This window comes from Segatella oris, assembly GCF_900637655.1.
Lineage (GTDB): Bacteria > Bacteroidota > Bacteroidia > Bacteroidales > Bacteroidaceae > Prevotella > Prevotella oris.
Window position 1 is genome coordinate 2,950,172 of record NZ_LR134384.1, and the last position, 115,343, is coordinate 3,065,514.

Here is a 115,343-nt window from a genome sequence, read left to right on the forward strand (position 1 = left end):
CTGCTATTCTTGAGAAAAAGATTCGTTTAAAGAAATATATCAAATAGCAAATGAAAACAAAAACAAAGTATAGCCGGCTCATCCTGTTGGCATTTTCCCTGCTCCTCACTGCCTGTGGAACAAAGAAAAATATAGTAAGATCCACAGCGACAACTTCCAACACGACGATGAAGACATCAAAAGCTACCGGTAACAGTGAACTGCAAAAACTTGCATTCATGCAGAAAGTGGCTGACAATGCTGTTTATGCCACTAACATTGTCGGCGACATGAAGTTCAACTTGCAGGTTGGCAACAGGAATATCACTACGTCAGGGGCACTTCATATGCGCAAGAACCAAGTCATCCGCATTCAGCTTTTCATTCCTTTGTTGGGCACAGAAGTGGGCCGTTTGGAGTTCACTCCTGATTATGTGCTCGTCATCGACCGTCTGCACAAGGAATACATCAAGGCCGATTATTCACAATTGGACTTCTTGAAAAACAACGGTCTGAATTTCTACAGCCTGCAATCCCTGTTCTGGAACCAGTTGTTTCTGCCTGGGAAAGATCGTCTGAACGAGTCTTCACTGCGCCAATTTAATGTCAATTTGCAATCTTCCGGCACGACAATACCAGTCAGTCTGCATCAAGGGAACATGGATTTCGTTTGGAATGCCGACAAACAAAACGGCACAATAGGCCAGACAACCGTATCTTATCGTAGTCAACAACATGGTAACTCCACGCTCACTTGGCTTTATTCCAACTTCATGACCGTAGGAGTGAAAAGCTTTCCTGCCAAGCAAAGCTTTACTTTTACTACGACGGCAACTCGTCAAAAACAAACTGTTCAGGTGACTCTCGACATGGATGAGGTGACAACAAAAGACAACTGGGAGGTCAACTCTACCGTTTCAAGTAAATATAAGAAGATAGAAACCAAGGACATCTTAGCTAAAATCATGACGCTATAAATGAAAAGAATTGCATTCATCCTATTTACCCTGCTGCTGACACTCAGTATTTCGGCACAAAAAAAAGCGCCGAACAAGCAGTATGTAAAGACACAAAAGAAAGCAAAAACAATAAAAAAGGCAGTTAAGCCCAAGGGTAAAACTGTCCAAAAGACCGCAATCTATACCAATGCTTCTATTCGCGGACTGCAAGGACAGCGTTCACAGATACAGAAAAAGATAAAGGAACAGGAGCAAGCTCTACGCAAGAACCAAGCTGATGTAAAAGAAAGACTCAACAATCTGCTGACTCTTAACAGTCAGATTGATGAGCGGCAGAAGAATATCAACGGCATAGAGAAAGACATTCACCATATCAATGGCAACATTGATATACTCAAAGCACAGCTCCAGACACTTGAACAACAACTGGCAGACCACAAGAGTAAGTACATCAAGTCTATGCGCTACATGGCTCATCACCGCACAGTTCAAGACAAATTGATGTTTATCTTTTCAGCAAACAACTTCACTCAGATGTACCGTCGCCTACGTTTCGTGCGCGAATATGCCGACTTTCAGAAGGCACAAGGAGAGATGGTGAAGAACAAACAGGCTCAGGTTGATGGAAAACACAAACAATTAGAGCAGGTGAAAGGGCAGAAGAGCAATCTTCTTTATCAAGGAAAGAAAGAGAAAGAAGCCCTTGAAGGTCAGCAGAATGAACAGAAAAAGATGGTTGCTTCGCTGCAAAATCAGCAGAAAACCATTCAGAAGATTATCACAGAACAAAAGCAGAAAGACGCTGCCCTCAATGCACAAATCGACCGATTGGTAGCTCAAGAAGTGGCCAAGGCACGTGCACGTGCAGCTGCAGAAGCCAAACGTCAGGCTGCAGCTAAGGCCGCCGCACAACGCCGCGCTGCAGAATTAGCCCGCCAGAAAGCCGCTGCAGAGGCTGCAGCCCGCGAGAATGCACGTCGTATAGCAGAGGCTAAAGAACGTGAAGCTCGCTTGAAAGCTGAAGCAGAAGCAGCTGCCCGAGCTGCAGAAGAAGCCCGAATTGCACAGCAATCAGCTGCAGAAGCCAAGAAAAAAGCCGCTGCGGAAGCAACTGCAAAAGCTGCTGCAGAGAAACGGGAACGGGCAGAACAGGCTGCAAAGGAGGCCGAAGCACAGCGCCAAGCAGCGGAACGTAAGGCTAAAGTTGAGGCTGAACGCCAGAAACAAGAACTTGCAGAAGCTAAGAAAGAGGCTGATGCTGCTGAACGGTTATCGACTGTAGACCGCATGATTAGCGGTGGTTTTGAAGCCAACCGCGGTCGGCTGCCAATGCCAATCTCGGGCAACTACAAGATTGTAAGCCACTTCGGACAGTACAATGTATCGGGCTTGAAAGGCGTGACGCTTGATAATAAGGGCATCAACATTAAGGGAAATCCAGGTTGTGTGGCTCGCTCTATCTATGATGGAGAAGTGAGTGCAGTCTTCGGATATGCCGGAAGCATGGTAGTTATGGTGCGTCATGGCGCCTTTATCTCTGTGTATTGCAATCTGCGTTCAGTCAGTGTAAGCCGTGGGCAGAAAGTAAGCACACGTCAAGCACTTGGCACTGTCGGCACAGATAATATTCTTCAGTTTCAATTGCGCAAAGAAACAACCAAACTTAATCCTGAAGCTTGGCTTGGAAGATAAAGACTTTTCGCTTCCCCTTCTATGGAGGGGAAGCCTTAATAAAGGGCTAATTACACTTCTCAACAACCGTTTATAAACGTAAAGATTAAAATAAAAAGGAACCAATTAAAGCTTAAACAACACCTATTCACATAAAGATTTTTCTACTTATCTCTCAAGATTGGGCTATCACATCCCACACCTTCATCTACTACAAACCTAAAACAACCTACAATGATAAAACCTAAAAACATACTATTTGCCTGGTTCTGGCTAACATGTGCACTGACACATGCACAGCTTACAATGCCTCGCGCAACCTCAACCTACTGGAGAGACTCCGTTCCCGCAGCCATGCGACAGAGTTATATCTCCTATGGTGCACAGTATATCGGCCAACCTTGGGCTACAATTCCCGACTCTATCTTTGGTGAATTCAGACGCAATGGTAATCGAACGCATTACGAACAGCTTTGCTTTCAGAAACGAACTCAACTCGCAGCCGTAGCTATGGCCGAGATTATAGAAGGCAAAGGACGATTCATACCCGACCTCAAAGCAGGATTAGACAACCAGCTTGCCGAACCTTGGTAGGGCATTCCCGCTCACTATGGCCCAGCCCAACCAAAGCAAAAAGACCAAACCGTAGACCTTTTCAATGCTGAAACAGCAGGTTTGGTAGCATGGATACGCTACATGTTAAACGATGCTTTAGGCCATGACATGCAGCAGAAACTCGACCAAGAAATCCGCAGACGGCTGCTTCAACCAGCCCTGAAAACCAACTATTGGTGGAAACATAGTCGCATGAACTGGACGCCATGGATTTGTTCGAACTGGCTAACTGCCGTACTGATTTGCGAAAATGACGGGTCAGGAAAAGTATCTTGACAAGCTCTACAGCTGCATCAGCTATGCCGACAGCATTATGCTTGACAAGGAAACAGGGCTTTATTTCCGCGATGGTAAATATGTTTATCCGAAACACAAGACGCTTCGCGGGCGCAAAGACTTCTGGGCAAGGGGCAACGGTTGGGTGCTGGCAGGGCTTGCCAAGGTGCTGCAAGACATGCCGAAAGACTATCGTCACTACACGTTCTTTGTTGAGAAATACCGCCGTTTGGCCAAAGCTGTGGCCAAATTGCAGCAGCGCGGCGGCTATTGGACACGCTCGATGATGGATCCACAACAGGCTCCTGGGCCTGAAACGAGCGGCACGGCATTCTTCACCTACGGTCTGCTCTGGGGCATAAACAACGGTATTCTCCCGATGAAATCGTATGAAAAGACCGTTCATCGCGCCTGGAACTATCTGAACACAAAGGCTCTTCAGCCCGATGGTCGCGTGGGCTATGTGCAGCCTATCGGGGAGAAAGCAATCCCGGGACAGGTAGTTGATGCCCATTCCGAAGCCAACTTCGGCGTCGGAGCCTTTCTCCTTGCCGCCTGTGAATACTATCGATTTATTCATCATTAAACCGATTTCATCGAACATAAAGCCACGAAAACTATCTTTCCCGGATAGCTTACAACACAGAATACAGGGAAGCATGCACCGTGCTTTCCTATGTTTCGTGGCCTCATCTGCAATGACTTTCCCCACCACTTCCAATGAGTAAAATCCTTTACAATACCCCTTTCAGGAAGCGCCTCACTGAAAAATAAAAGTGATCAGGTCGTAAATACGCGAGTTTTGAGGTCTCCAAGCAATCTGTTGACTATCAAGCTATTAAGAAAAAGAACATGGATATTTCGTCCCTTTTCAGGCAGAAAGCAAGCTGACATGACGCTTTTTAACCGCTGATTTGAGTCATTTCATCACGTAATCTGCAGCATATCAGCATGCCATCTGCACCAAAACGCAATGCGAAATGACGCATATTGCACAACAAACCCAAAGAGGAAAGGAAATAACTACGATGAAATGGGCAAAAAACGACTAAGAAAACGTTCTTTATTTTCTAAAAGGTCAACTTTCAACGAGCGTTTTTTTAGCCAATTTTTATTACAATATCACGCTTAAACTTCAAGTTCTTCATCCAACCTATTCATTTTCTTTGACTGTCTCCAAGACTGAATTGGTGATGAAACGCCACATGCAACGCCTCACTGAACACAGTAAATTATACATCATAAATGATGCATTATGAATTAAAATCGCTATTTTTGTAGCCGACAATATGAATTGAAAACCAAACGAATAAAACGATGAAGAAACTCCATGCAACCCTTAAGCGCTCGCTATTGGCAGCCGGTTTAGCCTCTACCGTGGCGCTTTCAGCCTCGGCACAACAGGCTCACGAAGACAAAAGACGCAATCCGTTGCTCATCTATAGCGCACTGCCTTTTACGGCACCTGACTTCAGTTGTATTTCAGAAACCGACTATAAGCCGGCCTTGTATAAGGCTATTCATGATCAACGCGACTTTATCAATCACATCGTCAACAACGAGGAAACTCCCACTTTCGCCAATACAATCCAAGCTTATGAGCGAAGTGGCGTGATGCTTGACCGCGTTTTAAGCGTATTCTATTGCTTGACAAGTGCTCACAAAACGCCAATCATAGCCCAGACAGAGAAAGAAATCACGCCCGTTTTAACCGACTGGCAAAACAAGATAACCTTTAATGAGAAACTATTTGCCCGCATCAAGTATGTCTATGACCACGAACGAAACACGCTGAAAGGTGAAGATCTCAAGCTTTTAGACGAGACCTACAAGCAGTTTGTACGCTCCGGCGCTCTTCTTTCAGCCGAGAAGAAAGCGCGGATGGAGCAAATCAACAGACGAATTGCCGAACTACAGCAGCAATGGGGCACCCTGTTGACCGATGCAACCAATCAGGCTGCAGTGTGGGTGAACAGTAAAGACGAGCTGAAAGGACTGAGTGAGGCCGATATTGCCCAATGCAAGAAGGATGCAGTAAGCCGTGGTGGTAAGGCTCCTTATTGCATAGTGATTGTCAACACCACACAACAAGCCATTCTTACTCATCTTGATAACCGCGATTTACGCCGTCGCGTGTTCGAAGCTTCAGTGCATAGAAGCGACGGAACAGGTGGTTTCAACACCTATCCTATCGTAGTTGAGATGGCAAAGTTGCGCGCAGAGAAAGCCGAACTCATGGGGTATAAGAACTATGCTGCCTATTCTTTGGAGAACACCATGGCTAAAACACCGGAGAATGTGTATGCCTTTTTGAAACAACTCATCGCTTCTTACAAGCCAAAAGCAAAGGAAGAGACCCGCGAAATCGAAAAGTTTGCCCGCAAAATCGAAGGAAACGACTTCAAACTTCAACCCTACGACCGCTTCTACTACTCGGCAAAGATGAAGAAAGCCAAGTATAATTTCTCCGAAGATGACGTCAAACCTTACTTCAATATCGACAGTGTGCTCATCAAGGGTGTGTTTTATGCTGCCCAAAGAGCCTACGGATTGACTTTCAAAAGGGCTTGGGACGTACCGACATATCATAAGGATATGCGCGTGTATGAAGTCATTGACAAGGACGGAAAGCCACTCGCACTGTGGTATTGTGACTACTTCCGCCGCCCAACCAAACGTGGAGGTGCGTGGATGAGCAGCTTTGCCAAGCAGAGCAAATACCGTAAACAGCAGCCTATTATCTATAATGTGTGCAACTATGCCAAGGCACCCGAGGGCCAACCTACACTCCTGACATGGGACGAAGTAACGACAATGTTCCATGAGTTTGGACATGCCTTGCACGGTATTCTGTCGGATTGCGAGTATAATTCTCTTAGTGGAACCGCCGTTGCCCGCGACTTTGTAGAGATGCCTTCACAGTTTAATGAGAGCTTTGCCATCATTCCGGAGATCTTCAACCACTATGCACGACACACCGAAACGGGTGCACCGATGCCCGAAGAACTCAAGGAAAAGATGCTCAGCAGCATCAATTTCCAACCTGCTTACGCCTTAGGTGAGAACCTTGGTGCCACATGTATCGACATGGCTTGGGCGATGTTATCCTCCAAGGACATACCAACAGCCGACAAAGCTGCAGCTTTCGAGCAGCAAGCTCTTAAGGAAGTAGGTCTTTTGGACACACAGATTCCGCCACGTTATGCCACATCCTACTTCAATCATGTATGGGGAGGAGGCTATGCCGCGGGCTATTACAGCTACCTTTGGACTGAAGTTTTGGCCGACAACATAGCCTCTTGCTTCGCTCAACGCGGTGCTCTGAAGCCCGAAGTAGGCCAGGATTTCCGCGACAAAGTACTCAGTAAAGGCAATACCAAAGACCTTATGCAGACCTTTACTGACTTCACCGGTCTGAAATCTCCCGACACTTCGGCACTCTTGAAGGCAAGAGGAATGTAGAAAGTACACGATATTGAAACATTAAAAGCTATCATATATGCTGAAAATTCTTCTCAAACTGTGGTGGATACAGAAGCAAAGAACGTTTGATTGGAAGCGCATGGGCATCTTCATCTACATGGTGCTGTGCATCATTGTAGGTATGGGTGCAGGCTATTGGCAGGCAGGAGGCGAGCTGGGTAAGCTCTTCACGAGGGGTGGAATGGAGATTATCATCGTTCCACTTGTCATGATGTTTTCTCCCATGGAGCTTCTGATGAAGTTTCTGTTGAAGACAGATGCTGCCGGAATGGACGACTATCTGCGCACCAAACCCATACCACAAGCCACGTGGCATCGCTTTCTCCTTGTGCTCAATCTCATCGACTACCTCAATTGGTTCATTCCAATTATGGCCTTCATCATTGCTTGTATGCTCATGCCTATGGGCTATGCACTGCTGGTTTTCGGGCTTTCGCTGACCTTGAACATTGCAGACGGCCTGATGATTACAGGTCTTCGAAAGGCCCAAGGATGGGAATATAAGCTGCCATTATGGTTGATGTTGCTCTTCTATTATTGCCTTTCTGTGCCCTTCATGGTCTTTTTCATGAGTTGGTTAGGGCCTGTCGGCAGTGCCATGGCATGGTTCTTGGCCACTTTGGGCTTTGGAGTAACCGTCTATGCCTACCTTTGTTATGTCAGACATTACAATGAGCAGCAGGGTCAACAGACGAAAGTGGGCCGCATTGGAGGCACATCGCTCTTCAGCATGGAATATATCTCACTGCTCCGTTCGAAGCGTCTGCGCACGGGAGAACTGTTTATTCTGACGATAATGGTACTGCAAGCTTACTTCCAGGGCATGAACATGAAAGGGGATGCCGACTTGAACAGCATCTCCGGAATATTTCTTTTCATGGCTATCATGTTCTCTTCCATGATGCTTGGACAATGGATCTTCGGCATTGAAGGCAACTTCTTCCATGGCCTGATAACGAAACCTATTTCGGTTTTCGACATGCTCCGGCGCAAGTTCTGCTTCTTTCTTTTCCTCAACATGACAGCAACACTGTTGCTTGTTCCAGGCATATTCTTAGGCTACTGGAAGTTTTCAACACTGCTATCTGTATCTATTTTCTGTGCAGGAATAAACCTGTTGTATATGCCAACATGTCTTTTCTCGAAACGGATAGACCTCTTTTCGTCGGCATTCTTCAACTATCAAGGGGCCAATATGGGCGTCAACGTCTATGCTTTCGTGCTATTAATCCCGCTTGCTATCTACGTTTGCCTGTGTATCTTCGCAGAAAATCCACTCCTCACAGACGGAGTTGCTGCCGGTCTTGGACTTATCATGCTTGGTCTTTCGCATCCGATTATCCGACGCGTTGCCAACCGTTTCATGGCAATAAAATACAAGCGAATGGAGGATTTCATGGAATAGAAACCTCCCCTGCCCCCTCCCAAGGAGGGGAGAAGCGTATGATGACCTTTCAAGGGAGAGGAGACAGAACTGAAGAACTTAACATGATACTGAAACGTTTGTACGATATCAGGCAATTATAAACTACAAAATATGAATTAAACAACATGGATATAGAAATTAAAGACCTTAAAAAGGTGTATGGAACTCAGACAGTTGTCGACATCAAAGAACTGACTATACACGCCGGAGAGCTTATCGGACTCGTGGGAAACAACGGTGCCGGCAAGACTACGCTCATGCGATTGATCCTCGATTTGATTAAAGCCGACGAAGGTTTTGTGATGAGTAATGGGGTGAAAGTAAACGAAAGCGAGGCATGGAAACAATATACAGGCTCGTTTATCGACGGTCGTTTCCTGATAGATTTCTACACTCCGGAGGAATACTTCACTTTTATCGGCACCGTATATGGCTTGTCAAAAGAGATAATCGACGAGCGGTTGTCCCGTTATGCACCCCTGATGCACGATGAAATCCTCGGTACAAAGAAGTATATCCGTGACTTTTCAGAGGGCAACCGACAAAAGATCGGCATCATTGGCGCCATGCTTATCAATCCACAGATACTCATTTTAGACGAGCCTTTCAATTATCTTGACCCCTCATCTCAAATCAACATCGCCAAAACGATACACGCTTTCTGCAAGGAAACAGGTGCAACCGTCATTCTTTCGAGCCACAATCTGAACTTCGTTTCCGACATATCGTCGCGCATCCTGCTGCTCGAGAAGGGGCTACTCATCAAAGACTTAAACAATGAAGAGGGTTGCGCCATGAAAGAATTAGAGGCATATTTTGGGGCATAGCCGCCTACCCTATCCTCTCTAAGAACGTTTCAACCTTCGCCTTCGCTCATGACTTGCAAACCCACAAAACAAGACAAAGCAAAGGTTGAGGACTTCTGTCATCGCGCCATTCATCTGCTTTTTCAATACAACTCCCTTAACACTTTCAACGATTTCAGCTCGGGAAACTTTGGGATATGCAAGCGGTAATAGGTCAAAACGATTTCACAGAAGCGGTTCCTGTCGGCATGCGACATCTTAAAAAGGTGCATGTTGGCATAATCCATGCGCGAAAACGTGGCCACAAGATTAGCATCTGACGGGGCGAGAAAGTCGCGATGTGTGGGCATAGTGCATGAGTAGCAGCCACTGCGCATGTCAAAATAACACCCTTCCTCATAAGCTTCAAGGTTGGGATAGAACCCCAAAAAGCGCAACAAATGCACGATATAGACAAGGTGGAAATTGGAAAATGTGGTGCCACAGCTGTCAAGCCATTCAATACTTGAAACAATATAGTTGAACAAAGGCGCATTGGTTTGTTCGTCACGCGTGGCATATGCCGTCAGTTCGGCAAGGAAAAACGAGATAGAAAGCTTATAGGAATCAAAAGGTATTGACCCCAACGGGTATGCAATCCCTACATGAATAAAGGTTTGAATCGTAGCTTTCTGACGATAATCATATTCAACATCGAGCACGGCAAAAGGCTGGAAGTATTGCTTTTTGACTTTCGCTCTCGGCGAGTTTGATATCCGTGCAGCAAACGTTACACGTCCCTGTTGCTCGGTAAGCAAATCAATCATCATTTTGTTTTCGCCGAATTTGAATGCATGCAGCACTATTGCTTTCGTCTTTATCACCATAGTGGCAAAGTTAGTCCAAAAAGATTAAAAAATAACATCTATCACAAAATATTTCAATAAAAGTTTGGTGAGTTCGAAAAATAACGCTAACTTTGCACCCGCAAAATAAGCCTCATGGTCCCTTCGTCTATCGGTTAGGACGAGAGATTTTCATTCTCTAAAGAGCAGTTCGACTCTGCTAGGGACTACAAGTAAAATAAAATAGAAGTAAACAGAAGATGGCAAATCACAAATCATCAGTAAAGAGAATCCGTCAGACGAAGACAAAGACGCTGCATAATAAGTATTATGCCAAGACAATGCGTAATGCTGTTCGTAAGCTTCGCGCAATCTCTGACAAGGATGAAGCAGTCAAGTTGTATCCTGTAGTACAGAAAATGCTTGATAAGTTAGCAAAGACTAACATCATACATGCAAACAAAGCAGCCAACATCAAGTCTGGTTTGGCTCTTCATATCAGCAAGCTCGGCTAATCATAGCAGCGCTTACGAGTCTGTAAAGGTCGTAGTTCCCAAGGGAATTGCGACCCTTATTCGTTTATATCCACAATGACTTTGCAGGCTCATCATCATGAAATTTCAACATCTTATCCCCCACATGACAAGCTGCTGGAAGTCTGCAGATGAGAGCAGACACTATCCCCTTGGCATTCATATCCCAAGAAACGAATAATGTGTTAATATTCATCACGAATGTTTACAATTGCTCTCAAATGCTTTGCAAATTCAGAACAAAGCATATCCTCACTCAAAACACACCCCACTTTCTATCTTTTCGCAACATATTGAGCATCAAAGTGTTACAAAAAACCATTCAAATTCAAACAAAAGATAACAACAAAAGACCATGTCATTTGCATCAAATTACGTGACAATCTGCATGAGGTTACCATGCAATTTGATGCAAACAGCGTTGTGTTTTGCGTCAAGTTACAACGCATGATGAACGGAATTGCCCACCAAGAACGCCGAAATGGAACAACAGCCTCTGTTTTCCCGCTTCTTTTTCTCTATTTGGTGCAGCCACGAAATGTTAAAAACAAGCAACAATCTTTACAGGAAAGCAGAGCTTTCTCACGATTACATCCACGTTCAACACAATGAGACCAAGATACAGGAGCATGCCGAAAAGCCTCTTTTTTCCTACGTATTTCCATGCTATTCCTTTCTTCTTGAGAATCAACTGCAAAGCCCTTTCACATTAATGTATTTTAGCGTATAAAAGTTTCGCTGTCTCTATCTTTTTTAGTATCTTTGCAATTAAATCACATTTTTGAAGGAAATGGCAGAAAATCAAAACTCCGAGGCAAATTATTCTGCCTCGAATATCCAAGTCCTTGAAGGGCTTGAGGCTGTTCGTAAGCGTCCGGCCATGTACATTGGCGACATCAGTGAGAAGGGACTTCATCATCTTATCAACGAGACAGTGGATAACTCTATCGATGAAGCTATGGCAGGTTACTGCACAGATGTTGAGATTACGCTCAATGAAGACGGCTCCGTTACCGTTGAAGATAACGGTCGTGGCATCCCCGTTGATGAGCATAAGAAACTTCATAAGTCGGCTCTTGAGGTCGTTATGACCGTGCTTCATGCCGGCGGTAAGTTCGATAAAGGCTCTTACAAGGTCAGCGGTGGTCTGCATGGTGTGGGTGTAAGCTGCGTGAATGCACTCTCTTCGCACATGCTTTCGCAGGTTTTCAGAGATGGAAAGATATATCAACAGGAATACGAAAAAGGCAAACCGCTCTATCCGGTCAAAGTAGTTGGGGAAACAACTAAGCGTGGAACCCGCCAACAATTCTGGCCGGACCCGACTATTTTCACTACAACGACCTACAAATGGGACATCGTTGCCAGCCGAATGCGTGAGCTTGCATACCTCAATGCGGGTATACGCATCACGCTTACTGACCTCCGTCCCAATGAAGAAGGCAAGACCCGACAGGAAGTTTTCCATGCAAAAGACGGACTGAAAGAGTTTGTTCGCTACGTAGATCGCCACCGCACACATCTCTTCGACGATGTGATTTACCTGAAAACAGAGAAGCAAGGCATTCCAATTGAAGTGGCTATCATGTACAACACCGATTATTCGGAGAACATTCATAGCTATGTCAACAACATCAATACGATTGAAGGAGGTACTCATCTGACTGGTTTCCGCGCCGCACTGACCCGTACTTTGAAGGCTTATGCCGATGCAGAACCTACCATTGCCAAGCAGATTGAGAAGGCAAAGATAGAGATTGCTGGCGAAGACTTCCGTGAAGGACTCACTGCCGTGATATCCATTAAGGTGGCAGAACCGCAGTTTGAGGGGCAAACAAAGACCAAATTGGGCAACAGCGAGGTATCAGGAGCCGTGCAACAAGCCGTTGGTGAGGCCCTGTCAAACTATTTAGAAGAACATCCTATCGAGGCAAAGAAGATTTGTGAAAAGGTGGTTTTAGCCGCAACAGCACGCATTGCAGCTCGCAAGGCACGTGAAAGTGTACAGCGAAAGAGTGTGATGACAGGTGGAGGTTTGCCTGGGAAACTGGCCGATTGCTCTAATAAAGACCCGAAAGAATGCGAGATATTCCTCGTCGAGGGAGACTCTGCGGGAGGCTCTGCCAAGCAAGGTCGCGATCGTTACACACAGGCAATTCTGCCGCTTCGAGGTAAGATTTTGAACGTAGAAAAGGTGCAATGGCATCGTGTTTTCGAAGCCGAGTCGGTCATGAATATCATTCAGAGCATCGGCGTCCGCTTTGGTGTTGAGGGCGAAGATGACCGCGAAGCCAATATCGATAAACTGAGATATGACAAGATTATCATTATGACCGATGCCGATGTCGACGGTTCTCACATCGACACTCTCATCATGACACTCTTCTATCGCTTTATGCCGAAGGTCATTGAAGACGGACATCTCTACATCGCTACACCTCCATTGTACAAGTGTACCTATAAGAAAGCGAGTGAATATTGCTACACGGAGCAGCAGCGTCAGGCTTTCATTGACAAGTATGTTGAAGGAAAAGAAGACGACAAGAGCCTGCACACACAGCGCTACAAAGGTTTGGGAGAGATGAATCCCGAGCAGCTTTGGGAGACAACCATGGATCCGAAGTCGCGCCTCTTGAAGCAGGTGACCATACAGAATGCTGCTGAAGCCGACGAAATCTTCTCCATGTTGATGGGTGATGACGTTGAACCGAGACGCGAATTCATTGAGCAAAACGCCACATATGCTAACATTGATGCATAAAATCTGTTACTGATCAACAAGCCATATATCCCTCTCCTCCATGCAGGAGGGGGATTTTTAATTTCAGATATGACAAAATGGATATTAGGTTTCGTGCTTTTTCTACAGGCCATCAGCTTGCAGGCACAACGCTTTCAGCCCCATTGGATAGGCTATCCTGACGTAGACTCTACCGCACAGATATGGTTTCGGCAAACCTATCTCTGCGAGGGGAGACCACAGTTTGCCATGCTTGAAGTTGTCACAACAGGCTATTTTGATCTCTATGTGAACGGTTATAATGTATCGACTGACGTCAGAATGCCTTTCCGCAAGCAAGCTTTTAACGACCGACCTATCAGCCTTTGCTTCGATATTACACGCTTTCTTCGCCCCGACAGCAACACGATTGCCGTGTGGTATAGCCCTTCATATCCTCATATTCAGCCTCGCCAAGTAGCTATCTCCTATTATGGAAGAGATGCAGAAAACCGCCCTTTCAGCCTCATTTCAGACAGTAACTGGCTTTGTCGCAAAGCAAATGTGCGGCTTGACACCACATATGACGAGATATTTCATGCCCCTGACTACAGTCAGACGCAATGGAATACTGCTGATTTTGCACCGGCCTGCTGGCAAGGAGCAGTGAGTTTAGCGGCTGACAACAGCCAGAAGACAGACTATCGCAGGGTGGCTTACACAGCCGAACACGTCACGAAGATTATCACACCCGCCTATTATGTCGTTGAAGACGATACCGTCTGCTACGAATTCAATACCGGGTTTCATGGCTATGTGCGTGTAACGCTGCGTGATGCCAACATGGGAGAACGTCTCAATATCAATGGATTAGGCTATCAATGCAGCGGAGAAATGGACGAACAAGCCTATCGGAAATTCACCCGACGCACGTTCAGAAACGTTTGGATTACAGGCGACCAACATTTTAAAAACAGCCAAATCCAGCGTGTTGAAGGTATAGAAACCGCTCCCTACCCGCACATAAGTTGGCATTAGTCAAGTCTTTTTCCTTGTGAAAATGACGGTTATAACCTCTTTTATTCTTCTTCTTATAACACCATTTTAACTATATAGACCACTTATGAAAGAACTAACTATCGGCTTTTTACTTGAAACTAACAAGGGGAGCCATATTGATGAAGACCTCCTTTTAGTCAATAACATCGCAGACTTACCCCGTTCTAATGAACCGGGACGACTTGACTTTCTGTTTTTCGGCATGTGCACTTCAGGGGTTGGAAAATACTCTTTAAATACCATCGACTATGTTGTTCTGCCCAAAGATATCCTTATCGTCACCCCCGGAGACGTCACAGACAACTATAGTTTGAGTGAAGATTTCAAGGGTATTGGCATCATTATGTCGAAGAACTTCTATCGGGAAGTGATATTGAATGTACACGAATTGTCTTCGCTTTTCCTATTTGCAAGAAACCATCCTGTATGCGAACTTGAGACCGATGAAGTCAACACAGTAGCCAACTACTTTAGCATCATCAAGCAAAAGTTAGACAACAAAGCGCATCTTTTTCGTGTAGAGACCGTGAAACTACTGCTTCAAGCCCTCATTTACGACCTCAGTAATGCAATCTATCGCATTCAGAAGAACGACAAACACCACTCTTCCCGCCTTGAAAAGATATTCTTCGATTATGCCAAACTCGTTGAAAATCACTTCCGTTCTGAACGTCGTGTAGGTTGGTATGCCAAGCAGTTGAACATTACTCCAAAGTATCTTTCAGAGGCTGTAAAGGCTATCAGCCACCGTACTCCCAATGAATGGATTGACTATTACACGATACACGAACTGCGCATCATGCTGAAAAGCACTGCAAAAAGCATCAAAGAGATTGCTGTCGAGCTGAACTTCCCGAACCAAAGCTTCATGGGAAAATACTTTAAAGACCACGTTGGTGTGTCGCCTTCTGAATACAGAAAAGTATAGGTTTGTAAGATCTTGCATCGACAGGAAAGCAAGACTGGCAATTTAAATGCTTTGACATACAACGTAGTTTGAAGATTTTCTTTACCTTTACACCCAACATTTGGAAAAGAAAAAATAACAAGAAATGAAACAACTAAACACCAACAAGGGCCTTTGCAAGCTGCTCTGTCCCCATTTCCCATTACCGTTTCAATATATTCAGGTACGAAAATCAATCGTCATTAAATGTATTTCGTTCTTCGTTTTCATGATGATTTCAATGCCGACACAGGCCCAGATGCTCTTCTCCGAGAACCTTACAATGGAAATAGACAGCACAAAAACCATACAAGGGTCATTGCAACCGGTGGTAGATTTCAAGACAGAGAAAGAGAATGTACTTACCCTTAAGAACACAGCTAACCTCAATCTGCTGATTAAAAAGAGTCGGGTTATAAATCTTATCAATAAACTTGAATTCTCAACTTACGGTAAGAAGATCACCGTAAGTGGAGGCTATGTGCACGCAGAATATCGTTATCTGCTCCATCATGCCTTTGAAGTTTATCCTTACGTAGAGTCACAATGGGCAGGAAGCCGTGGCATGACATTCAAGATTTCCTCGGGAGTTCAGTCCCGATATCGCCTCGTCAACACCGAGCACTGCCTCATGTTTGCAGCTGTCGGCCTTTTCTATGAGTTTGAAAAGTGGCAATATCCCGACCCACCTGCAGGCATAAGCGATTATGCTTACAGCCGAAGTGTGAAGAGTCATCTGTCACTTAGCTTCAAATATTCACTCGGAGAACATTGGGAACTGACTACAACCGCCATTCATCAAGCCAAGCCTGACAGCTATTTCAAAAGCGCAAGGTTCGGCGGAGCAGTAGACCTTGCGTATCATATCACACCGAAAATCGGCATACGTGGCACCTATCGCATCATCTACGACACCTCTCCTATCGTGCCTGTACGTAAAGATTATAACACCGTTGATGCCGGTATAGATATCTCTTTCTAAGAAACAGCCGGCCTTCTTCGCCTTTGGAGGGAGCGGGGAAGGCTTCTATTCTGCAATCATCTGCTCTATCTCTTCAGCTGCCTCACACAGTTCTGCATACCATTCTTCGCCAAAACGCCGGATAAGTGGGCCTTTCAAGAATTTATAAACAGGAAGATTGAGGGCTTCACCCTTTGCAACTGCATCCTTACATATCTTCCACTTATGATAGTTTATGCCTACAAGTCCATGACCAAACTCCTTGGCACGTATCGGATAAAGAGCGCAGGAAATGGGCTTTATGAAGCGTGTCTGCCCGTCACGGTAGGCACGTTCGAGTGCACAAAGACAACAATCGCCCTCATAACAAGTAAAAACACAATCCTTACCTCCTACAATACTCGTCACCAAATCGCCTTCAATATCCGTGTAGGCCACGCCTTGTCTGTCGACAACAGCCTGTGCCGAAGCACTCATATCGCCCCAAATGGTGTCTAAAGCATCCTCAATTTCTCCGATTTCATCAAGCGTAACAGGTGCTCCGGCATCGCCTTCTATGCAACAAACTCCCTTGCATTTCTCCAAATCACAACAGAACTTCTCGGTAATAATGTCGGGAGAAACCAACACGTTTCCCACCTGTATAATATGCAAATCCTCTTTATTCATAATGTTGTTTGCAGTAATTGGCCGATTCAGCCATGACAGAAAATGTCTGGTGTAGACATTCGAAGTATAACAAAATGGGCTATAAGCCTGCACTTCCTCCCCCGAGGAGAGGGCTGGGAAGGGGTTTCTTACCACTCTATTTCCTGTTCTCCCCTACCTCTTAAGTATTCATTACATCTTGAAAACTGATGATTTCCAAACCATCCTCCACGGTTAGCGGAGAGCGGAGAAGGATGAACAGACTCCAAAACAAGATGTCGGTTTTGATCTATCAGATACTTTTTGCTGCGGGCAAATCCACCCCAAAGCATGAAAACAAGACCGTCGCGATGATCGCTCAAAGCCTTGATTGCAGCATCGGTAAACGTGGTCCAGCCCAATCGTTGATGACTGTTGGCCTGATGAGCACGCACAGTCAACGTGGCATTCAAGAGCAGAACGCCCTGCTTGGCCCATCGTGTGAGATCTCCATTTCGCGGCATCGGCTTGCCAAGATCCATTTCAATCTCCTTAAAGATATTGATAAGTGAAGGGGGCATCACCACACCTTCGGGCACAGAAAAGCTCAAACCCATGGCTTGACCAGGCTCATGATAAGGGTCTTGGCCTATGATTACCACCTTCACTTTATGGAAAGGGCAAAGGTTGAAGGCGTTGAAAATCAGCTTTCCCGGCGGATAGCACGTGGTATGCAGATATTCTTCGCGCACCAATTTGGTTAAGTTCACGAAATAGGGTTTATCGAATTCCGCGCCAAGATAGGGCTTCCAACTCTCTTCAATCTTTACCATTGCACATTTATTTATTGTCAGATATCAAGCATTCTCCCGTCATGTCAGCAGGCTGTTCCAAGCCCATGATGTGCAGAATTGACGGAGCAACATCGGCCAAACGGCCATCTTTCACAGTGGCAGAGTTATTATCTGTCACGTAAATAAACGGCACGGGGTTCAGCGAGTGAGCAGTGTTTGGTGTGCCATCTTCGTTGATTGCATTGTCAGCATTACCGTGATCAGCAATGATAATCACCTCATAACCGTTGGTTTTAGCTGTCTCAACGACCTCCTCTACACAGTGGTCAATGGCCCAGACTGCCTTTGCAATAGCATGATATACACCTGTATGACCCACCATATCACCGTTGGCAAAGTTGACAACAATAAAGTCATACTCCTGTGTGTTGATAGCACCGACAAGCTTATCCTTAACCTCAAAGGCACTCATTTCCGGCTTTAAGTCATACGTAGCTACCTTAGGAGAAGCCACAAGAATACGATCTTCGCCCTCAAAAGGCTCCTCGCGACCGCCATTAAAGAAGAAAGTTACATGGGCATACTTCTCTGTTTCAGCCGTATGAAGCTGCTTCTTACCTAATCGGGAAAGGTATTCTCCGAGTGTATCTTGCACGTTTTCCTTCGGGAAGAGCACCTTTACATCCTTGAAATTCGGGTCGTATGGTGTCATACAATAATACTTCAAACCCTTCACAGTCGTCATACCTTCTTCCGGCAGATCCTGCTGAGTAAGCACTTCCGTCAGCTCCTTTGCACGGTCATTACGGTAGTTAATGAAGATAACGACATCGCCTTCTTCAATCGTTCCGTTGACTTTGCTGTTGTTGATTGCCTTGATAAATTCATCGGTCACGCCCTCGTCGTAACTCTCCTGCATGGCTTTAACCAAGTCATCGGCCTGTTTTCCTTCGCCCTTCACAAGCAAATCATAAGCCTCTTTCACGCGGTTCCAGCGTTTATCTCGGTCCATTGCATAGAACCGGCCAATGATACTTGCGATGTGAGCACCATTCTTCTGGCAGCATTCCTCTACGTCTTCGATGAAGCCCTTGCCGCTTCTTGGGTCGGTATCTCGCCCATCCATGAAGCAATGCACATATACATCTTTGAGCCCATATTCCTTACCTATCTCTATCAACTTGAAGAGATGATTGAGTGAAGAGTGCACACCTCCCGTTGAAGTTAAGCCCATCAAGTGGAGCTTCTTGCCCGTCTTTTGGGCATAAGAATAAGCTTCAACAATGCCTGGGTTCTTCAAGATGTCACCGCTTTCGCAGGCTTTATTGATCTTCACCAAGTCCTGATAAACCACTCGGCCGGCACCGATATTGAGGTGACCAACTTCAGAATTACCCATCTGTCCGTGGGGAAGACCTACGTTTTCGCCTGAAGCCTGAAGCTGAGAATGTGCAGAAACTGCATTCAGATAATCTAAATAAGGTGTCGGAGTATTATAGATAACATCACCCTTACCATGCTTTCCGATTCCCCATCCATCGAGAATCATCAATAACGCTTTCTTTGCCATAACTTATATAAACTTAAAATTCTGTTTCCTGTATGCTGCAAAGTTACTGCAAACGAGTGAGATTACAAAGAAGAACGGCCCGTTTTTTTTCGTCATCAACTTGACGTTGGCTGACAAAAACATGCTGATGTGTACTCAAAGCGATGAAGGCTGCGGTGCATCCCCAGCCTGAAGCTGTATTCTTTCTGCCTGTCTTGTCTCTCCAATCTTCACACAACGCTGCTTGGAACATCCCGATAAACGCCTCTGTTTTGTAAATTTTATTGGTCAAAAAAGGCCTCTTTCAGAAGTTACCTTTTAGAAAAAGAAAGCGCATAAACAAGCCCAAATCGCGCCTTTCAAATCAAAAAGCAATGCCGTTTCTGACACATTATCCTGCAACCTGCATCACTTTGGCTTGCAATCTGCATCAAAACACCACGTCTTCTGCATCAAGACAGCATGCAAAGTGAGGCAAAACACGATGCAATATGCGTCAAAACAGCAATAAAATCAACATGATTTCAGCCCTGAAAACAACTGATATTACATAACAACCTGATAGCCAACGCATTACTTAAAAGGCTCAAAACTCGCGTATTTCGGCCCGACATAAAATGTTTTTTGAATACGCGAGCTATGCGAAAGCATTTGTAAAAATAAATAACTAAAAACCAATTCCAGTACTCCCCAAGGGAAGAAGCACTGACTAACGACACGTTATCACCCCTGCCGCATATTCTCCCATGGCACGATATCCCTCGGGATTGGGGTGCAACCAATCGCTCTGCCAATGTTTCTGCAGGCGTTCGGGGTCGTTAGGATCGCGAAGCAGCTCATCGAAATCAAGAATGCCGTCGACCTTCTCACGCTGACTGCGTATCCATTGATTTACAGTTTGGCGGGCCGCTTCATGGAAAGCAGAGTAATAGCCGGCCCCCTTGAATGGCGTAATCGTGCCGAGATAGACGCGCAGATTGCGCTCCTTGGCCTTGCGTATCATCTCTTCGTAGGCATAGATAAGGTCATTTGCCACGGTTTCGCTTTGGCCGAAAGCTGCTGCTCCGATGTCATTTACGCCCTCAAAGATAACAACCGCACGCACACCTCGCTGTGAAAGGACATCCCGATTGAAGCGTTCGCGAGCCATAAACCCAAAGCCTCCCTTCATCGTTACACGGTTGTTGCCGATGCCGAGATTAAGAACTCCGACGTCGGTCACGCCTTGTTTCTTCTGCAAAACCTCTGAAAGGATGTCCGGCCAGCGGTTTTGTGCGTTGTTGGTTGAGTTCTTTCCATCGGTGATGGAATTGCCGATGATGGCTATACTCTTGGCTGTGAGGTCATAAACATCAATGGCCGAGATGTTAAACCAATGGTCTTCACGGAACGCTTTGGCAAAACTCGTCTTGGGAGTTGACACACCCCGCAGGATATAACTCGTTGTTCGGGACCCCATGTGAACCGTAGGGACGGCGGGAGCCTTGGTATAATTAATGGTAATGGCAAGCTTTTCCAACGGTTGAAGATCGAAGTTCAACGCATCACTGAAAGCGGCCTTGCCCGCCGGAATGACGGTGTTGTAACGGCCACCAAACGTGAGATACTTCGCCGTGGCGGGCACAATAACGAAGCTGTCGGCAGCATGTGCGATGTAGACCGAGCGGATAACGAGCGGTTCACGCGAGAGTTCGTTGCTCAACTCAAGCCGAAGCTGCTTGCCACCTATCGAGACTTTTACAATCTGTCGCACCGAACGACCGCTCATGTTGTTGTTATAAGGCATGAAACTCTTTACTACAGGCTGCTGCGCTGTAGCCCAAGTGCCCACCCAGTGATTGTCTGTCACGGCATTTGCCAACTGTGCCTGTGCCGCAACAGAAATGAATAACAGAATTAATCCTACAAATCTTTTCATCTTTTTACCTTTATATTATCGCTTTGCAAAGGTAACACTATTTTCTGATTACAGGCAAAAAGGGCTGGCAAAAGCCAGCCCCAAAGCGAGAGAGAAATTTAATAATCCACACGTGGATATGTCTTTCGTCTATTTTGTGCGCTTCATCACGAAGCCATAAGCTGCAGATTATTCGCCACCTGCCCACCACACGCGCTTCGTGAAGACATACATTCCGGCATCGTTTCCGCTGCCAAAGGCTGCAGCCACATGCGGATTGGACTTCACATCACTGTCACCATAAGGCAGACAGAGCGGCCAACGGTTGGCACCTCCCGACGTATTGTTAGGGTTGGTCATGGTGACCGGATAGCTGCCGTCAATGTAACGGCAACGGCGGATGTCGTTATAGGTCTCCAATTGCTCGTCACGTGTCTGTGCAATATACTTCTGAATGAGGATCTCATTCAAGGGATTTGCCGTGAAACGAGCATTGATTGAAGTCAGATAATTCGTAATCTGAGCATCGGTAATGCTTGCTTCGATGACGCTTCCACCGGCAGTATAGAAGTCTTTTATTGAGGCGGTAACTCCCTTTTCGAATGCAGTCTTGGCGTCTGTACCTAAACGTGCCTGCGCTTCGGCAAGGATGAAATAAAGCTCTGAACTGCTCATCATGTGCAAAGGAGCAGCACCATTGTCCAAATAAGCAGGCCAATTGACATACTCTGTCTCTGAAGCTAAGTCGTCATCTCCAGGATTTGCAACCACGTTCTTGCCGAATTTGTTGTAGTTATAAATGGGTTCGCGGGGATCATTGCGGGCTGTCAGCAGTTTTTCTACCGTTGACGAACAACCTGTGTAGCTACGACTCTGGGCGTAAGCATACCAGGAGTTGTCGGCAGTCTGGCCGTTGAACACAGCTAATTCGCAGCCTTCAAAACCGCCACTGATGGCAGCCTGTGCCTCGGCAACAACCTTCTGAAGCTGTGCCGTGGTCTTGTTTACCCCATAGGTACGCAACAGATAACGGGCTTTCAGCGCGTGGGCAAATGCTGCCCACTTAGCAACTTTACCGCTATAGATAATATCATTCGCGCTGAAATCATCGGTTCCGCGGGCAAAGTTGATTTGTGCGCTGTCGAGAAGTTCAAAGACACGGTCGTAAACTACTTTCTGTTTGTCAATCTGAGGATTGGAAGTTACAAAGCATTCCTTATAGGGAATGTCGCCATGAAGGTCGGTCAAAGTGGCCCAGTTGACAGCTTCAAGCGTTTGAGTTACGCCCAAAAGATTATATTCCTTGGCATTAACTCCACCCTCCTGACATTTGTTATGCATCAGACGGAGATTGTTGAGATTGAGGTAAGTGCTGTTCCATTCGTTTTCAAACACTGCACTTCCGGCCACTTCCGATAGGTTTCGTTTCTCCACCATGCGTAATTGGTTGTTGCCGGTACCGAAGAGTTGCTCGGTATAAGAACTGACATACCAGGCATAGTTGCCACAGAGCGTGCTATAGACTGTCGCCACTTCAGCATCCGTCAGCTGGAGTTTGGCGTTGATATTGATGCTCGGGTGTGCCTCGTCTTTATTGATATGATCCATGATATCTTCAGAACAAGAGGCAAACATCACTGAAGTCAGGGCCACACCAAATATATATTTCATTTTCATAATCAATGCTCTTTATGTTTATCAAATGTTAGTCGGTGCTTAGAATGTGAGTTTAAAGCCACCACCGAAACTTGAAGTGTTAGGTACGGAGTAGCGTTCGAAGTAGCCACTCATATTGCCGTTACCCTGCGAACTCTCTGGATCGAGGTTCGGCATCTTAGCCCAAAGGAGGACATTGCGGGCGAAACCATAGACTGAAAGGTCAATACCTGCAAACTTAGGGAACTGATAACTCAAGGTCACATCGCGCAACTTGAGATAGCTTGTGTCGAAGATGCCGGCTTCAGTCACATCGTTGTAAGCCTGATAATAATCCTGCTTGCTCACTTCAACGGTATTCTTCAGCCCGGTTGCCTCGTTGATTCCTTCGGCAACCATCGTTCCTTCATGATAAGGGAGCGACTCCTTGGAGGCACCGAAGAAGTTCATCGTCAGCAGCGTTCCATTATACATGCAGCCCCCTTTCTGCCAATCCATTGTTGCTAAAAGTGAGACTTTCTTGTAACGTGCATGGAGATTGAAACCCATGTTGAAGTCGGGCGCACACTCACCAAGGTTCACACTGGCTGCGGTTGCCTGTGGAAGACCATTGGCATCCAGCAGTAACTGGCCGTCTTTAGTACGCTTGAAAGCCCTGCCATAGATATTAGGATAGGTGTAACCTGCCTGTGCACGTATCTGTGGTTCAACGAAACCACCGAGCATAATGCTCTCAACACCATCGGCAAGTTCCTTTACCTTGTTGGTAACTTTCGTGAAGTTAACGCCTAATTCCATGCTGTAGTCATGATGATCAAGCACAGTTGCGTTCACAGAAAGCTCGTGAGACCAAGTCACCATCCGTCCTGCATTCGTGCGGAGTGACTGATATCCCGTCGTGCCTGCCGTTGGAACATCGAATATCTGGTTTCTGACATCCTGATAACTCAACGTATAATCGAGTTTGACACGGTTCTTGAAGAGTCCTAAGTCGATACCCGTTTCCCAGTTAGAGGTGTTCTGTGGCTTCAGATTTTCATCAAACTTCACAAAGTAAGGTGTATAACCTTTCGCACCACCGAGCGGATAACTGATTGGCGTGTAGACATACATGCCACCGCCATAAGCCGGAACATACATGTAATTATTATAGAACTGACCGGCTTGTCCAACCTGTGCATAAGACAGACGGAGCTTTCCATAAGAGAGAATCTGATTGTCTTTCAATGCCGGAAGCTCGGTAAATATCCAGCCTAATGATACCGATGGATAGAAGAAAGAACGGTGACCGCGTGGCATGGACGATACTTTGTCGTTACGACCCGTTACGGTAAGATAGACCATATCTTTCCAAGAGAGCGACATCTGACCGAAGAAACCAACGGTACGTTCCTGTACATGATACTCGGAATGCCCGTCTATGGAAGACGTGTTGCCGATAGTAGGCTGTCCATAGAAAGCCAACCCGGAGCCGTCATAGTCCCACTTGCGACAATATCTATGGTTGAATTCATTACCGAGAACAAAGCCGAAGTCCCACTCTTTGTCTGCACCCCACTTGGCAGTGAAGTTAGCTGTGAGCAAGTTATTAAAGATATTGTTCTGCGCTCCGTAGTTTTCAACCTCGCCTTTCTTATTATAAGCCGAGCCAATCTCTGCAATGGTAGCATTGTTGGAGGTATAGATATCAACGCCGGCCTGCTCACGAAAGACGAGATTATAACGGTCGTTCCAATTCATTTTCGGAGTAAATTCGGCATAAGCATTGCCAAATACGCGGTTCGTATGCTGTGAATACTCGTCATTGTCGGCCCACCAATAGGGATTATTGAAGTTGGTTGCACGGAAAAGTATCTGCGAAGTAGGGTCGCCCGGCTTATGATAGGGCGTGCCTTTAAGGTTGTATTCGGCTGGAGCAGAGTACACAACGTTGACTATACCACTGTTAGCACCGGGGGCAGATGTTACCTTTACCGAGCTGTAGTTGGCCGAGAAGCCAGTCTTCCACTGGTCATCGACCTTCCAGTCTACGGCACCGCGTGCACCCGTTCTGGTCATACCTGTTGAAGGAATGATGCCCTTCTGATAGGTATCACTGATACTAAACGAATAACTTACATCGTTCTTGCGCTGCGAAATATTGAAAGTGGAGTTCTGGGTGAAGCCAGTCTTGAAGAAATCGCCTACGTTGTCATAGGTCTGAGGCGTAGCCCAACCACTGAGACCTGCGGCAGCATACTTCGGATTATAGTACATTCCAGCATGCGAAGTGAGGTCACCATTGGTGTATTTGTTATTGGTGTTACCTCCATAGGTAGCATCATTGGGCAGGTCAGAAATCTTTGGTCCCCACGACATTGAAGTGTTGGGGTTATACTTCGAAAGGCTTCCACCCTGGGCATATACCTTTTGATGTTCAAACTTTCGGCTCAAAGTCTGTGCGCTCAAGTCGGTAGAGAAAGTGATAACCGGCTTTGTTGAACTCTTGCTTCCACGCTTTGTGGTAATCAAGATGACACCGTTTGAAGCACGAATACCGTAAAGTGCCGATGCAGCCTGACCTTTCAAGACATTGATAGATGCGATATCATCAGGGTTAAGGTCAATCGTACGACTGGCATTGTCGGCACCCGTCACAGAGTGCTTCGTGTCGAAATCGGGCGTAGAAACAATGGGCATGCCGTCGACAACATAAAGCGGCGTGTTGTTTCCATTGAAAGAACGCGCTCCACGGATTACAATCTGAGCCGATGCTCCAGGTGCTCCCGAAGAGGTTCTGATGTCAACACCCGTCAGTTTTCCCTGCATGGCACTGGCCAATGAGGAGGTACCAGCAGTGTTTAAGTCCTTGGCATCAAGCATCTGTGAGGCGTAACCGAGTGATTTCTTCTCACGGGTGATGCCCATTGCCGTTACGACAACCTCGTCAAGAACCTTGTTGTCAGGGTCTAACTTGACTTTCATGCTGCCTGAATTAGGCACAGTCACCGTCTTGGTATGCATGCCCAAATAGGAAACAACAAGTTTTGTGCCCTCTGATGCACTCAAAGTGAACTTACCATCAACATCAGTAATCGTTCCCATTTTAGTTCCGGAGATCTTCACCGAAGCACCCACTATCGGCTCTCCATCTTCACTTGAAACTACGGTTCCATTAACTTGCGTCTGGGCTACAGCCATTCCTATGCTCAGAAACAGGCCCGCAAGAAACATCAAAAGTCTCTTTTCCATAAATTTCTCTCTTTAAGTTAAAACACAAAAGTCATCTCTGCTCGCAACAAAATCCAATGACTTACATTTAAATAAAATTATAAATATTTTCAAATGCAAAGTTAATGAATACACATTTCGTATGCAAATTATTTTGCAGTTAATTTATCATTTCGTTATAAAAAAGCCGCATTTTCAATAAATTACTATATAAATAACAATGTATTATTATTGTTTTGCAACTATAATATGTATATAATTTGAATATATGTAACATCTAAACAGTGTGAACAAACAAGCAGAAAATGCAATAATTCATAAAGAATGAAAAGGCGAACAGCTTTTATCTACCAGTTGGAATGGGAAATATGGTGCATCAAACCAAGAAAACAAAGACTGGAAACAAACATTAGATATGCCACAAGAAGCATTATATAACTTTAACAAAAAACTCAAAATTCCCAACAATTCCATTCGTCATGTTTTCCAATTCACCACGAACGAAATCAATATCTCACCTACTACACCTGCTAATCTGCGTCATAATAGCATGCAATTACAGTCACTTTACACTGCAATATGACGCAAATTGCGCGGTATTTTGCATCAAATTACACGCTATTCTGACGCTGATTGCAACGCCATTGACAACAATACACGAAAAAGGGGAAAGCCACTACTGACTTTCCCCGACACAAAGATAATACTTTTTAAAGGCGAATGCAAATCAAAGATGAAATAAATTGACAATCATTCCTGCATTCCTTACCTCATCACTTTCATTGTCTTTTCACCTTGCTTCACAACATACACACCGCCAACGGGCAGCAAATCGTTACTGAACTGCACAGCAGGAACATGCATAAGTTTGTGTCCCTGAAGGTCAAAGACCGTGACGTCAGCAGAGGAAGCAGAAGTATCGATGGTTCTGATACCCGTTGTTTTCCAACTGTCATCAGTGGTTCCGGTATCTACACTCTGTACACTTCCACCTGAAATTACGACTTCATAGCTGTTCACCTGATTGGAAGGACGACGCACCAACTGCCAATCTTCGGCATATTGCGATGAACGTGAACCTACAAACAGACGGTAAGTGCCGTCAGGAATGCCAGCCGGCAGGGTAATCATCCCGCTAAGTTCGCCCACAGAATAACGGTCGGCAATGTTTGATGCAGTAATAGACTTGAGCACTTTTGCCGTGTTGTCTTTCATAAGAACAAAGGCAACCTCACCCGTAAAGCTTTCACCTGCAAGATTATACATCGTTCCAGCCGAGAGATTAAGCATCGAAGCAAACTTATATGCAGTGAATTTCTCTTTGCTGATAACGTGTGAATGCGCATCCATTACTTTCACCGGAGAGACGCCAACAAGCATATCCTGCCCGTCACTGAACGAATATCCCGTTGGATTCAGCAGTGCTATATCAAAGTAACCGTTGCCACCCTTGGGGCCCCAACCCCAGTTTACGTGCACGAAACCATGCTCGTTATAACCGTCAATGACAAAGGCATGACCGCCTGCCGTTGCATCCGACCCTGTATAATATACCGGACGGCTGGCATTCAACTCCTGATATATTATGTTCATCCATTGAGAAGTGGAATAATAGTTACGAAAAAGGAGATTGATACCTGCATCATAACCGAACTTATTGATCAAGCCGCTGCGAGCCTCATTGGAATAAGCTCCGGAGCCTGACGGCGTATATTCCATGCCTACAGCTATGCCACAGTGGAGCATCAAGGTTGAAACAGCCTTTGCCTGCACAGCAGTATAAGAAACGGTTTCATATTCATTCAGCATGTTTTTCCAGTCATATGTTGTATTGCCGAAGTCTGCTGAAATAATCTTACTGACCCCATTGACAACCACACTCAACGTACCTTGTCCGATACCTTTAGTCGGATAATTGTAATGTTTCATTATCTGTGACAGTGCAGTTGCCACACATCCCGTAGGATAAGGCTCTCTTCCAGACACGTATGGACAGTCGTTGTTATAAGGTTTTGACTGGTTCCATTCGGTTTTCAGAATAGGACTGACTGCGGTCTGGAATGCTCCGGCAGGAATTACCGGTGCATATTTCTTCCCTTCCGACAGATAGTTGCTCATAGAACTGCTTGCTGCATTGACAAACCAACGCAGAGAAGTATTGGTTTCTGCATCATACCTGTCGCCTGAATAACCTATAACGGCAGGAAAAACATCGTCATTGGCAATAATGGCAAAACCTGTTTGCGAGCCAAGAACCGTCAACATAGCGTTCTCGGCGATAACTTTAAGATGGTCAGATGAACCTGCAGCGCGTGTGGGCGCATGGCTGTCAGCTTTTGTCAGCACCTGCAATGCAGCCTCTTTCTTTTGTAACAGGCTTCTGTGGGCTGCCTGTAGTCCGGAAGATATGACGAAAAGAGAAATGAGAAGTAATAGTTTTTTCTTTGTCATTGGCATTTTATAAAATGGTTATAATTGATGAAGGGTTCTCTGAAAAATAAAAAAGAACCCAACAGGACAAGCCTGCAAGGTCCTTTTGTTATATCGGATAATCTTATATTTACTTAAACGATATATAGTCGATCTTAGTGCCGAATGCCCCTTTTCCAGGTACGGCATGGAGCAGTTTCAGCGTAGCTACCTTTGTTTTTGCATCGTAGGTTCCTGCAATTGCTGAGCCGGAAACGCCGTTAGCAGTAGACTTGGCATCTCCTTTTTCATTGCCACACACCCAAATCTTTCCATAGGTTTTATGAACCCAAGCGGGCTGAGCCGGTACGGTTACTACGCCCTTGTCGTCAATGGTGAAGTTGATGTCGTAGTTATAACCGTTCTCCTTGTCTGCCAACAACATGTAATTGTTGCCGTATGAGCGTACAATCAGGTTGGATTGTACATTCCACATGCCTAAAGCAACCGTCACATTATGAGTCTTGTAGCGGATAACATGGTAGGTTATCTCCGGCAAACCGTAAATAAAAGCATCTTTTGAAGCCACGGCAATGCTTACTTTTTCAGACGTTCCTGCGGTCATGTTGAAAGCCACCTCAACGTCTTTGGTCCCCTCTCCGGCAGCAAACTTCACGTCAGTCGGTGCATTGAAAGACTTATTGTCACTTGACAACGCTATTGTCTGAGCCTGAGTTGAGTCGACACGAGCCACGCGTACGATGAGTTTTTGCGCTTCGTTTTCTGTGAACTTAACAGTATCAGACTTTGATGCAACCAAGTATGCGTTGCCACCTGTATCAGATGGTGCCGATTCATACTTGTAATCGTCTGAGCAGGCGCTTAAACTTGCAATACACAAGCCAAGAGCAGCCATGAATGAATATTTCAAGATATTTTTCATTTTCTTTTCTCTTTATGAAATACTACGGATTAACGTACAGGGGTATAGAGGTCTGACGGATCGGGATTGTTATAGCCTTTAACCGCACTGTTATTGTTTTCTTCAGTTGCAACAATACAGATGTTCATCCAAGCCGGACGCCCATTGGTATTGAAACGGCACAACTCATAGAAGTTCGTGCCTTTGTAAGCACGCTTGACAGAGTAGTTCAGACGCTTGATATCAAAGAAACTTTGTCCTTCACCCCAAAGTTCTACACGCTTTTGGAACACGATTTCCTCAATGAGAGACTCCTTGTCAGTGAGTTGACTATTGTAGTTCGCGTCACGTGTCTGCATGATTTTATTCAGAACAGTCTTTGCTTCTGCAAGTTTATTCTGTTGTGCTGCGGCCTCAGCCTCGATGAAATACATCTCAGCAACACGCATCAGAGGATACGCACAGGCTGCTGCAATGGAGGATTCTCCGTCATTGCCCTGGCCCGGACGGAACTTAATGGAAGCATAAACGGGCAGAGATTTCTTGTAAGAAGCTTTCAGGAATGGAACCTGATCGGCCAAAGCACTACCACTCGGAGCTTTCCAATAGAGCTTACGCCAATCATTATCACTGATACGATCATAGAGTTCTTTGCCTATCATACAGTACACCCCACCTGCACCTGCATAACCAAAGATCGTTTCATTTGACATCCATGAAGTCCAGTTAATGATACCCGTCTTCACAGTTGCAGCGTCTGCAGTCTGGTTGGAGCCCCACATCCAAGGAGTTGTCGTGTTGAAACCTGTCGATGGATTGAGGGCAACGGCCTTGCTTACTGGTGCAACTTTGGTGGTAGCAATAGCTTTCTTAGCATATTCTTCAGCCTTGGCATAGTCCTCTACCCACATATACAGACGAGCTTTCAAACCATAAATACAAGCCAAGTCAGGCAAAGTCTTATCACGCGTATCCGCCAGTTTGATGATGTATTTCTCGGCATCATTCAAATCACCCTCAATGAATTTCTTCATATCTTCACGTGTGGCACGAGGGTTCTTGCGGGCATCTTCCTTGCTCATTCCTGCCTTCACAATAGGACAGGTAAGGTTGGTGACCACGTTACCATCGCTGTTCTTTCCATCAGGGAACTTTTCATTCGGCAGGAACTCATACATACGAGCCATATCCAAATAGAACATTGCACGGAAAGCATAGGCAACTCCAAGGAAACCTAACTGCTGAGTAGTTGCTGATTCAGGATTAACGGCACCAATAAGATTATTGGTCGTCAGCACCATATTATAGAATTTGTTCCAGATGAACTGTGTAGTAATGTAATCCCTTCCAATATAGTAACTCTGTATCCAGTGCCTATATTGGTTGTAATCGCTTTCTGAAAGAGCCTCATCTGCCGTCATCACATCTCGGATCTTCATCATCGAACCATAGCTGTAACTGAAATGATAACTACGATCCCACACCGTATTCAGTGATGCCGGAATTGCACTCAACAGGGCTTCTGTTGCTTCAGAAGAGCGTTGTAGCTGCTTAGTGGTCGCATAAGAGGTTGGTTCTGTCTCTTCTTCACATGAAGTAAAAGTGGAGAGAGACAGTGCCACCAGTCCTAAACCCAATATATATTGATTGATTTTTTTCATCTTGTTTCCTTTTTTCTGTTAATGATTAGAACGTCACACTCACACCACCAGAGACAGAACGGATAGGCGAATAGTAAGCATTCGTAATTGAACCATTTTCGCTCTGGCGTGGATCAAAGCCCTTTCGCTTTGAGAACAACCAAACATTATCTCCCGTAACATAGACGCGGATGTTGGCTAAGCCAAGATTACGAACAAAAGGTTTCGGCAATGTATAGCCCAATGTGATGTTCTGCAAATTGAGATATGAAGCCGAAGTCAAGAAGCGATCGCTCTGTGCTGCCATGTAGTTGTCATTGAAGTTCAAGCGAGGAATGCTCGAATTCTTATTGGTAGGCGACCAGGCATTAAGGATATCAGCATGGATAGCACTACCGCGACTCAAATTCATTGCACTGGCATAGCCATTATCATAAGCCTTACCACCTAATTGATAAGTGAAGTCTACGGCAAGGTCAAAGCCTTTCCAGCTGAGATTCGTACCAAATCCACCGAATGCATCGGGGTTAGGATCACCGCAAAGATACAGGTCTGCTTCACCTGTTGTCTTAACAGTTTCCTGGCCAACAACCTTTGGACGTGATCCTTTTACAGACTGATCAACCTGTTTACCGTTTGCATCATAGTAGATAGTCTTACCATTTGCATCTTTCTCATATACATTCTTATAATAGAGTGCTTCACCCGTTGTCTGATCAACGCCTGCATATTTGTACATATACCAGGTGTACATAGGCAGTTTCTCACCATAGAAGTAATCGCTACTCTGGTAACCTTGCTTGCCATCTACCACCAAGTTCTTCTTGTCAGCTGCTAATCTGACAATACGGTTCTTATTGGCAGTCATGTTCAAATGAGCCGACCATGTGAGCTCCTTGGTGCGGATGATGTCGCCCTGTAATTCGAACTCGACACCCGTATTGCGCATATCACCAACATTATCATAATAACCTGTAAAGCCGAATGAAGCTGGCAAGGTATACCAAGAAAGCATATCAGTCGTCTTACGATTGTAATATTCGAAAGAACCCGTTAGGCGACTCTTCAGCAAAGAGAACTCTATACCGACATTGAACTCACCGTTCTTCTCCCAAGATATCTTGGCATTACCCAACTGACGAGGAGAAAGAGCAAGCTTTCCATTTGAATTCTGAATATTATAAGTAGTGATATATTTGTAATAACCAATGTCGTCGTTTCCTTGCTCACCATAAGATGCTTTCAATTTCAATTCATCCACCCAGCTTACATGGAAGAACTTCTCTTTTGAAATGAGCCATGCACCACCCAAAGACCAGAAGTTTCCCCAACGATGATCAGGATCGAAGTAAGATGAAGCATCACGACGATAAGAGAAAGAACCGAAGTATTTGCTGTCATAATTATACTGTGCACGTCCAAAGAAGCCTTCAGTATTGTATTCAGATGTAGAAGAAGTAGCAATAGAACTGGTCGTTACGGCAGCACTCAACTCAACAATACTGTTAAGGAACATATTGTTATTGTGACCGGCAAGCGTCGTAATGCGACGGTGATAGTATTCATGGCCAAGCATTGCCTCTACATCATGTTTTCCAAACTGTCGGTGCCAGTTAAGCAACTGCTGATAGTTGTAGGTCCAAGTACGACCATGGCTTACATTAGCAATACCGTTAGAAGAAGCATACTGACCAAACCAAGGGTTCGTACTTGACTGGGCACGGTATTCATCATCATAAACACTGTTAGTCGAAGTGAATTTGAAATCATAGGGAAGATTGATTTCTGCTATACCGGTTGCACTGAACGTATTGCCTTCATTGTAGTTTTTGTTCACCAATGCATCAGAAAGTGCATTACTGCTTCCAAAATAAGGACGTGACAGTCCGATAAGACTCTTTGTCTCTCCGTAGTCATAAGCCCAGCCACCTGATGCTTCATGACGTACCTTATTCCCCTGAGCATCACGAATGAAAAGCGGATAGATAGGAGCTATTCTTGATGCGGTGAAGACATTACCTGAGGCAGAAGCTTCACCATCAGAGCCTAACTGATTCGCATTGTAGTGTGCATAGTTCATATTGACGCCCAACTTCAGCCATGGCTTAAACTGATAATCTGCTTTCAAACGAGCCGTGAAACGTGCATAATCCGAACCAATAGAGATACCTTTCATATTCAGATAGTTGGCTGAAGCATAGAAAGAAGACTTCTGGGTGCTACCTGCACCTGTCACAGTGTACTCTTGACGCAGTGCATGACGGTAGATATTATCGAGCCAATTATCAGGAGTAAGAAGATATTTCTTACCATCCGTACCTGTAATAACATTCCCTAAAGTGGCATTAGGATTGAGCTTTCCATTCATACCAATCATGTTCTGGCCTGCTGGAACATTGTAGACATTGTACCCTAAACCGTAGCTATTGCTGGCTGTCAGGTTCTGATTGGCAAATGCGTTGGCCTGTGCCGCAGTATATCCATAGGTATCACGGGCATAATTATACAGTCCCTTGTACCACGTTTCATAATAGCCTGCAGGATCATTAATATAGTTATAGTCAGGCACCTGACGAGAGTTTACACCCCATTTTGCATCAACCGTAATGGTTGCATTGCCAGAGGAACGGCCATTCTTTGTCGTGATAATGACAACACCATTGGCACCACGTGCACCATAAAGAGCGGCAGCAGCAGCTTCTTTCAATACGGTCATACTCTCAATATCCGTAGGAGCAATAATATTGATATCGCCATCATATGGAGTACCATCTACAACATAAAGTGGAGAGCGAGCTGCATTGATAGAGCCAATACCACGGATACGAACCGTTGGAGCTGTACCCGGTTGACCTGAAGCCTGTGTAATCTGCACACCGGAAACCTTACCACGCAACGCTTCAACGGCGTTTGTAGTCTGCACCTTTGCAATATCATCTGCCTTTACGACAGCAGCAGAACCTGTAAATGAAGATCTCTTTGCCGTTCCATAGGCTACAACCATCACTTCATCCAATGTCTTATTTTCGGCTTCCAATGTGACATGCATCTTGGGAGAGGCCTTGACGGTCTTGCTTTGCATGCCGATATAAGAAATCTCTAAGCGCGCACCAGCGGGTGCTGAAAGCGAGAACTTCCCGTCTGCATCGGATACTGTACCCGTATTAGTGCCCACAACCTTGATTGAAGCGCCAATAACAGGCTCACCATCATCCCCAGAGACAACAGTACCTGAAACCTGAGTTTGTGCCACAGCCATTCCTATGCTGAGGAAAAGGCCTGCCAAAAACATCATTAGTCTTTTTTCCATAAAATCTCTCTCTTTAATTTATATTATTTGTTTATTGCTTTGCAGTATATCTCTATACCTTATTATATATAATGAGAAAAAGGCCGATATCACATCACTTGGAAGATTTTAGTAACGCGAAAGGTACGTACTCCAACCCTTGTAACATTATTTCGTGTTGAAAAGAAACTTGGAAACAATCCTTCTTTCTCGTAGCTGTCCGCTTTGATTAACTTTTATAAAAGCATGTTTATGGTTACAAAATTAAGGAATGTTTAGAATACCGCCAAACATTTTCTGCAGAAAGTTACTTTTTGTCGTTGTATTTAACATAATTACTTGCAATTTATTCGTTTTCGTTACAAATTAAAACCCAATGGGGTATAAAAGCGTTAACGAAATGGTTTGCTACGAGTAGACAAATTGATAATTGGCAGTTGAGAACTGAAATAAATCTAAAATGAATTAAATCTGCATTGCAACAGTCTTGCTTTCCCGCTAAGTTACAAGCCTCAAAACAATGTCTTCGGGTATGATTTAACATACCCAAAGAGTATACCTGATAAGAAAAAGTAAAACGTTTAACTAAATTTATCATACAATCTGCAATAACTATTATTGTTATTTCCTATATTTGCACCCGATTATTAATCATTTATAAACATAGAAAGTTATGAAAAATCTAAGAAACGTAATTATGCTTTTTGCTGCCAGTGCAGCAATGATTGCATGCCAAAACAATGGTAAGACTGCTGCAAATGCAGCTGGCACAGACTCTGCTGCAACTGACACTATGGCAACAGACAGTGCTGTTTACGAGGGAGAAATCCCTGGTGCAGATGCCGGTTCAGTTTATACACTGAAGCTTGCTAATGATTCTACCGATGGTTTCTCTCTGCACATCAAATACTTGACAGATAAAACTCCGGCAGAAGACTATAGCGGTAAGAAGGTTGTTGCCACCAAGAAAATGGACGGTAAAGACGTAACTGTATATAAGTTTGCACTTGGTAAAGACACTACTTACTTCAAGGTTGTAAACGACTCAGTTCTCCGCATGGTTAACAATCAGTTTGAAGAGGCTGCAACAAAACTCAGCTACGACTTGAAATTGAAGAAGTAAAGCCACTTATCCAATCTCTCTCAAAAGGGAAAAAGAACTTGTTCCTCTCTTTATACAGTAAATTCTACTGCTTTGTCAAAGGCGGAGAATGAGTTACAAGAAGAGAAGATGCAGACTAATGGATAAGAGAAAAATAAAGACAGGGACGCAATTTTCTGCGTTCCTGTCTTCGTTTATAAACATAAGAAGAGTGAAAATCCATAAAGGAAACCAACGAAGATCGTTTTATTCACTTACTATTTTCACGACAGCTCCCTCTTTCTGCACATCTATGGTATAACATCCAAGTAGTGCATTTCACAGGACATGGTTCCCAACTACAATATAACTGAAGTTATAAGCGTCTTTTTTCTTCGTTTATTCAGCAGGTTTTGACTATTTTTGCAGCAACAGTTCAACTTGCTGTTCAAACGACAGTATTGAAATATATCTATTCATGAAACAAACTATTCTATCTCTCTTGCTGGCGCTGTCGCCCCTCCTTTCACCGGCTGAAGACGGACATGCACTTTGGTTAAGATACAAACCATGCGGCAAAGCCAATATCATTGCGCCACAAGGTGGGGCAACCCTGCAGACAGCTGTCGACGAACTGAAACGTTATTGGCAGGGACCAGAATTGAAACTCATCCTCAACCCGCGTCTGAAAGATGATGACGGCTTCCTCTATAACGGAGATTCTATCTGCTCACACAGCGAACTTGGTCTGCTCTATGGTGCCTACGAAGCACTCCGACAGCAAGCTCAAGAGGCATATCCCAGGCTCGTTGGCTACACGGCTCCCAAGTTTTCACGCCGCATCCTCAACCATTGGGACAATCTTGACGGCACGATTGAGTGCGGATATGCAGGCAAGAGCATCTTCTTTTCGGCCAATCTCAAGGGACAGGAATGGGCAGAACGCATCCGCGAATATGCCCGGGCAAACGCCTCTGTCGGTATTAATGGCAGTGTGTTGAATAATGTCAATGCCTCTCCTAAAGTGCTGACAACGCAATATATTGATACTGTTTGCACGATAGCTAACATTCTCAGACCTTATGGAATTAAGGTATATCTCTCGGTAAACTTCGGCAGTCCGAAGGCTCTCGGCTACACAAAAACCGCCGATCCTCTCGATGAAACCGTCAAAAAATGGTGGAAGAAGAAGGCTGATGAGATTTATCAACGCATACCGGATTTCGGTGGTTTCCTCGTAAAAGCAAACGCTGAAGGACAACCTGGACCTCTCGATTACGGACGAACGCATGCAGAAGGTGCCAACATGCTGGCCGATGCGTTGGCTCCCCATGGAGGAATTGTGATGTGGCGCAGCTTCGTCTATGGCGCAAAACATAAGGGAGAAGACCGCGTGATGCAGGCAGTCAGCGAATTCAAAGACCTTGATGGTCTTTTCAAACCCAATGTCATCCTGCAAAGCAAGAATGGACCTCTCGACTTTCAACCGCGGGAACCCTACGCTCCTATCTTCGACAACATGAAGAAAACACAGCAAGCGGTAGAGTTTCAGATAACTCAAGAATACACCGGACAGGGCAAACATCTCGTCTTCTTGGCTCCAATGTGGAAGGAATTCTTCAGCTTCGTCACTCCCGACAGCCTCAAAGCAATTGCTGGAGTGAGCAACATCGGCGATGACATCAATTGGTGTGGGCATCCATTCTCACAGGCCAACTGGTATGCCTTTGGCCGATTGGCATGGAATCCCTCATTTTCTTCCGATTTCATCGCACAGGAATGGATTGGCCAGACCTTTGGGAACGAGGTCAACAGCTACATACTTGCCGACATGATGACTACGAGCAGAGAGGCCTGTGTGGACTATATGATGCCGCTTGGACTGCATCATCTCTTCGCTTCCCAGCATCATTACGGTCCCGAAGCAGACGGGGTTAAAGCTGAATATCCATTGGAGTGGTGCCCTATACCCTATCATAAGGCTGCCGCAGACGGCATCGGTTTCGACCGCTCCTCCAAGGGAACGAATGCCGTTTCGCTATATCGTGAGCCTTATCGAAGCCTCTATAACAACCTTGCCACGTGCCCCGATGAATATCTGTTGTGGTTTCATCATGTGCCCTGGGACTACAAACTGCACAATGGCGACATGCTCTGGGATGAACTTTGTGCCTTATATTATCGAGGGATAGAGCAGGTGGTATCTTATCAGAAGCTATGGAACGAATTGCGTTCGCAGATTGATCAGGAACGTTGGGAACATGTCAACCGTCTTCTTGCCCTGCAGTTGGCAAATGCAAAAGAATGTCGTGACTACGTACTCCGCTACTTCCAACAATTCTCCAAGATGCCTTTGAAATATAATTTCACGGGCGTAAGCTACATGCCCGTACAGCCTGCACAACTCAACCACAAACAACCTTAGGCATAAACTGCATGAAAGCATTTGTATTCCCCCTTACGCTCACCCTGCTTCCAAGCCTAAGGAGCCGTGCACAGAGCATCTGAGAGAAAGGCTTTTAATGTCAAATTTCTTTGTCGTTTTTAACACTTTTACCAATACCCAAAGAGAAATAAAAATCCGGGTTCCACGCTTATGTAAAGCCATTTTATAGCTTCAATGCTCCCACGTCAATCCCCTTGCATTGCAATTCCATTCATCATGCGTTGCAACTTGACGCAGATGGCACTGCTATTTGCATCAGAAAACGCGATGAAATAGTGCAAATTAGGAGGTGATTTGATGCAAATGGCAGCATTTCTTTATGTGAGATTAGCCTGCAATTTGTTTTGAAATCTGTAATTATTTGATTGTCAATGCTTTGTAATTCGTTACAATACGGCGCACATTTCGAATGAGGAAGACTTTCATTCTGAATTCTTCAATCTATTCAAGGGAATTGTAAAGTTTATTGAAAGGAATTAACATATATTCTGCCTCTTAGGATGTAGGGCAGCAACAGCCTTTATATCTTCTAAGATTTTCTGTGATATTCTTAGATGTCGCTTGCGACGAGGAGGACTAAAATGCAAGTAGGAAGACTCCTAATGGGAACCTCCCCCAGCCCCTCCCAAGGAGGGGAGCACGAGCTATCAGCGTATTTTTAAGATACGAAATGAATTTGTTTATAAGCTCATAACCTTTATATCTTCTAAAATATTCTAAGATATTCTCGGATGTCGCTTGCGACGAGGAGGACTAAAATGCAAGTAGGAAGACTCCTAATGGGAACCTCCCCCGACCCATTGCTTTCCTCGTTTCGCTCGCTCAACGAACAGCGACCTACGGTTCCCAAGGAGGGGAGCACGAGCTTGGAGCGGCTTCTCAGGAAACAAAATGAATTTGTTTATAAGCTGATAACCTTTATATCTTCTGCAAGTCACAGTTTTCTTTTCTCCTCAATATAACGGAGAAGCCCATCATCTCCAAGCACTTCAATGTCATCATAGAGTCCAAGGATGAAACGGCCAATGCCCAGATAACTCATAACATCAGTTTCGAGGAGCCAATGGTAATCGTCTTCGGGCATGAAAAATGTCGATGAAATGGGGTATTCTTCAAGCATGAGGTTGTAAGAAAGCTGTCCCATGCGCAGACGGATACGGTAGCGTTCTTCGCCAGTAAAGCCAAACATATCCGTGAAAACACGCTTATGTTTGTCGGAATGTATCCAAGGAGCATCGTAAACCTCCACGCTTCCAATGCGTGCCAACTTGAAAGTCTTGTTCATACCTGAAGCTAATTCATAACAACGCACATCCTGATGATCACTTAAAAAGAGGAATGGTTCGACCACACGGTCACTGAATGAATGACTATGAGGCGAGGAGTAGCGGTGCAGACAGACTATGCGTTGATTGTTGATTGCTGTCGTCAAGTCATCAAGATTGCGCATCTGTTTTTTCCTATAGCGTGCATCTGTGAAGAGACGCAAGTCATAGAAGCGTTCCAACTTACTCTTGACAGACGCAATTGCAGGGTTTCTTGCATCGACTCCATCGGCAAGCTGATGCAACAAAGCGGCTTCAGCACCAGTGAAGTTGACCGATGACGTGATGCGTCGAAAGAATGGCGAGTGAGGATCAAGGCGATAACAGTTTCCATTTCTGACAACCTTAAAGCCATAATCACGCAGGAACTGCAGATAATAATAAAGGTTGCGGCGCGTACATTCCAAATGTTCGCACAAATCATTAGCGGTATAATCCGTACCGTCGGTCATCAAAAGAATGAGCGTAAGCTCGTTACCAAGTTTCTTCATAAAGTTAAAACCCCACCCGGCCTCCCCGAAGGGGAGGAGTTGTTACTTGGGGATAATATATTGATTGGAGTTAAGACCCCTCCCCTTCGGGGAGGCCAGGAGGGGTGATATTGCTTGAGAATAATATATCGTTTCAAATTTTCCATTACATGAAAAAAGAGAAGATAGACTACTTAAACATCAATTCCCCTTCCTCAAGTTCGTGCTCCCTCCCTTCGGGAGGGCTGGGATGGGTATTATAACTCCTCCTATGCAACTCACAAATTCCATGTTCAGCTATTCCCGCATAATGCTTTTTCGTAGGATAACCCTTATTCCTTTCCCAGTCATAGAAAGGATAAAGCTTAGCTTGTTCCGTCATATAATCGTCGCGATAAGTTTTGGCAAGAATGCTGGCTGCCGCTATATTCTGATATTTTCCATCGCCTTTGATGACACAAGTGTGGGGAAGTTGCTTGCCGGCATTGGGCAATCCTTTGCCAACAACATAGGGGTCGAAGTGGTTCCCGTCAACAATGACAGCCTCGGGACGTATCTTCAATTGGTCTAAAGCACGGTGCATGGCCAAGAAACTGGCATGAAGAATATTGATTTCATCAATTTCTTCGGGCGTAGCAACACCCACAGCCCAGGCTAAAGCATCGTGCTCTATCTGCTCACGCAAGGCATACCGCTGTCTGACGGAGAGCTTTTTGCTGTCGTTGAGCGCAGGATTGTCATAGTCAGGAGGCAGAATGACCGCTGCAGCATAGACGCTTCCGGCTAAACAACCACGGCCTGCTTCATCGCATCCAGCCTCAACAAGATTGTCATATAAATGAGAAAGAAGCATGGTTTTGTTAATATTTGTTGTGCATTAACGTTTTTAACAGTCTGAAACTACATATGAAAAGATACTTCCATACACGGGGTTAACTTTGCACCCATAATCAAGAATGGATTTTAAAAAACCAGAAATATGGAAAAGAACATTTATCTTCAGTGTGAGAAAGAACATTCAGAACAGACGCTGCAACAGCGACTAAACGGCATAAGAGCGTTATTAAGCAAGCCCATCTGCCTGTTTGCAAGCTATTATTCAGCTGTTCTCGGTCGTGAAATCAATATGCGCCAGACCCTTCTGTTACTCAATGCACAGCTTGCTTTCGTGTTTACCGTGATGCCTGTAGATGCTCATCTTATCGGTCGTGCAGTCTGCTGTGTATGGTTTCTGAGAGCTGTCACCGCCTGTCGCAAGGCACTTTAGAACATCGTAGATATGCGCTTGATAGCTGCAACGAGGCCATCGACTTCATCTCTCGTGTTGTAAAGTGCAAAACTTGCACGTGACGTTCCGAGCACGCCCAAGCGATTCATAAGCGGCTGCGCACAGTGATGACCGGTGCGGATAGCAATACCGAGGCGATCGAGCAATGTCCCCATGTCCATGTGATGAATGTCACGAAGCTGGAAACTGATAACGGCATCATGGCGTAAAGTAGTCAAATCGGCATCTTCAGTCACACCAAACAGCTTCATGCCTTCAATCTGTCGAAGTTGCATAATAGCATAACGCGTGAGGTCTTCCTCATGCTTCTGAATGGCATCCATGCCCAAATCTGTGACATACTCCAAGGCCTTGGCAAGACCTGTGGTAGCAATATAGTCGGGTGTTCCGGCCTCAAACTTCAATGGCGGACGCTCGAAAGTAGACTTTTCAAAGCTGACATTCTCAATCATCTCTCCTCCCCCTTGATAAGGAGGAAGCTTGTCTAACCAATCTTCCTTGCCATATAACACACCGATACCCGTTGGCCCATAGATCTTATGCCCACTGAAAACAAAGAAATCGCAATCTAACTGCTGCATGTCGACCTTGAAATGAGGCGTGCTCTGGGCACCATCCACAACGACAGGAACATGGTGTTCATGGGCTATATGAATGACATCTTCCACAGGATTGATTGTTCCGAGCACATTGCTGACATGAGAGATACTGACAATCTTCGTCTTCGACGTAATCATTTTCTCGAAGACTTCAATATCCATACCGCCGTTGTCATCCATTGGAATGACTTTCAGTACAATGCCTTTTCGGGCCGCTTGAAGTTGCCAAGGCACGATATTGGAATGATGTTCAACGGTAGAAATAATGACTTCATCACCTTCTTGCATGAAACCCTCACTGAAACTGGAGGCTATGAGGTTGAGTCCTTCGGTTGTTCCACGCGTGAAAACAATCTCATTCGTTGTCTTGGCATTGAGAAACTTGCGCACAGTCTCGCGGGCTCCCTCATGGAGTTCGGTGGCCTGCTGACTGAGCCAATGCACTCCACGGTGCACATTGGCATTGACGTTCAGATATTCTTCGCGCATCGTATCAAGCACACAAAGCGGCTTCTGCGTGGTAGCCGCATTGTCAAGATAAACGAGTGGGCGGTCATAAACCGTTCGCGAAAGAATTGGGAAATCTTTTCTTATCTGGTTTAAATCATATTGCATAGTTTGAAAATCATTTCAATTCATCCATAATGCACTTATTAAAGCGACTCCTACTTACACAACTTACACCCCTCGCATTTATTCAATTCACCCCTAAATCGCTTTTCAACAAGATGATGAAGACGGTCACGCAATGGTTCAAGTTCCATTTTATCAATCACCTCATTAATGAAGGCGAACTCCAAAAGCAGCTTAGCTTCTTTCAGACTGATACCGCGTTGCTGCATATAGAACAGCGCAGCATCATTCAACTGGCCTACCGTTGAGCCATGTGCACACTTGACATCGTCGGCATAAATCTCAAGCATAGGTTGCGTGTACATGCGGGCAGTCTTTGTCACACAAAGGTTTTGATTGGTTTCCTGACTGATAGTCTTCTGTGCATCGTGTCGGACGAGCACACGTCCGGCAAAGGCTCCCACGGCATTTTCATCAAGAACATACTTGTAAAGTTCATTACTTGTGCAATGAGGTACCTGATGATCAATGAGTGTGTTATTGTCAACATGTTGCTGTTTGTCGGCAACTACGCAGCCATTACAGTGACATTCTGCCCCCTCGCCTTTGAAAACGAGGTCAAGACGGTTGCGAGTGACCCCATTATGCAATGTGATTACATTATGATTGACACGGCTGTTAGCTTGCTGCTCTATATAAACATTGCTCACACGGACATTCTTCAAATGGGTTTCTTCAAGGCAATTGAGTTCTAAACTCGCATTATCACCCACGTAAGCCTCAATGACCTGCGTGGAAAGAAACTTGCGGTCGTCTGTTGCATGATCACAGAAAAGGAGTTTTGCCTCGGCACCTTGCTCCATGACGACAAGCACACGACGGTTTACCATGAGATCAACGTCGGCACGAAGGATATTGATAATCTGAATGGTACGGTCGACTTTGACATTCTTGGAAACATAAACGAAAAGACCGTCCTGTGCCAACATCGTGTTCAAAGCCGTAATAGCATCCTCATGAGTGGCGGCAATCTGAGCATAATATTTAGCGATGAAATCGGGCTTTTCTGCCGCTATGTGCCTCAAAGAGTCAACAATGACACCTACGGGAAGTTGAACCTGCGGGAGTTTCTGACTGTAGAAGCTGTCGTTAACAATAAAATAAAGAGACGTACTAAGGTTTGGTACGTCACATTTGAATGCGTCGTAAGGGTTCACCGGGATAGCTAAACGATTGAGATTCAGCCCATAATCAGGCGAAAATAAAGCTGCCATGTCGGTATACTTATAGCGTTCTACCTTGCGTGTAGGGAACCCTTGCACCTTGAAATCGGCAAAAGCACGGTCGCGCACAGCGTTAAGAGGTTCGGCCGAATGACTTTTAATCATCTCCGAAGCCTCTGTGTAGAGGTCGATATATTGCTGTTCACTGTTCATGATTCTCCTCCTTTGTTATTCGCCATACAAGGCATCGGCCTCTTCCTTAATCCAATCATAGCCGTGCTGTTCAATCTCTTTGGCTAACTCTGCACCTGCAGTCTTGACGATACGCCCCTTATAAAGCACATGGACAAAATTCGGTTTGATCATATCCAAAAGGCGTTCGTAATGAGTGATCACGATAGCCGAAGTCTTTTCTGTGTGCATTTTATTGACACCATCGGCCACAATTCTCATGGCATCGACATCAAGTCCGGAGTCTGTTTCATCGAGAATACTGAGCTTCGGCTGTAACATAGCCATTTGAAATATTTCATTTCGTTTCTTCTCACCACCGGAGAAACCCTCATTAACTGAACGATGTGCCAACTTACTATCCAAGTCGACAAGCTTCCGTTTCTCACGCATCAGCTTCAGAAAATCGGCAGCATTCAATGGTTCCTTGCCTTCATACTCGCGCTTTGCATTGATAGCGGCACGCATAAAGTTGGTCATTGACACTCCGGGTATCTCTACCGGATATTGGAACGAGAGGAACAAACCGGCGCAAGCGCGGTCTTCCGGTTTCATCTGCAACAGATCCTGACCATTGAAAAGCGCTTCACCTTCAGTCACCGTATACAGCGGATTACCCGTCAATACGGCACTCAAGGTTGACTTACCCGAACCATTCGGTCCCATGATAGCATGGATTTCGCCATCGTTAATCGTGAGGTTGATGCCCTTTAATATTTCTTTGCCGGCTATCGTGGCATGCAAGTTTCTTACTTCTAACATTTTTCTCTCGTCAAAAATTGTTTTTAATTTCTGTTTATCCTACCGTTCCTTCAAGGCTCACACTTAACAACTTCTGAGCCTCAACAGCAAATTCCATCGGCAGTTTATTAAGCACTTCCTTGGCATACCCATTGACAATCAAGCCTACAGCCTGCTCCGTCGGGATGCCACGCTGGTTACAATAGAAGAGTTGGTCTTCGGATATCTTGGATGTTGTGGCTTCATGTTCCACCACAGCACTATCATTATGGATATCCATATAAGGGAAGGTATGGGCTCCACAGTCGCTGCCTAACAAAAGCGAATCGCACGAGCTGTAGTTTCGGGCATTATCAGCATTGGCGGTTGCACGTACAAGTCCGCGGTAAGAATTCTGGCTATGACCGGCCGAAATACCTTTAGAGATGATGGTAGACTTGGTGTTTTTCCCCATATGTATCATCTTTGTACCAGTGTCGGCCTCTTGATAATGATTGGTTACAGCAACACTATAGAACTCAGCTGTGGAGTTGTCACCCCGTAAGATGCAGGAAGGATACTTCCATGTGATTGCCGAACCGGTCTCAACCTGTGTCCAACTCAACTTCGAATTGACGCCACGCAGGTCGCCACGCTTAGTAACTAAGTTCAAGACTCCACCCTTTCCATGTTCATCTCCAGGATACCAGTTCTGCACAGTAGAGTACTTTACCTCGGCATTATCCTTTACTATGATTTCTACGATGGCTGCATGCAGTTGGTTTTCATCACGCATCGGCGCTGTACATCCCTCGAGATAACTCACATAAGCATTATCTTCAGCTACAATCAATGTACGTTCAAACTGCCCCGTATTACGGGCGTTGATACGGAAATAACTGCTAAGTTCCATCGGACAACGCACCCCTTTGGGGATATAAACAAACGAACCGTCACTGAACACTGCACTGTTAAGGGCTGCAAAATAGTTGTCACGATAAGGCACTACACTGCCCAAATACTCCTTGACTAAATCAGAATGCTCCTTAACAGCCTCTCCTATACTACAGAAAATGATGCCTTTCTCGCGCAATTTTTCCTTGAACGTGGTCTTCACAGACACGGAATCCATGATTGCATCAACTGCCGTCCCACTCAAAGCCAAGCGCTCTTCCAATGGAATGCCCAATTTATCGAAAGTCTTTTCGAGTTCCGGATCAATCTCTTTATTCTTAGGTTTCTTCGCTAATGGGTCTGCATAATAGGATATTCCCTGATAGTCTATCTCAGGAAGATGTACATGTCCCCACGCAGGTTGCTTGAGATCTTTCCAGTATTCGTAGGCTTTCAAGCGAAATTCAAGCAACCAATCGGGTTCTTCTTTCTTCTTTGAAATCAGGCGCACAATGTCTTCATTGAGTCCTTTCTCTATGATATCAGTCTGCACATCAGTAGTGAAACCGAACTCATATTTCTTTTCGGCCACCTGCTTTACAAACTCATTTTTCTCTCTTTCTGCCATTTTACAAATATCTGTATTCATGGAATAGCCACAACAAATAATGTACCATTTCTCCTTTGGTCACATTTGTTATTAACTACAATAGTGACACTCTGTCATTACCGGAGAGTGTCACTACCTTATTATATATAAGCAAAGAGAAAGCCACTCTGTTCATGAAATGGCCTCTCTGTTGCTATTACAACTTCTGTTCTACCTCAATTTCTGTAAAGGTTTCAATAATATCACCCTCCATGATATCATTATAGTTGACAAGACTCAAGCCACATTCCATACCCATAGGTACTTCCTTGACATCATCCTTGTAACGTTTCAAGGCATTAATCTCGGCCGTACGAACAACGATACCATCGCGAACCACACGGGCCTTATCCTTGGCATGAACCTTACCTTCGGTGACAAGACCACCGGCAATGGTACCCACCTTGGATATCTTGAACACTTGTTGTACTTCAATCTGACCGGTAACGATTTCTTTTGTCACCTTATCCAGCATACCAACCATTGCACTCTTGATGTCGTCGATAGCATCATAAATGATTGAATAGGTGTTAATCTCCACACCTTCACGGTCGGCCAACTTACGAGCTTCTGATGAAGGACGTACCTGGAACCCTACAATGACAGCATCAGAAGCACTGGCTAACATCACATCATTCTCACTAATCTGACCTACGGCCTTGCTGATGACATTCACCTGAACCTTTTCTGTAGAAAGCTTAATGAACGAATCGCTCAATGCCTCAATAGAACCATCGGTGTCACCCTTAACGATAATGTTAAGCTCATGGAACTCTCCGCGAGCAATGCGATGCGAAATATCACCAAGTGTAAGGCGCTTTTGCGTACGCAGACCCTGCTCACGCTGCAACTGTTCGCGCTTGTTGGCAATCTCACGAGCCTCCTGTTCTGTCTCCAAGACATGGAACAAGTCACCCGCCGTAGGTGCACCATTCAAGCCAAGGATAATTGCTGGTTCGGCAGGACCAGCCTTTTCAATGCGCTGGTTACGCTCATTGAACATGGCTTTAATACGTCCCCAGCTCGTACCTGCAATAACAATATCACCGATTTTCAACGTACCGTTGCTCACTAAGACCGTGCTCACAAAACCACGCCCCTTATCAAGCGAAGACTCAATAATCGTTCCGGTAGCCTTTCTGTTGGGGTTAGCTTTGAGATCAAGCATTTCTGCTTCGAGCAGCACCTTATCAAGAAGAGCATCTACACCGACACCTTTCTTTGCACTGATCTCCTGACATTGGAACTTACCGCCCCACTCTTCTACAAGCAAGTTCATATTAGCCAAGTCCTCACGTATCTTGTCAGGATTGGCCCCGGGCTTGTCTATCTTGTTGATTGCAAACACCATTGGCACCCCAGCAGCCTGCGCATGAGCAATAGCCTCCTTGGTTGTAGGCATCACGGAGTCGTCAGCTGCAATGATGATAATGGCGATATCAGTCACCTGTGCACCACGGGCACGCATAGCAGTAAAGGCTTCGTGTCCCGGAGTATCAAGGAATGTCACCTTCTGCCCATTCTTCAATGTAACGCTGTATGCACCGATATGCTGTGTAATACCACCGGCTTCACCTGCAATTACATTGGTATTTCGGATATGATCGAGCAGCGAAGTCTTACCGTGGTCGACGTGTCCCATCACCGTTACAATCGGTGCACGCGGTACAAGATCGTTCTCGTCGTCAACATCTTCACTGACAGCTTCCTGCACTTCTGCACTGACATATTCGGTCTTGAAACCGAATTCGTCTGCCACCATATTAATGGTTTCGGCATCAAGTCGCTGGTTTATGGAAACCATGATGCCTACACTCATCAGCGTAGAAATAACTTGTGTCACGCTGATATTCATCATCGTGGCCAACTCGCTGACGGTAACAAACTCCGTAAGTTTCAGTATTTTTGCTTCTTTACGCTCTGCATTGGCTTCCTGCTGAAGCTTCTCCTGCACAGCTTCGCGCTTCTCTTTACGATATTTCGCGCCTTTCTTGTTCTGGCTCTTACTTGTCAGTCGGGCCAAAGTTTCTTTCACCTGGCGTGCTACAGCCTCATCGTCTACCTCTAAAGGCTTCTGATTACGCTTGTTGCGGTTCTTCTTATTCTTGTTCTTTCCGCCATTAGCGCCATTGTTACTGCCATTATTCTGCTTGGCTTCGGCATTGATATCCACGCGTTCCTTATTAATACGGACACGCTTCTTCCGCTCACCACCATGCTGCGTAGCAGCCTTTTCTTCACGCTCCTTGCGTTTTTCTTCTTTCGACTTCTTCTTCGGACGTGTGCTCTGATTAAGTGCATCGAGGTCAATCTTGCCCAACACATTCACCTTTGGACTGTTGAGTATCTTCTTCTCACTTTTCAAAGTGAAGATTGCATCACCGTCTTTCTCCTCTGCAACAGGCTTTTCTACAGCCTCTTCCTTGGGGGCTTCAACTGGTTTCTCCACCTTTGGTTCAGACTTCGGAGCTACAGGTTTCGGAGCCTTGACTTTCTTTTCCGGCTCTGGGCTGACGGCAGCAGCCTTCACTTCTGGAGCCTTTTTCTCTTCCGGAGCAGCAGACTTTTTAGCCGAAGGAGCTTTACCAATGCTGTCGAGATCAATCTTTCCCATAGGTTTATACACCTGCTGGTTAGACGATTCAAGTAAGCTTTCAGCACGATTATCCTTCGCCTCTGGCGTACGCTTCTTCTCTTTGGGTTTCTTCTGGAACAGCTTTTCAGCCTCATTGCGCACAGCGGCATCCTGTTTGAACGCCTCAACGAGTGCCTGATACTGGGCTTCATTGAGTTTAAAACTCAAGTCGTCCTTCACCTCTCCCAGTTCTGCTTTCTTTGTAAGGAAGTCAACTGCCGTTTGACGTCCTATGTTTAACTCACGTAATGCTTTGTTTAATCTGATGCTCATGTATTTATTTTACTTCTTTTTTCTTATCAAGTGTTTCTTTTATCCGACGGCGTCTCATCTCTCAATCCACTTACTGCTCAAACTCAGCACGCAGCACATTGATGACATGATCCACGGTCTCTTCTTCAAGATCGGCTTTTTCAATGAGCATTTCACGCGGTGCATTGAGCACAGCCTTGGCCGTATCAAGCCCAATACTCTTAATGGCATCAATCACCCATTGGTCGATTTCATCGGAGAATTCATCCAAGTAGATATCCTCATCGGCTTCTCCCTCTGGCACTTCACGGAACACATCAATGGTGTATTCGGTCAACATAGAGGCCAACTTGATATTCAAACCACCGCGTCCGATAGCCAGACTGACTTCTTCGGGCTGCAGATAAACCTCTGCCTTGTGGTTTTCCTCATCGATATTGATACTGCTCACACGAGCCGGACTCAATGCTCTTTGAATGAAGAGATTGATATTTGTCGTGTAGTTCACTACGTCGAGGTTTTCATTGCAAAGCTCGCGGACAATGCCATGCACGCGACTTCCTTTCACACCCACACATGCACCAACCGGATCTATGCGGTCATCAAAGCTCTCAACAGCTATCTTGGCACGTTCTCCCGGCATGCGGGCAATCTTGCGAATGGCAATCAGTCCGTCATTGATTTCCGGCACCTCAGCCTCAAGCAGACGTTCAAGGAACATCGAACTTGTACGCGAAAGGATAATCTTCGGATTATTGTTCTCGTTGTCTACACGCAGAATAACGGCACGAATAGTCTCGCCTTTGCGATAGACATCAGCAGGAATCTGCTCACTCTTAGGAAGAATCAGTTCGTTGTTCTCATCGTCAACGACAAGCACCTCACGCTTCCAAATCTGATAAACCTCACCCGAAACAATCTGTCCTACGCGATCCTTGTATTTATTATAGAGCGTATCGTGCTCCAATTCCAATATCTTTGAAGCCAACGTCTGACGAAGATTTAAGATTGCACGACGGCCAAACTTAGCAAAGTTCACCTGTTCGGAGACTTCCTCACCAATTTCATAATCGGGTTCAATCTTGAGCGCTTCTCCCAATGCAATCTGCTTGTTCTCGTCTTCAACTTCACCGTCAGCCACTACAACGCGGTTGCGATAAATCTCAAAGTCGCCTTTATCGGGGTTCACGATAACGTCGAAATTCTCGTCACTGCCGAAGATCTTGGCAAGCACATTGCGGAAACTCTCCTCCAAAACGCTTACCAATGTCGTACGGTCGATATTCTTCGTATCCTTAAACTCACGGAAAGTATCGATCATACTGATCTGCTCTTCTTCATTTTTTCTTGCTGCCATAGCCTTTATTTGAAACTTATTAAGTATTTAGTATATTTCACATTATCCATTTTGAAAGCATGGTCTACATCCATTTTCTGCGGACGTCTCTTCCCCTCCACCTTGACTTTTTCATTCACAGTCACCGTAAAGTCGTTGCCGTCAACGCTCTTCAGCACGCCCTGGAATTTCTTCCCATCAGCATCCATCACTTCAACTTCCTTGCCGATGAAGTTCACATATTGCTGCATGACCTTGAAAGGCTGTCCCAATCCAGCCGAACCGACCTCTAATTCATAGTCTTCTTCGTCACGACTGAGACGGTCTTCAATATACTTGCTCAACGCCACACAGTCTTCAATCCAAACGCCATCAGCGTGGTCGATCTCAACAACAATCTTGTCATCCGGGCTGATATCTATGCCCACAAGAAAGTACTCCTTGTCTGCCAGCCACTCATCTACTAATTTCTTTACGACGTTTTTGTCAATCATATATGTTTTATTAAAATAAAATGAGGAACTCTCTGCGGAGTCCCTCATTCCTCTGAACGCTGCAAAATTACAAAAATTCCTTGTAACATGCAAACGTTTTGCCTTTTTATTTCATCCACTATGTTACCTCATACCATTCTGCGCCTCTGCTCACCGCCAAGAAACAGCATCCAAACATGCGCTTTTCCCTTGCGCTTTTCATGTAAAGTTGATTTCCCGTTTTTAACATTTCGACACCTTCTCGAATAGAAATGAAAAGCCATATCCCAGGCTTATGTGAAGTCTTTTCAATGCACGTGCAAAGCTACTTCATTGCTTCGGTATCCTCATTTATGTCTCCTTGTCTTTCAATTTCAGTCATTTCACCCTGCAAGAAGACCGAGATGACCTTGCCATTTGACGCAGAATACACCGCAATCTGACGCAAATCACAACGCTTTCTGCATGATTTTTCTTCACAATTCGATTAGAAACTCATAGCCATCTGATTGTCAATAGCTTGCAAAACATCCAAAAACAACATATATTTCTATATTAAAAACTCCTTATTTTCAAATCTATAAAAGCACCTCTATACCTCGAACTAAAGACAATTAACAAATAACAACAAGAGGTAATCTCTACCCTATTGTTTCATCGTAATGACCATGTGGCAAGATAACAGGCGAGAGGTGGGAGGGCAACTCGGTACGAGTTGTGTGTTTGAAAGCCCCACGTTGGCGAGCGAAGTGAACCTACGTGGGGATTAAATGGACGCATGAAATGAACCCGATATGGGTTCAGCTTTTTCGTATCCGCCACGTAATTGGAAGAAACAAAACCCGTACCGGGTTTGAAAACCACGCGTTCTCACTCCCCCGAGGTAGGCTCGTTCCTCGCCAACCACGGGCTTTCAAAAGCATAACTGCTATGCAGTTACTACATGAGAAATGCCTCATCACACGACACAACATCTATTATCATTCATAAGAACGAAAGTCGGGATAGTTCAGCATGGCACTCATCGCACGATGCAATATTTATTGTCATCCATAGGAATGAAAGTCGGGATAGTCCAACATGGCACTCATCGCACAACACAATATCCATTGTCATCGTATAATGATAGGTGATCCGTAATACAATATATACCCAATCATTTGGCAATCTCTATAGAATCGTGCTGCAACTTGACGCAGATCACACGCTAACTTGATGCAAATCACACGGTAATCTAAGTCAAATGACAAGGCAACTTCAGGCATTTTATCTCGCAGTTCGCTTTTGTTTTATCAACATACTGATGCTCAACACTTTACAGACAAGCGAAAGGCGGAGGATTTCTGGTAAAGAAGCAAGTTGCATTTCAATTCTTCGAGTCATGCAAAAGCTGTTGCAAATACCAGTCATTTACATTGCTTCATCTCACCCCAACCGTTTTCCTCACTTGTTTTTATAAATCACTTTGTTGGCTCCACTCGTGATTTTAAGAGCTTCGGGATGTTCTTTGACGTAACTGTCGATGTGGCGGACACGCTTGTCTTCAAGGATTTCGTCGACAGCAATGAGGATACCTGTCTCCTCAACATCGCCAAATCCATAGTTGATTGCAGTGCCGAAGAGTTTCATCGTGGGGCTGAGACTCATGTAAGCATTGATTAACGGGGGGATATTATAGCCTAATTCACGAATGTGTTTGTTGAGAATGCGGTAGTCTTCTTTAAAGTTGTCTTTGCAGAAAATGGCAGACAATTCATCCTCAGGAGTTTCAATTTTCAGCGGTTTTATCGGTATAATGAGGTTTTCCTTGTCATCGAAATGCTTCTTGAGAAAATAGAGAATCATGTCGCGTCCCTTGCGGATGTATGACGGATACATGGTCATCTTGCCGAAGAAGTATCTGCACTGAGGATTGATAACGGTGAGTGCACCAAGCCCATCCCAAAGGTTATCGAGTGCAAAGATACTCTTGGAGTTGACACGTGCGTTCTGATATTCAAGCGAAACAAAGCTCCGTCCCAACTCAACGGTATAGGGAGCGTAGTCTTTCATGAACTGTTCAGAGAAATGGAACATGTGACTTGTGGCGAGAATTGGCTGCCCGTTGGCATCGATTTTCCAATCAGAACCAAAGAGATAACGGTAACCTCCGATGATTTCCTCTGCTTCGGGGTTCCACACGATGAGCTGTTTGCAGCAGTTTTCCATAGTGTCGAACTCGTCGATATCCATGGCTTTGCCTGTGCCTCCGCCGGCTGTACGGAAGGCAATCTCGCGCAGTCGACCAATCTCCTTCATGACATTCGGTGCATCGTGAGCCGTCACAACATAGATTTCATTGTTGCTTTTATTGGTCATGCGAAGCTGCCGTTCGGGAGTAAGTTCACTCTTCAACAGAGCTTTATCAATAGGTTGGATAATCTCTTCTTCCATTTCTTGTTTTCTCTTGGTCGATATTTTATATTCAAATAGAACTCAACGACAGACCGTAAACACGGTCTTCGACGAATTTGGCCCATTCCATCGGTGATTTCGTCTTATTGAAAGTCTGCCATGGAATAGGTTTCCCTATCGTGATGCGAAACGTCTTCCCTACATTTCTATACATCTCATCAACGAGGAAAAGCATGGCTAAATTGAACGGCAACCAACGATCACTGAACTTGGCGATACGGTAGAAACGTTTGGAATTCCGGCCGCTGAAATGAATAGGAACAACGTCTCTGTGAGTCTCAACACTCTTGGTGATGAAAGTCTTCTTCCATGGAAGATCATGAATTTCCCCATTGAGTTTCCGACTGTTAAGACCAGCGGGAAACATCAGCAAGTGGTTGTCGCTGTTGAAACCTGCCTCCACCATGCGTGGAAAATCACGGCTCTGCCGGCCTGTTTTATTGATACCAATGCTCACTGGCTTCAGTCCGGGGAGGTTGAGCAGCAGGTCGTTGACTAAATAACGAAACTTTCCATCATAGTGTTGACCGATGATTGAGCCGAGCGAAACACCGTCCTGACCACCCAAAGGATGATTGGAAACGAAAGTATAAAGCTTTCCATCGTGTTTGTCGGGCAGGTTTTCAGCCCCTACAATGTCGAGTGTCATGTCGAGATATTGCACGCAGGCAGTCAGCCATTCGGTGCCTTCCAACTTGCGATTTTCCCAGAGAAACCGGTTTACCTCATCTTCATGAATGATTTTCTTCAGCCATGATATGACAAAACGAGGCACATAGCGTGCCTTTTTTCCCATCTTGTCTCTTAGAATTTTCTCAATATCTATGGTCTTCTCTATGCTCTCATTCATATTGACAACATACTAACACAATGCAAAAATAGCATAAGTTTTTCTAAAAAGTCACTTTTTTGGCTAAAAAAAATCATTTTTCACGTTTGACCATTGATTTCATCATGTTTTGAGAAACAAATTTGGTTGGAAGGAAAATAAATGCGAATGGAGATATATTCAGAAACCAGAAAGAAAATAAAAAATAGTGGAGAAAAGTGGGGAAGTGTGGAGAATTTTATGTATCTTTGAAGCCGAATAGCCTATAATTAGGTACGCATGCGTTTTTTAGGAAACATAGAAGCAAAAGCCGATACCAAAGGAAGAGCCTTTCTGCCGGCCGTTTTTCGCAAGGTGCTTCAAGCATCGGGCGAGGAAAATCTGGTGCTGCGTAAGGATGTGTTTGAGTCATGTCTTGTGCTTTATCCAGAGTGTGTATGGAATGAACAGCTTGACCTTCTGCGACAACGGCTCAACCGTTGGGACAGAATGCAATGGCAGATTTTCCGCCAGTTTGTGTCGGATGCCGAGGTAGTCACACTTGATGCCAACGGTCGTTTCCTTATACCGAAGCGCTATTTGAAACTTGCAGGTATCGAGCAGGAACTGAAATTCATAGGCGTGGACGATACCATTGAAATCTGGAGTAAGGATAACAGTGAAGCTCCTTTCGTCGAACCTGCCGACTTCGGCAATGCGTTGCAGACGCTGATGGGGCTGGATGAAGATAGATAATAAACAGAAAGAGACCGTGCGTAAGCACAGAATAACCCGAATATGGTAAAGACAGCAGAGACCTATCATGTGCCGGTGCTCTTGAAACCGAGTGTTGACGGACTGAACATTCAGTCTGGTGGCATTTATGTTGATGTCACTTTTGGGGGTGGAGGACACAGTCGTGAAATCCTTTCCCGGCTCGACAATCAGGCTCATCTGTATAGTTTTGATCAAGATGCTGATGCAGAACAGAACGTGATGCACCGTGAAGGCAGTACAGAAAAAAGGTTTGTTGATGATGCACGCTTTACCTTTGTGCGCAGTAATTTTCGTTATCTCAAGAACTGGATGCGCTATTATGGCGTTGAAAAGATTGATGGATTGTTGGCCGACTTAGGGGTTTCAAGCCATCATTTCGATGATGAAAGCCGTGGCTTTTCGTTCCGTTTTGATGCGCCGTTGGATATGCGTATGAACAAGCGTGCAGGTCTGACAGCAGCTGATGTAGTGAATGATTACAACGAAGAAGCACTTGCCAATCTCTTCTATCTCTATGGCGAACTGAAGCAATCGCGCCGTATAGCAGCCGTATTGGTAAAGGCCAGAGCACAGCAACGCATAGCGACAACACAGGATTTTCTCAAGGCTACAGAGCCTCTTTTCAAACGGGAACGGGAGAAAAAAGATATGGCCAAGCTCTTCCAGGCCTTGAGAATAGAGGTCAATCATGAAATGGACGCACTGAAAGAAATGTTGCAATCGGCTACAGAATTACTGCGTTCGGGTGGACGGTTGAGTGTCATCACTTACCATTCTCTCGAGGATCGCATCGTGAAGAACATGATGAAAGCTGGCAATGCAGAGGGGAAAAAAGTGCAGGACTTCTATGGAAGGATTGAAACTCCATTCAATTTAGTGAACAATAAGGTGATTGTTCCTTCGGCTGATGAACAACAGGAGAACCCCAGAAGCCGCAGTGCCAAACTCAGAATTGCAGAAAAGAAATGAACAACGAAGATAAAATCAACACGAAAGAAGAGCTGTCTGATCGGCAGGGAACCATGAAGGAAGAAGCTAAGAACAATGAGGAAAAAGATTTGAAAGCTTCTGAAGCGGTGGAAAGTGAAGCCTCTGCATCAGCAGATGACGAAGGCCCTACGTTGAAAGAAGTGATAGCAAAGCAGGCCACAGAAGACGAATCGCCGTTTGCTTCGCATTTCACACTCAAGAAAATCCTTGGCGGTGACGTGCTGACTACGCAGACCATACGACATCAGATAGGCGTGTTTCTGCTTATTACGGCTTTTCTGATTGTGTATATAGCCAATCGTTACAGTGTCCAGAACGACCTTATCGAGATTGATAAGCTGCAAGATGAATTGCAGGATGCCAAGTATAAGGCGCTTTCGAGCAGCAGTCAGTTGACCGAGAAAAGCCGAGAGAGTCATGTTTTGGAGTTGTTGAAGAACAATAAAGACAGTGTGCTGAAGATAGCGAGTCAGCCACCTTACATTATAAATGTACCGGAAGAATGAGCAAGTTTGACAGTAATAAGGTAATGCCGAGATACAGTGCCATCGCCATTTTGATGACGGTGATTGCTGTGTTGGTTGTGGGTAAGACGCTATACTTGATGACTGCGAAGCGCGATTACTGGCTAAAGGTGGCTGACCGTGTAAAGAAAGACAGCGTTAGTGTAAAGCCAATGCGTGGCAATATCTTGAGTTGTGACGGGCAACTGATGGCCAGTTCATTGCCAGAGTTCAAACTGTTCATGGATTTTAAAGCACTCCATGATGCTAAGAGTGACTCGCTTTGGGATGTCAAAGTGGACTCTATCTGCATGGGATTAAACCATATTTTCCCTGAAAAATCTGTTTCGTCATTCAAGCAGGAGCTTGCAGAAGGACGGAAAAAGATGAGTCGTCACTGGGCCATATGGGGCAAGCGCGTAGATTATAACACTTATACAGAGGTGAAAGCACTGCCTGTTTTCAATCTTTCTCAGAACAAGAGCGGTTTCCATGTCGAGGAGTATAATGCTCGAAAACGTAGTTACGGCTCGCTTGCAGGACGTACGATTGGTGCAATGTTCGGTGCAAAAGACACGGCACGTTTTGGCTTGGAACTTTCTTACGACTCTATACTCCGTGGCTCAAACGGTATCATCCACCGTCGGAAAGTACTCAATCGCTTCCTTGATATCATGGATACTCCACCTATAGACGGTGCAGACATCGTGACAACAATAGATGTAGGAATGCAGGATTTAGCCGAGCGTTCGGTCATTGATGAACTGAAATTGATTAATGGAAACGTAGGGGTTGCCATTGTAATGGAGGTAGCGACAGGGGACATCAAGGCCATTGTAAACATGGAGAAATGCGTAGATGGCGAGTACAGGGAAATCCATAACCATGCTGTCAGCGACCTTCTTGAACCTGGATCCGTATTCAAGACAGCCTCCATCATGACGGCTTTGGACGATGGCGTGGTAGATACAACCTATCGTGTTGACACAGGAAATGGCGTCTGGCCTATGTATGGGCGCGAGATGAAGGATCATAACTGGCGACGAGGTGGCTATGGTGTGCTCACGCTGCCACAGACCTTAATGGTCAGTTCGAATATCGGTGTGAGCCGAATTATTGATGATCATTATCGGAATAACCCCGAAAAGTTTGTTCGTGGCATATATCGTACGGGGCTTGCCGATAACCTCAGAATTCCTTTAGTGGGTGCTTCACCGGCACGAATACGCATGCCTAAGAAGAGCGAACGAGGTGAATGGACGAACTGGAGTCATACAGCTTTGCCCTGGATGAGCATCGGCTATGAAACTCAGGTGCCACCAATCTCAACGCTTACTTTCTATAATGCAATTGCCAACAACGGACGAATGATGCGACCGCGCTTTGTGAAACAGGTGGTGAAAAACGGCGAAGTCATCATGGATTTCCCACCCGAAGTGATGCGGGCAAGCATCTGTAAGGAAAAGACCCTGCGCGAAATACAGACCATTCTCGACCATGTGGTCAGCCAAGGACTCGGAAAGAAGGCCGGTTCTCCCTCATTTCGAGTGGCCGGAAAGACGGGAACAGCACAGATGTCTAAGGGTGCACAGGGATATAAAAGCGGTGGAACCAACTATCTGTTGAGCTTTGCGGGCTACTTTCCCGATGATGCTCCACGTTACAGTTGTATTGTGTGTATTCAGAAATCAGGTCTTCCTGCGAGTGGTGGCGGCATGAGTGGTGTCGTTTTCCATAACATTGCAGAGGGCATTATGGCACAGAGTCTGAAACTTGATGTTGCTGATGCCCGCGATGCCTCTTCGGTATTAGTGCCGGACGTGAAAGCCGGGAACATCCTTGCTGCCGATTATGTGCTCACACATTTAGGCATTAACACCAACAAGAACTGGGGAGGGAGCTACGCAGACGGCAATCCCATCTGGGGTAAGGCAGAGAAAAAGAATGATAACAAGACTATTCTTTTAGAACGCCAGCCTATCAACAACGGCAGATATATACCCGATGTAACGGGCATGGGCGCCCGAGATGCTGTTTATCTGTTGGAGAGTCGTGGCGTGAAGACCATTATCCAGGGGCGTGGAAAGGTTGTCCGGCAGAGTCTTGAACCAGGTCATAGCATCAAGAAAGGCGATCGGATAACGCTTGTCTTGGATTAGAAAGAAAACAGAAATACAGAAGATATGAAATTAAACGAACTTCTCAAAAACATCACTCCGATAAAGCTTATCGGAAATGATGACGTAGAAATCACAGGCGTGAATATTGATTCGCGACGCATCAAGACGGGACATCTCTTCGTTGCCATGAAGGGAACGCAGGTTGATGGGCATCAATTCATCGGCAAAGCCATTGAACTTGGTGCCATATCCGTGCTTTGTGAAGACCTTCCCGAAGTGCTTCAAGAGGGCATCACCTATATCCAGGTGGAATCAACAGAGGATGCTGTCGGTAAGGTTGCCACCTTGTTTTATGGTGATCCGTCGCATAAACTGAAGTTGGTCGGCGTGACGGGAACCAATGGAAAGACCACCATTGCCACCTTATTATATAATATGTTCCGCAAGTTCGGGCATAAGGTTGGACTGCTTTCCACGGTCTGCAACTATATTGATGATGTTGAAGTGCCAGCCGACCACACGACCCCTGACCCCATCGAACTCAACGAACTCTTGGCAAAGATGGTTGAAGCCGGCTGTGAATATGCCTTCATGGAATGTTCAAGTCATGCCATTCATCAGAAGCGTATCGGCGGTTTGAAGTTTGCCGGTGGTCTTTTTACCAATCTCACCCGCGATCACTTGGACTATCACAAGACTTTCGAAAACTACCGAAATGCCAAGAAAGCCTTCTTCGATGGCCTGCCCAAGGATGCTTTTGCCATTACCAATGCCGACGATAAAAACGGCATGATCATGGTGCAGAACACCAAGGCAACCGTCAAGACCTATTCAATCCGCACGTTGGCTGACTTCCGTGCCCGCATTTTAGAATGCCACTTTGAGGGCATGTATCTTGAGATTGACGGCCGTGAAGTAGGCGTTCAGTTCATCGGTAAGTTCAACGTCAGCAACCTTTTGGCAGTCTATGGCGCTGCAATCATGTTAGGCAAGAAGCCCGAAGATGTGCTCTTGGTGCTCAGTACGCTGCATAGTGTCAACGGACGCCTTGAACCTATCCATTCTCCTGAAGGCTTCACGGCAATTGTCGACTATGCTCATACACCCGATGCATTGGCAAATGTGCTCAACGCCATACACGAAGTACTCGATGGCAAAGGGCATGTGATTACCGTTTGTGGTGCAGGAGGAAACCGCGATAAGGGCAAACGTCCACTCATGGCACAGGAAGCTGTCAGACAAAGTGACAAGGTTATCATTACCAGTGACAATCCCCGATTTGAAGAACCGCAGGATATCATCAACGATATGCTCGCGGGATTGAACGAACAGCAGATGCGAAAGGTCATCTCAATTGTCGACCGTAAGGAGGCTATTCGCACAGCCTGCATGATGGCCCAGAAAGGAGATGTGGTGCTTGTTGCCGGTAAAGGACACGAAACCTATCAGGAAATCAAGGGCGTGAAGCATCATTTCGATGATAAGGAAGTGCTTCATGAAATTTTCAAAGTATAAAAACAAGGTATAAAGGTTAAGGAAAATGTTATACTATCTTTTTAGATTTCTCGAACAATATGGCATCAGTGGGTCACGCATTTGGGGCTATATCTCTTTCCGGGCACTGCTTGCTTTGATTCTCTCTTTGGTCATTTCAGCATGGGCCGGAGAGAAGTTTATCAAGTTCTTAAAGCGTAAACAAATCACAGAAACACAGCGCGACGCCTCTATAGACCCCTTTGGTGTCAAGAAGATTGGCGTTCCTTCGATGGGTGGAGTCATTATCATTCTCTCCATTCTTGTGCCTGTTCTGCTCCTTGGCCGACTGCGAAACGTCTATCTCATCCTGATGATTATTACTACCGTATGGTTGGGATTTCTTGGTGGAATGGATGATTATATCAAGATTTTCCGCCGTGACAAAGAGGGATTGAAAGGCAAATACAAGATTGTCGGGCAAATAGGTATCGGGCTTATCGTGGGACTTGTGTTGTGGATGTCGCCCGATGTAAAGATGAATGAGAATATAGCCATTGCCCGTCAAGGCCAGGAAATGGTCGTCAAGCACCGTGCCAAAGCCCACAAATCCTTGAAAACGACAATCCCGTTCGTTAAAGGTCACAACCTCAGTTACAGCAATCTGATGAGCTTCTGCGGTAAACATAAGGTTGCAGCAGGCTGGATTCTCTTCGTCATCATGACCATTTTGGTGGTAACGGCAGTGAGTAACGGAGCCAATCTCAATGATGGAATGGACGGCATGTGTGCCGGAAACTCGGCCATTATAGGCGTAGCCATCGGCATTCTGGCCTATGTGAGCAGCCATATACAGTTTGCAGCCTACCTCAACATCATGTATATCCCCCAAAGCGAAGAGCTTGTGGTCTTCATGTGTGCCTTTATCGGTGCGCTGATTGGCTTCCTTTGGTATAATGCCTACCCTGCCCAAGTGTTCATGGGCGACACGGGATCACTGACCATCGGAGGTATCATTGCCGTGAGTGCCATTATCATTCACAAGGAGTTATTGCTTCCCATACTCTGTGGTATCTTCTTTGTTGAGAGTCTGAGTGTCATCATTCAAGTCTACTACTACAAGCTTGGTAAGCGCCGCGGCATGAAGCAACGCGTCTTCAAACGCACGCCGATACATGATAACTTCCGCGTCACCGACGACCAACTTGACCCTGACTGCAAATATCTTCTCAAGAGTCCGCGTAGTCCGAAGCATGAAGCAAAGATAACCATACGCTTCTGGATTATCACGATTATCCTTGCAGCATTAACCATTATCACATTAAAAATAAGATAAAATGAGCCGAATCGTTATATTGGGAGCCGGAGAAAGTGGTGCCGGTGCAGCCGTATTAGCCAAGAAGAAGGGTTTCGACGTGTTCGTTTCTGACATGTCTCTGATCAAGGACAAATACAAAAACCTGCTCAACACCCATGGCATTGCATGGGAAGAAGGCCACCATACAGAAGAGAAAATACTGGATGCCGACGAGATTATCAAGAGTCCCGGCATCCCCAAGGAGGCCCCGATGATACAGAAACTCATGGCCCAGGGTACGCATATCATCAGCGAAATCGAGTTTGCGGGACGCTACACGCATTCCAAAATGGTGTGTATCACGGGCAGTAATGGCAAGACCACGACCACTTCACTCATTTATCATATCTTCAAATCAGCAGGCTACGATGTAGGCTTGGCAGGCAACATCGGCAAGAGTCTGGCGCTCCAAGTGGCTGAAGATCCGCATGAATACTACGTCATTGAACTGAGTAGCTTCCAGTTGGACAATATGTATGACTTCCGTGCCAACATCGCTATTCTGCTCAATATCACGCCCGATCATTTGGATCGCTACGACTTTAAGTTTGAGAACTATGCCGATGCGAAGATGAGAATCATTCAAAATCAAACGCCGGAAGACAGTTTCATCTACTGGAATGACGACCCGGTGATTAAGAAAGAGCTTGAGAAGTTTGAAATCAAAGCTTATGCTTGTCCGTTCTCTGAACTCAAAGAGAAAGGCTCTATCGGCTACATCGAGGCGGGAACCTACAAACTTGAATATCCCACTCCGTTCAACATGGAGCAGGAAGCACTCTCACTGACAGGCAAACACAACATCTACAACAGTCTTGCAGCAGGTCTTGCAAGTAACATTGCCGGCATCAAAAAGGAAATCATCCGCAAGAGTCTGAGCGATTTCCCGGGGGTAGAACATCGCTTGGAAAAGGTGTGCAAGGTTGGCGGAGTGCAGTATATCAACGACTCAAAAGCCACGAATGTCGATGCCTGCTGGTATGCCTTGGAGAGCATGAAGACGCCGACTGTGCTCATCTTAGGAGGCAAAGACAAGGGCAACGACTACACACCAATCAAAGAACTCGTGAAGAAGAAATGCCGTGGACTTGTATATCTCGGTGCAGATAACAGGAAACTGCATGACAACTTCGATGCTCTCGGCCTTCCGGTAAAGGATACACACAGTATGAAAGACTGTGTTGAGGCCTGTCATGAAATGGCGAAATCGGGTGACACGGTGCTTTTGAGTCCCTGTTGTGCCAGCTTCGACCTGTTTCATAACATGGAAGAACGGGGCAATATGTTTAAGGATTTGGTGAGAAAACTATAGGGTTCGGCCCATGAGAGACACACTAACTCTCTCGAAGGGGGAACCTCTCCCAGCCCCTCCCAAGGAGGGGAGAACGAGCTTGCAAGGGCTAATGAAGCATTAAGAAAAACCTCCCCCAACCCCTCTCAAGGAGGGGGAGAACGAGCTTGCAAAGGCTAATGAGGTATTAGGAAGAACCTCCCCCAGCCCCTCCCAAGGAGGGGAGAACGAGCTTGCAAGGGCTAATGAAGCATTAGGAAGAACCTCCCCCAGCCCCTCCCAAGGAGGGGAGAACGAACTTGCAAGGGCTAATGAAGCATTAAGAAAAACCTCCCCCAGCCCCTCCCAAGGAGGGGAGAACGAGCTTGCAAGGGCTAATGAAGCATTAGGAAGAACCTCCCCCAGCCCCTCCCAAGGAGGGGAGAGCGGGCTAAGAGAATTTAATTATGCATTATGAATTGTGCATTATGAATTACAGAAACTGCATTATGAATTATAAAAAGGCGTTAATCAGCTTGCAACTTGCGTCAAGTCAGACGCTGAAATGCGTCAGATGAGGCGGTAAGATGCGTCATATTGCGAGGTGAAATGACGCAAATTGAAACGCGGGATGTAATGCATTGAAGGTCAGGTTGTTATGAGTGTGGTCTGCAGAAAACAGGAAACAGACATTAACTCATTATAAACCATGCCTATAGAAGATTGAAAAAATAAAATAACGCTTGGCAGAACATGCGGGCTTTCAAAGCCGACAGTCCCCTGCAATCGAGCTTCCAAACGCTTACTTTCCTCCTTGGGGAAACAGAAAGTCACTGTTCATTGAGCCAGAGAAATAGGGAAAGCAAAGATTGAAGTGGGTGTTTAATATTGTAAATCATGAACAAAAAGACGCTTAGTAATATTTTCAAGGGCGACAAGGTCATCTGGATGATCTTCTTTTTCCTTTGTATCATCAGTGTCGTTGAGGTTTTTTCAGCCTCTTCCGGACTTACCTATAAAAGTGGAAGCTACATGTCTCCATTGGTCAAGCACCTTGGAATTCTGATGATGGGTATATTCTGTATGGTCATCACTCTGAACATCAAGTGCAAGTATTTCAAGATACTTACGCCCTTCATGCTGATTATTTCGTTTTTCACTTTGATTTGGGTTTTCATCGCGGGACAGTCAACCAACGGCGCACAACGCTGGGTAAGCCTCATCGGAATACAGTTCCAACCCTCGGAAATTGCCAAGGGAACGCTCGTGTTGGCTACCGCACAGATACTCAGTGCACTGCAAACCGACCATGGAGCAGACAAGAATGCGTTCAAGTTTATCCTCATTGTGTGTGCCTTCATCGTGCCACTTATCGGTTTGGAAAACCTCTCCACGGCCGCTTTGCTGTGTCTTGTCATCCTGCTGATGATGGTCATCGGGCGTGTCCCCATGCGTCAGTTAGGTAAGCTGTTGGGCGTAACCTTGGCTTTCATTCTGGCTGTTTTCGCAGGTGTAATGCTCTTAGGAACAGACAGAGGAAATGTCAATTCCAACAAGAAGATGACCGAACAGGTGGAACAGGGAAAGAAAGAAGAAGGAATGTTGGCTAAAGTGTTCCACCGTGCCGACACGTGGAAATCGCGCATTGATAAGTTCACATCGTCCGAAGAAGTGGCCCCTTCAGAGGTCGATCTTGACAAGGATGCGCAGGTAGCTCATGCCAACATAGCCATCGCTTCATCGAATGTGGTGGGCAAAGGCCCTGGAAACAGCGTCGAACGTGACTTCCTTTCGCAGGCTTTCTCCGATTTCATCTATGCCATTATCATTGAGGAATTAGGCGTAGAAGGTGCTGTTGGCGTTGCCGTGCTCTACATTATGCTGCTCTTCCGCACAGGACGCATCGCCAGTCGGTGCGAGAACAACTTCCCCGCCTTGCTTGCCATGGGACTCGCTTTGTTGCTTGTGACGCAGGCACTATTCAACATGTGTGTGGCCGTTGGACTTGCACCGGTCACCGGACAGCCGCTTCCGCTTGTCAGCAAGGGTGGGACTTCGACGATGATCAACTGCATTTATGTCGGCGTAATCCTGAGCGTGAGTCGCTCGGCAAAGAAGAAAGGCGAACCCGAACAGGGCAAGGTGAAATCAGTAGTGAATGAAGTAAAACTTGCTTGAGCGTTGACAAGGCAGAGAAAGGCACTTTTCAAGGAACGAAAAAAGAGTGTAAAATGCTGTAAAACTAATTTTTTTGATTACTTTTGCAATATCATAGTAATTCGTAAGAAATGGATAAGGAATTGAGAATCATCATCAGTGGTGGCGGTACGGGAGGCCATATCTTCCCGGCTGTATCCATAGCTAACGCTATCAAGGCAAAGCATCCAAATGCAAAGATCCTTTTCGTTGGTGCATTAGGACGCATGGAAATGCAGCGTGTTCCTGCTGCCGGATATGAGATTAAGGGCCTTCCCATCTGTGGATTCGACCGTAAACATCTGCTGAAAAACATCGTCGTGCTCTTCAAAATATGGAAGAGTGAGCGCATGGCACGTAAGATTGTGAGCCAATTCAAGCCTATGGCAGCCGTCGGTGTAGGCGGATATGCAAGTGGCCCGACGCTTAATGTCTGCGCAAAAAGGGGAATCCCCTGCCTCATTCAAGAGCAGAACTCCTATGCCGGCGTTACGAATAAACTCCTTTCCAAGAAAGCTGAGAAGATATGTGTGGCCTATGAAGGCATGGAACGCTTCTTCCCGGCCGACAAAATCATTATGACCGGTAACCCCGTTCGACAGAACGTGCTCGACTCGAAGCTGTCTGTTGAAGAGGCACGTGAGTCTTTCGGACTCAATCCTAACATGAAGACAATTCTCCTTGTGGGGGGAAGTTTGGGTGCACGGACTATCAACGAGAGCATGTTGCAGCATCTTGATCTCGTCGGACAGAGTGATGTGCAGTTCATTTGGCAGACAGGTAAGGTGTATTATGAAGCCATTAAGGAGCGGTTGCAGAATGAAGAACTGCCCAACCTGAAAGCGACTGACTTCATCAGTGATATGGGGGCGGCTTACAAGGCGGCCGATTTGGTCATCAGTCGTGCCGGTGCAAGCAGCATCAGTGAGTTCTGTCTGATTGGCAAACCGGTGATACTCGTGCCCTCACCCAATGTGGCCGAAGACCATCAAACGAAGAATGCCATGGCATTGGTCAACAGGAATGCGGCTGTCTATGTCAAGGACAGCGAGGCCGTCGACGTGCTTTTGAAGACGGCACTCCATACGGTCGGCGATGCCAAGAAATTGGAATCATTGAAAGAAAACATATTAAAATTAGGATTAAAGAACTCTGCCGACGTCATTGCCGACGAGGTTATAAAGTTAGCTATAAAGTAAATGGAACTGAAAGATATTAAAGCTGTATATTTCATTGGGGCCGGAGGTATCGGCATGAGTGCTATTGCAAGATACTTCATTCATCGTGGGCAAGTCGTTGCGGGCTATGACAAAACACCGTCAGACCTTACTCATCAGCTTGAAAAAGAAGGGATGTTGATCCACTATGAAGAAGATATTGACGAGATTCCCCATGCCTGCAAGAACCCCAAGTCGACGCTTGTTGTCTACACACCGGCCATTCCAGCCACGCATAAAGAGCTGGAATTCTTCCGTGAGGGAGGTTTCGAAATCCAGAAACGTGCCCAGGTTTTGGGGACATTGACACGCAGTCATAAGGGCCTTTGCTTTGCAGGGACACATGGAAAGACTACGACTTCTACAATGTGTGCACACATCATGCACCAGAGTCACATGGACTGTAATGCCTTCTTGGGCGGCATATCAAAGAACTACGGCACGAACTATATCCTTTCAGACAGCAGTGATTACGTGGTCATTGAGGCCGATGAGTTTGACAGAAGCTTTCATTGGCTGCGTCCATGGATGAGCGTTATCACCTCTACTGACCCCGATCATCTCGACATCTACGGTACAAAAGAAGCCTATCTTGAAAGCTTCCGTCACTACACTGAACTCATTCAGCCGGGTGGTGCACTGATCATTCACCGTGATTTGGAAATGAAACAGCATGTACAGGAGGGCGTTAAGGTGTATGACTACAGCCGTGAAGCGGGTGATTTCCATGCAGAAAACATTGTAATTGACAACGGAGAGATTAGCTTTGACTTTGTTTCTCCGATTGAAAATGTCAAGAATATCAAACTCGGACAGCCCGTACCTATCAACATTGAGAATGCTGTTGCGGCCATGGCTATGGCACAATTGAATGGTTGTACAGCCGAGGAACTCCGTTACGGCATGCGGACATATGCAGGCGTTGACCGCAGATTTGACTTCAAAATCAAGAATGACAAGCATGTCTTCCTGTCAGATTACGGGCATCATCCCAAGGAAGTACTGCAGAGTGCAAGGAGTCTGAAAGAACTGTTCAAGGGACGAAAGATAACCGTTATATTCCAGCCACACCTTTATACACGTACCCGCGACTTCTATCGTGAGTTTGCCGATGCACTAAGTAACTTTGATGAAGTCGTTCTTACAGAGATATATCCGGCACGTGAAGAGCCGATTGAAGGCGTCACGAGTAAGTTGATATTCGATAATCTCAAGCCGGGTGTGGAGAAAACCATCATCCGAAAGGACGATGTTCTCGACTATGTGAAGAGTCGCGACTTCGATGTTCTCGTGGTTCTCGGTGCAGGAAATCTCGACAACTACGTGCCACAGATTGCAAAAATCATAGACAGTAAGAATTAAGAACCGTTTACCAAATGCACATTAACTGGAAAAAGACCATCATCGTAACGTCAGATATGCTGATAGCAGTATATCTGTTGTTGGCGTTTACGGCCTTTGATAAGCCGGAAGAGACGGCCCGTCTGTGCACGAAAGTAAACATCAACATTCAGGATGAGGCCACAAATGGCTTCATTAATACCCGTGAAATCAAGGCAAGATTAGAGAAAGAGCAACTCTATCCATTAGAGAAACCGATGAAATATGTCAATCTTCGCAAGATGGAAGAGACGCTTAAAGGCAGTCCTTTCGTAAAGACTGCGGAGTGTTACAAGACACAAGCCGGCGATGTTAACATCACATTGACTCAGCGCATGCCTGTTGTGAGGATTAAAGGTGCCAATGGTGACGATTATTATCTTGATGATAACGATTGCATTATGCCTAATTCGCATTACACATCTGATTTGATTATCGCCACAGGTAACATCAACAAATGGTTTGCCACCAATTATATCTCACCGCTGAGCAAGGAGTTGATGAGCAATGAACTATGGTGTAACCAGATAGAACAAATCAATGTGTTGCCTGATCTCGGTATCGAACTGATACCACGTGTGGGAAATCATATCATCTATATAGGGCAGTTGCCTTATTACAAGAATAAGAAGAAGCGTCAGACAGCCGTAGCTGATTTCGTAGACAAGAAGATGGAACGCCTTGAGAAGTTCTATAAATACGGTCTTTCTCAAGCAGGTTGGAACCGTTACAGCTACATCAACCTTGAGTTTGACAATCAGATTATCTGTAAACGAAAGGACGGAAAGCGTGAAGAGAAGGAGGGAGTAGATGAGGCTTTGGCCGTGAGTGACGTCATAGGATCAACTGATCAGAAGCCTGAAAGCGGGCAGAAGACCGAACAATCTGCGGTTTCAGCGCCAACCAAGAAGAAGGCTGAAGCGAAGCAACCGGAGCCAAAGAAATCTGAAACTACGACTGACAAGAAGAATGGCAAGACTGAAAACAAGAAACCTAAGTCCACAGATAAGACAGAGAAAAGTGCTCCGAAGACTAAAGAAAAGAAGAAACAGAAGTTGAATAGATAAAGATATAACGCATGGCAGAATTTATAGTTGCTATAGAACTGGGGTCGACTAAGATCACCGGTATAGCTGGAAAGAAGAACCTTGACGGCAGTATCACCGTGCTTGCTGTTGTCAGAGAAGACTCTACACAGTGCATCCGCAAGGGTGTTGTGTATAATATTGACAAGACGGTGCAGTGTCTTACCAATATTGTTACCAAGCTGAAAACTACGCTCAAGACTGATATTGCCCACGTTTATGTAGGTGTTGGCGGTCAGTCTATCCGCAGTGTGCGCAATGTTATCGTGAAAGATCTCCCCGCAGATACCATTGTTTCGCAAGAAATGGTCAATCAGTTAATGGATGCCAACCGTATGATGAGCTATCCAGACCGTGAGATACTCGAGGCTGCCACACAGGAATACAAGGTCGATCAGCAATATCAACTCGACCCGGTAGGCATTCAATGCAACCGATTGGAAGGCAACTTCCTCAATATTCTGTGGCATCGTACATTCTATCGCAACCTCAATAAATGCTTCGATCTGGCCGGGATAGCCATTGCCGAGATGTATCTTGCACCGATGGTGCTGGCAGACAGCGTGCTGAGTGAAGCCGAGAAACGGTCAGGTTGCGTGCTTGTTGACTTGGGAGCAGAGACTACAACGGTGTCCGTCTACTACAAAAACATCCTTCGCCACTTGGCAGTCATCCCACTTGGAGGCAATAACATCACGAAAGATATTGCTTCCCTGCAGATGGAAGAGACCGATGCAGAGAAGATGAAGATTAAATATGCCAGTGCTTACACCGACAACAGCGACATTGACAACAGCCTGATGCTCTCCATAGATGCCGAGCGTCAGATTGAAAGTCGCAAGTTCATAGAAGTTGTTGAGGCGCGTGTTGAAGAGATCATTGAGAATGTTTGGTTTCAAGTTCCTGCCGAATATGCCAACAATCTGTTGGGAGGTATCATCCTCACGGGTGGCGGATCAAACCTCAAAAACATTGAAACAGCATTCCGCAATCACACGCATATAGAGAAGATACGCACTGCAAAGTTCGTTTCACAAACCATTAATGCTACCAACGAAAGCATCAATGCACACGATGGAACAATGAATACTGTTCTCGCTATTCTGGCAAAAGGCGACATGAACTGTGCGGGATCAGAGATTAAAAGCGACCTCTTTGCCAGCGCACCCGATGCCAAAACCACGACAACGACAGTTGACTTGCATCAGAAACCACGTACACTGAACGAGACAACCGGTAGCGGAGTGGTACGCACAGAGGTTGAGAAACAGAAAGCAGAAGAGGAAGAAAGACGCCGCAAGGAGGCCGAAATGGAAGCTGAACTCGAGGCACAACGCGAGGAAGAAGCGCGTATTGCCAAGGAAAAGAAAGAGAACAGTACCTCTCATAAGATTTTCAAAGAACTCAAGAGTTTCTTTGGAAAGATGATCTCCGAAGACGAATAATCGCATAAACACATAGTTCTGACAATTAAATAAAGACGATATGGCTGATAATATCAATAAATCATCAATCTTGGATTTCGGTGAACCTGAGAAAGTTGACAGCATCATTAAGGTGATAGGTGTCGGCGGTGGAGGTGGCAATGCCGTTAATCATATGTATCGTGAAGGTATTCATGATGTCACATTTGTACTCTGCAACACCGACAATCAGGCGCTCAACGACTCGCCGGTTCCCGTGCACCTGCAACTTGGAAAGGAAGGACTTGGCGCAGGAAACAAGCCTGCCAAGGCTCGTCAGGCAGCTGAAGAAACCATTGATGACATTAAGCATATGCTCAGTGACGGCACGAAAATGGCTTTCATCACAGCCGGAATGGGTGGTGGAACAGGTACGGGAGCAGCTCCTGTCATAGCCCGTGTATCCAAGGAATTGGGCATTCTGACAGTTGGTATCGTGACAATTCCCTTCCGTTTTGAGGGAGATCGCAAGATAGATCAGGCGCTCGACGGCGTTGAAGAAATGTCAAAGCACGTTGATGCCCTATTGGTAATCAACAACGAACGCCTGCGGGAGATTTATCCCGACCTTACAGTTCTCGATGCATTCGGCAAGGCCGACGATACATTGAGCATTGCAGCGAAGAGCATTGCAGAGATAATCACCAACCATGGACTTATCAATCTCGACTTCAACGATGTCAAGACAGTGCTTAAAGACGGCGGAGTGGCCATTATGAGCACAGGTTATGGCGAAGGCGAAGGCCGTGTGAAGAAGGCTATCGACGATGCACTGAACTCGCCATTGCTGAACGACAACGACATCTTCAACTCCAAGAAGATTTTGTTGAGCATTAATTTCTGCAATGAAAAGAACGACAATTCGGGCCTCATGATGGAGGAAATGAACGATGTCAACGACTTCATGGCGAAGTTTGGAAGCGACTTTGAAATCAAATGGGGTATTGCCATAGACCCTGAATTGGGTAAACGGGTCAAGGTTACTATCCTTGCAACGGGCTTCGGTATTGAGGATGTAGACGGCATGGACGGGCATCTGAAGAAGCATACGCAGGAGGAAGCCGACCGCATCGCACAGGAAGAGGAACGCCGTGCAGAGCGGGATGAACGCCGAGGCCACTATTATGGCAGCATAGGAAAGAACAATCAGTATAAGCGCAGGCCTCATATCTTCCTGTTCCGACCTGAAGATCTCGACAACGAAGACGTCATTCTTGCAGTTGAAAACACTCCAACTTACAAGCGTACTCGCCAGATGTTGGAGGAAATTCGCAATTTAGCATCAGGTACGCACGTAGCCAAGAACGATGAAAAGGGCGGAGACGAACCTGTACAATCGGTCATCAGTTTTGCATAAAGCATGCTGTTCAGAAGCCAGCTTCCTCCTTATGAAAAAATGTAGGAGTTGACCTTACGAACGCATTTATAAGCAACAAACCAACGATTGATAAGTTCTTGATTTACAAGCACATTCAAGATGGTTTCTAATATGGGTCACTTTACGTGGTAAAGTGACCCATATTGCGTTGTAAAGTGACTGAGATTACACGCTGATATGACGCATATTGCAGACTTACTTGCATGCTTTGAAGTAAGCGCTGAAATGATTTACCACTGTTTTCTCTCCTTTCAGCCAGTCTGTCTGCTATCTTCATGAAGACGTGTAAAAGTCTGCACAACTGATGAAAGATGACAGGATAGACACCCGGCGAAGTCAGAAAACAGTGGTAAAGCAAAAGAACAATATATAAAAAGCTATTCAGGTGCCCAATGATGAGCACCTGCTTACCTGCTTGTTATTTGCAAGGGCACTCGCCGAATTCGTTGTCAGCAACGCTCGGAAGAACGCAGAAATAAAGCAATACCAAGCCACCGAACGGAACAAGGTTAATGAACCAATAGACACTTGGCTTGCCAACATCGTGCAATCTCCTTATCTGGGCACAGATACTTGCAGGAACACAAGCTAAGGTTGCAAGCAAAAATAAACCACCAACGAGTAAAAACAAACCACCAACAATGCCAAGTCCGCTATCGGATTGAAATGCCGCGCTTAAGCTCATGATGACTATTCCAACAAAATACAAGCAGAACTGGAACAGCACGAAATACCAATACTCACTTCTTGAAGCTCTCCCGTCTAATTTAAATGACTTGGAAAGGCATGTTTTTACAGCTTCTGTAATTTCCATAATTAATAATTTTAAAAGTTAAGAAAATTCTAATATCGTTGTTATTACATGTTTTTCATCACGGCTATAGCCACAAAATGACAAGATATAAGGCGTATATCGTCGCCCGTAAGCACATGTTTCACACACGTATATCCGATTTGTTCTGCCACAAAGATAGATAAAATATCTTACATTCAAAGGCTTTTTGTATAGGAAAATAACCCAAAAGGAACAAAAACATGAACTTTGTTACATTCCGACCAAACCAAAATGGGGGAGTGCACTGCAAATAACTGTGAAACAACTTCTATCTATAGGAACTGCAATAAACAAAAAAGGAATCACTTTCGTAATTCCTTTTCGTGCGCTTCAAGATGGGCTTGAACCAACGACCCCCTGATTAACAGTCAGGTGCTCTAACCAACTGAGCTATTGAAGCATGATGCAAACAGCATTACTGAATTGCGTTTGCAAAGGTAAGATATTCTTTTTTAAACGCCAAACATTTTCGAGAAAAAAATCATTTCACGCCTCTTTTTATCAAATTTAGCCTTTACAATGGTGGTTATTACATCCATATATATTACTTTTGTACGTATTATGAGAAAGTTGTTGATATATATTTTTGCGCTGCTCTCACTACCGGTTGCCGCGCAAAGTGATAAAGACCATAACTTCACCGTGGCCAAGAACCTCGAAGTGTTCAATGCCATTTACAAGAACCTTGACCTGCTTTATGTCGACAAACTGCCTGCCGACACGGTTATCGGCAATGCTGTTGATGCTATGCTTGAGTCGCTCGACCCCTACACGGAGTACTATCCGCAGGCCAAGGGCAAAGACCTCAAGATGCTGATGACAGGAAAATATGCCGGTGTTGGTGCGTTGATACGCTACAGTCCGAAGTATAAGAATGTCTTCATTGATGAGCCTTATGAGAACATGCCGGCTGCAAATGCAGGCCTACGTAAAGGTGATTTAATCCTCTCCATAGATGATCTTTCGATGGAAGGAAAGACGACTCAGTTTGTCAGTGACCATCTTCGGGGAGATGCCGGCACGACATTCATGATTAAAATTCGCCGTCCGTCGACAGGTAAAATCATGAAACTGAAGATTACGCGTGGCGCTATCAAGATGCCTGCTGTGCCTTATTATGGACTGCTTGACAACGGCATCGGATATATCAATCTCAATCAATTCACCGAGGATTGCTCTAAGGATTTCCGCCGCGCTTTTGTTGAAATGAAGAAAAACGGCATGCATAAACTCATCGTTGACCTGCGTAATAACGGTGGCGGATTAGAGAGTGAAGCCGTCAATATCGTTAATCTCTTCGTGCCGAAAGACGTGACCATCGTTTCAAACCATGGCAAAGTGAAGCGTCTTGACCGCGACTATAAGACGACCGCCGAACCTATCGACACCGTCATTCCTATCGTTGTGCTGGTCAACAACAACACTGCAAGCTCCAGTGAGATTACAGCCGGTGCGCTACAAGACCTTGACCGCGCCGTCATTATGGGCACACGTACCTATGGGAAAGGCCTCGTACAGACCACGGTTGACCTGCCCTACAACGGCAAGATGAAGCTCACCACGCACAAATATTACATTCCAAGCGGTCGCTGTATTCAGGCTATCAACTACCGACATGACCGTGGTGGCAGCACAGAACATGTGCCCGACTCGCTCAGTAAGGTGTTCCACACCCTGCATGGCCGTGAGGTTCGCGATGGCGGTGGCATCAAACCCGACCTTGAAATAGCACCCGACACGGCCTCAAACATCCAGACCTATCTCATGTCGGTTATCGATTCCACGGAGACTGTGCTTGATTACATCGTCAGCTATGTAGCAAAACACCCGACGATAGCAAACCCTTCGGCATTTGAACTCACCGATGATGACTATGAAGCCTTTAAGCAACACGTGCTCAAAAGCGGTTTCAAATACGACGGTGTGAGTGAGAATATATTGAAAGAACTTGTGAAAACAGCGAAATTCGAGGGCTATTATAACGATGCAAAGCCAGAGTTTGACGCCATTGAAAACAAGTTGAAGCACAACGTAGCCAAGGACCTTGATTACAATCGTGACCGCATCATGCAGGCTTTGGCAAGCACTATTGTCAGCATTTACTATTATCAGCGTGGCACAATCGAGTACACATTGAAGCACGACAAGCAGATTAAAGCGGCTCAAAAACTGCTTGATAATCCTGCGAAATATAAGGAAATCCTTGCTTCTCCCAATCTTATCAAAAGCGGAGAGAACCGCGTCCGCAAGTAGAAAGACCTGACTTATCGGGCTGAAAGCCCTGACACTACAAGCATAAAAGAATGGTTTGCGCAGTCACAACAACAGTGGGCGCAAACCATTTTTATTTGCTTTCACGCCCATGAGCAATGCAGTCATTTAGGTATATATAACAACAAGAATGCTTTTTCGGACAGAACTATAGCCGTTTTCAATCATAAAAACAAGTGATTTATAAACGGGAAACAAAATTTTCAGACCTGATGTATCCTCGTTTTCCATATCTTATATTATCTTTGCCATAACACTTTGTCACAAAAAGATTAGGAGAAATGAAGAATTTCATTAAGGAATTGAAACGCAAGGACCACCCACATGTGCTGGGAGGATTGGATATTTTCAAGTATATTGGGCCGGGATTACTCGTCACCGTGGGCTTTATTGATCCGGGAAACTGGGCAAGTAACTTCGCCGCGGGCTCTGAATACGGCTATGCTTTGCTATGGGTTGTGACACTTTCCACCATTATGCTCATTGCCTTACAGCACAACGTGGCTCACTTAGGCATAGTAACGGGCCTCTGTCTGAGTGAGGCTGCGGTGAAATATGCACCCAAATGGGTGGGACGACCGATAGTAGTGAGTGCTATTTTAGCCAGCATCTCAACCTCATTGGCCGAGATATTAGGGGGCGCCATCGCATTGCAAATGCTCTTTGGTATCAGCATTCCGACAGGTGCAATACTGACAACGGCGGCCACACTCATCATGCTCTTCACTAACAGTTACAAGAAGATGGAACGCGCTATCATAGGCTTTGTGTCGATGATTGGCCTTTCGTTTATCTATGAACTCTTTCTTGTCGACATCCATTGGCCGCAGGCTTTGCAAGGCGCTTTTGTGCCTTCAGTGCCTCAAGGGTCGCTGTTGATCATCATGAGTGTGCTCGGTGCAGTGGTCATGCCACATAATCTGTTCTTGCATTCAGAGATTGTTCAGAGTCGGGAAATACATCTGAAAGGCGACGAACGCATTCAACACATGCTGAAATATGAATTTGTCGACACGTTGTTTTCCATGATTGTGGGCTGGGCCATTAATTCAGCAATGATATTGTTAGCGGCAACTACGTTCTTTGCTCACGGGCAACACGTTGACGAACTGGCCCAAGCGCAGGCCATGCTTCAGCCACTTTTAGGCAACAATGCAGCCAACATCTTTGCCATAGCCTTACTGTTGGCGGGCATTTCAAGCACAATCACAAGTGGAATGGCAGCCGGAAGCATCTTCTCGGGCCTTTTCGGTGAGTCGTATAATGCCAAAGATACTCATTCCATCTTAGGCATCGTGCTGTCGCTTGGTATAGCTCTGCTTTTGATTTTCTTTATTGGTGACCCTTTCAAAGGACTGATTATCTCACAGATGTTCTTATCAGTTCAATTGCCTTTCACGGTATTTCTGCAAGTAGGTCTCACTTCTTCACGCCGCGTCATGGGCAAGTATGCCAACAGTCTGCCTAATGCTATCTTCCTTTATTCATTGGCCGGCATCGTTACTCTGCTGAATATATGGTTGCTTATTGAGAGTATCATGTAAAGAACAACGTGTTGAAGGCCCATATTCTCCTGCATTCTACAGTATATCACCATGTGGTTGGGAGCACTTTCCCTTACAGTTTTGGGCGCCTCGTCGCAGGCGACATCTAAGAATATCAAAGAAAATATTAGAAGATACAAGGGTTGTTGGAGGGCAAATAAACTGATATTTTCAGATATTCTCCGATATTCTAAGATATACCGCGAAGCGGTTAGGAGCCTTCCTACTTGCAGTTTTGGCCGCCTCGTCGCAGGCGACATCCAAGAATATCGTAGAAAATCTTAGAAGATATAAAGGCTGTTCTGCACCCACATCCTAAGAAGCAGAATATATGTTAATTCCTTTCAACAAACTTTACAATTCCCTTGAATAGATTAAAGAATTCAGAATGAGAGTCTTCCTCATTCTAAATGTGCGCCATATTTTAACGAATTACAAAGCATTGACAGTCAAACAATTACAAGACTCAAAACAAATCGCAGGCTAATCTCACATAGGGAAATGCTACAATTTGCATCAAATCACCTTCTAATTTGCACCATTTCATCGTGTATTCTAATGCAAACAGCACGGTAATCTGCGTCAAGTTGCAACGCATGATGAATGGAATTATAATTCAAGATGATAAAAATGAGAGTATTGAAGCCATAAAATAGCCTCACACAAGTACAGAACACGAGGCGTCATTTCTATTTGGTGAGGCCATAAAGTGTTAAAAACAAGACATAAAGTTTACAAAAAAAAATAACACTACAGGACACAAACAGCATCTGTAGTGTTATTATCTTTACGATTGCTTTGCTATTCCTTTGCCGTTAACCGGCTGTCAGCAAGCTACGTTCTTCTCAGAAATAATAGGCCAAACCAACCTGCCAAGCATTGGCACGACCGTCTTTTGTCTTGCCGGCCAAAGTCTTCCAAGTTTTATCAGCGGCCTTACTGAAACTCATTTCACCCGTTGTTCCACAGGCAATATTATAGTTGGCGCTAATCTGAAGATGCTTAACGAGCATCAAACCAAAGCCAAGGTTGACACTGAAATTGGACGTTTTCAACTTCCAGTCGGCAATATCCTTGACGATTGTCTGGTCTTTACTGCCCACATTGAAACCGAACTGAGGGCCTGCAAAGAAGTAAATGCTCGCCGCATCACCAAGTCCAAAGCCGTAACGGGCATTGACAGGAACAACAATCTGCTGCTGTTTCAGGTTCTCATTTCCACCTTCTATCTTTGCTTCACGCTGGTCGTAGAGGGCTGAAACATCCATACCGAGGCCTATAACAGGCAGGGTAAACTTCACCGAAGGGCCGAAGAAAAAACCACACCGATTGTCTTCCTTGATCAGAGATTCATCGAAAGACATTCTGGTTACATTCAAACCGCCCTTCACACCAAAATTAATCTGGGCCTTTGACTCCGTTGCAAACAAAGTCACAAAAGCCAAAACGAATAACATCATTGATTTTTTCATACTCTCTAAATTTATATAAGTAAACGGTTCCTACTTTCAATGACGCTGCCTGCGCACCGTAACACGGGCCTGTCCTCCCGAAGAAGAACTGCTGCCTGAACTTGCACGGCGGTTGCTGCGAACGCTCGGTGTAGTGCTTTTCGATGCGCGACGATTGGCCGCACGCATCGTCTTAAGCTGTTTGCCACTGAGTCTGGAGATGCTGTCAAGCGAGTCCTTACGTGCTTGGTCGCCCCATATATTCTTTTCAAATGAAGCAATTTCCCTTTCAATCCGACGCTGTTCCTTGCTCAAAGCACTGTCGGTCTTGCAATATTGTGCCAAGGTCTGCCCTTGCATATTGGTCGTCTTGTAGATCTTTCCCTTATAGACATTCATCGTGAAGAAATCGTCAAGACTCATTACGGCAGCATTGTTCAGGTTGCTTGTTATGACCGTCTGCTTGGCAAGTGCTGATGCTATATCGTCATATTTCACCCAGAACAGGGGATATTTCGTTGTTCCTTCGCCGAAATCATCCTGTCGTTCCATGACGGGACAAAGGGCAAGAACCTTCGTATGGAAAGTTCCTGTGGCCTGGTCGAAATAGGAACTTTCTTTCAGATAATAGGCTTTTACCTCGGCTGAAGGAATGTCGCTGTTATCTATATGCACGCCACGATCGGTGCGTTCATAGAAGATATGATGGTCGTCAAGGAATGTCAATGGCTTCACTTTTGCATCATCCGTGAACTTCTCATTACCGTCAAGACGATACTGATAGACGTTGATACCGCCATGGTTTGGACCTGCCATCATGAGTTTGAACAACAACGTGAAGAGGTTCATGCGTCCGTCGGTGGGCTCAACAGGATAGTAGAGTCCGCCATTGGCATTATCGTTGAGATTGAGTTCGCGGTAAACATCGCGCCGCCACACTACATCCTCGTTCATCGCCTGCTGCGTGGGATACATGAGTTTAGCACGCATTGTCAGATTATTGGCGTTGCTTTTCTTCATCTTGGCAGCTGCCTCAGCCTTTCGGAGCGGTGATTGTGCCATACCATTCAAGGAAAAGGCGCCCACCAACAGCACTACATATAATCTTTTCATATTCATCATTATCTTACAATTACTTCCAAAGCACCCGTCAAAGTGCGGGTAATTCCATCAGGACCAATGGCCTTGACATGACTGATATAGAACCTCCGATTGCGTGAAAGGGTACGGAATGTTTCGCGTTGGCGGTCAGAGAAGTTTGCTCCGGCCGATGCCACGGGAACCGCATTGCCCATATTATCGAAGAAAACGGTTTCAAAACTCAACACACGGAAAGGAATATCAAGCAGTCCGTCGTCAATAGCTGCATTGATACCCGATGCTCCCATCAGTGCCGCCTTACTCATTCCACCACCCTTGAAACGGTTAGTGCCGAGAGCGATATAGGCTGTCGGGTCGGGCAACTTACGCACGTGGAACACAAACGGAGGCAGAGTTCTCACCTGTCCCTTGTCGCGTGCGGTGACATGAATGGTCACATCCTTGCCCACAGCAGCAGGAACAGCAACGAAATGTCCATTGCCTTTAGCAGTCATTGAACCTCCGCTCATCGACACCGAGACTGCATTGGCAGGCACACCCGGCACACTGACGCTCATCGGGTTAGGATAACCGGCATACAACACGTTCATCATGTCGGCTGCAACCGTGGCACTATTCGGTGCAGGAATAACGCTATACTTCTGCAAGAAGTTGCGACGAATGATGTCGCCCTTGCGATTTTGCATCAGAATATAACCGCTTATGCTATGCTCACCGACCCCCGATGCCGTGAAACCATACTGCCCATTACGCGCCATGACACGCTGTCCGTTGACGAAAATCTGTGGTTGCAGCGTTGTATCTACGGCAGCCATGACGATGTTTGCATTGAAACGCTCGCCTGGATAGAGTACCGTTTTCTCAGGTATCACGTAGGCACTGAGCTTATTCACACGGATATCTTTCACGTCAATATTGGAAACTAACGTGTGAAGCACCTCACCTTCGGCATAGCGTACATCGCTCTGAAGCTTTGAAAGCAATGTAACGGCAGCAGCTACCGGCATGTTCTCAAACATATACTCCTGCCAGTTCTTGCCTTGAAGACGGGCTTTACGTGGCACAGAAGTCGAGAGATTATCGGCTATGATACGCTTCTGATGAGGATCATCAACCATTTTCAGTATGCGCTCACGATAGTTGTTGACACGCAGAAAGAGGCTTTTCCCCTGCCCTGTCAACGGTGCAAGCATCACTTCACTGGCTGCATCGAGGTTATCTTTGTTCTCTATATTATAGACATCTCCATTCTTTCCATCGGCTTTTTTGACGATAGCCACCTTGAGTTGTTGGGCAAAATCATAGAGCGAATCACTCATCAGCTTCACCGAAGTGGCCTTTTCAAACCATGCTTTCACTTTCTCCGGGTTCTGCTTCATCTGCATTTCGAAGTCCCGATAAAGTGCAACGTTCTCTTGGGTAGCGTTACCCGTGGTACGATTCAGACTGTCCTCCACAATTGAAAAGCCGTCCAACACCTCGGTTGAGATGTTGAGTGCAAGCATGGCCAACAAGACAATATACATCAAGTTGATCATCTTCTGGCGCGGAGATATCAGTCTTTTCTTAATAGCCATTATGGTTGTGGAGTTTGATTTGGTGCTGCTGCACGCATGTTGGTAGTCATTGCTTCTATCATGCGGGCATAGATAGCGTTGAGTTGTTCGATATGTCGGGCCAGCAGACGACTCTGCTCGTTGATTTGGTCGATAGTCCCAATCTGCTGACTGGCACTCTTCAGCTGCATTTCATACACCTTAGTGATGCCTGTCAGCGTGCGGTTGAGGTTTTCCATTTCCTCACTATCGCGCGTAAGACGTGTGCTCTGTTCGCCTACCTTTCCTAAAACTTCTGTGAGTTTCTTCAGTTCATCCACATAGTTCTGCTGTGCTTCGGCCATTTCCGGGTCGGCCGTCGGCAGGCTTACCTGGGCAACCTGGGCCGTGGCTGCAACGGTTTCAGCTGCTGTAACGACAGGAGCCGGGGCAGGTTTTGCCTGTACAGACGCTGTAACAACAGGCGCTGCAGGGGATATATCCTCATCTTTGCGGGCAAGATATTCCTCAGTTACATGCGTAGGAAGTTCCATTCCGTCGGTCGTTTTGTCAAAAGGACGGTCGAAAGCCGACAGGAAGAACACAACAACCTCTGTGCCCATACCAAGAATTAACCAGAAGTCGGCCCCCTCAACATGCACTAACTTGAACAAAGCGCCAAGCACAACGATGGCTGCTCCCCAGCTATATGCATAGTTAAGGAACGTTTGACCAGGCACGCTATCCATCCACTTCTGCAGACGATAGACGATATTCAGTTTACTGTATCTTGTCATTTTTTCTTGCTTTTGTTACTGCTTGTCGTATTGGCGAGGCTGCGAACACAGCGGAAGCCAATGTATGAACGTGGATGATTCTGATATTCCCAAGAGCGCCATGCCGAGCGAATGAGACTTTCGGGGTCTTTCCATGAGCCACCGCGCACACTCTTTTTCTTCAGTGCATAGGGGTCTTCTTTGGCGGCATTATAGGAAAGTTGCGGGTTAAGGTCGTTCATTGCATCTACGCCCGACTCTGTATAAGCCGTGCTTGTCCACTCAGCTACGTTGCCGGCCATGTCGAAAAGCCCGTTGGAATTGGCACCATAGATGCCCACCTTGTTTGTAATGAGGTTGCCGTCTTCGGTGTAATTACCGCGATCGGGCTTGAAGTTAGCATAGAAACAGCCATTACCATTCTTCATATCCTTGTTTTCCCAGGGGAATTCATTACCGTTCTTGCCACGTGCAGCATATTCCCATTCGGCCTCAGTGGGCAGCCGATAACGCTGCACATAGCGTGCTTCAGCACCCAATCCCTTCAGCAAATACTCGGTACGCCATGCACAAAAGGCATTCGCCTGCTCCCAAGTGACCCCCACAACAGGGTAATCATTATAGGCAGGATTACTGAAATAGTTGCGCAGATACATCTCGTTGTCGGAGTTCTTGAAGTCGTTCACCCAACAGGTTGTATCGGGATAGACGTTCACAATATACGTATTGAGGAAGTCCCAAGGGCCTGTTCGCCGGCGATCAATCGTCTGACGGACAATCCGTCCCTCGTCATCAACAAAGGCGGTATCCTTTGAAATCATCACAGGTTCATCGTCATCCATGATAATATCCGTGTTGAACGAACGTTCAGCAGGGTTCATGCGATTGCGTCGAAGAGCTGCAGCCGTGTAGTCATAAATCTCATAACGATAGTTCATCTGGCGCCAATCAAGAAGTTTTTCTCCTGTAACAGGATTGGTTACATAAAGACTTTCAATGGCACGCTGCTCATCTTCGTTCGGTTTACGCGGCAAAGGCTTCTTCCAGTTGATGCGAGGCGTAATGGCATCTCCATTCTTGTCTTCGGTAATCATATAGCTTTCGTCGCCTGCATAGGCTGGATCAGCCAGACGTGTGCGCAGAATACTGTCGCGCACCCACATCACAAACTGCTTGTATTTGGAGTTCGTGACCTCGGTTTCATCCATCCAGAAGCCGTCAACCGAAATGTCTTTCACAGGCATTTTCTTGCCCCAAAGCGAGTCTTGCTTGTCAAGTCCCATGTGCAGGAAACCGCGATCAACTCTCACCATGCCGTAAGGAGCAGGCTCTGAAAAGGCTTTTCCACCACCAACCCCAACGACTTCTCCGCCTCGGCCAGCCATTGACATGGTCTTACCACTGAAGCAAGCCGACATCGTGAAGCTTGCCAACAGCGTGCAAATCCCTATTGTTATTTTGTATTTCATTGTCAGTTGTTATAAAATGCGAACACTTTGATGTTTGTTTCTGCCCTTTTTGGCAAGGTTGACATCCATCTGATAGCCCACGAAAAGCTCATGACTTCCGTTGCCAAAGCTAAGTCCGGAGGTGTAGGCTTCATAGCTGTAGCCCAACACTATGCCATGAAAGGTACCGCCAATGAGGGCAGTAACGGAATTTGTGGGACTATAACTGATGCCGCCATAGAGCATTTTTCCTTCGTGCGTATAGACCAAACGACCAGTTACATCGGCGCGATAGGCCTTGCCGTCTGTGCGCAACAGCACTGAAGGCTTTATTTTCAAGAACGGATTTCTCAGCTTAATATTGTATCCACCGGTCAAATAATAAGTAGGATCAATCTTGAGTTCTTTGACATCACCCATGCGAATTGTCGGCCCATTCAAATGCTGAACCGACGCGCCTACATACCACACACCGCGCATGTAATAGAGTCCGGCACTAAGATCCAACCCATTTCCATTGATATCTGTAGTGGCAAAGGCAGGGTCACCAGCGGTCCCTGGATCAACTTTCGAACCGTCGAAACCTTCATTGAGCAATGCCAATTGCAGGCCTGCACGCAGCTTTCCACCCACCAACTTCAGCTGATGGGCATATTGCAACGCTAATTTCTGATGGGTGAAAAGGCCGATTTTCTCGTTCAAGAACTGCAAACCAACCCCATGATAGCTTCTCATCAGATAGAAAGGCATGTCGGCAGCGGCATACATCGTGCGCGGATTATGCTCAAAACCGGTAAAATTGAGCGCATAGGCAAGGTTGACATTGAGTCTGCTCTCCTTGCCGGCAGCAGCCGGATTGAACGAGGTCTCCATGTCAAAATAATGACTGAAAGCTGCATCATACTGTGCTTTGGCCGACATTGCGACCTGCATCAGCACCATTACCATTATGATTTTAATCTGTTTCTGCACGCTTATATAACGTCTGAACATATGGAATATTGCACAAGATACGGTACCTCAGTCTCTGCTATAGTCTCCATTGATTTTCAACATGCTGCATAAAATGCCATTACACTTGTCTATACGCCCGAAATCACAAAATCTCATCTACGTTCGTTTTGAGCAGAAAGTCCATTAACCCCATAATCAGTACGCCGTGTTCATCGTGATAGGAAGCAATATCCTCACGCACAATGATTACTTTCTTGAACGCATCATGAATACGTTTCAATGAAGCTAATTCCTGTTCTCGCTTTTCGTCATCCGCTAAAGAAAATGCCGACTGGATGTAATATCGCCGATCTCCTTTGTCAGCCACAAAATCAACTTCAAGCTGTCTGCGTTCCGTTGCCGTCCGAACATCAATCACACCGACATCAACGCCATATCCACGGCTGCGGAGTTCATTGTAAATAACATTCTCCATGATATGCGTTTCCTCTGTCTGTCGAAAGTTCAGCAGTGCATTGCGCAGGCCAATATCCTGAAAATAGTATTTAGATAACGTGCCAATATACCTGCGCCCCTTAACATCATACCTTGTGGAACGCTCTATAATAAACGCATCTTCCATATAAGAGAGATACTTGGAAATAGTCTGCGGAGCAAGCGTTTCTTTCTTTACGGTCTTGAATGTGTTGGCAATTTTGTTCGGATTGCATGGTGAGCCAATGCCCGAAGCCATGACGCACATCAGTTCTGAGAACTCTTCTACATTCACAATCCTGTTGCGCTCAACAATATCTCTCAGATAAAGAGTTTTATTCAGCGACGTGAGATATTCTGCCCGCTTTGCATTGTTCTCTAATGTCGCCAAGTAAGGAAGCCCACCATAGACGCAGTATCGTTTCCACAAAGCAGACGTGTCGCCTCCTTCAGCAGCATACAGTTCGGCAAATGAAAGCGGATATACATGGATTTCTATGCCCCGACCACGGAATTCTGTAGCTACATCCTTAGATAGGAAGTGAGAATTACTTCCTGTTACATAAACATCTACATTCGGAATATGCATGAAACTATTGAGCACTTCGACGAAACGGCCAAGCAACTGAACCTCGTCAATAATCAAGTAATATTGTTCCCCGCTTCGGATGCGCTCTTTTACATACGTCATCATCCTGAAAGGATCACGTAGAGATTCGTTGCTGATATCATCCAGAGCAATCTCTATAATATGCGATTCGTCTGTACCTGTCTGCAACAAATGCTGGTGAAAGAGTGTAAACAGCAAGAAAGATTTGCCACAACGCCTTATTCCCGTGACTATCTTTATGAGGTCAGTATGCTTCCAACCAATCAATGCATTAAGGTACCTGTCTCGCTTTATCAACATGTCATTTCACAAAAGTGTCATTAATGACGTTTTTATAAAGTACAAAGATAAAGGTTATTCATGATACTTCAAAATTTCATTTCATAAAAATGTCATTCATGCTATATTTATGAAATGAGCAGAAATGCGTCAGCCACCAAAAGATGAAGATAAAAAAACTTCCCTTGCTACATGGAATGCGCTACAACACATGTAACAAGGGAAACCGCCTATCAAAGCAACATGCCTCCAACGACTATAGGAGAGACAGTACAGAAAAACTTCAGATGTCCGTCTTTCTCTCTTTTCTGATTTGAAAGAATGTTGTTTGTTGTATATGCGAAACGAGGAGAATAGAGGGAATAGGAAAGCTACTTATTTAATATTCATCGTCATTCCACAGGAAATCATCCTTTGAAGGATAATCCGGCCATATATCCTCGATGCTTTCATAAACATCGCCTTCGTCTTCTATCTCCTGCAAATTTTCAAGCACTTCAAGTGGCGCACCTGAACGAACAGCATAATCTATCAGTTCGTCTTTTGTTGCAGGCCAAGGTGCATCTTCCAATTTTGAAGCTAATTCAAGTGTCCAATACATCGTCTTATCTTTTTAGTTTATTCACAATTTTGCGTGCAAAAATAGCAAAATAAATCTTATTCACAAGAAAAGATGAAAGTTTTTTCAATTCAATCGTCAATAAAGATTAAAACAAGGTATGTTCAGAATACTGTCACTCTCCGTTTTTAAGCTATGTGAGTCTTATTTTCATGAGCAGTGCGGACATAAGCAAACGGTCATGGTATCAATGCAAATAAAACTCGCCTTCCAAACACTTGCAAAGTACTGATAAACAAATGGTTACCTAACAAAAGGCAAACGAAGTGGTAAGTCCATATTGAAACAGTTTGTAATTTGCGTCAAATCACCATGCAATCTGCGTCAAATCATCGTGTGTTTTGACGCAGATTACCGCCTATTTTGTGTCAAGTTACAGCGCAAACTGCATGGAGTTACACGACAGGAGTGCAAAAATCTCAGAAAATATCAGGTGCGGGCAGCAATAAACAATATGGATATTTGTAGGCGTCCTCCAATATTCAGAGATATAGAGAAAAGCAGATAGGAGACTTTCCCCTTGAAGTTTAGGCCTCCTTGTCGCAGGTGACATCCGAGAATATCGCAGAAAATCTTAGAAGATATAAAGGTCGTTAGCATACAAACGAATTCATTTTATTCGATATTCTCAAATTTTCTGAGATATACCGCGAAGCGGTTAGGAGCTTTCCTACTTGCAGTGTAGGCCTCCTCGTCACAGGTGACATCTGAGAATATCACAGAAAATCTTAGAAGATATAAAGGTTATCAGCTTACAAACAAATTCATTTTATTCGATATTCTCAAATTTTCTGAGATATACCGCGAAGCGGTTAGGAGTCTTCCTACTTGCAGTGTAGGATGCCTCGTCGCAAGCGACATCCAAGAATATCGCAGAAAATCTTAGAAGATATAAAAGGCTGTTAGTATACAAACGAATTCATTTTATTCGATATTCTCAAATTTTCTGAGATATACCGCGAAGCGGTTAGGAGTCTTCCTACTTGCAATGTAGGCCTCCTCGTCGCAAGCGACATCCGAGAATATCGTAGAAAATCTTAGAAGATATAAAAGCTGTTGGTATACAAACGAATTCATTTCGTGTCTTAAGAAAACGCTGCAAGTTCGTTCTCCCCTCCTTGGGAGGGGCTGGGGGAGGTTTCCATTTGTTTCCTAAAAAGATGCTCTAAACTCGTGCTCCCCTCCTTGGGAGGGGTCGGGGGAGGTCCCCTTTTTCCCCAATACCGCAACCAGGTTAGAGTCCCCACCCTATTTAACACGCCATTGGCCAACGTCAAACAGCCTTTCAGAACGCACGACCGTGGCAAGAAAACATAACGAGCAAAGGCTTAATCAGAAATTAACGATATAATGATGCTTGAACTTAGAAGTGTCGAAAAGTACAATACCACAAGAATAGAGGTCATAAGTGGTGACTGCTTCCACACGCTCTACCACCTGCTTCCAAAAAGCCTTTGTGTCTCTATTGTCGTAGATTCCCTCTAAAATCAGAATAGAATCGGCTGTTGCCACAGCAGAAAGAGCTTCATAGACTGCCTTATAATCACCTTTCATAGAGAGGCGGGCGATGCGGAAATGTTGCGGAATGGCAGTGGCATCAATAGACTTGAAAACCGTAGACTGGCAGCCCGCGCACACGTAGTCGGCATAAGCTTCGGTTGCAGGCAGATAGTCATACCAGCACGTTGCCTGTGCAAAATTGGCCAAACGAAAATACAAACGTCCTTTCTTCTTTGTGGCGTGACTCTCCGCCTTATGCTTTTCACACAGTGGTGCATAGGCATAATAGGGATAATGCTCATTCAACACATAGCGGATGAAGCTATATGCCGACGGAGACTGGACCCCAAAACCGCGCGAATACCCCATGCGGTGCAACCAGTTCCAAATGCGTCTGATATGATATCTTATCATGAATTCTGTTTCCCTCTGCGTTACCTTCCTGTACAGGACATCGCAATTCACGCTGCAATATTCGCAATTTTTCCTGATATATGCAAGAAAACAAGGCAGGAAAATCCGTTATCAAAACCTGTATTTCTGTCTTTTCTAACACTAATCCTATTCTTATTTTCTTCATTTTTCCTTTCAAAAAATTAGCATTTCTCCTTTGAAATTCTTATCTTTGTTCATAAAACCAATAATGAACACTTATGAAAAAGCTATTCGTTCTCTTGCTCCTCTGCTATTACAATGCAACAAGTCTGCATGCGCAACAATGTCTATCACTGCCCGATGTTGATGCCATCAGTTTTAATGGTGCAGGCTATAACATTGATGTCTACACCAAGATTGGCCCCGACCAGTATAGCCGAAAAAGCTTAGGATTAAAAAGCAAAGAGACAATATTGGATAAATCGTCGAACATGAACCCGATAAAATGGAACCTAAATTCACATGAAGACACCCTGAACAGAAAAGATATTGATGATTCTAAAGAAAAATTTATTGAGGCTAAAGACCTGCATACAGCAGATTTCAACTCATATATTGGCAAGGCTTTCACCGTCAACGACAACGGAAAATGGAAGCGGGAAGGTAGGAAGTCTACGTATGTGCTGATGTTCTTAAGACCAGAGCTTGCCATCATGCAGCAGCTTGTTTATGAAGATGGAAAGCATGTATATAACTACTCCACCTTGTCAAGCGACATTCCCGACTCTGTTGTAACCTGGCGCTCCACGAATACGAAACAGCTCATACCATTAGTTTTGGAAATCAAAGGAGGCAAGAGGATATTCCTGCTCTACGACCGTTACATTCCATATATGATATTTCCTAATCCGGAAGGTGGGATAATATATAGTTCCCTTGACCGACTTAACCCCGTAGAGATAGAAGATGCAGGAGAAAAATATAACGGTTCCAAGCCGTATGACTTTCAGTATTTCAACATAAAAAGGCACTATGGTGTCCAACAGACCGAGACTGGGAAATACATACTATTGGATCAGTTAGGCCAGAATGTGCTGAAAGAAGAGTATGACTCTATCAAATACGACAGCCGCTTTATCATTGCACAGCGAGGAAACGAGTTTGATGTTTTCAATCTCTACCTTGACAAACTAAATATAGGAAAGCCAAAGGTGGTAAAAGAAGTTGCAGACACTCAGGTTGGATGCATCGAAGTGTTGAACGAAAAGGGAGCCGTCTACTATGATGAAATGGGACAAGAGATTGGAAGTCCAGACAAGAGGTGGATTGGACTATGCGGAACGGTGCCTCACTGGGAACATACCATCCTCAAAAAGAAAGGCTGCTATCAACTGCAAATTTACACCAACGGCCCCGGAACGCCAATAGATGAGGATGAACGCTATTGGCTTTCTGACCTTTTACCAACAGATTCTGTGGCATTCCTTGATGGCCAGAAATCATACCACCGCACTGGAAACAGCTGGATTATCGGTGAGATTGACATGCACCCAGAATGGATAAGAGTAGGCAGAAACGGGAAATTCGGCATCGTGGCCTATGAATATAAGCAGCCGAAGAATGTGAAACCGAAGTTAATAACCAAACGTGTATATGATTGGGATGAGAAAACAGAGATTTACCCAACCGTTAAAGTCACGGGAAAAATAATCTTTCCAATAGACAACGACTCTATCATCATGCAGTCCGATGGTCTGATTTATTTCTACAAAGATAATAAAGTAGGGATCTTCCCCCGTGACAAAGCCCCCGTCTATGACGAGATAAAACAAACCACCCGTTCTTTTTATCACATCACCAAAAATGGCATTCCCGGTTGGCTTGACATCAAGACTGATAAGGAATATTGGGAATAAACCGGCTGGCGTAATAGATGTTTGGCAGGTAAATAACCTCCCGAATGTCTATTACGCCTAAAATCCGATGCGGTTCAATAATAACATCGTTCGCGTAATCACTACTTGAACCAATCTGCGGTTTCAATTCTAATAAGGTTCAATTATAACTACTTGCCAGCGTGTCATGCCGGGATACATCTTCATTTCAATTCCAATAAGATTCAATTATAACCTATGCGTAATTCCTTCCCTTTCATCTCATTTGTGTTTCAATTCCAATAAGGTTCAATTATAACTTTTTATTGTTGTTAGTATACGTTCAATCTCATCACATTTCAATTCCAATAAGGTTCAATTATAACTTATAGGACGCTTCGCAAGCTCGCTAATTCGCTCAAATTTCAATTCCAATAAGGTTCAATTATAACTGATGGCATATCCGATAACCAACAGTACAAAGAAATTTCAATTCCAATAAGGTTCAATTATAACAAGGTTATGTTGAGCGTGAAGCGAATAATGACCCATTTCAATTCCAATAAGGTTCAATTATAACAGTATAATTGTCATCCCTTGCATTATATGTGCATGTATTTCAATTCCAATAAGGTTCAATTATAACAGTATTTTGCGTCTTATTTTGTGCCTTACAGTTATTTGATTTCAATTCCAATAAGGTTCAATTATAACATGCTGACGGTCATACTTATGATAATGCCGAATTTGGATTTCAATTCCAATAAGGTTCAATTATAACCTTAAGTGTCTCCTTATTGATAAGGGCTGCTTTTTTCGATTTCAATTCCAATAAGGTTCAATTATAACTGTTTCTCCTTTATTCACAACCGCACAGGCAATGCATTTCAATTCCAATAAGGTTCAATTATAACAGAGGCAAGTGGTGCAGCAATCTATCCTGATACACAATTTCAATTCCAATAAGGTTCAATTATAACAAGAAACAATATCTTTCAGCACCGCTTCCATTTCATTTCAATTCCAATAAGGTTCAATTATAACTTTTATCGTAATGGATTAGTATTGACTAATTTACTGAATTATTTCAATTCCAATAAGGTTCAATTATAACTTGAGCCGGAGGGAGGTTACAACTGCATGAGCCTGTATCAATTTCAATTCCAATAAGGTTCAATTATAACTTTGATTTTCCGGCTCGGATGCAACAGCTTGTCTTATTTCAATTCCAATAAGGTTCAATTATAACATTGAAGGAGGACAAGGCCGAATATATCAACGCCTATTTCAATTCCAATAAGGTTCAATTATAACTAGAGATTGTTCATCGACAGGGAAGCAGCAATTCCTATTTCAATTCCAATAAGGTTCAATTATAACCTGTGCTGCAGCCAAATTTGCAATGTACTTCTGCATTTCAATTCCAATAAGGTTCAATTATAACGCTGTTTGAGTGCCTTCTTCCTTTTTGAACTCTGTCATTTCAATTCCAATAAGGTTCAATTATAACGGTCAACAATTCCCTCTAAATTTGAAAAAATAGCAAATTTCAATTCCAATAAGGTTCAATTATAACTGTCAAGCGGTTTGCACTATGCTTCACTCCTTCTACATTTCAATTCCAATAAGGTTCAATTATAACTATCATCGGCTATGTCGACGCGCGAAATACAAGTATTTCAATTCCAATAAGGTTCAATTATAACCTCAAATTGAAGCTAATAAGACTGCGTCTCCTGTATTTCAATTCCAATAAGGTTCAATTATAACAATTGTTTGAGAAGTTGAACCCTGTGCTTTCTAAATTTCAATTCCAATAAGGTTCAATTATAACCCCCTCTCATTATATGTGTATGTTAGATTGGTTCATTTCAATTCCAATAAGGTTCAATTATAACCGATAAAGGTGTTTCAAGGTTCTGTTCCGAACGTATTTCAATTCCAATAAGGTTCAATTATAACGATTAGTTGGAACTTTTAATGTTAATAATAAAGACAGATTTCAATTCCAATAAGGTTCAATTATAACCTGGAGGTATGTTGAATGCAAGCGCCCTGGAACAAATTTCAATTCCAATAAGGTTCAATTATAACATCGGCATAGGCGGCCCGGGCTGCATCGTTTGCCATTTCAATTCCAATAAGGTTCAATTATAACTACGGTGCAGATAATCTGTACCCGCAGAACATCAATTTCAATTCCAATAAGGTTCAATTATAACGCAATGATTTGAATGAGCGATTGAAGAAAGTTGAGGGATTTCAATTCCAATAAGGTTCAATTATAACGCAGCTTTCACACTTGCAGCATTGAAACCTATTCCCAATTTCAATTCCAATAAGGTTCAATTATAACCCACTCTTTTAAAAGAGATAAGTCGAATAAACACTAATGTTTTCAGCAATACAAAGGTAATAAAAATCATTGAAAAAATGTCGATGCCCAATGATATATTTTCCATAGAGCATCGACATTCCCTTTTATATAAGGTGTTTCAAGAAGTCAAAGAGCGATATGGGCATCTACGGGAAAATGAAAAGGACACCTATTCCTACACATCGACAACTTTACAGAAAGTTCTCTGTTGACATTCGCTCCTTGCCAAGAATATCCTTACTCATATGATAACCCTTTTTATTAGAGAATATTATCACACTATCCTCTTTTTTATCAATTAAGTTTCCTATCTTATACTGCAACTCCCGCAGTTTAACTTCTGACAGTTCGCCTTCAAACACAGAATTCTGTATCCAACAAAGATATTGCCGACATAATTTCAGCATTTTACTAACACGCTTCTCTGCCACATCATAAATCAGGATAACATACATACAATTACCAATACATCTTAAAAGGTTTATATTCTTCTATCCCGAGTATATCTTTCAAGAGCTTATAACACTCAAGTTTTATCAGATGACGATAACTCACATTACGCCCCAAGGAACGATGACGGAATGTTTCATTATAACGTTCCTCCATGGCTGCAACAAAGATCTTTTTCCCTTTATCATTTAGAAGGCAACGATTCAATTTCCTATCAAAATGACTCTTTTGAAGCGCACGTTTATTAAGTACTTTGAATATAACCCGATCAACTATAATCGGTTTGAAGATTTCAGATATGTCCAAGCATAAAGAATAACGGCGTTCTCCTGGCTTATGCAAAAAACTAATCGTAGGGTTCAGCTGTGTTTGATGAATTGCGCGCAGCGTTTCTGTATAGCACATCATATTACCAAAAGAAACTAAAGCATTCACTTCATTCTCGGGAGGTTGCTTCGTGCGACTGCCAAACTTAAAATCATCAAGTACGATATCAAAAGCAGAATAATAAATTCTACGAATATTCCCTTCTATTCCCATCACTTCTTCAACAGTTTTTGCTTCAGGAAGAGTTTGTGCAAATTCTTTCATTTCGGCAATCTGCCCTTCAAGTTCTTTTCCTCTCCTATTATAATAGTTCAAATTCATCACCATATTCCATGCCGCACCTTGAATGAACTTTCTTGCCAGCTCTACCCGTTTTTTCGAACTTTGATATGTTTTTACCTGTGCCAATAAAGCCTTTCCCGAAAGCAGTCCTGCACGAGGCATGAAACTCCCTGTATAATTCTCATAATAATCGAAGAAATGAACAGGCACATCGCGTTGCCCCAGAAAATTATATAGAGAACTATTCGCTTTCAAACTACCAAAAGCATATAATTCAGCAACATCCTCTATCGGAATAAAACGAGATGGTTGCTTCGTTTCATTTCCTTGTTCATCTATGCTAATAGGCGTAAACTTCAATGTATTGTCTTTACGCTCCATCAATCCCGGATTAAACAAATAGAAGCTCCTTTTCATAAATCTTCCTCCATCTCATTTGAATAACAGAACTCAAAATAGCTACAATTCTTACATAGACCTTTCTTCACTATAGGAGGGCATAAATCCAGTTCTATAATATTACAGATATCTTGCCGAATTAAAGCAATATTTTCGCGATCCACATCTGTCAATACTACTTCCGATGTCTTTCTAAGCTCAGGATATTCCAATATTCCTTTCACCCCATTAATACCATGCTGTTCGAAAACATACATATAGTATTTCAGCTGCCATTCATGCGCCTTAGCAACCTTATTAGATTTTTTAATCTCATGAATAACTTTATTCCGAGCATCATAGTAATCTACTTTTATGCCATCTATCGCAACTTCTTCATACTTCACCGAGCGCTGCGGATAACTATCTTCATGTATCAGTTTGCCTTCATACACCAAGTCCGAATTATGTTCCATGTTTATGCCATTAGCAAACAGCCACAACTTTCGCCTACAAAGCTGATAATAATTAAAATGAGTTCCAGTAACAATCATAGAAAAATATCTCCCCCTATTTGCTTTTCTGTTTCTGAAAATACTAACCCAAGCCTTTCATCATACTCACTATTGATTACATATTGTTTTATACTTATAATCTGCTTATCCTCATTCTTTGAATATACAAATGTTTTCTGCTCAATATTTCCTTCATGTAGCATATTAGCAAACCTGCGCTTACTAATAGACACTAATAGTCCCTCGGCTTTGACAAATTGAAGATTAGATATTCTACTTTGATATTCTGGTACCAATGCAGCAGGAATAACTTTTTTATCATCGAATTGCTTATAGAATTCTTCCTCTCTTTCTGCAGAATATTCCAATGGACGTAAATCTTTCTCCACATAATCTTCAAATAAAGTTTTTGTCATTGAAAAATCTTCTTGTTCTTCTTCTGACCAACATGGATAAACAACATCTATCAATGCCTGTAATTTATTTTCTTGGATTATACCACCTTCATCTTGCTCTATTTGTTTCAAGACCTCCAATGTTCTTTCTATCACTCCCGCATTTTTATAGATATATTTATCTGCATCATTTCTTTCCTTGAATACATAGCAAGGACAAATTCCTTTTTCCCGTTTTCTATTAACCCTCCCAAAACGCTGTAAAAGAGCATCAAGGGGTGCTGGAGCTGTATAAATAAGATCAAAATCTACATCCAGGCTTATTTCTATAGCTTGTGTACCAACTAAAAGTGACACATCATCTTCTTTCAATTTTACTTCATTCTTAAATCTATCTTCTGCACAAAAGCGTCCATGAAGTAGAACTTTTTTCGAAGCATGCAGATATTTATAAACCATTTGAGACTCATCAACAGTATTGCATACAACAAGAACTTTCTTACCTTGATTGATATCCACTTGTATATTATCTAAATAATCTGTCAACAAACCATCCAAGCAAAATAGACGATGTCGTCTGAATGAGAGATACAGCTGCTTATCCGCAATGATTTCTTGATAAGGACCTATAACAGATGCTATTTTGCATCTCATAAAAGTTGGCAGAGTTGCCGTCATTATATGCACCCTGACCTTCAAATACTGAACAGCAAATGATAATAGCACTATTATCTGAGCAAAGATCTTAACTTCATAGGCATGTATTTCATCGATGATAAAATAACCTCCACTCCATTCAAAGATACCTTTTTCGAAACCTTTTATTCCAAAAAGATGCTTTAGTAATTGAAATGGCGTAACTATCTTCAAAGGCATTAGCATGGACTTAAAGTCTTCTACTTGCTCTTGAAGTTTAATAGTATCTATAGAATGATTTTCCATTTGCAGATCCAAATACTGCATTAGATTTCCATGTAGTAATCCAACTTTTTTTGAAGAATCACCTATACAGGAGTTCAAACGCTTATACATTGCATTTATGGAAGCTGTATAAGGTAGTATATAGTAAACTCTTCCTTGTCCTCTATGTTCTAATTGATTCTTCAACCATACAAGAGCAGCTTCTGTTTTTCCAGCCCCCGTTGGTGCATTAAGAATAACACTACAAGAAGCCTCTGCATCTCGTAACTGATGGGTAAAGAATGGGTATTTATATAAAAAGGCAAAATCAGTTTTTTCCAGACGATATAAGTGTTTTATACCCGCAGAGGCCATATGGTCACAATGCTTTATTGCCCCAATAAATAATATATTCTCTATATTAGCTTTTCCTTCGATATTTTTATTTTTTGCTAATCGAAGTATACTCTTAATACAAGGAACATTTTTTGTAATAAGGTTCAGTTCATATCTATCTAATATTTCCTTTATTTCTTCATAACATAATTTATCACATTCATCAGCATACGATAAACCTTCTTCATCCCAATCTTCATCATTATAATAATTACGATTGACAAAATCAAAAAGATCACCTAACGACTTATGATGCCCTAACACACCGAATGATACTAAAGTCTTTTCTGATTCTGATAAATTAGAATTATGAATAAAATAAATAGAAAATAACTCATGCCGCTGATGATACCATAAAGATGCCTTACCCAAAAGTGTTTTTTGAAACTCAACATGTCCTTTACCAGTATCATGCATTATGAGGCTCTTTCTAACAATATTCCAAAAAGACGCTTTATCTTCAACAGGAATATTGGATATAACCATTGACAACTGCCTACAGATAGAGAGGCAGTCATCAATGTGTTCATTCAGAGATATCTTTGGATTTGATTTTGCAAGAAGGATTGAACGTTCCATTTTTACTCTTCTTTTCCTAATCTTAAGTGATGCATATAGATATCAACATCTTCCCCATTGATACTATCCCGCAATGCACTAAGATCTGTTGAAAAATCATCACTATTACATCCAATAACAGAGTAAGCTTCCGTACCAACATTCTCACGAGGAATAGTATTCGTAAAATACTTTGGCAATGCCTGTATAGTACCTGGTAAAAAATTACTATTGAAAGGAACTATCTGCCCTTTTATTTTACTCGCATTATTAACCTCTTTCAAATCGCAAATAACTATATCTTCTATGGTTGCCAAGTCACAACTTCTACCAAGAAGAATCTGAAAAGCAGGAGTTTGGAAATATTTCACAAAGTCTTTATCAATGATATATATATATAAAGTATTATCGAATAGAAATTGTCTATTTATAACATTCGATTTTACCTGTTTTTTGGCAGTACCTTTATCATATTTCATTTGATAAATAGTTTCCAAATCATTAGATATTGACCGATAATTAAAATAATATCCAATCTCCATATCTGCATGATTAAGATAGCGCCCCGCACAAGCATTCATAAGTCCTAATATGGTACTTAAGGGGGGAACTTCTAAAGTTGGCTGATAACCAGATATTATATTTGGATATCTAAAACTTGCAGTCCATGCCGATATTTTAATACGGAAAACCTTCATTATTCTATTAGCGTCTTAACTTCTTTTATATATTCATCAACAGCAATATTTATAGATTGATAGACCACAATATCATCAAAATCAGAGACCAACGCTTTAATATCCTCATCATACTCATCGAAAAAGCCACTACGCCTACCGATATAGAGCTTCCCTACAAAAGTATCTTTGTAATCTATTAGAACTTGCCTCAAACCTTCCATATTCAAAACAACTCGTTCATTTCGTTCACCAGCATTCTTCACTATATGTGAGAACGGATGATTACCAGTACTCGATGTAACCAGAATAATTAGTTTCGGGGTAACATCTCCCATGTTACTTGTCTGCATAGCACCACCACTGATATTCTTCAATGCTGCAATAGTATCTGCTATACGCTCCTTTCGCACATGCTGAGGCAGACGTAAAAGTTTCCCTTTCCCAAACAAATCATCTATTTCTACAGCACCATTCTCAATAGCTTTTTTCTTTAAATCATCTGATAGATTCCTATAACCGCTACGATTATAATCTGAAAAAGTTGAAATTGCATTAATATCCAAAGAGAACATCCCTTTCATAACTGCGCTATATTCTTGCTTTACAAAAGGAACGGAATCTCCCTCTTGACGTGACATACTTGACCAGTTCATTGCAGGACGTGTTGCTGCTACAGATATCAAAGCAGAATTTTTCAATGGGGAAACTCTTGTAACCGTTATATTCTTTGTTTTCTTCTTTCCCTTTTCATCTTCATTTGTTTCTGATGCAGCACGCATATAACCAAACACATCATCATCAGGATAGTCTATAGGATTAGTATTAGTAAATACTATAGACTTGCCTCTCGTTATAGGAGAAAGTGTCCAACCATAAACATATTGCAGAGTCTCTCTCCACCAATATCGCCAGGCTTGACCAGAGACATACACATAATTTTGCCCATCCTTGTTAATAGACTTTGTCCTTGTTATATTATCATTATTAGATATTGTATCTTTTCCTGCATTATTCAAGGCTACAACATCCACATCTAACAACACAAATCCTTGAACATTTAAATTCCTTTCCATACGTTTTTATTTTAATTATTAGAAACTTCATTATCGTTATTCATATCCTTATGCAACTGATGCAATCGTTCATAAATTGCTATCAATAAAACATCGCGCATTTCCATCCATGAATCTAAATCAGGGAATAAATAGTCTGCATACTCATTTACTGTGACTATTGCGTCTTTATTTCCTTCTTCATAGTTCTTTGCTATAATATCTTTCAACACAAAACGTCTCAACAAATAAGAATTTGTAACACTATCTAACTTTTTAATTGCCTTTTCTATTATCAAACAATCATTGCACGCTGTAATAAAATCAGCTATTTGCTCAATTTTATCAATACTTTCTTTTTTCATATGTCTTATTTTTATTGCATATATTCTAGTTATTTTAAAACTCACTAAAGCTATTCTGCTATAAGATAACAAGTAAGGAATAATAGATTTATTATTTAACAAATAATCATAAATAACATTACTCCAATACTGATATTCTTCTGGGGAAACTATCGTCTTCTGCTTCTTATTCTGTACTTCATAACTATCAACATCCTTATTATATTTTATACCTTTTTTATAGTAATAGCGTCGCACAAAGTTATGCCAAAAATCCTTATACTGGACTTTTTGCATTAAACTATAAAATTGTAAGGTTTGGAAAGGTAAGTTATAAATAGACAAACTAGGTGAAGTCCCAAAATTTGTAAAATGATACATTACTAAATTCCTTTGTTTTCCATCAAATATATCAGCAAAATGTATATAAGGGGCATAAAACGAAATGTAACAAAATGGAAGATGATAGAAAACGACTATATACGTTGATATTCAATCAGTTAGGACGAAATTAGACAAAGACAGCTTGCAAAACGAAATGTTACATTGCGTTACATTCGTGTTACATTTAGGGGATTATTTGAACAGTGTTTGAAGCATAAATGTTACATGGGTGAAAAATAGGGCTACATGAGACGGCGTTTTGATTGAAGACGGGTTATTTGTAACATGAACACGATAGAGGACGGCACAGGCGAAGGAAAAGGCTTTATCGGGTGATTTGAGAATGTTTGAAGTATGGCAGAAGCAGTTGCATCCTGCCTTTTATTTTGTCGCAAAGAATAAAATATAAGTCATTGAAATATCGTATATAATTATTATTTTGTATATTTGCAGCAAAAAGAAGTAAATATGACTAAGGTAATACACGTACAATTGATGCAGGGACGAAAGAACTATTATTTCGGTTCTATTCCTGCGATTTACAGCGTTCTAACGGCTGAAGAGATAGGGATAAAGCAGTGTTCATTAGAACGCGTAGGGTTGAGCAAGGGAGGCGTTGTACTGAACAAAAAGGCATGTATCAGGGCAGGCAAACTTATACGCTCTAAAACAACAAAATGAGGATGCATTTGAACAGCTAAAACGCTGATTGAACGACACTTGAACGGCTTTCAATATGTTTTTGAACGGTTGGAGGCCGTTTTTCGTGTTTTCAGGAGTAAAATGAGGGCGATTTTGGGGTAAAAAATGGGATTGGGGTGACACTTGGGGTGACGATTGGGGTGACAGTGCAAAACGAAATGTATCGATTGGGGTGACATTAGGGGTGACACTTTTAACATAAATAGAATTGAATTAGCCCCCCTCACAATAACCGAATATTGTTGATTACGTTCGTTTTTGTCGTTTTTACCCCCCCCCATATTCCAAAGGTATAGGGTTTATTGCCGTCTATTTGTAAGTGGAAAATTTGTAAAACGTTGTGTTTATCGGGCTTTTTAGCTATATTTGCGGTGTTAAATCATAAAAAAGTGTGCGCGCGGCGCATAAGGAGGGCAATATGGAACAGACATTTAAGATTAGTGATGAGCAGTGGGAGCGTTTGAATGATGCAACGTTTAGAATTGTACTGGAGCGTTCAGATAAGCTGGTTGCAAGTTCACTTGAACAGCTGCGCAAGTCTACAGACCGCGCCTATACCCTTTTTGGTTTCCTACTTACTGTTTTCTCAGGAATAACCGCTTACTTGATTAGGTGTGTGGATATAACTGTTCTGCTTCCGTGTGTTGTATTGTGGTTGGGGTGTGGTATAGCTACTGCATTGATGTTTTCCAAGGCAATATGGGTACACCCTTTTATCCATCAGGGAAACCAGCCACGTTATTTAATCACCAAAGAGCTTATAGATGCTTATAAATCGAATGGTGCATACCAGCACACGCTTTTGGTGTCTGCCATAGAAGAAAATCAATATTGCTACGACTACAATTCAAACATATTGGCGAAGCGTGCAAAAGTAATTAAATGTGTGATGAAGGTTATAAAGGCAACCTTTTTAATGGTTGCCGTTATAACCATACTCATTAAACTGGCTGAATATCTGAACTATCCATTGAATTAGTGTATACAGCATCTGGGGTTTGAGGTCTTGGATATTTCTCCTTTTCCTCTTCGTCTTTTTCTTTTGCCATAATTGTTGAAGTTAAAGTGAATATTAAGTTTGAAATTATTTAATGTTTACATAAATCGGCTTATGTTCCCGAGTACTTCGAAGATGCGGAGAATGCGGGAATTGTCGTATTCCTGCTCATCGTAGTTTTCCTCGTTGATGGGCACGTAACGCATTCTGTTCGGGTCATTGGACTTGCGAAGTATCTTGACGGTGCGAATAGTATCGAGGACAACGGCATAGATTTCGCCGTATTGCACATCCTCAAGTCGGCATTCCTTAAGCGCAATGATATCCCCATGGTTGATTTTAGGTTCCATGGAATGCCCCGTGATGTTCACCCAGGTGACCCCCAACTTGTTAAATGGCTTGAAGTCAATGTTGTATTCAGGGGTGACAGTCTGATTATTAAATGTAAGGTCAAAGCCTCCAAGGAAGTCCACATCATAGTATGGTGCACCTTTACTGGGAGTGTATGAGACGGAGGGTTCAGAAAGAAGTGCCTCCGTTATAGAATTTTCTTCTTGTTTTTTGGGGTAAATCGCCTTATTTTTCTTATCTTTAGGGTCGGGAATTGCGTCTTCAGCTACACTGCATGATTGGTTACTACCTTTCGTTTTGAGCATAGGACCATTGCCAGTAAGGAGCCAATCTGCTGACAAATTCGGATATGTAGTTAAAATTTTAACTATCATATCTCCGCCAAGTTGACTTTGCATATTTTTCCCCTTAAAATTGCTATCTTTAATGCCTGTTGTATTAAAGAAATCAACTTTTTTAATCCCTGCAGAATCTAAAAAGGTAAGAATTTTGCCTTTTATGGTTAAATTTTCCTCCATTTTATTTGTTAGGTTAAAATTTTATCTTATCTTTGCAACATGTTTAATACATAAACACCGCGCCAAAAATACAAAAAAGGGGCGAGAAACAAGAATGTTTAATTAAAAATATAATAAACTTAACGCTGCGCTACCGGCATGACGGGCAAAGAATATGAGATTAAGCACATACAAAGAGAACGGTTACAATTACACACATGTTGCAGTGTTTGTTGACAGCTTGGGACAGCTTGAATACAAGGTGGGTACTAAAAAGACACTTGAAAGAAAGCAGTACAATGGTGAACTTCCACTTTTCTTCGAAATTTTGACTTTCAAGCAAGCAGCAACTAAATACCCTGAATATTTTACATTATAACTATTTCAGCCCTATCGCAACACGGTCAAGCGACATATTATGAAGTTTTATTCTACAGCGTACAATTCAAATTACAAGGTTGAAAGAAATGATAACAATATATCTCTCATGGGGATTGATGCACCGATTTACGATAGAGCAGAAGCAGAAATCGTCATGCAAGAATATCTTGATAGCACAGGTGAGGAGGGGGAAGTAGGTGCAGCCTATGAAACTGACGAAGAGGGATGGTGGACAGCCAAAATCTTATAATGACTTCATCTGTAAGGATAAAGAATATGAACGGGAAACTCTTAGACAAGGTTGACGTTGAGAAAATAGAAGCGCTGGTTGACGCATTAAGCGGGGTGATAAGTGACATGCGCATTACAGGAGAAAATAGCGAGACCTGCTTTTGCAATGAAGCATATTGGGCATGTTATTCTTTAAGAAATATGATGTTTACATCTCTAAGACATCGGGAACAAAATAGACAGGGTGAATAGATTGTAGGATAACCCAAGGCGGCTACGTCCGAATGGTAGCGGACCAGAACATCTCGGCAACTGGGGTTCGATTCCCCTCCGCCTACAAACATAATATTAATAAAGGAAAGATATGGAAAAGAAGATTTATGTAAGTGACAAAGCAAAGACGCAGCTTTGCAAGATATTCAGCTGCTCTAAGATGATGGTGTGGTTAGCGCTGAATTTCAAGCGCGAGAGTGACCTGGCACGGAAGATACGTTACACGGCCCTGACGCAGTTCGGTGGCGTTCCAAGCTGGAAACCCGAGGAAATGGAAACCACTCACGAGGAGGTGGAAAAGACTATGACGCAGCGTTATGGAGAACGTGTAAAATTGGTGTACAACCGCAATGACGGCAGCACGAGTATACTTGTTGATGGTAAAGTTACTCGCAAGGAACAAGACTTGAGTATCCCTGCCTTCATGAAGTTGCAGAGTGAAGTTGAAATAATGGCTCTGAGCCTTTAAAGCCTTAACGGGATGGAATATTACAATAAAATATTGTGTGTAACCTACGCGGAACTGACTGAAGGTAATGATGCGATTATAAAAGCTGCTACATTACGTCAGAATATGAGCCGTGGCAATATCGTCAGCGTTCACCGTGGAGGCGGCGAAGGCGGTCAGGCACTCTACGCTTGGAGTTCCATTCCTCAAAAATATAAGGAGCGGTATATGGAACGTTACGGCGACCCCGAGCAGCGCATGAAGGAAGCAATGATACGAGATCGGGTAAAACTGGATAGTGATGCACACACTTGGTATACGGACTACAAATATGAGTTGAATGGAGAAATGACTAAATTAACTCCAGAACTCATAGAAGAGTACACCATCAACGCCAGCGTACTGAATGAATTGCTGAAGCTGATGGCACAGCGCCGAGCAATCCGCCAGAGTCTGAACAGTAGCACAGCAGGAGCATGGGACGTCATTTATAAGAGTTCTGAAGCCATGCGTGAGGAATATCACCATACGTTGCCGCAGAACGCAGCACGTCTGAAGACGAAGATTAAGGCATTCAAGGCCGATGGGTATAAGAGCCTTATCAGCGGCAAGGTTGGAAACCGTAACACGGTGAAAATGACAAAGGAATTCGGACTTCTTCTCATTGCCCTGAAGCGCAGCCGAACACCAGTCTATACCGATGCGCAACTCTTCGAAGAGGGGAACCGCCGAGCAATAGAGAACGGCTGGAAGCCACTGAAGAGCTTGGCGGGTATGAAACGGTGGCTATACAGTTCGGCAACACAACAACTATGGTATGATGCCGTGCATGGCGAGAATGCCGCCCGCCTTAAATTCGGCAGGAAGCAGAGAACGAAACTACCTACACGCCGCGATTCGCTTTGGTATGGTGATGGAACACGCCTGAACCTGTATTATCAGGATATGGAAGGAAATGTGCGTACGACACAGGTTTATGAGGTGATTGATGCCATGAGCGAAGTAATGCTGGGCTACTGGATAAGCGACTCAGAAGATTATGAGGCACAATATCACGCTTTTCGAATGGCTGTTCAGACCAGTGGACACAAGCCCTACGAGATTGTACATGACAACCAGGGCGGACATAAGAAACTAAACAAGGTTCAGCCGAACTCAAATGGAAAAGGCTTCTTGGACAAAATATGCCATATCCACCGTGCCACAATGCCAAACAACGGATCTTCCAAAACGATTGAGGCCATTTTCGGACGCTTTCAGCAGCAGGTTCTTCATCAGTATGACAACTTTACGGGGCAGAACATTACTGCAAAGAAAGCCAGCAGTCGACCTAATCTTGAGAGTATGGAAGCCAACAAGAAGGGCTTGCCTACATTAGACGAACTGAAAGCTATCTACGCCGAAGCACGGCAGAAGTGGAACTCCATGAAACACCCCATCTATGGTAAAAGCAGAATGGAAGTATATGAAAGCAGCGTAAACGAAGAGACGCCTGTTGTAACACCCGTAGACATGGTTGATATGTTCTGGATTATGCACGACAAGCCTGCAACATTTACCGACCAGGGTATCACTATTGAGGTGAAAAAACAGAAATATACATGGGAGGTGTTCAAGAACGGAGAACCAGACTTGGAATGGCGTAAACGGCATACGTGGGAAAAGTTCTATGTTCAATATGATCCAAACGACATGACCACGGTTAATCTCTATGCGATTGACCTTGCTGGTGGAAAGCGTTTTTCAACCGTGGCACGCCCCTACTGGGAGATACACCGTGCATTGCAAGATCAGAGTGCAGAGGAAAAGACACAGATACACAAGGCCATCGAAGCTGGTAAGAACGACCGCATAGAACGTGTAATAGCAGGCAGACGCATCGCTATTGCACATGGTACTGACCCTGAACAGAACGGACTCATCTATCCGAAGCTGAAGGGGCTTAACAAAGAGCAGCAGGATCAGGCTCAATCAAGATTTGCCCTGTATGCCAAACCGCCCCAAAAATTCACGTTGGGACAAATAACTAAGCAAATAAGTCTTACGGATTGGAGTGAGGAGGTCAATTCGAATAAAGAACAAGACATTACTGCACCGGTTAAGGTTGACATGGCTTCAGTAGCAGGAAAGTATTGAAAAGTAAAATCGTAAAAATAAAGATAATATGAAACTAACAAAAAATGAAAAGGGACAAATCCAGGAGTGCTTGAAGCAGTATGTCAGCAAGTACCCAAGTCAGAATAAGGCTGCACAGAGTCTGGTAGGAACGAGCAGCGCAACGGTGAGCAGCATTCTGCAAGGCAAGTGGGAAAACATCAGCGACGACATGTGGCGTAACCTTGCCTCACAGTTGGGAACAACGTCCGGCAATGACTGGCAGGTGGTCGAGACAAAAGCTTTTCAGGAAATGAACCTCGTCATGAAAGATGCCCAAGCCGTGAGAAATGTTACGTGGATCGTGGGCGAGGCTGGCTGCGGCAAAACCACCACGGCACGCCTCTATGCTGCTGAAAACAGCGAGGTGTTCTACATATTGTGTTCTGAAGACATGAAGAAGAGCGACTTCATTCGCGAGATTGCACGCCGCATCGGTCAGCGTACAGAGGGTTACAGCATCAGAGAACTGCTTGACAGGATCATTGATGATCTTATTCAGATGCAGGCACCGCTGTTGCTTTTCGACGAGGCGGATAAGTTGCCAGAGCGAGTCTTTCATTATTTCATCGACCTGTATAACCGTTTGGAGGATAAATGCGGCATCGTCTTCTTCTCTACGAGCTACATCAAGCGTCGTATGACCATGGGGCTACGCTACAACAAATGCGGCTACAATGAGATCCACTCGCGCATCGGCCGCAAGTTCTACGAATTAGAACCCACCGCCCCCCACGATGTCTATGCAATCTGCATGGCAAACGGTGTGACCGACAAAAGCCACGTCTCAGAGGTTGTAAAAGATGCAGAGGCGTATGATTTTGACCTGCGCCGCGTGAAAAAAAACATCCACCGCGTGAAGGTGATGCAAGCGCAAACGGCAGTCAAGTAGTGTTAAAACAATCCTAAAACAGTAATCAAATGGCAAGCGGAACAAAAGATGCAGCACAGGTGATTGCCGAACTCACGGCTACGAATGCTAATCTGCGCGAACAAATAAGAAGTCTTGAAAAGACCTTGTGGAAAAGAGACCATCCCGTGCTGCGCCGTGCACTGAGCGTCAGCGATGTCATGCGCATGAAGAAAGAAACCTATCCCTTTGAAGGTGCATGGGAAGAGGCCTTCGGTCGCCCCGAGAAGAATGGCGTGTGGTTCGTGTGGGGCAACAGCGGCAACGGCAAGACGAGTTTCATGTTGCAGCTCTGCAAAGCACTGTCGCACTTCGGCCGTGTGGCCTACGATAGCTTGGAGGAGGGCGCATCGCTGACCATGAAGAATGCCCTGATGACAGCTGGCATGCAGGATGTGGCACGCCGCTTCGTGTTGCTTGACCGTGAGAACATGCAGCTGCTGTCGGCACGCCTCGGCAAGCATAAAAGTCCCGATATCGTGGTCATCGACAGCTTTCAGTACACCAAAATGAGCTTCAAAGATTACGAGGCTTTCAAAGAGCGGCACGCCAACAAACTGCTCATATTCGTCAGTCAGGCCGATGGCAACAAACCCGCTGGGCGCACGGCCGTGAGCGTAATGTATGATGCGAGCCTAAAGATATTCGTCAGTGGGTTTCGTGCTATCAGCAAAGGGCGGTATTTCGGAAGCAAGGGCTATTACACGATATGGGAGGAAAGAGCAAACATATATTGGGGAGAAACTAAAGAGTAAAGTTATGGCAAACAAGCGAGACAACCTGTTGTACAGGCTACGAAAAAAGGGCGTACAGGCCAACACCCGCGAACGTACCATCTTCTTCGGCGTGGGCGGCGATCCGTTCAAGATAATACAGATAAGGCGGCTCTACAGTGAGTTTCATTTCAATGTGCAATTAGTAATACAATAGACAAATGAATACTTATATTTTAATGTTATCAAAAACCTTTCCAAAAGGACATCTCCATGCCGGAGAACAAACCTTTTTTAAGGAGAAGCTCGGTATAAGCAAACTGCATACTATTCGTGCAAATTATCCTCTATGGGAACAGCGTATTGCAGAAATACAAGCAGGTAAAGGTGTATTGTCTATCCGGCAATGGGTGGGCGAACCATATAAGAGCAAGCAGGTTGAAATTGCACAGCTGACTACAAATGAGGGTGTCGGTATTCAGAAACTAATATTTATCGACAATAATATCATGCTACCTGTTATTGAATATGGGCCTGGTAACGAATTCAAATCGATGGATAGATACATGTTTGCAAAAAATGACGGTCTTTCTTTCAAAGATTGGAAAGCGTGGTTCAGAAACTACGATTTATCAAATCCGTTGGCGATTATTCATTTTACAAATTTTAGATATTAATATTAAGATGAGCAAGGAAAGACGAACAAAGAAAGTATATATCGCAGGAAAGATAGGTGAGGATATTCTTAGTGATTCGACTCGCAAGAAATTTGCAGAGGCAGAAGCGTGGTTGAAAGCAAAAGGATATAAAGTGTTTAATCCGACTCAAAGCGGGCTTGGCATCATGGCAGAGAACTACGCAAAGGCATGTGGCACGAACTTCTATGAAGAGATACTTCTTCTTGACATTATGCAACTGAAACGGTGTGATATCATCTGTCTGCTTCCTGACTGGCACGAAAGCCCAGGTGCCTTGGCAGAGTTTTTCTTCGCTAAAGCAATAGATAAGAAAATAAAACAGATTACAATGTTTGAAAATAAAATAGTAGATTGGATATGAGTAAGGAAAAACGAACAATAGAAATTGCCCCTGGGCTGATGAGCCCAGGAGGGCGCATGGGAGAGCGCTTTTTGAGCCGTGGGCACGTATGCACCTATTGCCAAGGCAACGGCTACCACTGGCAGGAAAACTGCTATCGTGAACGCTACAAGCAAGGATGCCCCGTGTGTAAAGGCAGCGGAAGACTTGATGCGGTGGTGACGATTGAGTGGAAAGCAGGAGAATGATAAATTAAAATAAGATGCAGACAATCAAAACATTGAAGCAGTGGAAAAAATCAGGAAAAGACTTAGAGGAGTTTCTAAGCCCCGGCGATTGGATAAGTGAGGATTTGTGTAACTATATTGGAGAAATTATTCCTCCTTATTATTGCTCTCGTGACTTTATTCAAGGCGGTGACGCAATTAAGTCGGAAGACAACATACTATTTTATTGCACATGTTATAGAACAGATGATAACAGATATTTATATCTCGGAGTCCTTCCTGAGTTCAAACAATAGAAAACAAATAACCCGATGAAAAGATAAAGACGATATGGGAAAATTAAAGTATTATTCAATGACACCGAACGATAAACCCGAGTGGTTGTTGCGGTTGCAGTTTGAAGTCAGTCAGCACTACGCCATGCGTGGTATAGAAGACACACCCGAAGACTGGCTGGCGCTGCAGGACTTTGTAGATGCTTTCATTCGTAGCCTCTACACGCGGCGGGATATCATGGTGAGGAGCGAGGTGGCGGCCGACCTGCTAACCGAGGACGGAGAAACGCGCCTGCTTATCAAACGCAATGGCAAACCTTTGCAAGTGTATTACATGCAAAAATAAAACAGCTATGGCAAACGAGAGAAACTACGCACGCTTTTACACCCTGCTCAAGAAAATGCCCGGCGCTGATAAGGAAACGCTTGTGGAGCAATATACGAACGGCAGAACAACACACCTGCGCGAGACTACACAGCAGGAATATAACAAGATGTGTCGCGATATGGAGCAGGTAGCAGGCTATGACGAGCGTATGTCAGACATTCGCAGAGAACTACGACGCAAGCGCAGTGTGTGCCTGAAACTGATGCAGCAGCTCGGCATTGACACTACAGACTGGAACCGCGTGAATGCTTTCTGCGAAGATGCACGCATCGCCGGCAAAGCCTTCCGCCACATCAGTATAGATGAACTCGAGGCCCTTGCCGTGAAGCTGCGGGCGATAAAGCGGAAAAAGGAAGTTTCCCAAGGTTCTTCTGAAGGGAGGGGAACCGTTGTTATGCTATCCGTAAACAATTCAATAGAAAATTAATTTTTAATTACAAAAGAATATGGAAACAACTGTAAACATCAAAAATTTAAGTAAGGAGGAACGGGCACAGTTGCTCGCTGAGTTACAGAACGAAGAGAAACAAAGTCGCATCCAGCGTCGCGAAACCTACGAGAGTCTGCGTGCAGAATTGCTGCATGGCGTGGAGGAACGCCTGCAGACAGTAGCTGCTGACGTGCAAAGTTTTCATGACTGGCTACAAAGTGAGGTCGAAGGCTTCGTAGGTGTGATGCGTGATTATGGCCAACTGCGCAAGAGCGACCAGCGCAGCTACACCATCACTGACGGCGACTTCCGTCTGGAGATAGCAAGTAACAAGGTGAAAGGCTTTGACGAGCGTGCCGACCTTGCAGCCGAGCGTCTTATCGACTATCTCAAGCGTTATATGAAGAAGAGCGAAAAAGGGGCCGATGACCCCATGTATCAAATGGCCATGACGCTCTTAGAGCGCAACAAGTCTGGTGATCTTGATTACAAGAGCATTTCGAAACTCTATGAATTAGAGGATAAGTTCGACAGCGAGTACAGTGAAATCATGGGGCTTTTCAAAGAAGCAAACGTGGTACAGAAGAACGCGGTCAACTACTACTTCTCAAAGCGCAATCCGGAGACGAATGTGTGGCGTCGGATAGAGCCGAGTTTCTGCAGGATGTAAGTCCCGGAGATATAATGGTAAGACATGACGGCATGGCAGCAAATGGGCTGCCATGCTTTTGCGGTTAAATGAATTAATAACAAAAACAATCTTTATAAACAATGAAAGTGGACAATGAGCGCCGTCGTGGGGTGAGCTATCTGAAACGCGTTGCGGACGTGAATGCAGTTTATCAGCAATGGGCAAGGTCGGGTCTCTCGAACAGAGAGATCTGGCGCAGATATATCTATCCCGAGTACGGTATCAGTGAGCGAACCTTTTATTATATGCTGAAATATGATGTAAGCGTAAAAAAAGACTGCCCTGCTTCTCCCCGTCCACTTTTGTTGTTTGATTTCGACGATGAGCAAGAATGATTTGGTACATGTGTTCGCTCGGATACTGCGGGATGTACAGATAGAACTGAAGGAGGAGTTCGACAGGAACTTCGAACGTCAGGGTTTCTTTTCTGAAAGGTGGGCAAGGCGACGTAGTCCCTTACGTCCTGGGCGAGCAACGTTGGTAGACACAGGTGGCTTGCGGCGCAGTGTTCAGAGCAAAATCACCAGCGGTGGCGTGACGTTCTATTCTGCACACCCTGCAGCAGACATTCATAACGAGGGTGGCGAAATTAAAGTAACCGCCCGTATGAAGCGCTACTTTTGGGCCCGACATTATGCGGCTGTGGGTGGCTTCGGACGAAAGAAAAACGGTGAACTGCGAGGCGACAAGCGTACCCGACAGTTGAGCAGTGAGGCAGCGTTTTGGAAGTACATGGCCTTGATGCGCGTAGGCAGCGTGATACACATTCCTCGGCGGCAGTTCCTTGGTGCCTCGCCCGAAGTTGAAAAGGCTGTGTCGGCAATCATCGAGCAAAATTTAGAGGAATATTTTAACAACGAATTTAAACTAAAAAAGTGAAAATATGAAATTTCCATTTATCAGAAGAAGTAAGGTGAGTCGTATTGTAACTGAAGAACTTGATGTACTCCGCAGCCGACTTTACGATTGCAGGATAGAGATACTCATGTTCTCTGATGACGGCTGCCCTGTCGAAGACGGCAAATTATTACTGTCGAGTACCTGTGATGAGATTGAACGTATACTAACAACAATAAAAACAAGGATAAAACAATGAGAAAGGAACTCTATGCAGCTATCAAGGCGGCAATGGAAAAGATTGAAGCAGTGAAGCACGTCGACCTTTGGAACCACAATGTTGAGTTCATCGAACAAGAAGAGGGCTGGGAACGTCCAGCGGTGTTCGTGGAATTCGGTCCTATTGCGTGGCAGCCCTACGTGGGTGGCGGCTATCGTGGTGAAGGCAGCGTGCGGCTACACGTCGTGACGGACTGGATGGAGGGCGGACAGGAGGTTGCTTGGGCCTTGATTGCCCAAATTCGCGCGGCTATGGAGAGCGTGGATGGCGAAAGCTTTCACGGCCTGAGGCTCACAGAAACCGTGACCAATCACAACCACGAGGATATTTTGGAGAGTATTGAGGGATATGCCGTGAAAGGTGTATTATAAGCAGCGTATCATTCAGGAAAAAGCCTGCCGGCATGGAGACCGACAGGCTTTTTTTGATAAAATATGAAAAAATATTATCTGTTTTATTGTTTGTATTGAAATAATGATTATATTTGCAGCAGATAAAGCATTGAAGGAATGGCACCCTGGCATTTGAGTCCTAACCGCCGCCCTCGGTGTAACGATATTAGCGCATTGGGAATGATGACCTGGCAATTGAGTCCTAACTATCGCCCAATGCGTTTTTTACATATCATTTATAGAATACAGGAAATGTGTTATACGGATAAATCCATTGTCTTTCCTATCAGCTTTCCTTGCCACATTCAATCTTACCTTTTTCCCTCTGATTTCTCCTTCGAAATAATAGAAACGGTCAACGCCGTCTGTTCTTGGATGCGTCAGCGGTGAGGATTCTATAAATGTAGCCTTGCGCAACACTTTATCTAAAGAAGCCAAATCGTCCTTTTCCAGCACCTTTGACCTGCCGAACGTATCGGAGAAGAGGTGTTTGTTGCCGTAAGTAGAGAAACCTACCTTAATCGTTCCATCTTCTATCGGCTTTTCATGCTTCACCTTAAGCAGCGGTTCCATTTCGTGCAAGTAATGTATGCGCTCAATGGCTCGCTCCGATTTTGTCTTATCCCCATAGCATTGTCTTACCAACCGGCACGCAGCACACAACTCATTATCGGGCACAAAGGCGAGAGTCGCTTTCCCCTTGGCAAGGTCGCAGTCGTTACAACGGCGTATGCTGTAGGGGTTGTAGTCGGGCATGGCCTTGCCCTGCTTGCCAGGATTGAAGCGGAACATGCCGCGCGTGTCGTTAGCCAAGGCCTCGGCCCCACGCCTGTAGGCTTCCTCGTGCGGTGTCTCGGGATATTTCGTCTTGCGCACCTGCACCACCGTACAACGGCAGTTCCACCCGTTGGGCGGATAGTAACTGTCCCAAAACGCATCGCTGAAAGGCAGCGTCGTGCCGTTCAAGGCAGCGTGCTCGGGGCGCACATGATCATCGCCCACCGTGCGGTATTGCAAGTTGTAACGGTCACCGTCCTCGGCAAACGTCTCCCACTTCGCCGCCATCCCAGCCGAAGCATGTGCAAAGTTATATTCTGCACGCAGGTAGTGCTCGTTATAGGTTTTGTCCACCTTTTGAACGTCATTAAAAAAGCGTTCAAACGACTTGCGATTGCCGTTCTCATCGACCAAGGAAGGGAACGCCTCGTTCAGTTCATGAAAGGTCTTGAGTCCCGAGAAAACATAGGTGGAATGCTCTAAGCTATCGCGCATGGTGGCCGACATCTTCGTTTGCTCAAAAGCACTATTCAACACATCGGCATGTGTTTCGATAAAGGCCTGCGCCTCCTTGGAGGTGATGATATTGATATCAAGCGATGCTCCCTTCTGCTTAAAAAGGCCTTTCATCATCGACTTGAACGCAGCGCGAAGCTGTTCCTGTTGCTTCGGGTCTATCTTTTTTGCTGATAAAGCACAGCAATGCTCACCGGCGAGCAACGCTTCATAACGACTGTGCAGCCCCACATAGGCAGCGGGGCTTAGTCGAAAAAAGACGACCCCTCCCCAGCCCTCCCCCAAGGGGAGGGAGAATTCCACGACATTTTCTTTTTACCGCCCGTTTCTTCTCCCTCTCCTTGGGGGAGGGTCAGGGTGGGGTTCCTTCTTTCCCCCACGGGCATGGCATACTTCTCGGCGAAATATGCCGGGTCAACGTCATAGCGGTCGGCAATCATCGACTCATAGGCCACCTGCTGCTCTGGCGTGTAGTCAATGGCGTCGTTCCAATCGAAGCGGCACCCCGCGAGTGGGAACTTATGTGCCACCATGCGCGGCAGCAGCTGGTTGTTGATGACGTCACGCAGCATGTCGGCATCACCCTCGACGAGGTTCTGAAGCACCTGCAGGTGCGTCTGGCTCTGCGACAGCGAAGAACCGTCCTCTATGGTCATTGTCTGCCCGATGATGAGTTTTGAGATTTCGGAGTTGGCCCTACTGACACGCTCGTTATACACATGATAGGCATCGGCCTTCGTGGACTCGACGAACTCGAGTTCAGTATCAAGCGGCATCACGGCCGTCTGTGACGCACCTGCATCAATGAGCATCCTGTGGAGTCTGTCAATCTCCTTCTTGTCGCGCGAAGAGGTCTTTGCGATGCGCATGGGCATGCCGAAAATCTCCCCGAACGTATCCCAAAACGCGAGCATGTTCTTCTTCGGTATAGTGTGCAGCGTGGCTTTCAGGAGCAGTCCGAGGTCGTAAGGCTTGCCCGCCTCGATGAGCGAAGGGGCCACAGCCGGTGAATGGTAGTCTATGCCTGCACGCCAGTCCTGTCCGAGCTGCATGATGACGCGACTGTATTCAGGAATGACGTGCTTGCGGGGAATGAGCCTCACGCAGTCGTAGGTCATGGCAGCCGTTCCTGTGCCGATGATATCGCCCAGCTCAATGAGCGAATGCCCCCAATAGCGAGAATCAAGTACATACTGACAAAAATCCTTGAACCACGCGTGGTCGAAGTAGTCGAGCAGTTCAGGTTTGTCCTCTCCTTTGTCATCTACAATCTTGAACGACTTTGCCATGACGAAGCCCTCGCGTTGCCGGATACACCCTGACAAATGCCCGTCGGCATCGGTGTCACGGTAGATGTCGTAGAGCGGACTGCGGTTGGGGTTGTCGATGTTGATCGCTGCCTGCCACGCACGCCGCCAGTCGGCGATGTCCTTTCGCGTGAGGGCGTCGGTGGTCTGTTGAAGCTGCATGATGACGTGCTTCACGCGCGCCTTTTCATCGTCCTTGGCAAGGTTGAAGGTGCCGTAAGGGGTGCGAAGTATGTGGTCATTGTCACGGCCACGAAGCGAGGAAAAAATATCTCTGATATTCATAGAAATTACTTTAATGGGTTATTACCAGTTATGTCTGAGGGGCTTTTGTGAATGCCACACTACGCCCGTCCCGGAAGGTTCGCCCGTTGCGGCATCCGTGGCCACGGGAAGCGCGGGAATAATCTTTCCCGCCTGTACACCCTCAAGCCATTTAATCGCCCGCTCGTAGCGTTCCTTTCGGATTTCACTGCCCATCTTTTGGGGCATGGCGGCCGTCATGTGGTAGAGTGCGATGTCGCAGGCATACATGACGATGAGCCGGTTGCGGTTATCACCTTCAGCTTTGAACGTGGCCTCGGTGTCGTATACAGGGCGTAGGTACCCTGCAATCTCCTCCATGGCCTCTCGCTCGGCGTTAGCCCGTATGTCGGCTGAGGTCTGCGAAACAACTTTTAAAGCGGCTTCGCCGATTACTACCCGATAGTCTTCATCTGTTACAAACATAAGCTACAATGTTATATATAATGCTTTACGTTCGATGTCGGCGGCGGTCATTCCCTTGCGGAATACTCCGCCTGCGACGAACTTTTTGATATCTTGTTTGGAAATGACTTCAAGTCTTCCCTTGATTACGATGACCATGTACTTGCGGTGCGTAATGTGACGCAGATAGTCCGCTTTCCTGACTGCACGCTTGAACTTCCAAGCAAAAATGATGTCTTTAATCAATTTTTTCATTTTACCAACTGTTTTTTGAGGTTTGTCTTTTACTGAATTGTGGCTGAAAACTTTCCTGCCGCGTGGTGCGCTGCAACTGCCAGATTGCACCCTCGTCTGCGTCGGGGGCATCATCGTTGCCGCTCATGCCCTTTTCGAATGCCAGCGTCTGCGCAATGCCCGCCTGCATGTCCGGGTCTTCTTTCTGCGAAAGGTCATAGAAAACAAAACCACGCTCCCATAGCGGGCTGATAGCTTCCACGCGCTGGAATTTGTCCGGCTTCTTGCGCTTGTCGCCCGTGATGGGTAGCTGATAGCCGCGTTGGGTGCCCTCTATTGTGAAATCATCAAGGATGATGTCCTGCATGAAGCTGGCCTCCATCATGAAGCGGATAGAGATATTCTTTTCAAGACTCCACTCGTAAAGGTCGTAGCACCAGCGTACGAGTTCTGCCACAGATGCCTTCCTGACAAAGGCCCGCAGATGCCACAGTTGCCACTTATATTTACCCCACAGCTTCGCCGCCTTGGTATCATTTGTCTTCTTGCTTTTCCACGACGGGTCTATATAGAGTACGAGTTCGTCAAAGTCGCGCCATGCCGGGTGCTTGGCATATTTAATCCATTCCTGCTTGAAGACCGTACCTTCAGTGATGGGGTTGTGCATCATTTCCTTTTCCCATGCGCGGTAGCCCACGAACTCAGCATAAGTACGGGCCTCCTCTTTTGTCCACTTTTCGCGCCATGTAGGGTTGCCTTCACTGTCGACGGCCTTCACCTCAGACACATGTACGCCTTTGGTCTTGCAGATGTCAGCCAGTACCGAGGTCTTTGAGATAAGGTTTCCCACCATGATAAAGCGTCCACGGCCTACGTCAAGTGCACCGAAAAGGGCTTCCTTCACCCAGTCCGTCATCTCGCGCACGCGGCGTGGGTTACGGCAAAGTTCATCATCATCGAGGTCGTCGATGACGATATAGTCCGGGCGTGACTCACGCTTTCTCAAACCACGCGGTGACTGCCCACGTCCACACGCCAGGAAATGCACTCCGTCCTTAGTGGTGAACTCCCCTTCTGTCCAGTCGCCCATTGACATCTGTTTTCCATAATCGGCGATGATACGCTTGTTGTATTGGAGCTCCGCCTGAATGTCACCAAGGAGTCGGTTTGCACTGTCCTCGGACTTGCCGACAACGACCATGAAGTCAATCAGGCGTTTAGGCTGGAACATCAGCCACAACGGTGTAAAAATGTCCATATGCGTGGACTTAGCGTGTCCACGCGGCCACTTAAACACCGCTTTTAAATTAGGCGTGTTCTTCACTTTCAGTGCAGCAGCATTGTGAAAGGGTGCATTGTGTACGATGCGCACGACTTCACCAGTGACTTTGTCACGCTGTTGCAGGAAATGCGGGAAATAATACTCGCAAAAGGCGGCATAGTCCTTTTGCAGTCTGCGGATACGCCGCTCTTTCTCGACGGCCGTCTCGCGGACGAGGCTCTTCGTGTCTGTGATGCTCTGTATCTGCCGGCAGTGTTCCTGCCACTCCAGCTGCATCTGTTTGAGTTCTGCAATCGTAGCCATACTTGTTGTGTATTATAATGTAGACGGGTTCTGCATACGCTCCATGAGGAACTTATTCTGATACTTGTTAATCGCCTTGATGAGTTCGGGGGTAATCTCCGGGTCGTAGGAGGCTTGGTCCTGTATCCACCGGTTAAATGCCATAAACACTTCTATAGCGTCGATGACATTTGCCTTCTTATCAAGTTTCTCAATTGTTGATGAGAGCTTGGACAGCTTGTCAGCTAATGAACCGACAAGTGTAGGATCATTCGATTTATTCACATTCTCTATCATTCCGTCAATGGTGAGCAAGAGTTTGTTCACTAATTCAGGACGCGAGATATTCTTTGCGGCACGCGCTTCCTTCCACCCCTCGCTATTCACCCACCTTGAGATGGTTATACGCGAGACTTCTACCT

At 44.7% G+C, this 115,343-nt stretch carries 99 protein-coding genes, 1 tRNA gene, 1 pseudogene and 1 CRISPR repeat array (2 of these 102 running past the window's edge); of the genes and pseudogenes, 53 read left to right on the forward strand and 48 right to left on the reverse strand.

The window, feature by feature from the left end; genetic code table 11:
• The 9 genes and pseudogenes from EL210_RS12480 to EL210_RS12515 form a co-directional block, all read left to right on the forward strand.
• Positions 1-47 carry the 3' portion of a tetratricopeptide repeat protein gene (locus EL210_RS12480; RefSeq protein ID WP_018920592.1) on the forward strand. The gene continues 1,690 nt to the left of window position 1, outside the view, so 47 of the gene's 1,737 nt are visible here — the last part of the coding sequence; its start codon lies beyond the left edge, outside the window; it ends in the stop codon at positions 45-47.
• A gap of 3 nt (positions 48-50) precedes the next feature.
• The gene (locus EL210_RS12485; protein WP_025879624.1) at positions 51-956 is read left to right on the forward strand and encodes a DUF4292 domain-containing protein; all 906 of its coding nucleotides are present in this window, start codon (positions 51-53) and stop codon (positions 954-956) included.
• Positions 957-2,630: a murein hydrolase activator EnvC family protein gene (locus EL210_RS12490; protein WP_018920590.1), complete on the forward strand. Its 1,674-nt coding sequence runs from the start codon at positions 957-959 to the stop codon at positions 2,628-2,630.
• Between the two features lie 213 nt (positions 2,631-2,843).
• Positions 2,844-3,203 (forward strand): hypothetical protein, encoded by a 360-nt coding sequence (locus EL210_RS13865; protein ID WP_018920589.1) that lies wholly within the window; start codon positions 2,844-2,846, stop codon positions 3,201-3,203.
• A gap of 81 nt (positions 3,204-3,284) precedes the next feature.
• Positions 3,285-3,500, forward strand: coding sequence for a hypothetical protein (locus EL210_RS13870; protein ID WP_232000361.1), 216 nt, complete (start codon positions 3,285-3,287; stop codon positions 3,498-3,500).
• Positions 3,472-4,086, forward strand: a pseudogene (locus tag EL210_RS12500) (glycoside hydrolase family 88 protein); the annotation flags it as partial. The gene EL210_RS13870 and the pseudogene EL210_RS12500, both read left to right, overlap by 29 nt.
• A gap of 731 nt (positions 4,087-4,817) precedes the next feature.
• Positions 4,818-6,962: a M3 family metallopeptidase gene (locus tag EL210_RS12505; RefSeq protein WP_018920587.1), complete on the forward strand. Its 2,145-nt coding sequence runs from the start codon at positions 4,818-4,820 to the stop codon at positions 6,960-6,962.
• Positions 6,963-6,999: 37 nt separating this feature from the next.
• Positions 7,000-8,388, forward strand: coding sequence for a DUF5687 family protein (locus tag EL210_RS12510; protein WP_018920586.1), 1,389 nt, complete (start codon positions 7,000-7,002; stop codon positions 8,386-8,388).
• Positions 8,389-8,534: 146 nt separating this feature from the next.
• Positions 8,535-9,236, forward strand: a complete 702-nt coding sequence (locus tag EL210_RS12515) for an ABC transporter ATP-binding protein (RefSeq protein WP_018920585.1) — start codon at positions 8,535-8,537, stop codon at positions 9,234-9,236.
• A gap of 122 nt (positions 9,237-9,358) precedes the next feature.
• On the opposite strand, the gene recO is transcribed toward EL210_RS12515, so the two are convergent.
• Positions 9,359-10,081: a DNA repair protein RecO gene (gene recO / locus EL210_RS12520; protein WP_004378058.1), complete on the reverse strand. Its 723-nt coding sequence runs from the start codon at positions 10,079-10,081 to the stop codon at positions 9,359-9,361.
• Positions 10,082-10,299: 218 nt separating this feature from the next.
• Here recO and rpsT point away from each other — a divergent pair, with 218 nt between their 5' ends.
• From rpsT to EL210_RS12545, 5 genes are all read left to right on the forward strand, one after another.
• Positions 10,300-10,554, forward strand: a complete 255-nt coding sequence (gene rpsT, locus EL210_RS12525; RefSeq protein WP_004373650.1) for a 30S ribosomal protein S20 — start codon at positions 10,300-10,302, stop codon at positions 10,552-10,554.
• Between the two features lie 808 nt (positions 10,555-11,362).
• Positions 11,363-13,333 carry a DNA topoisomerase (ATP-hydrolyzing) subunit B gene (gene gyrB, locus EL210_RS12530; RefSeq protein ID WP_018920582.1) on the forward strand — a complete coding sequence of 657 codons (1,971 nt, stop codon included), beginning with the start codon at positions 11,363-11,365 and terminating at the stop codon, positions 13,331-13,333.
• Between the two features lie 69 nt (positions 13,334-13,402).
• Positions 13,403-14,329 (forward strand): alpha-L-rhamnosidase N-terminal domain-containing protein, encoded by a 927-nt coding sequence (locus EL210_RS12535; RefSeq protein WP_018920581.1) that lies wholly within the window; start codon positions 13,403-13,405, stop codon positions 14,327-14,329.
• 85 nt (positions 14,330-14,414) lie between these two features.
• Positions 14,415-15,278 (forward strand): helix-turn-helix domain-containing protein, encoded by an 864-nt coding sequence (locus tag EL210_RS12540; RefSeq protein ID WP_018920580.1) that lies wholly within the window; start codon positions 14,415-14,417, stop codon positions 15,276-15,278.
• Positions 15,279-15,528: 250 nt separating this feature from the next.
• Positions 15,529-16,278: a DUF481 domain-containing protein gene (locus EL210_RS12545; RefSeq protein ID WP_018920579.1), complete on the forward strand. Its 750-nt coding sequence runs from the start codon at positions 15,529-15,531 to the stop codon at positions 16,276-16,278.
• Positions 16,279-16,323: 45 nt separating this feature from the next.
• Here the strand turns inward: EL210_RS12545 and EL210_RS12550 are convergent, their stop codons facing one another.
• The 11 genes from EL210_RS12550 to EL210_RS12600 all read right to left on the reverse strand — a co-directional run bounded on the left by EL210_RS12550 (position 16,324) and on the right by EL210_RS12600 (position 34,271).
• The gene (locus tag EL210_RS12550; protein WP_018920578.1) at positions 16,324-16,926 is read right to left on the reverse strand and encodes a DUF3109 family protein; all 603 of its coding nucleotides are present in this window, start codon (positions 16,924-16,926) and stop codon (positions 16,324-16,326) included.
• Positions 16,927-17,054: 128 nt separating this feature from the next.
• Positions 17,055-17,717, reverse strand: coding sequence for a uracil-DNA glycosylase (gene ung, locus EL210_RS12555; RefSeq protein ID WP_018920577.1), 663 nt, complete (start codon positions 17,715-17,717; stop codon positions 17,055-17,057).
• A 7-nt stretch (positions 17,718-17,724) separates the two neighbouring features.
• On the reverse strand, positions 17,725-19,248 hold the full coding sequence (gene gpmI / locus EL210_RS12560; protein ID WP_018920576.1) for a 2,3-bisphosphoglycerate-independent phosphoglycerate mutase: 1,524 nt from the start codon (positions 19,246-19,248) through the stop codon (positions 17,725-17,727).
• A 43-nt stretch (positions 19,249-19,291) separates the two neighbouring features.
• Positions 19,292-19,519, reverse strand: a complete 228-nt coding sequence (locus EL210_RS12565; protein ID WP_232000370.1) for a hypothetical protein — start codon at positions 19,517-19,519, stop codon at positions 19,292-19,294.
• Positions 19,520-19,936: 417 nt separating this feature from the next.
• On the reverse strand, positions 19,937-21,145 hold the full coding sequence (locus EL210_RS12570) for an SGNH/GDSL hydrolase family protein (RefSeq protein WP_004373621.1): 1,209 nt from the start codon (positions 21,143-21,145) through the stop codon (positions 19,937-19,939).
• A gap of 168 nt (positions 21,146-21,313) precedes the next feature.
• Positions 21,314-22,801, reverse strand: coding sequence for a SusD/RagB family nutrient-binding outer membrane lipoprotein (locus tag EL210_RS12575; protein WP_018920574.1), 1,488 nt, complete (start codon positions 22,799-22,801; stop codon positions 21,314-21,316).
• Positions 22,802-22,840: 39 nt separating this feature from the next.
• The gene (locus EL210_RS12580) at positions 22,841-26,011 is read right to left on the reverse strand and encodes a SusC/RagA family TonB-linked outer membrane protein (RefSeq protein ID WP_018920573.1); all 3,171 of its coding nucleotides are present in this window, start codon (positions 26,009-26,011) and stop codon (positions 22,841-22,843) included.
• A 744-nt stretch (positions 26,012-26,755) separates the two neighbouring features.
• Positions 26,756-28,441 carry a C10 family peptidase gene (locus EL210_RS12585; RefSeq protein ID WP_232000373.1) on the reverse strand — a complete coding sequence of 562 codons (1,686 nt, stop codon included), beginning with the start codon at positions 28,439-28,441 and terminating at the stop codon, positions 26,756-26,758.
• A 109-nt stretch (positions 28,442-28,550) separates the two neighbouring features.
• Positions 28,551-29,342 (reverse strand): hypothetical protein, encoded by a 792-nt coding sequence (locus EL210_RS12590; protein WP_018920571.1) that lies wholly within the window; start codon positions 29,340-29,342, stop codon positions 28,551-28,553.
• Positions 29,343-29,371: 29 nt separating this feature from the next.
• Complete coding sequence (locus tag EL210_RS12595) at positions 29,372-30,982, reverse strand: RagB/SusD family nutrient uptake outer membrane protein (protein WP_018920570.1); 1,611 nt, start codon at positions 30,980-30,982, stop codon at positions 29,372-29,374.
• Positions 30,983-31,007: 25 nt separating this feature from the next.
• Complete coding sequence (locus tag EL210_RS12600) at positions 31,008-34,271, reverse strand: SusC/RagA family TonB-linked outer membrane protein (protein WP_026285962.1); 3,264 nt, start codon at positions 34,269-34,271, stop codon at positions 31,008-31,010.
• 652 nt (positions 34,272-34,923) lie between these two features.
• Between EL210_RS12600 and EL210_RS12605 the strand changes: the two genes are divergently transcribed.
• A complete protein-coding gene (locus tag EL210_RS12605; RefSeq protein WP_025879625.1) occupies positions 34,924-35,373 on the forward strand; it encodes a copper resistance protein NlpE N-terminal domain-containing protein in 450 nt (149 codons plus the stop codon).
• A gap of 436 nt (positions 35,374-35,809) precedes the next feature.
• Positions 35,810-37,756: an alpha-glucuronidase gene (locus EL210_RS12610; protein WP_018920567.1), complete on the forward strand. Its 1,947-nt coding sequence runs from the start codon at positions 35,810-35,812 to the stop codon at positions 37,754-37,756.
• A 955-nt stretch (positions 37,757-38,711) separates the two neighbouring features.
• Here EL210_RS12610 and EL210_RS12615 read toward each other — a convergent pair.
• Together EL210_RS12615 and EL210_RS12620 are read right to left on the reverse strand one after the other, a co-directional pair.
• A complete protein-coding gene (locus EL210_RS12615; RefSeq protein WP_018920566.1) occupies positions 38,712-39,593 on the reverse strand; it encodes a helix-turn-helix transcriptional regulator in 882 nt (293 codons plus the stop codon).
• 169 nt (positions 39,594-39,762) lie between these two features.
• Positions 39,763-40,425 carry a ribonuclease HII gene (locus EL210_RS12620; protein ID WP_018920565.1) on the reverse strand — a complete coding sequence of 221 codons (663 nt, stop codon included), beginning with the start codon at positions 40,423-40,425 and terminating at the stop codon, positions 39,763-39,765.
• Positions 40,426-40,551: 126 nt separating this feature from the next.
• Here EL210_RS12620 and EL210_RS12625 point away from each other — a divergent pair, with 126 nt between their 5' ends.
• Complete coding sequence (locus EL210_RS12625) at positions 40,552-40,839, forward strand: hypothetical protein (protein ID WP_018920564.1); 288 nt, start codon at positions 40,552-40,554, stop codon at positions 40,837-40,839.
• On the opposite strand, the gene EL210_RS12630 is transcribed toward EL210_RS12625, so the two are convergent.
• From EL210_RS12630 to EL210_RS12670, 9 genes are all read right to left on the reverse strand, one after another.
• Positions 40,836-42,074 carry an aminotransferase class V-fold PLP-dependent enzyme gene (locus EL210_RS12630; RefSeq protein WP_018920563.1) on the reverse strand — a complete coding sequence of 413 codons (1,239 nt, stop codon included), beginning with the start codon at positions 42,072-42,074 and terminating at the stop codon, positions 40,836-40,838. The two genes, EL210_RS12625 and EL210_RS12630, sit on opposite strands and share 4 nt — an antisense overlap.
• 50 nt (positions 42,075-42,124) lie before the next feature.
• A complete protein-coding gene (gene sufD, locus EL210_RS12635; RefSeq protein WP_018920562.1) occupies positions 42,125-43,468 on the reverse strand; it encodes a Fe-S cluster assembly protein SufD in 1,344 nt (447 codons plus the stop codon).
• Positions 43,469-43,483: 15 nt separating this feature from the next.
• A complete protein-coding gene (gene sufC, locus EL210_RS12640) occupies positions 43,484-44,248 on the reverse strand; it encodes a Fe-S cluster assembly ATPase SufC (protein ID WP_004373577.1) in 765 nt (254 codons plus the stop codon).
• 34 nt (positions 44,249-44,282) lie between these two features.
• Positions 44,283-45,728, reverse strand: a complete 1,446-nt coding sequence (gene sufB, locus EL210_RS12645; RefSeq protein WP_018920561.1) for a Fe-S cluster assembly protein SufB — start codon at positions 45,726-45,728, stop codon at positions 44,283-44,285.
• Between the two features lie 178 nt (positions 45,729-45,906).
• Positions 45,907-48,657, reverse strand: a complete 2,751-nt coding sequence (infB, locus tag EL210_RS12650; RefSeq protein WP_018920560.1) for a translation initiation factor IF-2 — start codon at positions 48,655-48,657, stop codon at positions 45,907-45,909.
• Between the two features lie 70 nt (positions 48,658-48,727).
• Positions 48,728-49,993 carry a transcription termination factor NusA gene (gene nusA / locus EL210_RS12655; protein WP_018920559.1) on the reverse strand — a complete coding sequence of 422 codons (1,266 nt, stop codon included), beginning with the start codon at positions 49,991-49,993 and terminating at the stop codon, positions 48,728-48,730.
• A 5-nt stretch (positions 49,994-49,998) separates the two neighbouring features.
• Entirely contained in the window at positions 49,999-50,466 is a 468-nt protein-coding gene (gene rimP / locus EL210_RS12660) for a ribosome assembly cofactor RimP (RefSeq protein WP_026285961.1), read from the reverse strand.
• A 1,422-nt stretch (positions 50,467-51,888) separates the two neighbouring features.
• Positions 51,889-52,878 (reverse strand): GNAT family N-acetyltransferase, encoded by a 990-nt coding sequence (locus tag EL210_RS12665; RefSeq protein WP_018920556.1) that lies wholly within the window; start codon positions 52,876-52,878, stop codon positions 51,889-51,891.
• 31 nt (positions 52,879-52,909) lie between these two features.
• Positions 52,910-53,749 (reverse strand): glycerol acyltransferase, encoded by an 840-nt coding sequence (locus EL210_RS12670; RefSeq protein WP_018920555.1) that lies wholly within the window; start codon positions 53,747-53,749, stop codon positions 52,910-52,912.
• 258 nt (positions 53,750-54,007) lie between these two features.
• On the opposite strand from EL210_RS12670, the gene mraZ reads away from it, so the two are divergent.
• The 13 genes from mraZ to ftsZ all read left to right on the forward strand — a co-directional run bounded on the left by mraZ (position 54,008) and on the right by ftsZ (position 70,895).
• Positions 54,008-54,463 (forward strand): division/cell wall cluster transcriptional repressor MraZ, encoded by a 456-nt coding sequence (gene mraZ / locus EL210_RS12675; RefSeq protein WP_018920554.1) that lies wholly within the window; start codon positions 54,008-54,010, stop codon positions 54,461-54,463.
• Between the two features lie 42 nt (positions 54,464-54,505).
• Positions 54,506-55,453, forward strand: a complete 948-nt coding sequence (rsmH, locus tag EL210_RS12680) for a 16S rRNA (cytosine(1402)-N(4))-methyltransferase RsmH (RefSeq protein ID WP_018920553.1) — start codon at positions 54,506-54,508, stop codon at positions 55,451-55,453.
• Entirely contained in the window at positions 55,450-55,980 is a 531-nt protein-coding gene (locus EL210_RS12685) for an FtsL-like putative cell division protein (protein ID WP_018920552.1), read from the forward strand. Before rsmH ends, EL210_RS12685 begins: the two co-directional genes overlap by 4 nt.
• Positions 55,977-58,136, forward strand: coding sequence for a penicillin-binding protein (locus EL210_RS12690; protein ID WP_004378179.1), 2,160 nt, complete (start codon positions 55,977-55,979; stop codon positions 58,134-58,136). Before EL210_RS12685 ends, EL210_RS12690 begins: the two co-directional genes overlap by 4 nt.
• Before the next feature lie 24 nt (positions 58,137-58,160).
• Complete coding sequence (locus tag EL210_RS12695; protein ID WP_018920551.1) at positions 58,161-59,612, forward strand: UDP-N-acetylmuramoyl-L-alanyl-D-glutamate--2,6-diaminopimelate ligase; 1,452 nt, start codon at positions 58,161-58,163, stop codon at positions 59,610-59,612.
• A 25-nt stretch (positions 59,613-59,637) separates the two neighbouring features.
• The gene (gene mraY, locus EL210_RS12700) at positions 59,638-60,906 is read left to right on the forward strand and encodes a phospho-N-acetylmuramoyl-pentapeptide-transferase (protein ID WP_004373551.1); all 1,269 of its coding nucleotides are present in this window, start codon (positions 59,638-59,640) and stop codon (positions 60,904-60,906) included.
• Between the two features lies 1 nt (position 60,907).
• Positions 60,908-62,239 (forward strand): UDP-N-acetylmuramoyl-L-alanine--D-glutamate ligase, encoded by a 1,332-nt coding sequence (murD, locus tag EL210_RS12705; protein ID WP_018920550.1) that lies wholly within the window; start codon positions 60,908-60,910, stop codon positions 62,237-62,239.
• An 855-nt stretch (positions 62,240-63,094) separates the two neighbouring features.
• A complete protein-coding gene (locus tag EL210_RS12710; protein WP_004378183.1) occupies positions 63,095-64,375 on the forward strand; it encodes an FtsW/RodA/SpoVE family cell cycle protein in 1,281 nt (426 codons plus the stop codon).
• A gap of 110 nt (positions 64,376-64,485) precedes the next feature.
• Positions 64,486-65,592: an undecaprenyldiphospho-muramoylpentapeptide beta-N-acetylglucosaminyltransferase gene (gene murG / locus EL210_RS12715; RefSeq protein ID WP_004373545.1), complete on the forward strand. Its 1,107-nt coding sequence runs from the start codon at positions 64,486-64,488 to the stop codon at positions 65,590-65,592.
• Positions 65,593-66,972: a UDP-N-acetylmuramate--L-alanine ligase gene (gene murC, locus EL210_RS12720; protein ID WP_018920549.1), complete on the forward strand. Its 1,380-nt coding sequence runs from the start codon at positions 65,593-65,595 to the stop codon at positions 66,970-66,972.
• A gap of 14 nt (positions 66,973-66,986) precedes the next feature.
• Entirely contained in the window at positions 66,987-68,057 is a 1,071-nt protein-coding gene (locus EL210_RS12725) for a cell division protein FtsQ/DivIB (RefSeq protein WP_018920548.1), read from the forward strand.
• Between the two features lie 11 nt (positions 68,058-68,068).
• Complete coding sequence (gene ftsA, locus EL210_RS12730) at positions 68,069-69,520, forward strand: cell division protein FtsA (RefSeq protein ID WP_018920547.1); 1,452 nt, start codon at positions 68,069-68,071, stop codon at positions 69,518-69,520.
• A 40-nt stretch (positions 69,521-69,560) separates the two neighbouring features.
• Positions 69,561-70,895 carry a cell division protein FtsZ gene (gene ftsZ / locus EL210_RS12735; RefSeq protein WP_018920546.1) on the forward strand — a complete coding sequence of 445 codons (1,335 nt, stop codon included), beginning with the start codon at positions 69,561-69,563 and terminating at the stop codon, positions 70,893-70,895.
• Between the two features lie 439 nt (positions 70,896-71,334).
• Here the strand turns inward: ftsZ and EL210_RS12740 are convergent, their stop codons facing one another.
• A complete protein-coding gene (locus EL210_RS12740) occupies positions 71,335-71,730 on the reverse strand; it encodes a DUF805 domain-containing protein (protein WP_018920545.1) in 396 nt (131 codons plus the stop codon).
• Positions 71,731-72,077: 347 nt separating this feature from the next.
• A tRNA-Asn gene (locus tag EL210_RS12745) sits at positions 72,078-72,151 on the reverse strand.
• A gap of 161 nt (positions 72,152-72,312) precedes the next feature.
• Between EL210_RS12745 and EL210_RS12750 the strand changes: the two genes are divergently transcribed.
• Both EL210_RS12750 and EL210_RS12755 read left to right on the forward strand, forming a co-directional pair.
• Positions 72,313-74,004 (forward strand): S41 family peptidase, encoded by a 1,692-nt coding sequence (locus EL210_RS12750; RefSeq protein ID WP_018920544.1) that lies wholly within the window; start codon positions 72,313-72,315, stop codon positions 74,002-74,004.
• A 299-nt stretch (positions 74,005-74,303) separates the two neighbouring features.
• The gene (locus tag EL210_RS12755; RefSeq protein ID WP_004373536.1) at positions 74,304-75,566 is read left to right on the forward strand and encodes an Nramp family divalent metal transporter; all 1,263 of its coding nucleotides are present in this window, start codon (positions 74,304-74,306) and stop codon (positions 75,564-75,566) included.
• Positions 75,567-76,411: 845 nt separating this feature from the next.
• Here the strand turns inward: EL210_RS12755 and EL210_RS12760 are convergent.
• The 9 genes from EL210_RS12760 to EL210_RS12800 form a co-directional block, all read right to left on the reverse strand.
• Complete coding sequence (locus EL210_RS12760) at positions 76,412-77,038, reverse strand: porin family protein (protein ID WP_025879805.1); 627 nt, start codon at positions 77,036-77,038, stop codon at positions 76,412-76,414.
• A gap of 36 nt (positions 77,039-77,074) precedes the next feature.
• Positions 77,075-78,139: a type IX secretion system ring subunit PorN/GldN gene (gene porN, locus EL210_RS12765; RefSeq protein WP_018920541.1), complete on the reverse strand. Its 1,065-nt coding sequence runs from the start codon at positions 78,137-78,139 to the stop codon at positions 77,075-77,077.
• Entirely contained in the window at positions 78,139-79,695 is a 1,557-nt protein-coding gene (gene porM, locus EL210_RS12770; protein WP_018920540.1) for a type IX secretion system motor protein PorM/GldM, read from the reverse strand. The genes porN and porM overlap by 1 nt, the downstream gene beginning before the upstream one ends.
• Positions 79,695-80,450 carry a type IX secretion system motor protein PorL/GldL gene (gene porL / locus EL210_RS12775; RefSeq protein WP_018920539.1) on the reverse strand — a complete coding sequence of 252 codons (756 nt, stop codon included), beginning with the start codon at positions 80,448-80,450 and terminating at the stop codon, positions 79,695-79,697. The genes porM and porL overlap by 1 nt, the downstream gene beginning before the upstream one ends.
• Positions 80,447-81,898: a T9SS ring complex lipoprotein PorK/GldK gene (gene porK / locus EL210_RS12780; protein ID WP_025879806.1), complete on the reverse strand. Its 1,452-nt coding sequence runs from the start codon at positions 81,896-81,898 to the stop codon at positions 80,447-80,449. Before porK ends, porL begins: the two co-directional genes overlap by 4 nt.
• A 9-nt stretch (positions 81,899-81,907) precedes the next feature.
• Positions 81,908-82,870, reverse strand: a complete 963-nt coding sequence (locus EL210_RS12785; RefSeq protein WP_018920537.1) for a PorP/SprF family type IX secretion system membrane protein — start codon at positions 82,868-82,870, stop codon at positions 81,908-81,910.
• A 103-nt stretch (positions 82,871-82,973) separates the two neighbouring features.
• On the reverse strand, positions 82,974-84,215 hold the full coding sequence (locus EL210_RS12790; protein WP_018920536.1) for an ATP-binding protein: 1,242 nt from the start codon (positions 84,213-84,215) through the stop codon (positions 82,974-82,976).
• A gap of 358 nt (positions 84,216-84,573) precedes the next feature.
• Complete coding sequence (locus EL210_RS12795; RefSeq protein ID WP_004373526.1) at positions 84,574-84,795, reverse strand: DUF2795 domain-containing protein; 222 nt, start codon at positions 84,793-84,795, stop codon at positions 84,574-84,576.
• Between the two features lie 1,350 nt (positions 84,796-86,145).
• Positions 86,146-86,727, reverse strand: coding sequence for a hypothetical protein (locus EL210_RS12800; protein WP_025879808.1), 582 nt, complete (start codon positions 86,725-86,727; stop codon positions 86,146-86,148).
• Positions 86,728-86,966: 239 nt separating this feature from the next.
• Here EL210_RS12800 and EL210_RS12805 point away from each other — a divergent pair, with 239 nt between their 5' ends.
• Entirely contained in the window at positions 86,967-88,604 is a 1,638-nt protein-coding gene (locus tag EL210_RS12805; RefSeq protein WP_018920534.1) for a hypothetical protein, read from the forward strand.
• Positions 88,605-88,724: 120 nt separating this feature from the next.
• A CRISPR array of direct repeats spans positions 88,725-90,918; the repeat unit is 30 nt; unit sequence ATTTCAATTCCAATAAGGTTCAATTATAAC.
• A gap of 212 nt (positions 90,919-91,130) precedes the next feature.
• Here the strand turns inward: EL210_RS12805 and cas2 are convergent.
• From cas2 to EL210_RS12840, 7 genes are read right to left on the reverse strand one after another with little or no spacing between them, the layout of a single operon-like run.
• Positions 91,131-91,394, reverse strand: a complete 264-nt coding sequence (gene cas2, locus EL210_RS12810) for a CRISPR-associated endonuclease Cas2 (protein ID WP_004373516.1) — start codon at positions 91,392-91,394, stop codon at positions 91,131-91,133.
• 4 nt (positions 91,395-91,398) lie between these two features.
• Positions 91,399-92,415 carry a type I-B CRISPR-associated endonuclease Cas1b gene (gene cas1b / locus EL210_RS12815; protein ID WP_018920533.1) on the reverse strand — a complete coding sequence of 339 codons (1,017 nt, stop codon included), beginning with the start codon at positions 92,413-92,415 and terminating at the stop codon, positions 91,399-91,401.
• A complete protein-coding gene (gene cas4 / locus EL210_RS12820; RefSeq protein ID WP_018920532.1) occupies positions 92,412-92,930 on the reverse strand; it encodes a CRISPR-associated protein Cas4 in 519 nt (172 codons plus the stop codon). Before cas4 ends, cas1b begins: the two co-directional genes overlap by 4 nt.
• The gene (locus EL210_RS12825; RefSeq protein ID WP_018920531.1) at positions 92,927-95,161 is read right to left on the reverse strand and encodes a CRISPR-associated helicase/endonuclease Cas3; all 2,235 of its coding nucleotides are present in this window, start codon (positions 95,159-95,161) and stop codon (positions 92,927-92,929) included. The genes cas4 and EL210_RS12825 overlap by 4 nt, the downstream gene beginning before the upstream one ends.
• Before the next feature lie 2 nt (positions 95,162-95,163).
• Complete coding sequence (gene cas5b / locus EL210_RS12830; protein ID WP_018920530.1) at positions 95,164-95,838, reverse strand: type I-B CRISPR-associated protein Cas5b; 675 nt, start codon at positions 95,836-95,838, stop codon at positions 95,164-95,166.
• A complete protein-coding gene (cas7i, locus tag EL210_RS12835; RefSeq protein WP_018920529.1) occupies positions 95,838-96,893 on the reverse strand; it encodes a type I-B CRISPR-associated protein Cas7/Cst2/DevR in 1,056 nt (351 codons plus the stop codon). The genes cas5b and cas7i overlap by 1 nt, the downstream gene beginning before the upstream one ends.
• 11 nt (positions 96,894-96,904) lie before the next feature.
• On the reverse strand, positions 96,905-97,597 hold the full coding sequence (locus EL210_RS12840; RefSeq protein ID WP_018920528.1) for a hypothetical protein: 693 nt from the start codon (positions 97,595-97,597) through the stop codon (positions 96,905-96,907).
• 471 nt (positions 97,598-98,068) lie between these two features.
• On the opposite strand from EL210_RS12840, the gene EL210_RS12845 reads away from it, so the two are divergent.
• Complete coding sequence (locus EL210_RS12845; protein WP_126370236.1) at positions 98,069-98,281, forward strand: hypothetical protein; 213 nt, start codon at positions 98,069-98,071, stop codon at positions 98,279-98,281.
• Positions 98,282-98,720: 439 nt separating this feature from the next.
• Positions 98,721-99,281, forward strand: coding sequence for a hypothetical protein (locus tag EL210_RS12850; RefSeq protein ID WP_126370237.1), 561 nt, complete (start codon positions 98,721-98,723; stop codon positions 99,279-99,281).
• A gap of 116 nt (positions 99,282-99,397) precedes the next feature.
• On the opposite strand, the gene EL210_RS12855 is transcribed toward EL210_RS12850, so the two are convergent.
• A complete protein-coding gene (locus EL210_RS12855) occupies positions 99,398-100,024 on the reverse strand; it encodes a S24 family peptidase (RefSeq protein ID WP_232000374.1) in 627 nt (208 codons plus the stop codon).
• Positions 100,025-100,322: 298 nt separating this feature from the next.
• Here EL210_RS12855 and EL210_RS12860 point away from each other — a divergent pair, with 298 nt between their 5' ends.
• The 18 genes from EL210_RS12860 to EL210_RS12940 all read left to right on the forward strand — a co-directional run bounded on the left by EL210_RS12860 (position 100,323) and on the right by EL210_RS12940 (position 109,794).
• Positions 100,323-100,526, forward strand: coding sequence for a hypothetical protein (locus EL210_RS12860; RefSeq protein ID WP_018921282.1), 204 nt, complete (start codon positions 100,323-100,325; stop codon positions 100,524-100,526).
• A 39-nt stretch (positions 100,527-100,565) separates the two neighbouring features.
• Positions 100,566-100,778: a hypothetical protein gene (locus EL210_RS13440; RefSeq protein ID WP_018921281.1), complete on the forward strand. Its 213-nt coding sequence runs from the start codon at positions 100,566-100,568 to the stop codon at positions 100,776-100,778.
• 345 nt (positions 100,779-101,123) lie between these two features.
• A complete protein-coding gene (locus EL210_RS12870; protein ID WP_126370238.1) occupies positions 101,124-101,501 on the forward strand; it encodes a hypothetical protein in 378 nt (125 codons plus the stop codon).
• A gap of 12 nt (positions 101,502-101,513) precedes the next feature.
• Positions 101,514-103,616: a hypothetical protein gene (locus tag EL210_RS12875; protein WP_018921237.1), complete on the forward strand. Its 2,103-nt coding sequence runs from the start codon at positions 101,514-101,516 to the stop codon at positions 103,614-103,616.
• A 28-nt stretch (positions 103,617-103,644) separates the two neighbouring features.
• The gene (locus EL210_RS12880; protein WP_025879883.1) at positions 103,645-104,526 is read left to right on the forward strand and encodes an ATP-binding protein; all 882 of its coding nucleotides are present in this window, start codon (positions 103,645-103,647) and stop codon (positions 104,524-104,526) included.
• A 29-nt stretch (positions 104,527-104,555) separates the two neighbouring features.
• Positions 104,556-105,299: a P-loop NTPase family protein gene (locus EL210_RS12885; RefSeq protein WP_018921235.1), complete on the forward strand. Its 744-nt coding sequence runs from the start codon at positions 104,556-104,558 to the stop codon at positions 105,297-105,299.
• Positions 105,300-105,303: 4 nt separating this feature from the next.
• Positions 105,304-105,474 (forward strand): hypothetical protein, encoded by a 171-nt coding sequence (locus EL210_RS13665; RefSeq protein ID WP_169333948.1) that lies wholly within the window; start codon positions 105,304-105,306, stop codon positions 105,472-105,474.
• Positions 105,475-105,478: 4 nt separating this feature from the next.
• Positions 105,479-105,934, forward strand: a complete 456-nt coding sequence (locus EL210_RS12890; protein WP_018921233.1) for a hypothetical protein — start codon at positions 105,479-105,481, stop codon at positions 105,932-105,934.
• 7 nt (positions 105,935-105,941) lie between these two features.
• Complete coding sequence (locus EL210_RS12895) at positions 105,942-106,316, forward strand: DUF4406 domain-containing protein (protein ID WP_170166112.1); 375 nt, start codon at positions 105,942-105,944, stop codon at positions 106,314-106,316.
• Positions 106,313-106,543: a hypothetical protein gene (locus EL210_RS12900; RefSeq protein WP_018921276.1), complete on the forward strand. Its 231-nt coding sequence runs from the start codon at positions 106,313-106,315 to the stop codon at positions 106,541-106,543. Before EL210_RS12895 ends, EL210_RS12900 begins: the two co-directional genes overlap by 4 nt.
• Positions 106,544-106,557: 14 nt before the next feature.
• On the forward strand, positions 106,558-106,818 hold the full coding sequence (locus EL210_RS12905) for a hypothetical protein (RefSeq protein ID WP_018921277.1): 261 nt from the start codon (positions 106,558-106,560) through the stop codon (positions 106,816-106,818).
• A gap of 34 nt (positions 106,819-106,852) precedes the next feature.
• The gene (locus tag EL210_RS12910) at positions 106,853-107,143 is read left to right on the forward strand and encodes a hypothetical protein (protein WP_025879914.1); all 291 of its coding nucleotides are present in this window, start codon (positions 106,853-106,855) and stop codon (positions 107,141-107,143) included.
• Positions 107,144-107,150: 7 nt separating this feature from the next.
• Positions 107,151-107,612, forward strand: a complete 462-nt coding sequence (locus tag EL210_RS12915; RefSeq protein ID WP_018921279.1) for a hypothetical protein — start codon at positions 107,151-107,153, stop codon at positions 107,610-107,612.
• Between the two features lie 19 nt (positions 107,613-107,631).
• Complete coding sequence (locus EL210_RS12920) at positions 107,632-108,285, forward strand: DUF3164 family protein (RefSeq protein ID WP_126370163.1); 654 nt, start codon at positions 107,632-107,634, stop codon at positions 108,283-108,285.
• A gap of 101 nt (positions 108,286-108,386) precedes the next feature.
• Positions 108,387-108,641 (forward strand): hypothetical protein, encoded by a 255-nt coding sequence (locus EL210_RS12925; RefSeq protein WP_126370162.1) that lies wholly within the window; start codon positions 108,387-108,389, stop codon positions 108,639-108,641.
• A complete protein-coding gene (locus tag EL210_RS12930) occupies positions 108,628-109,185 on the forward strand; it encodes a phage virion morphogenesis protein (protein WP_126370161.1) in 558 nt (185 codons plus the stop codon). Before EL210_RS12925 ends, EL210_RS12930 begins: the two co-directional genes overlap by 14 nt.
• A 4-nt stretch (positions 109,186-109,189) precedes the next feature.
• Entirely contained in the window at positions 109,190-109,402 is a 213-nt protein-coding gene (locus EL210_RS12935) for a hypothetical protein (RefSeq protein ID WP_025879866.1), read from the forward strand.
• Complete coding sequence (locus EL210_RS12940; RefSeq protein ID WP_018921240.1) at positions 109,399-109,794, forward strand: hypothetical protein; 396 nt, start codon at positions 109,399-109,401, stop codon at positions 109,792-109,794. Before EL210_RS12935 ends, EL210_RS12940 begins: the two co-directional genes overlap by 4 nt.
• A gap of 246 nt (positions 109,795-110,040) precedes the next feature.
• On the opposite strand, the gene EL210_RS12945 is transcribed toward EL210_RS12940, so the two are convergent.
• From EL210_RS12945 to EL210_RS12970, 6 genes are all read right to left on the reverse strand, one after another.
• Positions 110,041-111,225: a phage head morphogenesis protein gene (locus EL210_RS12945; RefSeq protein ID WP_026286018.1), complete on the reverse strand. Its 1,185-nt coding sequence runs from the start codon at positions 111,223-111,225 to the stop codon at positions 110,041-110,043.
• Positions 111,226-111,353: 128 nt separating this feature from the next.
• On the reverse strand, positions 111,354-112,700 hold the full coding sequence (locus EL210_RS12950; RefSeq protein ID WP_018921242.1) for a phage portal protein family protein: 1,347 nt from the start codon (positions 112,698-112,700) through the stop codon (positions 111,354-111,356).
• 21 nt (positions 112,701-112,721) lie between these two features.
• Positions 112,722-113,144, reverse strand: coding sequence for a phage protein Gp36 family protein (locus tag EL210_RS12955; protein WP_018921243.1), 423 nt, complete (start codon positions 113,142-113,144; stop codon positions 112,722-112,724).
• 3 nt (positions 113,145-113,147) lie between these two features.
• Positions 113,148-113,378: a hypothetical protein gene (locus tag EL210_RS12960; RefSeq protein WP_018921273.1), complete on the reverse strand. Its 231-nt coding sequence runs from the start codon at positions 113,376-113,378 to the stop codon at positions 113,148-113,150.
• A gap of 1 nt (position 113,379) precedes the next feature.
• Entirely contained in the window at positions 113,380-114,942 is a 1,563-nt protein-coding gene (locus EL210_RS12965) for a hypothetical protein (RefSeq protein ID WP_025879865.1), read from the reverse strand.
• Between the two features lie 12 nt (positions 114,943-114,954).
• Positions 114,955-115,343, reverse strand: the 3' portion of a protein-coding gene (locus EL210_RS12970) for a terminase gpP N-terminus-related DNA-binding protein (protein ID WP_018921200.1). The gene runs 82 nt beyond the window's last position; only the last 389 of its 471 coding nucleotides appear in the window; the start codon falls outside the window, past its right edge — the gene reads right to left on this strand; the stop codon is at positions 114,955-114,957.

What these genes read in the sequence shown, in the direction of transcription:
- EL210_RS12695 (WP_018920551.1), top strand. Translation starts at nt 58,161, where the DNA reads ATGAAATTAAACGAACTTCTCAAAAACATCACTCCGATAAAGCTTATC.
- EL210_RS12795 (WP_004373526.1), bottom strand. Translation starts at nt 84,795, where the DNA reads ATGTATTGGACACTTGAATTAGCTTCAAAATTGGAAGATGCACCTTGG.
- EL210_RS12760 (WP_025879805.1), bottom strand. Translation starts at nt 77,038, where the DNA reads ATGAAAAAATCAATGATGTTATTCGTTTTGGCTTTTGTGACTTTGTTT.
- EL210_RS12570 (WP_004373621.1), bottom strand. Translation starts at nt 21,145, where the DNA reads ATGAAAAGATTTGTAGGATTAATTCTGTTATTCATTTCTGTTGCGGCA.
- EL210_RS12920 (WP_126370163.1), top strand. Translation starts at nt 107,632, where the DNA reads ATGGAAACAACTGTAAACATCAAAAATTTAAGTAAGGAGGAACGGGCA.
- EL210_RS12935 (WP_025879866.1), top strand. Translation starts at nt 109,190, where the DNA reads ATGAAATTTCCATTTATCAGAAGAAGTAAGGTGAGTCGTATTGTAACT.
- EL210_RS12615 (WP_018920566.1), bottom strand. Translation starts at nt 39,593, where the DNA reads ATGAAGAAACTTGGTAACGAGCTTACGCTCATTCTTTTGATGACCGAC.
- EL210_RS12575 (WP_018920574.1), bottom strand. Translation starts at nt 22,801, where the DNA reads ATGAAAATGAAATATATATTTGGTGTGGCCCTGACTTCAGTGATGTTT.
- EL210_RS12625 (WP_018920564.1), top strand. Translation starts at nt 40,552, where the DNA reads ATGGAAAAGAACATTTATCTTCAGTGTGAGAAAGAACATTCAGAACAG.
- EL210_RS12905 (WP_018921277.1), top strand. Translation starts at nt 106,558, where the DNA reads ATGCAGACAATCAAAACATTGAAGCAGTGGAAAAAATCAGGAAAAGAC.
- EL210_RS12840 (WP_018920528.1), bottom strand. Translation starts at nt 97,597, where the DNA reads ATGTATCATTTTACAAATTTTGGGACTTCACCTAGTTTGTCTATTTAT.
- EL210_RS13865 (WP_018920589.1), top strand. Translation starts at nt 2,844, where the DNA reads ATGATAAAACCTAAAAACATACTATTTGCCTGGTTCTGGCTAACATGT.
- EL210_RS12595 (WP_018920570.1), bottom strand. Translation starts at nt 30,982, where the DNA reads ATGAAAAAAATCAATCAATATATATTGGGTTTAGGACTGGTGGCACTG.
- EL210_RS12670 (WP_018920555.1), bottom strand. Translation starts at nt 53,749, where the DNA reads ATGAATGAGAGCATAGAGAAGACCATAGATATTGAGAAAATTCTAAGA.
- EL210_RS12955 (WP_018921243.1), bottom strand. Translation starts at nt 113,144, where the DNA reads ATGTTTGTAACAGATGAAGACTATCGGGTAGTAATCGGCGAAGCCGCT.
- EL210_RS12585 (WP_232000373.1), bottom strand. Translation starts at nt 28,441, where the DNA reads ATGACAAAGAAAAAACTATTACTTCTCATTTCTCTTTTCGTCATATCT.
- EL210_RS12825 (WP_018920531.1), bottom strand. Translation starts at nt 95,161, where the DNA reads ATGGAACGTTCAATCCTTCTTGCAAAATCAAATCCAAAGATATCTCTG.
- cas4 (WP_018920532.1), bottom strand. Translation starts at nt 92,930, where the DNA reads ATGATTGTTACTGGAACTCATTTTAATTATTATCAGCTTTGTAGGCGA.
- rsmH (WP_018920553.1), top strand. Translation starts at nt 54,506, where the DNA reads ATGGTAAAGACAGCAGAGACCTATCATGTGCCGGTGCTCTTGAAACCG.
- EL210_RS12790 (WP_018920536.1), bottom strand. Translation starts at nt 84,215, where the DNA reads ATGTTGATAAAGCGAGACAGGTACCTTAATGCATTGATTGGTTGGAAG.
- EL210_RS12895 (WP_170166112.1), top strand. Translation starts at nt 105,942, where the DNA reads ATGAGCAAGGAAAGACGAACAAAGAAAGTATATATCGCAGGAAAGATA.
- EL210_RS12900 (WP_018921276.1), top strand. Translation starts at nt 106,313, where the DNA reads ATGAGTAAGGAAAAACGAACAATAGAAATTGCCCCTGGGCTGATGAGC.
- EL210_RS12960 (WP_018921273.1), bottom strand. Translation starts at nt 113,378, where the DNA reads ATGAAAAAATTGATTAAAGACATCATTTTTGCTTGGAAGTTCAAGCGT.
- EL210_RS12710 (WP_004378183.1), top strand. Translation starts at nt 63,095, where the DNA reads ATGAACAAAAAGACGCTTAGTAATATTTTCAAGGGCGACAAGGTCATC.
- EL210_RS12800 (WP_025879808.1), bottom strand. Translation starts at nt 86,727, where the DNA reads ATGATAAGATATCATATCAGACGCATTTGGAACTGGTTGCACCGCATG.
- EL210_RS13440 (WP_018921281.1), top strand. Translation starts at nt 100,566, where the DNA reads ATGAAGTTTTATTCTACAGCGTACAATTCAAATTACAAGGTTGAAAGA.
- EL210_RS12755 (WP_004373536.1), top strand. Translation starts at nt 74,304, where the DNA reads ATGAAGAATTTCATTAAGGAATTGAAACGCAAGGACCACCCACATGTG.
- sufB (WP_018920561.1), bottom strand. Translation starts at nt 45,728, where the DNA reads ATGGCAGAAAGAGAGAAAAATGAGTTTGTAAAGCAGGTGGCCGAAAAG.
- EL210_RS12930 (WP_126370161.1), top strand. Translation starts at nt 108,628, where the DNA reads ATGAGCAAGAATGATTTGGTACATGTGTTCGCTCGGATACTGCGGGAT.
- EL210_RS12855 (WP_232000374.1), bottom strand. Translation starts at nt 100,024, where the DNA reads ATGATAGTTAAAATTTTAACTACATATCCGAATTTGTCAGCAGATTGG.
- EL210_RS12690 (WP_004378179.1), top strand. Translation starts at nt 55,977, where the DNA reads ATGAGCAAGTTTGACAGTAATAAGGTAATGCCGAGATACAGTGCCATC.
- EL210_RS12870 (WP_126370238.1), top strand. Translation starts at nt 101,124, where the DNA reads ATGGAAAAGAAGATTTATGTAAGTGACAAAGCAAAGACGCAGCTTTGC.
- EL210_RS12850 (WP_126370237.1), top strand. Translation starts at nt 98,721, where the DNA reads ATGGAACAGACATTTAAGATTAGTGATGAGCAGTGGGAGCGTTTGAAT.
- EL210_RS12875 (WP_018921237.1), top strand. Translation starts at nt 101,514, where the DNA reads ATGGAATATTACAATAAAATATTGTGTGTAACCTACGCGGAACTGACT.
- EL210_RS12885 (WP_018921235.1), top strand. Translation starts at nt 104,556, where the DNA reads ATGGCAAGCGGAACAAAAGATGCAGCACAGGTGATTGCCGAACTCACG.
- EL210_RS12600 (WP_026285962.1), bottom strand. Translation starts at nt 34,271, where the DNA reads ATGGAAAAAAGACTAATGATGTTTTTGGCAGGCCTTTTCCTCAGCATA.
- EL210_RS12535 (WP_018920581.1), top strand. Translation starts at nt 13,403, where the DNA reads ATGACAAAATGGATATTAGGTTTCGTGCTTTTTCTACAGGCCATCAGC.
- cas7i (WP_018920529.1), bottom strand. Translation starts at nt 96,893, where the DNA reads ATGGAAAGGAATTTAAATGTTCAAGGATTTGTGTTGTTAGATGTGGAT.
- EL210_RS12545 (WP_018920579.1), top strand. Translation starts at nt 15,529, where the DNA reads ATGATTTCAATGCCGACACAGGCCCAGATGCTCTTCTCCGAGAACCTT.
- EL210_RS12940 (WP_018921240.1), top strand. Translation starts at nt 109,399, where the DNA reads ATGAGAAAGGAACTCTATGCAGCTATCAAGGCGGCAATGGAAAAGATT.
- gpmI (WP_018920576.1), bottom strand. Translation starts at nt 19,248, where the DNA reads ATGGCAAAGAAAGCGTTATTGATGATTCTCGATGGATGGGGAATCGGA.
- ftsZ (WP_018920546.1), top strand. Translation starts at nt 69,561, where the DNA reads ATGGCTGATAATATCAATAAATCATCAATCTTGGATTTCGGTGAACCT.
- EL210_RS12945 (WP_026286018.1), bottom strand. Translation starts at nt 111,225, where the DNA reads ATGATGAAAGGCCTTTTTAAGCAGAAGGGAGCATCGCTTGATATCAAT.
- EL210_RS12785 (WP_018920537.1), bottom strand. Translation starts at nt 82,870, where the DNA reads ATGTTCAGACGTTATATAAGCGTGCAGAAACAGATTAAAATCATAATG.
- EL210_RS12510 (WP_018920586.1), top strand. Translation starts at nt 7,000, where the DNA reads ATGCTGAAAATTCTTCTCAAACTGTGGTGGATACAGAAGCAAAGAACG.
- EL210_RS12550 (WP_018920578.1), bottom strand. Translation starts at nt 16,926, where the DNA reads ATGAATAAAGAGGATTTGCATATTATACAGGTGGGAAACGTGTTGGTT.
- porK (WP_025879806.1), bottom strand. Translation starts at nt 81,898, where the DNA reads ATGAAATACAAAATAACAATAGGGATTTGCACGCTGTTGGCAAGCTTC.
- recO (WP_004378058.1), bottom strand. Translation starts at nt 10,081, where the DNA reads ATGGTGATAAAGACGAAAGCAATAGTGCTGCATGCATTCAAATTCGGC.
- cas5b (WP_018920530.1), bottom strand. Translation starts at nt 95,838, where the DNA reads ATGAAGGTTTTCCGTATTAAAATATCGGCATGGACTGCAAGTTTTAGA.
- porM (WP_018920540.1), bottom strand. Translation starts at nt 79,695, where the DNA reads ATGGCTATTAAGAAAAGACTGATATCTCCGCGCCAGAAGATGATCAAC.
- EL210_RS12805 (WP_018920534.1), top strand. Translation starts at nt 86,967, where the DNA reads ATGAAAAAGCTATTCGTTCTCTTGCTCCTCTGCTATTACAATGCAACA.
- rimP (WP_026285961.1), bottom strand. Translation starts at nt 50,466, where the DNA reads ATGATTGACAAAAACGTCGTAAAGAAATTAGTAGATGAGTGGCTGGCA.
- EL210_RS12910 (WP_025879914.1), top strand. Translation starts at nt 106,853, where the DNA reads ATGGGAAAATTAAAGTATTATTCAATGACACCGAACGATAAACCCGAG.
- EL210_RS12950 (WP_018921242.1), bottom strand. Translation starts at nt 112,700, where the DNA reads ATGAATATCAGAGATATTTTTTCCTCGCTTCGTGGCCGTGACAATGAC.
- EL210_RS12880 (WP_025879883.1), top strand. Translation starts at nt 103,645, where the DNA reads ATGAAACTAACAAAAAATGAAAAGGGACAAATCCAGGAGTGCTTGAAG.
- EL210_RS12610 (WP_018920567.1), top strand. Translation starts at nt 35,810, where the DNA reads ATGAAACAAACTATTCTATCTCTCTTGCTGGCGCTGTCGCCCCTCCTT.
- EL210_RS12490 (WP_018920590.1), top strand. Translation starts at nt 957, where the DNA reads ATGAAAAGAATTGCATTCATCCTATTTACCCTGCTGCTGACACTCAGT.
- rpsT (WP_004373650.1), top strand. Translation starts at nt 10,300, where the DNA reads ATGGCAAATCACAAATCATCAGTAAAGAGAATCCGTCAGACGAAGACA.
- ung (WP_018920577.1), bottom strand. Translation starts at nt 17,717, where the DNA reads ATGGTAAAGATTGAAGAGAGTTGGAAGCCCTATCTTGGCGCGGAATTC.
- murC (WP_018920549.1), top strand. Translation starts at nt 65,593, where the DNA reads ATGGAACTGAAAGATATTAAAGCTGTATATTTCATTGGGGCCGGAGGT.
- EL210_RS12845 (WP_126370236.1), top strand. Translation starts at nt 98,069, where the DNA reads ATGACTAAGGTAATACACGTACAATTGATGCAGGGACGAAAGAACTAT.
- EL210_RS12485 (WP_025879624.1), top strand. Translation starts at nt 51, where the DNA reads ATGAAAACAAAAACAAAGTATAGCCGGCTCATCCTGTTGGCATTTTCC.
- EL210_RS12965 (WP_025879865.1), bottom strand. Translation starts at nt 114,942, where the DNA reads ATGGCTACGATTGCAGAACTCAAACAGATGCAGCTGGAGTGGCAGGAA.
- infB (WP_018920560.1), bottom strand. Translation starts at nt 48,657, where the DNA reads ATGAGCATCAGATTAAACAAAGCATTACGTGAGTTAAACATAGGACGT.
- EL210_RS12580 (WP_018920573.1), bottom strand. Translation starts at nt 26,011, where the DNA reads ATGGAAAAGAGACTTTTGATGTTTCTTGCGGGCCTGTTTCTGAGCATA.
- EL210_RS12890 (WP_018921233.1), top strand. Translation starts at nt 105,479, where the DNA reads ATGAATACTTATATTTTAATGTTATCAAAAACCTTTCCAAAAGGACAT.
- EL210_RS12605 (WP_025879625.1), top strand. Translation starts at nt 34,924, where the DNA reads ATGAAAAATCTAAGAAACGTAATTATGCTTTTTGCTGCCAGTGCAGCA.
- sufD (WP_018920562.1), bottom strand. Translation starts at nt 43,468, where the DNA reads ATGAACAGTGAACAGCAATATATCGACCTCTACACAGAGGCTTCGGAG.
- sufC (WP_004373577.1), bottom strand. Translation starts at nt 44,248, where the DNA reads ATGTTAGAAGTAAGAAACTTGCATGCCACGATAGCCGGCAAAGAAATA.
- nusA (WP_018920559.1), bottom strand. Translation starts at nt 49,993, where the DNA reads ATGGCAGCAAGAAAAAATGAAGAAGAGCAGATCAGTATGATCGATACT.
- EL210_RS13665 (WP_169333948.1), top strand. Translation starts at nt 105,304, where the DNA reads ATGGCAAACAAGCGAGACAACCTGTTGTACAGGCTACGAAAAAAGGGC.
- EL210_RS12725 (WP_018920548.1), top strand. Translation starts at nt 66,987, where the DNA reads ATGCACATTAACTGGAAAAAGACCATCATCGTAACGTCAGATATGCTG.
- EL210_RS12685 (WP_018920552.1), top strand. Translation starts at nt 55,450, where the DNA reads ATGAACAACGAAGATAAAATCAACACGAAAGAAGAGCTGTCTGATCGG.
- EL210_RS12915 (WP_018921279.1), top strand. Translation starts at nt 107,151, where the DNA reads ATGGCAAACGAGAGAAACTACGCACGCTTTTACACCCTGCTCAAGAAA.
- murD (WP_018920550.1), top strand. Translation starts at nt 60,908, where the DNA reads ATGAGCCGAATCGTTATATTGGGAGCCGGAGAAAGTGGTGCCGGTGCA.
- EL210_RS12505 (WP_018920587.1), top strand. Translation starts at nt 4,818, where the DNA reads ATGAAGAAACTCCATGCAACCCTTAAGCGCTCGCTATTGGCAGCCGGT.
- murG (WP_004373545.1), top strand. Translation starts at nt 64,486, where the DNA reads ATGGATAAGGAATTGAGAATCATCATCAGTGGTGGCGGTACGGGAGGC.
- EL210_RS12860 (WP_018921282.1), top strand. Translation starts at nt 100,323, where the DNA reads ATGAGATTAAGCACATACAAAGAGAACGGTTACAATTACACACATGTT.
- EL210_RS12750 (WP_018920544.1), top strand. Translation starts at nt 72,313, where the DNA reads ATGAGAAAGTTGTTGATATATATTTTTGCGCTGCTCTCACTACCGGTT.
- EL210_RS12740 (WP_018920545.1), bottom strand. Translation starts at nt 71,730, where the DNA reads ATGGAAATTACAGAAGCTGTAAAAACATGCCTTTCCAAGTCATTTAAA.
- EL210_RS12630 (WP_018920563.1), bottom strand. Translation starts at nt 42,074, where the DNA reads ATGCAATATGATTTAAACCAGATAAGAAAAGATTTCCCAATTCTTTCG.
- cas1b (WP_018920533.1), bottom strand. Translation starts at nt 92,415, where the DNA reads ATGAAAAGGAGCTTCTATTTGTTTAATCCGGGATTGATGGAGCGTAAA.
- EL210_RS12665 (WP_018920556.1), bottom strand. Translation starts at nt 52,878, where the DNA reads ATGGAAGAAGAGATTATCCAACCTATTGATAAAGCTCTGTTGAAGAGT.
- porN (WP_018920541.1), bottom strand. Translation starts at nt 78,139, where the DNA reads ATGATGAATATGAAAAGATTATATGTAGTGCTGTTGGTGGGCGCCTTT.
- EL210_RS12540 (WP_018920580.1), top strand. Translation starts at nt 14,415, where the DNA reads ATGAAAGAACTAACTATCGGCTTTTTACTTGAAACTAACAAGGGGAGC.
- mraY (WP_004373551.1), top strand. Translation starts at nt 59,638, where the DNA reads ATGTTATACTATCTTTTTAGATTTCTCGAACAATATGGCATCAGTGGG.
- EL210_RS12925 (WP_126370162.1), top strand. Translation starts at nt 108,387, where the DNA reads ATGAAAGTGGACAATGAGCGCCGTCGTGGGGTGAGCTATCTGAAACGC.
- porL (WP_018920539.1), bottom strand. Translation starts at nt 80,450, where the DNA reads ATGACAAGATACAGTAAACTGAATATCGTCTATCGTCTGCAGAAGTGG.
- cas2 (WP_004373516.1), bottom strand. Translation starts at nt 91,394, where the DNA reads ATGTATGTTATCCTGATTTATGATGTGGCAGAGAAGCGTGTTAGTAAA.
- mraZ (WP_018920554.1), top strand. Translation starts at nt 54,008, where the DNA reads ATGCGTTTTTTAGGAAACATAGAAGCAAAAGCCGATACCAAAGGAAGA.
- EL210_RS12590 (WP_018920571.1), bottom strand. Translation starts at nt 29,342, where the DNA reads ATGAAAAATATCTTGAAATATTCATTCATGGCTGCTCTTGGCTTGTGT.
- gyrB (WP_018920582.1), top strand. Translation starts at nt 11,363, where the DNA reads ATGGCAGAAAATCAAAACTCCGAGGCAAATTATTCTGCCTCGAATATC.
- EL210_RS12620 (WP_018920565.1), bottom strand. Translation starts at nt 40,425, where the DNA reads ATGCTTCTTTCTCATTTATATGACAATCTTGTTGAGGCTGGATGCGAT.
- EL210_RS12515 (WP_018920585.1), top strand. Translation starts at nt 8,535, where the DNA reads ATGGATATAGAAATTAAAGACCTTAAAAAGGTGTATGGAACTCAGACA.
- ftsA (WP_018920547.1), top strand. Translation starts at nt 68,069, where the DNA reads ATGGCAGAATTTATAGTTGCTATAGAACTGGGGTCGACTAAGATCACC.